The organism is Streptomyces sp. NPDC048192 (assembly GCF_043202415.1).
Lineage (GTDB): Bacteria > Actinomycetota > Actinomycetes > Streptomycetales > Streptomycetaceae > Streptomyces.
This window is the reverse complement of record NZ_JBIDAL010000003.1, coordinates 451072-561877: the sequence shown is the minus strand read 5'-3', so window position 1 is coordinate 561877 and position 110806 is coordinate 451072. Positions and strand designations below refer to the sequence as shown.

103 protein-coding genes and 2 pseudogenes (2 of these 105 running past the window's edge) are annotated in these 110806 nt (G+C 72.3%); 46 read left to right on the top strand and 59 right to left on the bottom strand.

Translation table 11 applies throughout. The annotated features are described in order from the left end of the window. The 3 genes from ACGFZN_RS08195 to ACGFZN_RS08185 form a co-directional block, all read left to right on the top strand. Positions 1-865 carry the 3' portion of a serine hydrolase domain-containing protein gene (locus ACGFZN_RS08195; protein ID WP_393857655.1) on the top strand. Its footprint begins 317 nt before the window's first position, so only the last 865 of its 1182 coding nucleotides appear in the window; its start codon lies off the left edge, out of view; the stop codon is at positions 863-865. A 47-nt stretch (positions 866-912) separates the two neighbouring features. After that, a complete protein-coding gene (locus ACGFZN_RS08190) occupies positions 913-1920 on the top strand; it encodes a small ribosomal subunit Rsm22 family protein (RefSeq protein WP_393857654.1) in 1008 nt (335 codons plus the stop codon). A 122-nt stretch (positions 1921-2042) separates the two neighbouring features. After that, the gene (locus tag ACGFZN_RS08185) at positions 2043-2771 is read left to right on the top strand and encodes a bifunctional DNA primase/polymerase (RefSeq protein ID WP_393857653.1); all 729 of its coding nucleotides are present in this window, start codon (positions 2043-2045) and stop codon (positions 2769-2771) included. A gap of 13 nt (positions 2772-2784) precedes the next feature. Here ACGFZN_RS08185 and ACGFZN_RS08180 read toward each other — a convergent pair whose 3' ends face one another. The 4 genes from ACGFZN_RS08180 to efeO are packed head-to-tail and all read right to left on the bottom strand — an operon-like array spanning position 2785 to position 7000. Then, on the bottom strand, positions 2785-3777 hold the full coding sequence (locus ACGFZN_RS08180) for a hypothetical protein (protein WP_393857652.1): 993 nt from the start codon (positions 3775-3777) through the stop codon (positions 2785-2787). Beyond that, complete coding sequence (efeU, locus tag ACGFZN_RS08175) at positions 3737-4609, bottom strand: iron uptake transporter permease EfeU (protein WP_393857651.1); 873 nt, start codon at positions 4607-4609, stop codon at positions 3737-3739. Before efeU ends, ACGFZN_RS08180 begins: the two co-directional genes overlap by 41 nt. A gap of 4 nt (positions 4610-4613) precedes the next feature. Next, the gene (gene efeB / locus ACGFZN_RS08170; protein WP_393857650.1) at positions 4614-5861 is read right to left on the bottom strand and encodes an iron uptake transporter deferrochelatase/peroxidase subunit; all 1248 of its coding nucleotides are present in this window, start codon (positions 5859-5861) and stop codon (positions 4614-4616) included. A 2-nt stretch (positions 5862-5863) separates the two neighbouring features. Then, on the bottom strand, positions 5864-7000 hold the full coding sequence (gene efeO, locus ACGFZN_RS08165; protein ID WP_393857649.1) for an iron uptake system protein EfeO: 1137 nt from the start codon (positions 6998-7000) through the stop codon (positions 5864-5866). A 165-nt stretch (positions 7001-7165) separates the two neighbouring features. On the opposite strand from efeO, the gene ACGFZN_RS08160 reads away from it, so the two are divergent. The 3 genes from ACGFZN_RS08160 to ACGFZN_RS08150 all read left to right on the top strand — a co-directional run bounded on the left by ACGFZN_RS08160 (position 7166) and on the right by ACGFZN_RS08150 (position 8438). After that, the gene (locus ACGFZN_RS08160; protein ID WP_393857648.1) at positions 7166-7426 is read left to right on the top strand and encodes a type II toxin-antitoxin system Phd/YefM family antitoxin; all 261 of its coding nucleotides are present in this window, start codon (positions 7166-7168) and stop codon (positions 7424-7426) included. Further along, positions 7423-7668: a type II toxin-antitoxin system RelE/ParE family toxin gene (locus tag ACGFZN_RS08155; protein ID WP_393857647.1), complete on the top strand. Its 246-nt coding sequence runs from the start codon at positions 7423-7425 to the stop codon at positions 7666-7668. The genes ACGFZN_RS08160 and ACGFZN_RS08155 overlap by 4 nt, the downstream gene beginning before the upstream one ends. Positions 7669-7793: 125 nt before the next feature. Beyond that, complete coding sequence (locus tag ACGFZN_RS08150) at positions 7794-8438, top strand: PhzF family phenazine biosynthesis protein (protein ID WP_393857646.1); 645 nt, start codon at positions 7794-7796, stop codon at positions 8436-8438. Positions 8439-8461: 23 nt separating this feature from the next. Here the strand turns inward: ACGFZN_RS08150 and ACGFZN_RS08145 are convergent, their stop codons facing one another. From ACGFZN_RS08145 to map, 3 genes are all read right to left on the bottom strand, one after another. Beyond that, entirely contained in the window at positions 8462-9610 is a 1149-nt protein-coding gene (locus ACGFZN_RS08145; protein ID WP_393857645.1) for a PP2C family protein-serine/threonine phosphatase, read from the bottom strand. A gap of 73 nt (positions 9611-9683) precedes the next feature. After that, positions 9684-10331: a heme oxygenase (biliverdin-producing) gene (locus tag ACGFZN_RS08140; RefSeq protein ID WP_393857644.1), complete on the bottom strand. Its 648-nt coding sequence runs from the start codon at positions 10329-10331 to the stop codon at positions 9684-9686. Positions 10332-10435: 104 nt separating this feature from the next. Next, positions 10436-11293, bottom strand: coding sequence for a type I methionyl aminopeptidase (gene map / locus ACGFZN_RS08135; RefSeq protein WP_393857643.1), 858 nt, complete (start codon positions 11291-11293; stop codon positions 10436-10438). A 58-nt stretch (positions 11294-11351) separates the two neighbouring features. On the opposite strand from map, the gene ACGFZN_RS08130 reads away from it, so the two are divergent. Continuing rightward, the gene (locus ACGFZN_RS08130) at positions 11352-11585 is read left to right on the top strand and encodes a hypothetical protein (protein ID WP_330340440.1); all 234 of its coding nucleotides are present in this window, start codon (positions 11352-11354) and stop codon (positions 11583-11585) included. On the opposite strand, the pseudogene ACGFZN_RS08125 reads toward ACGFZN_RS08130, so the two are convergent. Together ACGFZN_RS08125 and ACGFZN_RS08120 are read right to left on the bottom strand one after the other, a co-directional pair. Continuing rightward, positions 11586-11807: pseudogene (locus tag ACGFZN_RS08125) on the bottom strand (MFS transporter); the annotation flags it as partial. Positions 11808-11814: 7 nt separating this feature from the next. Next, positions 11815-12411, bottom strand: coding sequence for a hypothetical protein (locus tag ACGFZN_RS08120; RefSeq protein ID WP_393857642.1), 597 nt, complete (start codon positions 12409-12411; stop codon positions 11815-11817). 146 nt (positions 12412-12557) lie between these two features. Here ACGFZN_RS08120 and ACGFZN_RS08115 point away from each other — a divergent pair, with 146 nt between their 5' ends. The 3 genes from ACGFZN_RS08115 to ACGFZN_RS08105 are packed head-to-tail and all read left to right on the top strand — an operon-like array spanning position 12558 to position 14639. Continuing rightward, the gene (locus ACGFZN_RS08115) at positions 12558-13643 is read left to right on the top strand and encodes an exo-alpha-sialidase (protein WP_393857641.1); all 1086 of its coding nucleotides are present in this window, start codon (positions 12558-12560) and stop codon (positions 13641-13643) included. Positions 13644-13679: 36 nt separating this feature from the next. After that, the gene (npdG, locus tag ACGFZN_RS08110; protein ID WP_393857640.1) at positions 13680-14393 is read left to right on the top strand and encodes an NADPH-dependent F420 reductase; all 714 of its coding nucleotides are present in this window, start codon (positions 13680-13682) and stop codon (positions 14391-14393) included. Between the two features lie 54 nt (positions 14394-14447). Then, positions 14448-14639, top strand: coding sequence for a hypothetical protein (locus ACGFZN_RS08105; protein WP_393857639.1), 192 nt, complete (start codon positions 14448-14450; stop codon positions 14637-14639). Here ACGFZN_RS08105 and ACGFZN_RS08100 read toward each other — a convergent pair. Beyond that, positions 14629-15429, bottom strand: a complete 801-nt coding sequence (locus ACGFZN_RS08100; RefSeq protein WP_393857638.1) for a site-2 protease family protein — start codon at positions 15427-15429, stop codon at positions 14629-14631. The genes ACGFZN_RS08105 and ACGFZN_RS08100 overlap by 11 nt on opposite strands. Before the next feature lie 114 nt (positions 15430-15543). On the opposite strand from ACGFZN_RS08100, the gene ACGFZN_RS08095 reads away from it, so the two are divergent. Further along, on the top strand, positions 15544-16023 hold the full coding sequence (locus tag ACGFZN_RS08095) for a DUF6578 domain-containing protein (protein ID WP_393857637.1): 480 nt from the start codon (positions 15544-15546) through the stop codon (positions 16021-16023). A 14-nt stretch (positions 16024-16037) separates the two neighbouring features. Then, complete coding sequence (locus tag ACGFZN_RS08090; RefSeq protein WP_393857636.1) at positions 16038-19289, top strand: BTAD domain-containing putative transcriptional regulator; 3252 nt, start codon at positions 16038-16040, stop codon at positions 19287-19289. Between the two features lie 4 nt (positions 19290-19293). Here ACGFZN_RS08090 and ACGFZN_RS08085 read toward each other — a convergent pair whose 3' ends face one another. The 3 genes from ACGFZN_RS08085 to panB form a co-directional block, all read right to left on the bottom strand. Next, positions 19294-20121 (bottom strand): ABC transporter permease, encoded by an 828-nt coding sequence (locus ACGFZN_RS08085; RefSeq protein WP_393857635.1) that lies wholly within the window; start codon positions 20119-20121, stop codon positions 19294-19296. After that, the gene (locus ACGFZN_RS08080) at positions 20118-21143 is read right to left on the bottom strand and encodes an ATP-binding cassette domain-containing protein (RefSeq protein WP_393857634.1); all 1026 of its coding nucleotides are present in this window, start codon (positions 21141-21143) and stop codon (positions 20118-20120) included. The genes ACGFZN_RS08085 and ACGFZN_RS08080 overlap by 4 nt, the downstream gene beginning before the upstream one ends. Before the next feature lie 137 nt (positions 21144-21280). Beyond that, positions 21281-22147, bottom strand: a complete 867-nt coding sequence (panB, locus tag ACGFZN_RS08075; RefSeq protein ID WP_393857633.1) for a 3-methyl-2-oxobutanoate hydroxymethyltransferase — start codon at positions 22145-22147, stop codon at positions 21281-21283. A gap of 167 nt (positions 22148-22314) precedes the next feature. Between panB and ACGFZN_RS08070 the strand changes: the two genes are divergently transcribed. From ACGFZN_RS08070 to ACGFZN_RS08050, 5 genes are all read left to right on the top strand, one after another. Next, positions 22315-23901, top strand: coding sequence for an MFS transporter (locus tag ACGFZN_RS08070; RefSeq protein ID WP_393857632.1), 1587 nt, complete (start codon positions 22315-22317; stop codon positions 23899-23901). Between the two features lie 137 nt (positions 23902-24038). After that, positions 24039-24668 carry a TetR/AcrR family transcriptional regulator gene (locus tag ACGFZN_RS08065; RefSeq protein WP_393857631.1) on the top strand — a complete coding sequence of 210 codons (630 nt, stop codon included), beginning with the start codon at positions 24039-24041 and terminating at the stop codon, positions 24666-24668. Between the two features lie 190 nt (positions 24669-24858). Further along, on the top strand, positions 24859-25908 hold the full coding sequence (locus tag ACGFZN_RS08060; protein WP_393857630.1) for an endonuclease/exonuclease/phosphatase family protein: 1050 nt from the start codon (positions 24859-24861) through the stop codon (positions 25906-25908). 95 nt (positions 25909-26003) lie between these two features. After that, positions 26004-27221, top strand: a complete 1218-nt coding sequence (locus tag ACGFZN_RS08055; protein ID WP_393857629.1) for an MFS transporter — start codon at positions 26004-26006, stop codon at positions 27219-27221. Positions 27222-27332: 111 nt separating this feature from the next. Then, on the top strand, positions 27333-27629 hold the full coding sequence (locus tag ACGFZN_RS08050; protein WP_393857628.1) for an SCO0607 family lipoprotein: 297 nt from the start codon (positions 27333-27335) through the stop codon (positions 27627-27629). A gap of 25 nt (positions 27630-27654) precedes the next feature. On the opposite strand, the gene ACGFZN_RS08045 is transcribed toward ACGFZN_RS08050, so the two are convergent. Next, a complete protein-coding gene (locus ACGFZN_RS08045; RefSeq protein WP_393857627.1) occupies positions 27655-27879 on the bottom strand; it encodes a hypothetical protein in 225 nt (74 codons plus the stop codon). 112 nt (positions 27880-27991) lie between these two features. Here ACGFZN_RS08045 and ACGFZN_RS08040 point away from each other — a divergent pair, with 112 nt between their 5' ends. Both ACGFZN_RS08040 and ACGFZN_RS08035 read left to right on the top strand, forming a co-directional pair. After that, complete coding sequence (locus tag ACGFZN_RS08040) at positions 27992-28855, top strand: helix-turn-helix domain-containing protein (RefSeq protein ID WP_393857626.1); 864 nt, start codon at positions 27992-27994, stop codon at positions 28853-28855. Then, positions 28827-29036, top strand: coding sequence for a DUF397 domain-containing protein (locus tag ACGFZN_RS08035; RefSeq protein ID WP_393857625.1), 210 nt, complete (start codon positions 28827-28829; stop codon positions 29034-29036). Before ACGFZN_RS08040 ends, ACGFZN_RS08035 begins: the two co-directional genes overlap by 29 nt. Before the next feature lie 63 nt (positions 29037-29099). Here the strand turns inward: ACGFZN_RS08035 and ACGFZN_RS08030 are convergent, their stop codons facing one another. From ACGFZN_RS08030 to ACGFZN_RS08020, 3 genes are all read right to left on the bottom strand, one after another. Beyond that, positions 29100-31043 carry a protease pro-enzyme activation domain-containing protein gene (locus ACGFZN_RS08030; RefSeq protein WP_393857624.1) on the bottom strand — a complete coding sequence of 648 codons (1944 nt, stop codon included), beginning with the start codon at positions 31041-31043 and terminating at the stop codon, positions 29100-29102. A gap of 232 nt (positions 31044-31275) precedes the next feature. Then, the gene (locus ACGFZN_RS08025; RefSeq protein WP_393857623.1) at positions 31276-31908 is read right to left on the bottom strand and encodes a DUF305 domain-containing protein; all 633 of its coding nucleotides are present in this window, start codon (positions 31906-31908) and stop codon (positions 31276-31278) included. Beyond that, entirely contained in the window at positions 31908-32594 is a 687-nt protein-coding gene (locus ACGFZN_RS08020; protein WP_393857622.1) for a DUF3105 domain-containing protein, read from the bottom strand. The genes ACGFZN_RS08025 and ACGFZN_RS08020 overlap by 1 nt, the downstream gene beginning before the upstream one ends. Before the next feature lie 151 nt (positions 32595-32745). Between ACGFZN_RS08020 and ACGFZN_RS08015 the strand changes: the two genes are divergently transcribed. After that, positions 32746-33198, top strand: a complete 453-nt coding sequence (locus ACGFZN_RS08015; protein WP_393857621.1) for an RrF2 family transcriptional regulator — start codon at positions 32746-32748, stop codon at positions 33196-33198. Between the two features lie 145 nt (positions 33199-33343). On the opposite strand, the gene ACGFZN_RS08010 is transcribed toward ACGFZN_RS08015, so the two are convergent. Beyond that, positions 33344-34537 carry a globin domain-containing protein gene (locus tag ACGFZN_RS08010; RefSeq protein ID WP_393857620.1) on the bottom strand — a complete coding sequence of 398 codons (1194 nt, stop codon included), beginning with the start codon at positions 34535-34537 and terminating at the stop codon, positions 33344-33346. Between the two features lie 335 nt (positions 34538-34872). Here ACGFZN_RS08010 and glnA (ACGFZN_RS08005) point away from each other — a divergent pair, with 335 nt between their 5' ends. Beyond that, positions 34873-36234, top strand: a complete 1362-nt coding sequence (glnA, locus tag ACGFZN_RS08005) for a type I glutamate--ammonia ligase (RefSeq protein WP_393857619.1) — start codon at positions 34873-34875, stop codon at positions 36232-36234. Between the two features lie 88 nt (positions 36235-36322). Here glnA (ACGFZN_RS08005) and ACGFZN_RS08000 read toward each other — a convergent pair whose 3' ends face one another. Then, a complete protein-coding gene (locus ACGFZN_RS08000) occupies positions 36323-36652 on the bottom strand; it encodes a helix-turn-helix transcriptional regulator (RefSeq protein ID WP_393857618.1) in 330 nt (109 codons plus the stop codon). A gap of 107 nt (positions 36653-36759) precedes the next feature. Between ACGFZN_RS08000 and ACGFZN_RS07995 the strand changes: the two genes are divergently transcribed. The 4 genes and pseudogenes from ACGFZN_RS07995 (at position 36760) to ACGFZN_RS07980 (ending at position 42577) form a co-directional block, all read left to right on the top strand. Further along, positions 36760-37161 carry an STAS domain-containing protein gene (locus tag ACGFZN_RS07995; RefSeq protein WP_393857617.1) on the top strand — a complete coding sequence of 134 codons (402 nt, stop codon included), beginning with the start codon at positions 36760-36762 and terminating at the stop codon, positions 37159-37161. 82 nt (positions 37162-37243) lie between these two features. Beyond that, positions 37244-38310, top strand: a pseudogene (locus ACGFZN_RS07990) (RNA-guided endonuclease InsQ/TnpB family protein). Positions 38311-38387: 77 nt separating this feature from the next. Then, positions 38388-39323 carry a DUF72 domain-containing protein gene (locus ACGFZN_RS07985; protein WP_393857616.1) on the top strand — a complete coding sequence of 312 codons (936 nt, stop codon included), beginning with the start codon at positions 38388-38390 and terminating at the stop codon, positions 39321-39323. Positions 39324-39583: 260 nt separating this feature from the next. Continuing rightward, positions 39584-42577 carry a bifunctional [glutamine synthetase] adenylyltransferase/[glutamine synthetase]-adenylyl-L-tyrosine phosphorylase gene (locus tag ACGFZN_RS07980; RefSeq protein WP_393857615.1) on the top strand — a complete coding sequence of 998 codons (2994 nt, stop codon included), beginning with the start codon at positions 39584-39586 and terminating at the stop codon, positions 42575-42577. Here the strand turns inward: ACGFZN_RS07980 and ACGFZN_RS07975 are convergent. Together ACGFZN_RS07975 and ACGFZN_RS07970 are read right to left on the bottom strand one after the other, a co-directional pair. After that, on the bottom strand, positions 42565-43446 hold the full coding sequence (locus ACGFZN_RS07975) for a phosphatase PAP2 family protein (RefSeq protein ID WP_393857614.1): 882 nt from the start codon (positions 43444-43446) through the stop codon (positions 42565-42567). The genes ACGFZN_RS07980 and ACGFZN_RS07975 overlap by 13 nt on opposite strands. Positions 43447-43514: 68 nt before the next feature. After that, entirely contained in the window at positions 43515-44549 is a 1035-nt protein-coding gene (locus ACGFZN_RS07970) for a LacI family DNA-binding transcriptional regulator (RefSeq protein ID WP_393857613.1), read from the bottom strand. Positions 44550-44891: 342 nt separating this feature from the next. Between ACGFZN_RS07970 and ACGFZN_RS07965 the strand changes: the two genes are divergently transcribed. The 5 genes from ACGFZN_RS07965 (at position 44892) to ACGFZN_RS07945 (ending at position 51009) form a co-directional block, all read left to right on the top strand. Next, the gene (locus ACGFZN_RS07965; protein WP_393857612.1) at positions 44892-46169 is read left to right on the top strand and encodes an extracellular solute-binding protein; all 1278 of its coding nucleotides are present in this window, start codon (positions 44892-44894) and stop codon (positions 46167-46169) included. A gap of 99 nt (positions 46170-46268) precedes the next feature. After that, positions 46269-47273 (top strand): carbohydrate ABC transporter permease, encoded by a 1005-nt coding sequence (locus ACGFZN_RS07960; RefSeq protein WP_393857611.1) that lies wholly within the window; start codon positions 46269-46271, stop codon positions 47271-47273. A 19-nt stretch (positions 47274-47292) separates the two neighbouring features. Continuing rightward, a complete protein-coding gene (locus ACGFZN_RS07955) occupies positions 47293-48198 on the top strand; it encodes a sugar ABC transporter permease (RefSeq protein WP_393857610.1) in 906 nt (301 codons plus the stop codon). 181 nt (positions 48199-48379) lie between these two features. Beyond that, entirely contained in the window at positions 48380-50062 is a 1683-nt protein-coding gene (locus ACGFZN_RS07950) for a glycoside hydrolase family 13 protein (protein ID WP_393857609.1), read from the top strand. A 320-nt stretch (positions 50063-50382) separates the two neighbouring features. After that, positions 50383-51009, top strand: coding sequence for a hypothetical protein (locus ACGFZN_RS07945; protein ID WP_393857608.1), 627 nt, complete (start codon positions 50383-50385; stop codon positions 51007-51009). A 52-nt stretch (positions 51010-51061) separates the two neighbouring features. Here the strand turns inward: ACGFZN_RS07945 and ACGFZN_RS07940 are convergent, their stop codons facing one another. Beyond that, positions 51062-53146, bottom strand: a complete 2085-nt coding sequence (locus ACGFZN_RS07940) for a carbohydrate-binding module family 20 domain-containing protein (RefSeq protein WP_393857607.1) — start codon at positions 53144-53146, stop codon at positions 51062-51064. A gap of 187 nt (positions 53147-53333) precedes the next feature. On the opposite strand from ACGFZN_RS07940, the gene pulA reads away from it, so the two are divergent. Then, positions 53334-58706: a pullulanase-type alpha-1,6-glucosidase gene (pulA, locus tag ACGFZN_RS07935; RefSeq protein ID WP_393857606.1), complete on the top strand. Its 5373-nt coding sequence runs from the start codon at positions 53334-53336 to the stop codon at positions 58704-58706. A 34-nt stretch (positions 58707-58740) separates the two neighbouring features. Then, a complete protein-coding gene (locus tag ACGFZN_RS07930) occupies positions 58741-59097 on the top strand; it encodes a 5-carboxymethyl-2-hydroxymuconate Delta-isomerase (RefSeq protein ID WP_393857605.1) in 357 nt (118 codons plus the stop codon). A gap of 13 nt (positions 59098-59110) precedes the next feature. Here the strand turns inward: ACGFZN_RS07930 and ACGFZN_RS07925 are convergent, their stop codons facing one another. The 5 genes from ACGFZN_RS07925 to ACGFZN_RS07905 all read right to left on the bottom strand — a co-directional run bounded on the left by ACGFZN_RS07925 (position 59111) and on the right by ACGFZN_RS07905 (position 64372). Beyond that, positions 59111-59803, bottom strand: coding sequence for a TetR/AcrR family transcriptional regulator (locus ACGFZN_RS07925; protein ID WP_393857694.1), 693 nt, complete (start codon positions 59801-59803; stop codon positions 59111-59113). 71 nt (positions 59804-59874) lie between these two features. After that, positions 59875-60897: a PDR/VanB family oxidoreductase gene (locus tag ACGFZN_RS07920; protein WP_393857604.1), complete on the bottom strand. Its 1023-nt coding sequence runs from the start codon at positions 60895-60897 to the stop codon at positions 59875-59877. Further along, positions 60897-61775, bottom strand: a complete 879-nt coding sequence (locus tag ACGFZN_RS07915) for a metal-dependent hydrolase (RefSeq protein ID WP_393857603.1) — start codon at positions 61773-61775, stop codon at positions 60897-60899. Before ACGFZN_RS07915 ends, ACGFZN_RS07920 begins: the two co-directional genes overlap by 1 nt. 105 nt (positions 61776-61880) lie before the next feature. Further along, entirely contained in the window at positions 61881-63800 is a 1920-nt protein-coding gene (locus tag ACGFZN_RS07910; protein WP_393857602.1) for a hypothetical protein, read from the bottom strand. 71 nt (positions 63801-63871) lie between these two features. Beyond that, on the bottom strand, positions 63872-64372 hold the full coding sequence (locus tag ACGFZN_RS07905) for a tetratricopeptide repeat protein (protein ID WP_393857601.1): 501 nt from the start codon (positions 64370-64372) through the stop codon (positions 63872-63874). 115 nt (positions 64373-64487) lie between these two features. Between ACGFZN_RS07905 and ACGFZN_RS07900 the strand changes: the two genes are divergently transcribed. Further along, on the top strand, positions 64488-64889 hold the full coding sequence (locus ACGFZN_RS07900; RefSeq protein ID WP_393857600.1) for a hypothetical protein: 402 nt from the start codon (positions 64488-64490) through the stop codon (positions 64887-64889). A gap of 129 nt (positions 64890-65018) precedes the next feature. Here ACGFZN_RS07900 and ACGFZN_RS07895 read toward each other — a convergent pair whose 3' ends face one another. The 7 genes from ACGFZN_RS07895 to ACGFZN_RS07865 all read right to left on the bottom strand — a co-directional run bounded on the left by ACGFZN_RS07895 (position 65019) and on the right by ACGFZN_RS07865 (position 72372). Then, entirely contained in the window at positions 65019-66557 is a 1539-nt protein-coding gene (locus ACGFZN_RS07895) for a DUF1996 domain-containing protein (protein ID WP_393857599.1), read from the bottom strand. A gap of 136 nt (positions 66558-66693) precedes the next feature. Then, the gene (locus ACGFZN_RS07890) at positions 66694-67347 is read right to left on the bottom strand and encodes a LuxR C-terminal-related transcriptional regulator (protein WP_393857598.1); all 654 of its coding nucleotides are present in this window, start codon (positions 67345-67347) and stop codon (positions 66694-66696) included. Next, on the bottom strand, positions 67332-68594 hold the full coding sequence (locus ACGFZN_RS07885) for a sensor histidine kinase (RefSeq protein WP_393857597.1): 1263 nt from the start codon (positions 68592-68594) through the stop codon (positions 67332-67334). The genes ACGFZN_RS07890 and ACGFZN_RS07885 overlap by 16 nt, the downstream gene beginning before the upstream one ends. Positions 68595-68625: 31 nt before the next feature. Then, entirely contained in the window at positions 68626-69675 is a 1050-nt protein-coding gene (locus ACGFZN_RS07880; RefSeq protein ID WP_393857596.1) for an NAD-dependent epimerase/dehydratase family protein, read from the bottom strand. Between the two features lie 69 nt (positions 69676-69744). After that, the gene (locus tag ACGFZN_RS07875) at positions 69745-70326 is read right to left on the bottom strand and encodes a winged helix-turn-helix domain-containing protein (RefSeq protein ID WP_393857595.1); all 582 of its coding nucleotides are present in this window, start codon (positions 70324-70326) and stop codon (positions 69745-69747) included. Between the two features lie 383 nt (positions 70327-70709). After that, positions 70710-71741 (bottom strand): glutamine synthetase, encoded by a 1032-nt coding sequence (gene glnII, locus ACGFZN_RS07870; RefSeq protein ID WP_393857594.1) that lies wholly within the window; start codon positions 71739-71741, stop codon positions 70710-70712. A 148-nt stretch (positions 71742-71889) separates the two neighbouring features. Next, a complete protein-coding gene (locus ACGFZN_RS07865; RefSeq protein ID WP_393857693.1) occupies positions 71890-72372 on the bottom strand; it encodes a MarR family winged helix-turn-helix transcriptional regulator in 483 nt (160 codons plus the stop codon). Between the two features lie 81 nt (positions 72373-72453). Here ACGFZN_RS07865 and ACGFZN_RS07860 point away from each other — a divergent pair, with 81 nt between their 5' ends. After that, a complete protein-coding gene (locus tag ACGFZN_RS07860; RefSeq protein WP_393857593.1) occupies positions 72454-73311 on the top strand; it encodes an alpha/beta fold hydrolase in 858 nt (285 codons plus the stop codon). A gap of 3 nt (positions 73312-73314) precedes the next feature. Here ACGFZN_RS07860 and ACGFZN_RS07855 read toward each other — a convergent pair whose 3' ends face one another. Together ACGFZN_RS07855 and ACGFZN_RS07850 are read right to left on the bottom strand one after the other, a co-directional pair. Beyond that, the gene (locus ACGFZN_RS07855) at positions 73315-74046 is read right to left on the bottom strand and encodes a hypothetical protein (RefSeq protein ID WP_393857592.1); all 732 of its coding nucleotides are present in this window, start codon (positions 74044-74046) and stop codon (positions 73315-73317) included. Between the two features lie 119 nt (positions 74047-74165). Beyond that, positions 74166-74534, bottom strand: a complete 369-nt coding sequence (locus ACGFZN_RS07850; protein WP_393857591.1) for an ArsC/Spx/MgsR family protein — start codon at positions 74532-74534, stop codon at positions 74166-74168. Positions 74535-74753: 219 nt separating this feature from the next. Here ACGFZN_RS07850 and ACGFZN_RS07845 point away from each other — a divergent pair, with 219 nt between their 5' ends. From ACGFZN_RS07845 to ACGFZN_RS07835, 3 genes are all read left to right on the top strand, one after another. Next, entirely contained in the window at positions 74754-75068 is a 315-nt protein-coding gene (locus tag ACGFZN_RS07845; protein WP_393857590.1) for a hypothetical protein, read from the top strand. A 259-nt stretch (positions 75069-75327) separates the two neighbouring features. Continuing rightward, a complete protein-coding gene (locus ACGFZN_RS07840) occupies positions 75328-75477 on the top strand; it encodes a hypothetical protein (RefSeq protein ID WP_393857589.1) in 150 nt (49 codons plus the stop codon). A 417-nt stretch (positions 75478-75894) separates the two neighbouring features. Beyond that, positions 75895-76170, top strand: coding sequence for a hypothetical protein (locus ACGFZN_RS07835; protein WP_393857588.1), 276 nt, complete (start codon positions 75895-75897; stop codon positions 76168-76170). 16 nt (positions 76171-76186) lie between these two features. Here ACGFZN_RS07835 and ACGFZN_RS07830 read toward each other — a convergent pair whose 3' ends face one another. The 4 genes from ACGFZN_RS07830 to glnA (ACGFZN_RS07815) form a co-directional block, all read right to left on the bottom strand. Then, the gene (locus ACGFZN_RS07830; RefSeq protein WP_360143497.1) at positions 76187-76771 is read right to left on the bottom strand and encodes a hypothetical protein; all 585 of its coding nucleotides are present in this window, start codon (positions 76769-76771) and stop codon (positions 76187-76189) included. A gap of 388 nt (positions 76772-77159) precedes the next feature. Then, positions 77160-78080 (bottom strand): zinc metalloprotease HtpX, encoded by a 921-nt coding sequence (gene htpX, locus ACGFZN_RS07825; RefSeq protein WP_393857587.1) that lies wholly within the window; start codon positions 78078-78080, stop codon positions 77160-77162. Between the two features lie 140 nt (positions 78081-78220). Next, positions 78221-78475 carry a hypothetical protein gene (locus tag ACGFZN_RS07820; RefSeq protein ID WP_393857586.1) on the bottom strand — a complete coding sequence of 85 codons (255 nt, stop codon included), beginning with the start codon at positions 78473-78475 and terminating at the stop codon, positions 78221-78223. A gap of 181 nt (positions 78476-78656) precedes the next feature. Further along, positions 78657-80066, bottom strand: coding sequence for a type I glutamate--ammonia ligase (gene glnA, locus ACGFZN_RS07815; RefSeq protein ID WP_393857585.1), 1410 nt, complete (start codon positions 80064-80066; stop codon positions 78657-78659). 210 nt (positions 80067-80276) lie between these two features. Here glnA (ACGFZN_RS07815) and ACGFZN_RS07810 point away from each other — a divergent pair, with 210 nt between their 5' ends. Then, positions 80277-80747, top strand: coding sequence for an RDD family protein (locus tag ACGFZN_RS07810; RefSeq protein ID WP_393857584.1), 471 nt, complete (start codon positions 80277-80279; stop codon positions 80745-80747). Between the two features lie 71 nt (positions 80748-80818). After that, the gene (locus tag ACGFZN_RS07805; RefSeq protein ID WP_393857583.1) at positions 80819-81319 is read left to right on the top strand and encodes a flavin reductase family protein; all 501 of its coding nucleotides are present in this window, start codon (positions 80819-80821) and stop codon (positions 81317-81319) included. Positions 81320-81338: 19 nt separating this feature from the next. Here the strand turns inward: ACGFZN_RS07805 and ACGFZN_RS07800 are convergent, their stop codons facing one another. The 4 genes from ACGFZN_RS07800 to lipB all read right to left on the bottom strand — a co-directional run bounded on the left by ACGFZN_RS07800 (position 81339) and on the right by lipB (position 84445). Beyond that, positions 81339-82028 (bottom strand): DUF4191 domain-containing protein, encoded by a 690-nt coding sequence (locus tag ACGFZN_RS07800; protein WP_360143478.1) that lies wholly within the window; start codon positions 82026-82028, stop codon positions 81339-81341. A gap of 60 nt (positions 82029-82088) precedes the next feature. Further along, the gene (locus ACGFZN_RS07795; protein ID WP_393857582.1) at positions 82089-82286 is read right to left on the bottom strand and encodes a hypothetical protein; all 198 of its coding nucleotides are present in this window, start codon (positions 82284-82286) and stop codon (positions 82089-82091) included. 253 nt (positions 82287-82539) lie between these two features. Beyond that, positions 82540-83529, bottom strand: a complete 990-nt coding sequence (gene lipA / locus ACGFZN_RS07790; RefSeq protein ID WP_393857581.1) for a lipoyl synthase — start codon at positions 83527-83529, stop codon at positions 82540-82542. Between the two features lie 118 nt (positions 83530-83647). Beyond that, the gene (gene lipB / locus ACGFZN_RS07785; RefSeq protein WP_393857580.1) at positions 83648-84445 is read right to left on the bottom strand and encodes a lipoyl(octanoyl) transferase LipB; all 798 of its coding nucleotides are present in this window, start codon (positions 84443-84445) and stop codon (positions 83648-83650) included. Between the two features lie 240 nt (positions 84446-84685). Here lipB and ACGFZN_RS07780 point away from each other — a divergent pair, with 240 nt between their 5' ends. After that, positions 84686-86158: a regulator gene (locus ACGFZN_RS07780; protein ID WP_393857579.1), complete on the top strand. Its 1473-nt coding sequence runs from the start codon at positions 84686-84688 to the stop codon at positions 86156-86158. 57 nt (positions 86159-86215) lie between these two features. Here ACGFZN_RS07780 and ACGFZN_RS07775 read toward each other — a convergent pair whose 3' ends face one another. Further along, positions 86216-87577 (bottom strand): NAD(P)/FAD-dependent oxidoreductase, encoded by a 1362-nt coding sequence (locus ACGFZN_RS07775; protein ID WP_393857578.1) that lies wholly within the window; start codon positions 87575-87577, stop codon positions 86216-86218. Positions 87578-87830: 253 nt separating this feature from the next. Between ACGFZN_RS07775 and ACGFZN_RS07770 the strand changes: the two genes are divergently transcribed. Further along, positions 87831-88310 carry a GNAT family N-acetyltransferase gene (locus ACGFZN_RS07770; RefSeq protein ID WP_393857577.1) on the top strand — a complete coding sequence of 160 codons (480 nt, stop codon included), beginning with the start codon at positions 87831-87833 and terminating at the stop codon, positions 88308-88310. 16 nt (positions 88311-88326) lie between these two features. Here ACGFZN_RS07770 and ACGFZN_RS07765 read toward each other — a convergent pair whose 3' ends face one another. Then, positions 88327-89511, bottom strand: a complete 1185-nt coding sequence (locus ACGFZN_RS07765; RefSeq protein WP_393857576.1) for a MarP family serine protease — start codon at positions 89509-89511, stop codon at positions 88327-88329. 842 nt (positions 89512-90353) lie between these two features. Here ACGFZN_RS07765 and ACGFZN_RS07760 point away from each other — a divergent pair. Both ACGFZN_RS07760 and ACGFZN_RS07755 read left to right on the top strand, forming a co-directional pair. After that, the gene (locus ACGFZN_RS07760) at positions 90354-91118 is read left to right on the top strand and encodes a peptidoglycan recognition protein (protein WP_393857575.1); all 765 of its coding nucleotides are present in this window, start codon (positions 90354-90356) and stop codon (positions 91116-91118) included. Positions 91119-91191: 73 nt separating this feature from the next. After that, positions 91192-91437 carry a hypothetical protein gene (locus ACGFZN_RS07755; RefSeq protein WP_393857574.1) on the top strand — a complete coding sequence of 82 codons (246 nt, stop codon included), beginning with the start codon at positions 91192-91194 and terminating at the stop codon, positions 91435-91437. Between the two features lie 22 nt (positions 91438-91459). Here ACGFZN_RS07755 and ACGFZN_RS07750 read toward each other — a convergent pair whose 3' ends face one another. The 9 genes from ACGFZN_RS07750 to ACGFZN_RS07710 all read right to left on the bottom strand — a co-directional run bounded on the left by ACGFZN_RS07750 (position 91460) and on the right by ACGFZN_RS07710 (position 103759). Then, on the bottom strand, positions 91460-91978 hold the full coding sequence (locus tag ACGFZN_RS07750; protein ID WP_393857692.1) for a DUF4240 domain-containing protein: 519 nt from the start codon (positions 91976-91978) through the stop codon (positions 91460-91462). 67 nt (positions 91979-92045) lie between these two features. Beyond that, on the bottom strand, positions 92046-93062 hold the full coding sequence (locus tag ACGFZN_RS07745; RefSeq protein ID WP_393857573.1) for a helix-turn-helix transcriptional regulator: 1017 nt from the start codon (positions 93060-93062) through the stop codon (positions 92046-92048). A gap of 78 nt (positions 93063-93140) precedes the next feature. Further along, positions 93141-95843 carry a pyruvate dehydrogenase (acetyl-transferring), homodimeric type gene (gene aceE, locus ACGFZN_RS07740; protein WP_393857572.1) on the bottom strand — a complete coding sequence of 901 codons (2703 nt, stop codon included), beginning with the start codon at positions 95841-95843 and terminating at the stop codon, positions 93141-93143. A gap of 272 nt (positions 95844-96115) precedes the next feature. Then, the gene (locus ACGFZN_RS07735; RefSeq protein ID WP_393857571.1) at positions 96116-96739 is read right to left on the bottom strand and encodes a GntR family transcriptional regulator; all 624 of its coding nucleotides are present in this window, start codon (positions 96737-96739) and stop codon (positions 96116-96118) included. A gap of 179 nt (positions 96740-96918) precedes the next feature. Further along, positions 96919-98766: a 2-oxoglutarate dehydrogenase, E2 component, dihydrolipoamide succinyltransferase gene (gene sucB, locus ACGFZN_RS07730; protein WP_393857570.1), complete on the bottom strand. Its 1848-nt coding sequence runs from the start codon at positions 98764-98766 to the stop codon at positions 96919-96921. 61 nt (positions 98767-98827) lie between these two features. Next, positions 98828-100216 carry a dihydrolipoyl dehydrogenase gene (gene lpdA, locus ACGFZN_RS07725; protein WP_393857569.1) on the bottom strand — a complete coding sequence of 463 codons (1389 nt, stop codon included), beginning with the start codon at positions 100214-100216 and terminating at the stop codon, positions 98828-98830. A gap of 312 nt (positions 100217-100528) precedes the next feature. Beyond that, the gene (locus ACGFZN_RS07720; RefSeq protein WP_393857568.1) at positions 100529-102061 is read right to left on the bottom strand and encodes a leucyl aminopeptidase; all 1533 of its coding nucleotides are present in this window, start codon (positions 102059-102061) and stop codon (positions 100529-100531) included. Between the two features lie 235 nt (positions 102062-102296). Further along, a complete protein-coding gene (locus ACGFZN_RS07715) occupies positions 102297-102911 on the bottom strand; it encodes an RDD family protein (RefSeq protein ID WP_393857567.1) in 615 nt (204 codons plus the stop codon). Positions 102912-102973: 62 nt separating this feature from the next. Then, on the bottom strand, positions 102974-103759 hold the full coding sequence (locus ACGFZN_RS07710; protein ID WP_393857566.1) for an adenosylcobinamide-GDP ribazoletransferase: 786 nt from the start codon (positions 103757-103759) through the stop codon (positions 102974-102976). Between the two features lie 84 nt (positions 103760-103843). Here ACGFZN_RS07710 and ACGFZN_RS07705 point away from each other — a divergent pair, with 84 nt between their 5' ends. Then, positions 103844-104608, top strand: coding sequence for a hypothetical protein (locus ACGFZN_RS07705; protein WP_393857565.1), 765 nt, complete (start codon positions 103844-103846; stop codon positions 104606-104608). Here the strand turns inward: ACGFZN_RS07705 and ACGFZN_RS07700 are convergent. From ACGFZN_RS07700 to cobT, 3 genes are all read right to left on the bottom strand, one after another. Further along, complete coding sequence (locus ACGFZN_RS07700) at positions 104548-105309, bottom strand: hypothetical protein (protein ID WP_393857564.1); 762 nt, start codon at positions 105307-105309, stop codon at positions 104548-104550. The two genes, ACGFZN_RS07705 and ACGFZN_RS07700, sit on opposite strands and share 61 nt — an antisense overlap. Before the next feature lie 24 nt (positions 105310-105333). Next, positions 105334-107130: a phosphatidylglycerol lysyltransferase domain-containing protein gene (locus tag ACGFZN_RS07695; RefSeq protein WP_393857563.1), complete on the bottom strand. Its 1797-nt coding sequence runs from the start codon at positions 107128-107130 to the stop codon at positions 105334-105336. A gap of 83 nt (positions 107131-107213) precedes the next feature. Further along, positions 107214-108278, bottom strand: a complete 1065-nt coding sequence (gene cobT, locus ACGFZN_RS07690; protein ID WP_393857562.1) for a nicotinate-nucleotide--dimethylbenzimidazole phosphoribosyltransferase — start codon at positions 108276-108278, stop codon at positions 107214-107216. Between the two features lie 133 nt (positions 108279-108411). On the opposite strand from cobT, the gene ACGFZN_RS07685 reads away from it, so the two are divergent. Continuing rightward, positions 108412-109398: a methyltransferase domain-containing protein gene (locus ACGFZN_RS07685; RefSeq protein WP_393857561.1), complete on the top strand. Its 987-nt coding sequence runs from the start codon at positions 108412-108414 to the stop codon at positions 109396-109398. 56 nt (positions 109399-109454) lie between these two features. Here ACGFZN_RS07685 and ACGFZN_RS07680 read toward each other — a convergent pair whose 3' ends face one another. Then, positions 109455-110657, bottom strand: coding sequence for a bifunctional adenosylcobinamide kinase/adenosylcobinamide-phosphate guanylyltransferase (locus ACGFZN_RS07680; protein ID WP_393857560.1), 1203 nt, complete (start codon positions 110655-110657; stop codon positions 109455-109457). Between the two features lie 146 nt (positions 110658-110803). On the opposite strand from ACGFZN_RS07680, the gene ACGFZN_RS07675 reads away from it, so the two are divergent. Further along, positions 110804-110806, top strand: partial view of a hypothetical protein gene (locus tag ACGFZN_RS07675; RefSeq protein WP_055709718.1) — the start only. 210 nt of this gene lie beyond the right edge of the window; the window shows 3 of its 213 coding nt (coding positions 1-3); it begins with the start codon at positions 110804-110806; its stop codon lies beyond the right edge, outside the window.

Genomic DNA, 110806 nt, shown 5'->3' with positions numbered 1-110806 from the left:
CGACACGCCCTTCGACCTGGCCTCCCTCACCAAGCTGTTCACCTCCGTCGCCGCCGTGCAGCAGATCGAGCGCGGCACCCTCGGCATGGACGCCCGGATCGGCGACTACCTGCCCGACTTCCACGCCGCGGCCGCCCACGGCATCACCGTGCGCCAACTGCTCACCCACACCTCCGGGCTGCGCCCCGAGCTGCCCCTGTACGACTGCCCCGACGACGCCTCCCGGCTCGCCCTGCTGCGCGCCGAGGCGCCCGTCGCCGAACCCGGCCGGTACCTGTACTCCGACCTGAACATGCTCCTGCTGCAGGCCGTGCTGGAACGCATCACCGGCCGCACCCTCGACGTCCTGATCGCGGACGGCATCACCCGCCCGCTCGGCATGACGGCCACCGCCTTCGGGCCCTGCCCCGGCGCCGCCGCCACCGAGGACCAGCGGCGGCCCTGGGCCAAGGCGGACCGCGGAATGCTGCGGGGCGTCGTCCACGACGAGAACGCCTTCGCGCTCGGCGGCGTCGCCGGCCACGCGGGCCTGTTCTCCACCGCCCGCGACCTGGCCGTCTTCTGCCGCGCCCTGCTCGCCGGCGGCTCCTACGGCCCCGCCCGCATCCTCGGCCCCGACTTCGTGGAGCTGCTGTTCACCCCGCCGGGGCTGGGCTTCACTGTGGACCAGCCCTGGTTCATGGGCGAACTGGCCGGGCACGGGGCGGCGGGCCACACGGGCTTCACCGGCACGTCCCTGGTCGTGGACCCGCACACGGACACCTTCCTGGTGGTGCTGGCCAACACGGTCCACCCCCGGCGGAGGACACCGGACAGCGGGCCGAGAGCGAGACTGGCCGGCCATCTGGCACGGGCGGTGATCTGAGGGCTCCGGCAAGGACGCCGGTCCCAGGGCCGCCGTAGAATCGCCGGGTGAACGACCCCCTCTCCCCGGCCGAAGCCCTGCGCGCAAGCCTCGCCGAGCTGCTCGACGGACTCCCGCCCAGGCAGGCCGCCGGAGCGGTCGAGCGGCTCATCGCCCACTACCGGGGCGACACCCCCACCCACACCCCGATCCTCCGCGACCGCGCCGACGTCGCCGCGTACGCGGCCTACCGCATGCCCGCCACCTTCGCGGCGGTCCACGCGGCACTGGAGGCGTGCGCGGCGGCCCTGCCCGGCTGGACGCCCGGCAGCCACACCGACATCGGCGGCGGCACCGGCGCCGCCACCTGGGCCGTCACCGCCACCTGGCCCGGCGGGCGCGGCGTCACCGTGCTGGACTGGGCCGAGCCCGCCCTCGCCCTCGGCCGGGAGATCGCCGCCGCCAACCCGGACCTCGCCGGCGCCCGCTGGCAGCGCGCCCGGATCGGCGCCGACCTCACCCTGGCCGCCACCGACCTCGTCACGGTGTCGTACGTCCTCAACGAACTCTCCGAGCCCGACCGCGCCGCCCTCGTCGACGCCGCCGCGGGTGCCGCGCAGGCCGTGGTCATCGTGGAGGCCGGCACCCCGGCCGGCTACGCCCGCGTCATCGAGGCCCGCGACCGACTGATCCGCGCCGGGCTGCACGTCGTCGCGCCCTGCCCGCACAGCGCCGCCTGCCCCATCGAGCCCGGCCGTGACTGGTGCCACTTCTCCGCCCGGGTGGCCCGCTCCTCCCTGCACCGCCAGGTCAAGGGCGGCACCCTGCCCTACGAGGACGAGAAGTTCTCGTACGTCGCCGCAAGCCGCCTGCCCGCCGCGCCCGCCCCCTCCCGGGTCGTCCGGCGCCCGCAGATCCGCAAGGGCCAGGTGCTCCTGGACCTGTGCGAGGCCGGCGAACGGCTGGCCCGTACGACGGTCACCAAGCGCCACGGCGACCTGTACAAGGCCGCCCGCGACGCCGAATGGGGAGACGCCTGGCCGCCCCCGAGCCCAGGGGAAGAACCGCCCGCCTAGCCGCGCGGCCGGACGCCGGCGGCCGCCCGGGCCGGTCCCCAGCCGGCGGCGGCATCCCCCGAAGCGCACGAAGATGGGACGATAGGGCACACTGTCCGCACACCAGCGAGGCGAGGGGATAGATGAGCGCGACGTTCGGCGGCCGGTCGGGCCGGCAGGGCAAACTCTCCCGGTGGCTGCGTGGACGCCGCCCGAAGGAGGCCGCCGGCGACGGCGGCCGCGAGACCCTGCTGCTCGCCGCCGCCGCGGCGGGACTGCCGCTCGCCCCCGCCGCGCACCCCGCCCCCGGCTACCGCTGTTCCTGCGACCGCGTCGGCTGTCCCACCCCGGCCCGGCACCCGGTGTCGTTCGCCTGGCAGACGCAGTCCACCACCGACCGCGCCCAGATCGAGCGCTGGGCCCGGCACCAGCCGGACGCCAACTTCATCACCGCCACCGGCATGGTGCACGACGTCCTGGACGTCCCCCTGGAGCCCGGCCGGGAGGCGCTGGAGCGGCTGCTCGGCGCCGGCGTCGAGGTGGGGCCCGTCGCCGAGAGCGACGACGGCCGCATGCTGTTCTTCACCCTCACCCGCGGCACCCCCGAGGACGAGGACGAGTGGTGGCCGTGCGAGCTGGACTGCCACCCCGAGACCATGGACGAGCACCCGGGGCTGCGCTGGCACTGCCGGGGGTCGTACGTACTGGTGCCGCCGGCCCGGCTGCCGGGGGACGAGCAGCGGGTGCGCTGGGTGCGCGGACCGGAGCACGCGCTGCCGGATCCCCTCAGCCTGCTGGAAGTCCTCACCGACGCGTGTTCGCGCTACGCCGACGCCGGTCATCCGGGCGCTGCCTGGCCCCTGCGGCACTGACCCCGGGCCGCCCTCACCCGCCCTGCGCGGCGGTGAGCCCCGGCACCCTGCCCACGACCGACACCCTGCCGCCGCCCGCCGGGTCGAGGGCGGCCTCCGCGGAGACGAACTCCAGGGTCAGGGACTGCTTCACCTCGCCCTCGGTCAGGGCCTGCACGTCCTTGTTCGGGACCGGCACGGTGGTGCCGGCGGCGGCCGTCTGCTTCTCGTAATGGTGGGTGGTGAAGAACACCAGCGCCCCGCCGTCCGCCGTGCGCAGCGCCAGCGGCGCGTAGTCGCCGGCCGTCAGCGGCCGGTCGATGAACTGCGTGACCAGACCCGGCTTGCGGGCCCGCTTGGTCCGGTTGGCGCGTTCGACGCTGGTGTACGTGCCGGCGGCGAAGCCCGTGCCGCCCTTCTTCAGGTACGCGGCGTAGTCCGCGCTCAACTTGCCGGGCGGGACGGCGAGTTGCCCGGAGCCGGCCGGTACCGCCTCGGCCCAGCCGTCCTTGTCCGTCGTGAACTTCGGTACGGCGCCGGGCGCGACCAGGGTGACGTACGCCACCCGCCAGCGCTGCTTGAGGTCGCCGCGGGTGAACACCATCAGCCAGCGCGCCCTGCCGGTCTTGTTGGCCCGGGCGTCGGCGAGGAACCAGCGCGGCCAGCCCGCCTTCTCGGGAATGGTGATCTTGATGTCCGACAGTTGCAGCGGCACGTGGGCGGGGTTGCCGGAGGGGCTGTTGGCATGGCCCGCCTTCAGACGCGCGGCGGTGATGTCGCCGAACGGGCCGGTGAGATAGGGCGCGTCCAGGGAGTTGTCGTAGGCCTTGTCGGCCTTGTTGTACGCGGCCGTGAACGCGGTGACCGCCTTGGCGGCCTCGGCACGGGTGGCGGCGGGGAGCACCACGCGCTCCCCGTGCACCACCACGCATCCGCTCGCCGTCAGCGACAAAGCGGTCAGCGAGGCCGCCGTGAGTGCGTACCTCTCACGCCTGCGGAGCCTGCGCGGGCTGCGATCCCTGCTCATCGGGTCCCTTCACCTTCCCCTTCCCGGAGGCGAACCCTACCGGGGCGAGGAAGACCGCGAGCGTCGGGACCAGGTACAGCAGCCACACCGTGACCTGGAGGACGGTCGGGTCGGGCTGGAAGTTGAACACACCCTTGAGCAGGGTGCCGTACCAGCTGTCCGGTGGGATGGCGCCGCTGATGTCGAAGGCCAGGTGCGTCAGGCCGGGCAGCAGGTCCGCCTCCTGCAGGTCGTGGAAGCCGTACGCCAGCACGCCCGCCGCGACCACGACCAGCATGCCGCCGGTCCAGGTGAAGAACTTCGCCAGGTTGATGCGCAGCGCGCCCCGGTAGAACAGCCAGCCCAGCAGGACCGCCGTGGCGAGCCCCAGGGCCACGCCGATCAGGGGACGCGGGGTGCCGTCGGAGGCCGCGTGCACCGACGCCCACACGAACAGCGCGGTCTCCAGGCCCTCGCGGCCGACGGCCAGGAAGGCGGTGGCGACCAGGGCGCCGGTGCCCATGGCGAGGGCCGCGTCCAGCTTGCCGTGCAGCTCGGACCTCAGGTGCCGGGCGGTGCGCCGCATCCAGAACACCATCCAGGTCACCAGCCCCACGGCGAGGACCGACAGCGAGCCGCCGAGCGCCTCCTGCGCCTCGAACGTCAGCTCCTGCGAGCCGAATTCGAGGGCGCAGCCGAAGCCCATCGCGATGGCGATCGCGATGCCGATGCCGGTCCAGATCGGCCTCAGGGCGTCCCTGCGGCCGGTCTTGACGAGGTAGGCGATCAGGATGCAGACGACCAGCGACGCCTCGAGTCCCTCGCGCAGGCCGATCAGGTAGTTGGAGAACACGGGCTTACGCCTCCTCGGAGAACAGCGTGCGGCCCCACCAGTCGCCGGAGTCCCGGACGCCGGGCGGTATCGCGAAGACCGCCGAACCCACGTGCTGGATGTATTCGTTGAGCGCGTCGTGCGCGGACAGCTTGCGCTGCAGCGGGATGAACCCGTGGCGCACGTCCCGCTGGTAGGCGAGGAAGAACAGGCCGGCGTCGAGGCGGCCGAGGCCGTCGGTGCCGTCCGTGAAGGAGTAGCCGCGGCGCAGGATGGTGACCCCGCCGTTGGCGTCCGGGTGCGCGAGCCGTACGTGCGCGGTCGGCTTCATCGCCTTCAGGAACGGCGCGTCGTGCTCCTTGGCCCTGCCGACGGGCGCGCCCTCGCGCTTGTCCCGCCCGAACACGTCCTCCTGCTCCTGCAGCGAGGTCCGGTCCCAGGTCTCGATGTTCATCCGGATGCGCCGGGCGACGAGGTACGACCCGCCGGTCATCCAGTCCGGACCGTCCCCGGCCCCGACCCACACGTGCTCGTCCAGCCGGTCGGTCTCGGTGCCCGCGATGTTGCGGGTGCCGTCCTTGAAACCGAACAGGTTGCGCGGCGTCTGGGCGTCCGGGGTGGTCGAGGAGGTCTTGCCGAAGCCGAGCTGGGACCAGCGCACGGCGACCTTGCCGAAGCCGATGCGGGCGAGGTTGCGGATGGCGTGCACGGCGACCTGCGGGTCGTCGGCGCAGGCCTGGATGCACAGGTCGCCGCCGGTGCGGGCCCTGTCCAGGTTGTCGCCGGGGAACGCGGGCAGGTCGACCAGGGCCTCCGGTCGCCGGCCGTGCAGACCGAACCGGTCGAAGAGCGACGGCCCGAAGCCGATCGTCAGCGTCAGCCGGGACGGCTTGAGGCCCATCGCCTCGCCGGTGTCGTCCGGCGGCGCCTCCGCGAGCCCGCCGAACGCGCCCTCGCCGACCGGCCTGCCCGCGGTCATCCGCCGGGCCGCCGCCGTCCAGTCCTTGAGCATCCGCACGAACGCGTCGCGGTCGTCGGTCTTCACGTCGAACGCGGCGAAGTGCAGCCGGTCCTGCACCGGGGTGGCGATGCCGGCCTGGTGGGCGCCGTGGAACTCCACCGCGCCGCCCGCGTCGGCGGCCGGGTCGATGTCGTCGCCGGCCCTGGTCATCGCCACGGCCCCGCCGGCCGCGGCGGCCCCGAGCGCGAGCCCGGCACCGCCCCAGCCGATCAGGGCGCGCCGCGACGGCCTGCCCTCCGTGCTCTTGGCCATGCTCACTTCACCACCGCGGCGGCGAGCTTGGACAGCGGCTCGGCGAGCGCGTTCACCGCGTCCGAGAGCTCCTTGCGCTGCTCCTGGGTGACCTTGTCGTAGGAGACGAAGTCGTAACCGGTCCTGTCCGTGCGGTACTTGTCGAGGAGCGCGTTCAACGCGGCGAACTGCTTGTCGAGTTCCCCGGTCAGTGCCGGGTCGTTCTTCCGCGCGACCGGCTTCAGCAGCTCGTACGCCTTCTGGGCGCCCTCGACGTTGCCCTTGAAGTCGACGAGGTCGGTGTGCGCGTAGCGGTCCTCCTCGCCGGTGACCTTGCCCGTGGCGACCTCGTCCAGCAGCTCCTTGGCGCCGTTGGCCATGGAGGTCGGGGTGATCTCCGCCTTGCCGACCCGCTTCTGCCAGTCCTTCAGGTCGGTCACCAGCCGGCCGGCGAGCGCCTTCTCCTCGGCGCCCGTCTTCCCGTCCTTCCACAGGGCCTTCTCCAGCCGGTGCCAGCCGGTCCACTTCTGGCCTTCCTCCAGGCCGTCCTCGCGGACGTCGACCTTCGGGTCGATGTCGCCGAAGGACTCGGCGACCGGCTCGGTGCGCTCCCAGCCGAGGCGGGAGAGGCCGTAGGCCTTCTTGGCGGCGTCCAGGTCGCCGGCCTTGACCGCCTCGGCGAAGGCCTCGGCGCGCGGCAGCGTCTGGTCGGCCTGGTCCTGGGCGTACGTGCGGTACCGGGCGACGGCCGCGTCGAGCCGGGGGTCGCGCTTCGCGGCCGTGCCGGCCCCGGTGACGGTGAGCTTCTGCCGCACGCCGTGGCCCTTCATGCCGGGCCGGCAGGCTATCTCGTACGAACCGGCCTTCACCTCGGCGGTCAGCGTGTACCGGGTGCCCGGCCCGATGTTCTCCTTCTCGGAGACGATCCGGTCGTCCGGGAACAGGATCTCGACCTCGGTGGCCTTGGCGCCCTTGTTCTCGATCCGCAGCGTGACCTGCCCGGCCGGCACCGACTTCGCGGAGGTCTCGCAGGTGGAGTCGGCCGCGGTGACCTGGATGGCGTCGCCGTCCTCGGCGTCGCTCTTCGCGGTGCAGGCCGTGAGGGCGGTCAGAGCGGCCACGGTCGTGGCGGCGGCGACGGTCAGTCGGACGGCTCGCATGCGGGCTCCCGGCAGAATCTGGTTTGGTGAGGCTGCCCTAACTTACCTGAGCTTTACCTCTCTTGTGCCCATCGGGTCCGTGATGTGGATCTCAAGGTGACTGTGGGGCGGCTGAGGGCCCGTGTTCGATGGCCGCAAGGTGCACACTTGTGTAACGTAATGTGCATGATGGAGTTGACCTACTCGATCGTCGAGGCCCGTGCCCGCCTTGGTGCCATCGCGCGCACGGTCAGCGCCACCCGTGAACCGGTCGCCATCACCGACCACGGGCAGACCGTCGCCATACTGATAAGCCCCGCCGACGCCTTGGAACTGGAGGAGCTGCGAGCGCTGGCCGCCTACCGCTCGCGCCAGGCCCGGTCCGAGGACGCCGGTATCCCTCACGACGAGGCCTACCGGCGCGTGTTCGGCGAGGGTGAGGCGTGAGGTACGAGGTCATCTGGGAGCCTGAGGCGCTGGTCCAGGCCGAGCGCTTCGCCAAGGACGATCCGCATGGGGTACGGCTGGTGTTCGCCGCCGTCGACCGCCTCGGCGACGACCCGCGACCTGACGGGGCGTTCGGCAGCGCGGACCTGTTGCGCATCCACGTCGGCGCCTACCGCGTGGTGTACGAGGTCGGCGACCGGGGCATCCGCGTTTTCGTCATCCACCTCGGACGCGTGCGCTGACCGGGGCGCAGACGCCGCGGGGGCCCCACACCCCGGTGCACCTCGCGGAGGGGCGTGCGCCCAGTCCGCCCGGCGGCCCCCCCGTGTGGGCCGGGCTCGCGCGGGGGCGGTGTTTCAATTCCTCCGTGACTGACTACGACGTACTCCGCGTCTTCTGCGGCCCGGACGGCGGTTACGGCAACGAGCTCGGGGTCGTCCGCGAGGGCTCGGTGCTGCCCGGGCGGAGCGACCGGCAGGAGCTGGCGGCCAAGCTCGGCTTCAGCGAGACCGTGTTCGTGGACGATCCCGAGCGCGGTGTGATCGACATCTACACCCCCACCCTGCGCCTGCCCTTCGCCGGTCACCCCTGCGTCGGCACCGCCTGGCTGCTCGACGTGCCCGAACTGGTCACGCCCGCCGGGGTCGTCGGCGCCCGGCTGGACGGCGAGTTCAGCTGGATCGAGGCCCGCGCGGAGTGGGCGCCACCGCGCACCCTGCGGCAGTACGGCACGGCGGCCGAGGTCGACGCGCTGGAGGTGCCGCCGCCGGGGGAGTGGCTCTACGCCTGGGCCTGGGAGGACGAGGCGGCCGGCCGGATCCGCGCCCGTGCCTTCCCCGGCCGCGACGACGGCATCGACGAGGACGAGGCCACCGGCGCCGCCGCCCTGCTGCTCACCGACCGGCTCGGCCGCGCCCTGAACATCACCCAGGGCAAGGGCTCCCAGATCCTGACGGCGCCGCAGCCGCACGGGTGGGTGGAGGTCGGGGGCCGGGTGTACCTGGAGCGCTGACGCGGGCTTCCGGCTCGTGGCTCTCAGCCGGCAGTGGGCGCCGCCTCGTCCCGCTCCACGACCATCATGGCCATGTCGTCGTGGGGCGCGTCGCCCGCGAAGGCGCGCAGGTCGGCGACGATCTCGCGCAGCAGGGGGCGCGGCGCGTGATCGGACCACTTGGCGAGGCGTTCGGCGAGCGGGTAGAAGTCGCCCTGGTCGTCGCGGGTCTCGGTGACGCCGTCGGTGTAGAGCAGGATCCGGTCCCCTTCGTGGAACGCGAAGGTCGTCGCCGTGTACGGGGTGTCGGACATCGCGCCCAGGCCGAGCGGCGGGGCGGCCTCGGCCACGCAGAGCGGCGTTGCGGTGCCGGACGTGCGGGACAGCAGCAGCGGCGGCGGATGCCCGCAGCTGATCACGTGGGCCACGGGCTGGTCGTCCGGGATGTCCAGCACCACGGCCGTCACGAAACGCTCCTCGGTGTCCGGGTCGGTGCCCGAGAACTCGCTGAGGCCCCAGTGGACGGCGTCCTCCACATAGGCCACCAGGTCCGGCAGCGGACCGGGGCGGTGCGCGGCGGCGCGGAAGGCGCCCAGCACGATGGCCGTGTCGCTGATCGAGGCCAGGCCCTTGCCGCGGACGTCTCCGATGATCAGGCGCGTGGAGCGGGCGGTCCGGGCCGCGGCGTAGAGGTCGCCGCCTATGTAGGTGTCGGCCTCGGAGCTGTGGTACTCGCCGGCCAGGGTCAGGGGTCCGGCGCGGGGCGGGAGCGGACGCATGACGACGCGCTGTGCGGTGTCGGAGACCATGCGCGCCCGGAGCAGTTCCCGCGCGCGCCGGTCCCGCAGGAGCGTGAAGAGGACGAGCAGCGTGCACAGCGCTACTAGCGAGACCAGCTCGACCAGCACGTTCTCGGTGGTCAGCATGTGTCTTTCCACCCCGGCGGTGATCAGCGCGAGCACCGCGAGCGCGCCGACCAGGGCCGTGGGTCTGGGGCCGTAGCTCATGGCGGTCACCGCGGTCGCCACGACCAGGAGATGGGCGAGGTGGATGTCCGGCGGCAGGAACGCGTCGGCGACGGGGATGGCGACGACCATGAGCACCGGGACGGCCAGCCAGGGGAAGCGGCGTGGAGCCGGCTCCCACACGCGGGGGACCCACGTCGCCGATGTCTTCCTCGTCGCAGCGCTCACGCCGAGGGGAACATCGCGGACATAGTCCTTATTTCCGGACAAGGAATTTCCGGACAAGGGTGATCACATGCCGCTACGCGCTCAGCGCGAATTCGTCGCCCAGGGCCCGGAAGACCGCCGTGTTCAGGTCGAACGCCCGCCTGCACTCGGCCACCACCCGCCGGCGCTCCAGCTCGTCGGCCCGGATGCCGTCCAGCAGCTCCCGGTAGCCCCGCTTGAACGCGGCCGGGCTGGCGACGCCCTCGAAGACGTAGAAGCGGACGCCGTCGCCCTTCCTCGCGAAGCCCCAGGTCTTCTCCGCGCGGTCGCGGATGACCTGTCCGCCGGACAGGTCGCCCAGGTAGCGGGTGTAGTGGTGGGCGACATAGCCGGCGGGCCACCGCTCGGCGCAGGCGCGGATCCGGTCCGCGTACTCCCGCGTCGCCGCTGCGGGGCTCAGGCCCGCCCGCCAGTCCGGGCCCCGCAGATGGGCCAGGTCCCGCTCCAGCGCCGCCAGCCGGAACAGCTCGGGCCGGATGAACGGCCCCGCCACCGGGTCGGCCGCCAGCCGTTCCGCGCCGCTCTCCAGGGCCTCGTAGACGAACCACAGCTGTTCGGTGTAGCGCGCGTACGCCGCCACGCCCAGCCGGCCGCCGAGGAGGGCGCTCATGAACGCCGACGTCTCCGCCGTCGCGTGCTGCTCGCCGGAAGCGGTGCGGATGAGGGTCGAGAAGGACTCCATGGGGCCGCCTCCGGGGCACTTTGCCGACAAGCTGTCGGTAAAAGTGTACGAGAGAAAGCCCGCCCTCGCAGGGGGCGGGCTTCGCGGGCGCGGCGGGGACGGCGCTACGGCAGGGTCAGGATGTCGGCGCCGGTCTCCGTCACCACCAGCGTGTGCTCGAACTGCGCCGTCCGCTTGCGGTCCTTCGTCACGACCGTCCAGCCGTCGTCCCACATGTCGTACTCGTGCGTGCCCAGCGTCAGCATCGGCTCGATGGTGAACGTCATGCCCGGCCGCATGACCGTCGTCGCGTGCGGGCTGTCGTAGTGCGGGATGATCAGGCCCGAGTGGAACGCCGTGCTGATGCCGTGCCCGGTGAAGTCGCGGACGACCCCGTAGCCGAAGCGCTTGGCGTACGACTCGATGACCCGGCCGATGACGTTGATCTGCCGCCCCGGCTTGACCGCCTTGATCGCGCGGTTGAGGGCCTCCCGGGTCCGCTCCACCAGCAGCCGGGACTCCTCGTCCACGTCGCCGACCAGATAGGTGGCGTTGTTGTCGCCGTGCACCCCGCCGATGTACGCCGTCACGTCCAGGTTGACGATGTCGCCGTCCCTGAGGACCGTCGAGTCCGGGATGCCGTGGCAGATGACCTCGTTGACCGACGTGCACAGCGACTTCGGAAAGCCGCGGTAGCCGAGCGTGGAGGGATAGGCGCCGTGGTCGCACATGTACTCGTGGGCGACCTTGTCCAGCTGGTCCGTGGTGACCCCCGGCGCGATGATCTTCGCGGCCTCCTCCATCGCCCGCGCGGCGATACGGCCGGCGATCCGCATCGCCTCGATGGTCTCCGGGGTCTGCACCTCCGGCCCGCTGTACGGCGCCGGCGCGGGCTTGCCGACGTACTCGGGGCGGCGGATGTTTCCGGGGACCGGACGGGTGGGGGACAGCTCCCCTGGTACGAGCAGCGACTGGCCAGACATGTCAGCGAGTCTATCCAGCGGGCGTGGGGGAATATGTCGATGGCGAGAGGAGCTGTCCATGCCCCTGTTCAAGAAGCGCACCGTCGGCAAGCCGGGCGAGTGGTACTACTGCCTGGAGCACAAGAAGGTCGAGGAGGGCCCGGAGTGCCCGGCCAAGGACCGCTTCGGACCGTACGCCTCCCCCGAGGAGGCCCGGCGGGCCATGGAGACGGCCGCCGAGCGCAACCTCCAGTGGGAGAACGACCCCCGCTGGCACGACGCGCCGGCGGGCGGCAGCGGCGACGAGGAGTGATCAGGCCTCGGCCGGTACGGCGGCGGCGTGGCGCTCGCGCATCCGCAGCGCGTGCTCGTCGGTCCGGGCGTCGTACGTCATGAGCCCCGGCAGGCACAGCGCCGGCAGGCCCATGGCGCCCGCGCAGGCCAGCCCGCCGGAGACGACGGAGCTCCGCACGCCCGCCCACGCCGCCATGCCGCCCGCCCGGACCTGGCCGAGCTGCGGGCCGACCGAGTAGGCCGCCGGGTCACCAGGACGCCGGTGGGGGTGCTGTCAGGGCTTCTGCCAGGCGGGCCAGGCGGTCGCGGAAGCCGCGGCGGGGCCTCGGAGAGGAACCGTTCTCGCCGGCCGCCGCGCTGACCAGGTGCTGCACCGTGTCCAGGTCCAGTTCCGCGCCCTCCGGCACGGTCAGCGTGTCGTGGGCCATCGCCGCGAGGTCGCCGTCGCCCGCGCCGAGGGCCAGCACGGTCGCCCCGGCCCGCCGGGCCGCGTGCACCCGTTCGAGCAGCGGCGCGGGCTCCGTGGGGGCCACGACCAGCAGTGTCTCGCCGCGCCGCGCCGCCTCGATGCGCCCGGGGCCGACGGCCAGGTGCGCGGGGTCGCCGGGGCGGGCGTGGTGCCGTACCAGGGTGGGGGCCAGCTCGGGCGTCCCGGACCACGCGGCCTCGTCCACCAGGTGCGCCGCCAGATGCCACGGCTCGTACTCCGGCGTGCCCACCAGCAGCAGTCCGCCGCCGTGCGCCACCACCGACCCGCGCAGCACGCCCGCGAATCTCCGGGTGGCCCCCAGCCACTCGGTCCCGGCGAGCACTTCCCGCAGCAGCGCGACCCGTACGGCGTCCATGGGCCCGCATCCTGCCGCAACACGGCACTCGTGACGTGGAGTTCACCCGGAATTCGCCCGCCCCGGGGACATGCACCGGTCACCGTGCGAACACCCGTCGCCCGTGTCGCCGTACCGCCGTTCCGCCGATTCCGAGGAGCCGCCCCATGACCGACGCCACCGACCCCTGCACCGTCCCCTTCCGCGCCGGACAGGGGGGCTACGCGAGCTTCCGGATCCCGGCGGTCGTGCGCGGCGCCGGCGGCACCCTCCTCGCGTTCTGCGAGGGCCGCGTCGACTCCGCCGCCGACCACGGGCACATCGAGATCGTGCTCAAACGGTCCACGGACGGCGGCCGCAGCTGGGGACCGCTCCAGGTCGCGGCACGCAACGGCGACGACCTCGCCGGCAACCCGGCCCCCGTCGTCCTCGACACCGGCCGGATCCTGCTCGTGCACGTCCGGGCCGCCGCCACCGCCACCGAGGCCGCCATCCTGCGCGGCGAGGTCGACGACGCCGACGGGCGGCGGGTGTGGGTGCAGCACAGCGACGACGAGGGGGCCACCTGGTCCGCGCCCAGGGAGATCACCGCACAGGTGAAGAAGCCCGGCTGGCGCTGGTACGCCACGACGCCCGGGCACGGCATCCAGCTCGGCGGCGGCCGGGTCCTCGTCCCCGGCAACCACACCGTGCCGCCCGCCGGTGCCGACACCGGCGCCGAGCCCCGGTACAACAGCGGCCACTGCCTGCTCAGCGACGACCGGGGGGAGTCCTGGTACCTCGGCTGCCTGGACGAGAACACCGACGGGTACGTCAACGTCAACGAGACCACCGCCGCCGAACTCCCCGACGGCCGCGTCTACCTCAACACCCGCAACGACTCCCCCTCGCCCGGCAACCGCGCCGACGCCCACTCGCACGACGGCGGCAGGACCCTCCGCAAGCCGTTCCGCCCGCAGGCCGGTCTGACCGCGCCCGTCTGCCAGGCCTCCGTCCTCCAGCTCCGCGACCCCGGCCTGCTGCTGTACTCCGGCCCGGCCGACCCCGCCCAGCGCGCCCTGATGTCGGTCCGGGCCTCCGCCGACGGCGGCACCACCTGGCGCACGGCGTTCACCGTCGACGGTCTGCCCGCCGCCTACTCCGACCTGGTCCGCGTGGACGCGGACACCGTCGGGCTCCTGTACGAGACCGGCGACTTCGGTGCCTACGAGACGATCACCTTCCGGCGGATCCCCGTGCGGCGGCTGACCTGAGCCGTGCCGTCCGCGTCACGGACGTAGAGTCGCCCCATGACCTCTACCGACAGCGCACAGACCCCCGCCAAGGCGCCCGCCAAGGACCCCTGGGACCTGCCCGACGTCTCCGGGTACGTCGTCGGCGTGCTCGGCGGCACCGGTCCGCAGGGCAAGGGCCTCGCCTACCGGCTCGCCCGGGCCGGCCAGAAGGTGATCATCGGATCCCGCGCCGCCGAGCGCGCGCGGGCCGCCGCCGAGGAACTCGGCCACGGCGTCGAGGGCGCCGACAACGCCGAGACCGCGCGCCGCAGCGACATCGTGATCGTCGCCGTGCCGTGGGACGGGCACGGCGACACGCTGAAGGCCCTGCGCGGCGAACTGGCCGGCAAGCTCGTCGTGGACTGCGTCAACCCGCTCGGCTTCGACAAGAAGGGCGCCTACGCCCTCAGGCCCGAGGAGGGCAGCGCCGCCGAGCAGGCCGCCGCGCTGCTGCCGGACTCCCGGGTCACCGCCGCCTTCCACCACCTGTCGGCCGTCCTGCTCCAGGACCCGGAGACCGGGCAGATCGACACCGATGTGATGGTGCTCGGCGAGGAGCGTGCCGACGTCGAGATCGTGCAGGCCCTCGCCGGGCGCATCCCCGGCATGCGCGGCATCTTCGCCGGGCGGCTGCGCAACGCCCACCAGGTCGAGTCGCTCGTCGCGAACCTGATCTCCGTCAACCGCCGCTACAAGGCACACGCCGGGCTCCGCATCACCGACCTCTGAGCCGATGGGGGACACTGTCCGTCGTAGCAGTGTCCCCCGAAGGAGCCGACCCCCATGCCCCGCATCGCCCTCTACACCCTCGTCGTCTGCGTGCTGTCCGTGGCCGCCGCGGTGGTCTCCTTCCTCCAGGGCAGCTGGCTCGGGCTCGTCTGGGTGCTGCTCGCGGGCCTGACGTCCAACATGACCTGGTACTACGTCAAGCGCGGCCGGACCACCGCCGCGCGGGACACGTCCGTCACGGGCTGACCTGGCAGATCTCCGGCGTGCCCTGCCAGAAGCGGTACAGCTCCTGACCGCAGTACCGCGGGAAGTCGCCCACGCCCAGGTGGCGCAGGACCGCGTCGACCACGTCGAAGAAGGCGGTGTTCACCGACGGCAGCCACAGCAGCGCGAACACGAACAGCAGCCCGAACGGCGCGAACGGCTCCACCTGGCGCTTGACCCGGTACGACAGCCAGGGCTCGACGACGCCGTAGCCGTCCAGGCCGGGCACCGGCAGGGCGTTCAGGATCGCCGCCGTCACCTGGAGCAGGGCCAGGAACGCCAGCGCGTACCGGAAGGCGGCGGGCACGCCGTCCAGCGCGTGCAGCCAGAACGGCGCCGTGCACACCACCGCGAACAGCGCGTTGGTCAGCGGGCCCGCCGCCGAGACCAGGCTGTGCCGCCAGCGGCCCCGGATCCGGCCGCGCTCGATGAACACCGCGCCGCCGGGCAGACCGATCCCGCCCATGACCAGGAAGACGACCGGGATCACGATGCTCAGCAGCGCGTGCGTGTACTTCAGCGGGTTCAGCGTGAGGTAGCCCTTCGCGCCGACCGTGATGTCGCCGCTGTGCAGGGCCGTGCGCGCGTGCGCGTACTCGTGCAGGCACAGGGAGACGATCCAGGCGGCCGTCACGAACAGGAAGACCGCGACGCCCGGCTGCGCCGCGGCCCCGGCCCAGGTGGCCCAGCCGGTGACCGCCGTCACGGCCAGGATCCCGACGAACACGGGACTGACCCGGCGGTCGCCGCGGCGGGTGGTGGCGGTGGTCATCGGCGGACTCCTGTGCGATCGGCGGTCGGAAGGGCGACCGTACCGGCCGCGCACTCCTCACGGAAACGTCTCGCGTCCGCCGTCGGGTTCCGGGAACCTGGGGGGATGCCACGGATGAGGGTGTTCTACGAGAACTGGCAGATGGAGTGCTGCGGCACGCCCTTCGCCGTGGGCGACGAGGTGGCCTGGAAGCTGGTCGCCGTCGACCCGCGGGAGCCGCAGGGCGAGTACTACGGCGCCGGGGCGTGGGTGGAGAACCACGGCGGCCCCGACCAGGAGACCGCGGGCCGGGTGCACGCCATCGACCTGGTGCACCAGGAGTACCTGGCGTACACGGACCAGCGGGCCCTCGAACGCATCGACCGTGCCCGGGCGCGGACCGGCGGGAAGCCGGTCGTCCTGCCGTCCCCTCACCGGATGGAGACGGTGCCCGGCGCGTACGCCGTTCAGGCCGTCGACAGCTGCCCCAAGTGGTTCGAGCGGGAGGAACCAGGCCGGGCTCCGGGCCCGCACCGCGTCCGCCAAGCCGTCGGCGTCCTCGTCACCCTGGACGTCCCGGGCGGCACGCCGTGCCGGCCCGGTGACCCGTGCTGACCGCTCCGGAGACAATGGACCCCGTGCGTTACCGCCTGCTCGGCACCACCCAGGTACTCCGCCCCGACGGCACGGCCGTCCCGGTCGGCGGGGCGCGGCTGCGTGCCCTGCTGGGCGTGCTCGCGCTGCGCGCCGGACGGACCGTCCCCGTCGGCGTGCTCGTCGACGAGGTGTGGGGCGCCGATCCGCCCGCCGACGCCGCCGGGGCGCTCCAGGCGCTGGTCGGCCGGCTGCGCCGCGCCCTCGGCGCGGACGCCGTCGCCTCCGCCGAGGGCGGCTACCGGCTCACCGCCGCGCCCGACGACGTCGACCTCACCCGCTTCGAGCGGCTGACCGCCGACGGCCTCGCCGCGCTCGCCGACGGCGACCCGGCCAAGGCCGCCGCCGTGCTGGACGACGCGCTCGCGCTGTGGCGCGGCCCCGCCCTCGCCGACCTGCCCGACCACCGCGCCGAGGCGGCCCGCTGGCAGACCCGCCGGCTCGACGCGCTGCGCGCCCGGCACACCGCCGCCCTCGCCCTCGGCCACGCCGAGCAGGCGCTGCCCGAGCTGACCGCCCTGTGCGACGAGCATCCGCTGGACGAGCCGCTCCAGGCGCTGCGGCTGCGCGCCCTGCGCGACACCGGCCGCCCGGCGCAGGCGCTCGCCGCCTACGACGACGTACGGCGGCTGCTCGCGGACCGGCTCGGCTCCGACCCCGGCCCCGAACTGCGCGCCCTGCACGCCGAGCTGCTGACCGACGAGGCCCCGCGGCAGCCGCGGCGGCAGGCGCTCGGCAACCTGCCCGCCCGGCTCACCTCCTTCGTCGGCCGGGAGAGGGACATCGACGTCATCGGCGCCGACCTCGCCACCGCCCGCCTGGTCACCCTGCTCGGGCCCGGCGGCGCCGGCAAGACCCGGCTGTCCCAGGAGGCCGCCGAGGCGGTACGGCACACCGTCCGCGACGGGGTGTGGCTGGCCGAGCTGGCCCCCGTGGACGACCCCGAGGCCGTGCCGCAGGCCGTGCTCACCGCCATCGGCGCCCGCGAGACCGTGCTGCACGGCGCCGGCGCCGAGAGCATGCGCGCGGTCACCGACCGGCCCGGCGACCCGGTCGAGAGGATCGTGGAGCACTGCGCCCGCCGCCGGATGCTGATAGTCCTCGACAACTGTGAGCACGTGATCGAGGCCGCGGCCCGCCTCACCGAACGCCTGCTGGCCCGCTGCCCCCACCTGACCGTCCTCGCCACCAGCCGGGAACCCCTCGGCGTGCCGGGGGAGCGGGTGCGCCCGGTGGAGCCGCTGCCCGAGCCGGTCGCGCTCAGGCTGCTCGCCGACCGCGGCGCCGCCGCCCGGCCCGGCTTCCGCGTCGAGGACGACCCCGAGGCCTGCGCCGAGATCTGCCGGCGGCTCGACGGACTTCCGCTGGCGATCGAGCTGGCGGCGGCCCGGCTGCGGATGCTCACCCCGCGCCAGATAGCCGACCGGCTGGACGACCGCTTCCGGCTGCTCACCTCCGGCAGCCGCACCGTGCTGCCCCGCCAGCAGACCCTGCGGGCCGTGGTCGACTGGTCCTGGGAGCTGCTGGACGCCGCCGAACGGGACGTCCTCGCCCGGCTGTCCGTCTTCGCCGGCGGCTGCGACCTCGCCGCCGCCGAGGCCGTCTGCGGCCCGGCCGCCCTGGAGGCGCTGGGCTCCCTGGTCGACAAGTCCCTGGTGGTGGCCGCCCCTTCGGCCGACGGCGGGATGCGCTACCGGCTGCTGGAGACCGTCGCCGAGTACGCCGGCGAACGCCTGGACGAGACCGGGCGGCGCGCCGAGGCCGAGCGGGCCCATCTGACGTACTACCGCGAACTCGCCCGCACCACCGACCCGTTGCTGCGCGGCCCCGGGCAGCGGGCCGCCATCGAGCGGTTCGAGACGGAGTACGAGAACCTGCGCACCGCCCTGCGGCACGCCGTCGCCGCCCGCGACGAGCAGGAGGGGCTGTGCCTGGTGCTGTCCCTGGCCTCCTTCTGGCAGATGCGGGACCAGCGCATCGAGACCCGCGGCTGGTGCGAGGAGGTCATGGCGCTCGGCCCCGACCCCTTCGCCGAACCGCTGGCGCCCGCCCGGCCGGTGTGGCGGCCGTGCACCGAGGCCCCGCCCCCCTACAGCGGCGAGGTCCTCGCCGAGGCCCGGCGCGGCGTCCACCTCGCCCATCTCGCCTGCATGGACCACGACCTGGCCGCCTGGCAGACGCCCGAGGCGCAGGCGAAGCTGCGCGCCATCGCCCGCGCCTACGAGCCCGGGATGCCGCAGACCTGCCGGGTCCCCGGCCTGCTGTGGTTCTACGCCGTCATGCTGACCGGCGGCGCCGAGCGGATGTGGGCGGTCATCGACGCCTGCGTCCGGACCAGCCGCGACACCCCGGGCTTCGAGTGGGAACTGGCCGTGACGCTGCAGATGCGCGCCAACCTCCTCGCCAACCGCGCCGACTGGGCCGGCAACGCCGCCGAGGACGCCGAGGAGGCGCTGGAGATCTTCCGCCGCCTCGGGGACGCCTGGGGCACCGCCGAGGCGCTGTCCGCCCGCGGCGAGGCCCACGAACGCCAGGGCGCCTACCACGAGGCCGCCGCCGACTACCGGGCGGCCATCGAACACGCCGAACTGCTCGGCGCCCGCGGCCAGATCGCCATCCTCCGCGCCCGCCTCGGCTCCGTGCTCATGGAGGTCGGGGAGATGGAGCGCGGCGAGCGGATGCTGCGGGACGTCATCGCGAGCCAGGACGGCTCCCTCAACGAGGCGATGCCCGGCGCCCGGCTCTTCCTCGCCTGCTGGCTGGGCCTGACCGGCCGCGTCGCCGAGGCCAGGGAGCAACTGGTCCGGCTGCGCGAGGAGTTCAAGATCGTGCACTTCGTCGTCTTCGACTCCATGCTGCTCACCCAGGAGGCCTGGCTGGACGCCCTCGACGGCCGCGCCGAGGAGGCGCTCGAGCGGTGCCGGCGGGCGCTGTGCCTGGCCCGCGACCCGCTGACCCAGACCATCGCCCCGCACCTGGACTCGATCTGCCTCAACAGTGCGGCGATGGCCCTCGCCGGCGTCGGCGGCCGTGCCGTGGACGCCGCCCGGCTGCTGGGCGCCGCCGACGCGCTGCTGCCGGCCGGCCACATCCTGTCCGGCGTCGAGCGCCGCTGCCACGACCTGACCGAGGACCGCATCCGGCAGGTGCTGGACGAGCCCGCCTTTCACGCGGCGTACGCCGAGGGCGGTGGCCTCTCCCTCGCGGAGGCCACCGCCCTGGTGTGAGGTGTCAGTGCTTGGTGCGGAACTTGTGGATCGCGACCGGTGCCATGACCGCCGTGATCCCCACCGACCAGGCCACCGTCACCCACAGGTCGTGCGCGACCGGGCCGCCGATCATCAGTCCGCGGGCCGCGTCGGCGAGCGTGGACAGCGGGTTGTAGTCGGTGAAGTGCTGCAGCCAGCCCGGCATCGACGTGGTCGGGGCGAAGATCGACGACCCGAACTGCAGCGGGAACAGCACCAGGAAGCCCATCGCCTGCACCGACTGCGCGTTCTTGAGGATGACGCCCAGGGTGAGGAACACCCACATGATCGAGGAGGCGAACAGCGCGGACAGGCCGACGGTCGCGAACAGGCCGGTCCAGCTGGTGATGTGGAAACCGACCAGCACGGAGACCACCATCAGCACGGCCGTGGCGAACAGCATCCGCCCCAGCTCGACGGCGATCTTCGCGAACAGCACGGACCCGCGCCCGATCGGCAGCGACCGGAACCGGTCCATGACCCCGCTGTTGAAGTCCTGGCTGAAGCCGGTGCCGACGCCCTGGGCCAGCGTCATGCTCATCATGGCGATCATGCCGGGGATGACGTACTGCACGTACTTGCTCTGGCCGCCGCCCAGCGCCTGCCCGATCGAGCCGCCGAAGACGTACACGAACAGCAGGGTGAAGACGACCGGCATGAGCAGCGCGTCGAACATCGACTCCGGGTCCTGGCGGATCCACAGCAGGTTGCGCCGGACGAGCGCGCCGGTGTGCCGCAGGTGGCCGCGCAGCGTGATCCGGGCGTCGGTGGGGACGGCGGTGGGGACGGCGGCTGTGGTGGCGGCGCTCATACGGCGACCTCCTGGCGGGAGTCGGTGGGCTCGGTGTCCTGCGGGGCACTGGCGCGGTGGCCGGTGAGGGACAGGAACACCTCGTCCAGGCTGGGCAGTTCGGTGGTGATGGAGGAGATCGTGATGCCGCGCGCGGTGACGGCGCCGACCACGGCGGTCAGCTGCTCGTCGCTGAGGATCGGCACCAGCAGGGCCCCGGACTCGGTGTCCACGGTGGTGGTGGCGAGCCCGGTGATGCCGAGTTCGTCCAGCATGTCGGCGAGCGGCCGCAGCTGGAGCGGGTCGACCGGCCGGACCCGCAGGGTGCGCCCGCCGACGCGGGCCTTGAGCTCCTCGATGCCGCCGCCCGCGATGACCTTGCCGCGGTCCACCACGGTCAGCTCGGAGGCGAGCTGCTCGGCCTCCTCCATGTACTGGGTGGTCAGCAGCACGGTCACGCCGTCGCCGACCATCGCCTTCACCTCGTCCCACACCTCGTTGCGGGTGCGCGGGTCGAGGCCGGTGGTCGGCTCGTCCAGATACAGGACGGCGGGCCGCCCGATCATGGAGGCGGCCAGGTCCAGCCGCCGCCGCATACCGCCGGAGTAGGTGCTCGCCGGGCGCTTGGCCGCGTCGGTCAGCGAGAACCGCTCCAGCAGCTCGTCGGCGCGGGCACGGGCGTCCTTGCGGGACAGGTCCAGCAGCCGGCCGATCATGTACAGGTTCTCCCGGCCGGACAGCTTCTCGTCGACGGAGGCGTACTGCCCGGTGAGCCCTATCACCCGGCGCAGCTGCCGGGGCTGCCGTACGACGTCGTAGCCGGCCACGGTGGCCTGGCCGGCGTCCGGGGCGAGCAGGGTGGACAGGATCCGGACGAGGGTGGTCTTGCCGGCGCCGTTCGGACCGAGCACGCCCATCACGGTGCCCTCGCGCACGTCCAGGTCGACACCGTCCAGCGCCTTGGTCTCGCCGTAGTGCTTGACCAGTCCCCGTACCGTCACGGCGTGGCTCGCGCCGCCGGGGTTCTCATGGATTCGCGTCATGCCGAAGAGAGTGCCAGCCGCCACCGACAAACCACCGACAGCCGACCGACAGGGCGCCGACATCGGGCCCGCCCGGAAACCCGGCAGCCCCGCCGACGGGGGAAGATCGGCGGGGCTGCCTCGTGTTTCCGCAGTGGCTAGTGGACGGAGTGCTCCTCCAGCGGGAACGTGCCGGAGACGACGTCGTCGGCGAACGACTTCACCGCGTCGCCCATGACCTGGCGCAGATCGGCGTACTTCTTGACGAACTTCGGCACCCGGCCGGAGGTCAGGCCGAGCATGTCCGTCCAGACCAGGACCTGCGCGTCGGTCTCGGATCCGGCGCCGATGCCGACGGTCGGGATGTGCAGCACGCGCGTCACCTCGGCCGCCAGCTCGGCGGGAACCAGCTCCAGGACGACGGCGAAGGCGCCCGCGTCCTGGACGGACTTCGCGTCGCGCAGGAGCTGCTGTGCGGCCTCCTCGCCCCGGCCCTGCACGCGGTAGCCCATCGCGTTGACGGACTGCGGGGTCAGCCCGATGTGGGCCATGACCGGGATGCCGGACTCGACGAGGAGCCGGATCTGGTCGTGCGAGCGCTCGCCGCCCTCCAGCTTGACGGCGCCGACCCCGGCCTCCTTCACCAGCCGGGTCGCCGAGCGCAGCGCCTGCACCGGGCCCTCCTGGTAGGAGCCGAAGGGGAGGTCGCCGACGATCAGGGCGCGCTGGGTGCCGCGGACGACGGCCGCCGACAGCATGGTCATCTCGTCGAGGGTGACGGGCACGGTCGTGTCGTACCCGAGGTGGCAGTTGCCCGCCGAGTCGCCGACCAGGAGCACCGGGATCCCGGCCTCGTCGAAGACGGACGCGGTCATCGCGTCGTAGGCGGTGAGCATGGGCCACTTCTCGCCGCGTTCCTTGGCGAGGGCGATGTCGCGGACGGTGATGCGGCGGGTGCCCTTCCCCCCGTACAGCGCCTTGCTGCCGTCGGAGGGCTTGTTCTGGGCAGCCGAAAGCTGCGTCATGGCAACGGCTCCTTCAGTCATCTCGAGGCGCCCTCACGGCGTCCCCGGATCGACTCCATGGTGGCACCTCGTGCCGGCAAGGGCCAGAGGGGCCGGCTGTGTAACGCCTTGATAAAGACGTAAGATACGAGACCGTTCCGTATCGAAATTGCCGTAGGCTCGAGCACATGACAAGTCCCGTCCCTGTCTCCCGGATACCGGAAGCGGTGCACCGGCGCCGCTGGGCGATCCTCGGCGTCCTGATGCTGAGCCTGCTCATCGTGGTGCTCGACAACTCGATCCTGAACGTCGCCATCAAGACCATCGCCAGCCCCGCGCCGACCGGTCTCGGCGCCTCCCAGGGGCAGATCGAGTGGGCGATCAACGCCTACACCCTCGTCTTCGCCGGCCTGCTGTTCACCGCCGGCCTCATCGGCGACCGCCTCGGCCGCAAGAAGGTCCTGCTCGGCGGCATCGCCGTGTTCGGCATCGGCTCCATGCTCGCCGCCGAGTCCGGCACCCCGGACCAGCTGATCGCCTACCGCGCGCTGATGGCCCTCGGTGCCGCCTTCGTCATGCCCGCCACCCTCGCCGTGCTGATGAACGTCTTCGAGCGCGAGGAGCAGCCCAAGGCCATCGGCATCTGGGCCGGCGGCGTCGGCCTCGCCATCGCCATCGGCCCGATCACCGGCGGTGCGCTCCTCGACCACTTCTGGTGGGGCTCGGTCTTCTTCATCAACGTGCCGATCGTGGTCGTCGCGCTGGTCCTGATGGCCTGGCTGGTGCCGGACTCCCGCGACCCGAAGCCCGGCCGCCTCGACCCCATCGGCGTCGTGCTGTCCGTCGTCGGCCTCGTGCTGCTGGTCTACGGCATCATCAAGGGCGGCGAACTGGCCGACTTCACCGACGCCAAGGTGCTCGCCACCATCGTCGCCGGCCTCGTCGTGCTGGCCGGCTTCGTCCTGTTCGAGAAGCGCAGCGACCACCCCTCGCTCGACGTCACCTACTTCAAGAACAAGGTGTTCTCGGCCGCCATGAGCGCCATCGCGCTGGTCTTCTTCGCGCTCATGGGCGTCACGTTCTTCGGCGTCTTCTACACCCAGAGCGTGCGCGGCTACTCCCCGCTGGAGTCCGGCGTGCTGATGCTGCCGCTCGCCGCCGCCCAGCTGATCTTCGCGCCGCGCGCCCGCCTGCTGGTCGACCGGTTCGGCAACAAGGCGACCACCACCGCCGGCCTGGTGCTGATCGCCGCCACCCTGGCCGCGTTCGCCACCTTCGAGGCCGACACGCCGATCTGGATCCTCGAGGTCGTCTTCTTCCTCATGGGCACCGGCATGGCGCACATCATGACCCCGACCTCGGTCGTCATCATGCAGGCGCTGCCGCGCGAGAAGGCCGGCTCCGCCTCCGCGCTCAGCAACACCTTCCGCCAGGTCGGCGGCGCCCTCGGCATCGCCGTCCTCGGCTCGGTGCTCGCCACGTCGTACCGCAACGGCATCGAGGGCAAGCTCGGCATGCTGCCGCCCGCCCTGCGCGACAAGGCCGCCGAGTCCATCGAGGCCACCCTCGGCATCGCCGGCCGGCTCGGCCCGCAGGGCAAGGCCCTGGTCACCCCCGCCAACGACGCGTTCCTGCACGCCATGCACGTCACCGCGCTGTGCGGCGTGGGCGTGGCGCTGATCGGCGCCGTCGTGACGGCCCTGTTCCTGCCCGGCAAGCCGCCGGCCGCTCAGGCGGACGAGCAGGAGACGGAGTTGGTCGCCGCCGCGGAGTGACGCGGACGCGGACCGGGACCGTACGGCCGCAGGCCGTACGGTCGTAGGTCATACGGTCGTAGGCCGTACGGTCGTACACGGGGGAAGGAGGCGGCTGCGGGACGATTCCCGCAGCACAGCGAGAGGACGGACACGACGTGAGCCTTGCCGACAGCCGGCCGCGGCCGGACGGGCCCGCGCGGGGGCGACCCCGCAGCGAGGCCGCGGAACGGGCCATCCTGGAAGGCGTGATGAAGCTCCTGGAGGAGGGCGTACCGCTCGCCGAACTCTCCATCGAGCGCGTCGCGCGCACGGCCGGCGTCGGCAAGGCCACCATCTACCGCCGCTGGAGCGGCAAGGAGGAACTGTTCGTCGACGTCGTACGCGCCGCCGAACCCCCCGACCCCGAACTCCCCGGCACCTCCCTGCGCGACGACCTCGTCGTGCTGCTGGAGTCCCTGCGCCAACGCGGGCTCGTCCACCGCACCTCGGCGATCCTGCACAACGTCTACGCGCAGATGAAGCACAGCCCGAAGATCTGGTCGGCGTACCACGCCAGCGTCATCGCGCCCCGCCGCGAACTCGGCATGGAGGTGCTGCGCCGGGGCCGGGAGAACGGCGAACTGCGCCCGGACGTCGACCTGGAGCTGGCCAACGACCTGTTCGTCGGCCCCATGCTCGTGCGCACCGCGCTGCGCCCCGACGGCGACCTCCCCGAGGACCTCGCGGAGCGGATCGTCGACGCGGTCCTGGCAGGCCTACGGCCCGTCAGCTCGACAGCCTCGTAGCACCGATGTGCACGTTTCGTCACAAACCCCGGGCGTGCCGGGAGTGACGGAACTTCTCCTCCCGCTTCGCTCGTCATCGTCTTCCGTACGGCCGTCACACGACGGCGGGAACGGAGCCGATCATCCCCTAGGGTCGTCACAGGCACGGGGGAACGACGGTGTGTGCACGGCAGGCAGTGAGGCAGACGGTATGGCGCAGCAGGCGTACATGACGGAGACGGCAGACGGCGGCTCGGGGCCCGAGCGACCGGGAACCCGGCTTCGGCGCCTGCTGCACCGGCTGCTCGACGGCTGGCGGGGCGATCGGCGCATCTGGCGCCGTGGCATCGTCCTGGCGGCGCTGGCCGTGATCCTCGCCCTGGTGATGCTGCTGCACTCGCACATCCCGAACCGGGTGGGCAACCTCGGCAGTCTCACCGAGACGTTCCTGCCGTGGCTGGGCCTGGCCATCCCGGTGCTGCTGCTCATCGGCCTGCTGCGCAGGTCGGCGACCGCGCTGATCGCCGTGATCCTCCCGGCCGCGGTGTGGCTGAACCTCTTCGGCGGGCTGCTCACCGACAAGACGGGCGCCGGCGGCGACCTGATGGTGGCGACCCACAACGTCAACGCCGAGAACCCCGACCCCGCGGGCACCGCCCGCCAGGTGGCCGCCTCCGGCGCGGACGTCCTGGCCCTGGAGGAGGTCCCGGCCGGCGCCGTACCCGTCTACGAGAAGGCGCTCGCGCCGACGTACCGGTACCACGCGGTCGAGGGCACGGTCGGCCTGTGGAGCAAGTACCCGATGAGCGACGTGCGGGCGGTGGACATCAAGCTCGGCTGGAAGCGGGCGATGCGGGCCACCCTCGCCACGCCGAAGGGCCCCGTCGCCGTGTACGTCGCCCACATGCCCTCGGTGCGGGTGAAGATGAAGGCCGGGTTCACCGCCCGGCAGCGCGACACGAGCGCCGACGCGCTGGGGGAGGCCATCGCGGCCGAGCCGCTGAAGCAGGTGATCCTGCTCGGCGACCTCAACGGCACCATGAACGACCGCTCGCTCAACGCCGTCACCTCCCAGATGCGCTCCACGCAGGGCGCGGCGGGCAGCGGCTTCGGGTTCAGCTGGCCGGCGTCGTTCCCGATGGCGCGGATCGACCAGATCATGGTCAGGGGCGTGGAGCCGGAGAGCTCCTGGACCCTGCCCCGCACCGGCAGCGACCACCTTCCGGTGGCTGCCCGTGTGAAGCTCGACACGTCGTCGTAACCCCTTGGAATACTGGGCCTGAGAGGCTTTGTTCCGCAGCTGAACATATGCTGTACGGAACCCCGCCCCCCGACCTCGAAAGGCACAGGCCCTTCATGCCCCTGGCCCTGCTCGCTCTGGCCGTCGGCGCTTTTGGAATCGGCACCACCGAGTTCGTGATGATGGGGCTGCTGCCCGACGTCGCGGACGACCTGCACATCTCCATCCCCGCCGCCGGACACCTGGTCTCGGCGTACGCGCTGGGTGTGGTGATCGGCGCCCCGCTGCTGGCCGCGCTCACCGCGCGCATGTCCCGCCGCACGGTGCTGATCGCCCTGATGGCGCTGTTCGTCGCGGGCAACGCCCTCTCGGCGTTCGCCCCCGGCGACGACGCGCTGCTGGCCGCCCGCTTCCTCAGCGGCCTGCCGCACGGCGCCTTCTTCGGCGTGGGCGCGGTCGTCGCCACGACGATGGTCCCGCCCGAGCGCAAGGCGCGCTCGGTGTCGCTGATGTTCCTGGGCCTGACGGTCGCCAACATCGCGGGCGTGCCCGCGGCGACGCTGGTCGGCCAGCACCTGGGCTGGCGCGCCGCCTTCCTGGGCGTGAGCCTGATCGGCCTGGCGGCTATCGCGTCGCTGGCGCTGCTCGTGCCGCGCGACGGGGGGCGTACGGCGGCGCCGGCGGGCCTGCGCCACGAACTCGCCGCGCTGAAGTCCCTGCCGGTCTGGCTGGCCCTGGGCACGACGGTGGCGGGCTTCGGCGCGCTCTTCGCGGCGTACAGCTATGTGACCCCGATGCTGACGGAGTCGGCCGGGTTCGCGGAGACGAACGTGACGCTGCTGCTGGCGCTGTTCGGCGTGGGCGCGACGGCGGGCAACCTCCTGGGCGGCCGCCTGGCGGACCACTCCCTGCGCGGCACCCTCTTCGGCGGCCTGACGTCCCTGGGCCTCGTACTCGCGCTGTTCCCGCTGCTGATGCGCGCGGAGTGGAGCGCGGCCGCGGCCGTCGCCCTGCTGGGGATGGCGGCGTTCGTCACCGGCTCGCCGCTCCAGCTGATGGTCATGGAGAAGGCGGCCGCGGCCCCGTCGCTCGCCTCCTCCGCCAACCAGGCGGCGTTCAACCTCGCCAACGCCGGCGGCGCCTGGATCGGCGGCCTCGCCCTCGCGGCAGGCTTCGGCACGACCTCCCCCGCACTGGCCGGCGCGATGCTGGCGGTACTGGGCCTGGGCGTGGCGAGCGTCGCGTGGGCGGTGGACCGGCGCCGGGTGACTCCGTCGGCCGGCCGCGTGGTCACGTCCCACGTACCGGAGCAGTCAGGGGCGTTGCACCACTGACGCCGGGGGCCGCGGAAGCGAGCCGCTCGGGTGAGTACGCGTACTCATCACAAGCCCCCGGCCGGCGACGAGACTTGCGGCAACACGCCGACACGGAAGGCCGGGCCGCCCATGCCTCAGCACCGCCGCACCTCAGTCCCGGTCCTGGCCCTCGCGGCCGCGGTCACGGCGTTCTGGCTGACCGGCTGCGCCGGATGGCAGGAGAGGGTCTGCCGGCCCGGCGAGGATCCGGTGCTCGCCGTGAACGACTCCGGCGGCGACTGCGTGCCCAAGGGCGAGGAACCGGCTCCGGGCTGGGCGCGCTATCCCCGGGGCAAGGTGCCCGTGTACGTGGGTGACGAGTGGGACCGGTACTGGTCCGACAGGACGCTCGACGAGAAAGGGCGTGTCGTTCCGCAGCCGCGGTGAGGGTGCGCGGCCACCGCTCCGGTCCTCATCGTCCCGCCGTCTTCTTCAGCGCAGCGGCCAGCGCCCGTGCCGTGGCCGTGTTGCAGTTCCCGAGCGCCACGAGTCCGGCGGGCCGGTCGTACCGGCCGGCGAAGCTCGGCAGGTCCACGCGGAGCGAGGGGAGCGTGATGCCGTGCAGGGCGAGGGCGGACCGCAGGTCCTCCACGCAGAGGGTCACGTCGTAGATGGTGGGGGAGGGGGAGTCGGGCATGGCTGCGGGCCGCCTTCCGTGCGGTGTGTGACGAACGCCTCACAGACTGTCGCTCGGCTGGCTACCGTGAAAGAGGTTTCGCGTTCGCGACCGGGGCAGCGAAAGGTGAGCGATGGCACGGCGCAAGGACATCGACGGCTCGACGAGCGTCCCCACCTTCTACGGCAAGGAGTTGCGGTGGAAGAGGGAGGCGGCGGGCCTGTCGCTGGAGGCGTTCCTCGAGGGCAGCTTCTACGGCAAGACCTACCTCAGCGACATCGAGCGCGGTGAGCGGAGAATGCCGTTGGATCTGGCCCGGCATGCGGACCGGGTGCTGAAGACCGACGGGTTCTTCGAGCGGCATTGCGAGGATGTGCGGAAGGCGCGGAGGGGCCCGCATGCCGCCTACTTCGAGAAGGTCCTGGAGGCCGAGAGGTACGCGGAATTCATCGAGGAATGGTGCCCCATCACCTTCCCGGGCCTGCTCCAGACAGCGCCGTATGCGCGGGAACTGGTCAGGTCGGCCCACCCGGCGGCCTCCGACGAATGGGTCGAGGAGAAGGTGACGGCCCGGCTCGCTCGTGCCCGCCTCTTCGAGGAGGACCACTCCACCCCGGAGTACTGGGTGGTCCTGCACGCGTCGCTGGTCACCGAACCGCTGCTGTCGCCCCAGGACATGACCGCGCAGCTTGACCGCATCGTGGAGCTGGCTGACCGGCGCCGGATCACTCCGCAGATCGTTCCGCGGAAGTGCCGCACGTATCCCCTGATGGCCGCGCCCATCATGGTCATGACTTTTCCGGACGCCCCGCCGCTCATCTACACCGAAGCGTCCTACAGCGGTGACACCATCGATGATCCGGCCCTCGTGAAGCAGTACCGCAAGGCATACGATCGGCTCAGGGCCGTCGCGCTGTCACCAGACACGTCCCTCGCCATGATCAAGGCAGCGGCAGAGGATTTCCGAAATGGCAAGCAACCGGATCGACTTGAGTGACGCTCTCTGGTTCAAGAGCAGCTACAGCAACGGCGACGGCGGCAACTGCGTAGAAGTCGCCGGCAACATCCCCGGCGTCGTCCCGGTCCGCGACTCCAAGTCCCCTGACGGCCCCGCCCTCGTTGTCGCCGCATCCGCCTGGACCCCCTTCGTCACCGCCCTGAAGCCGGCGTCGGCGTAACGCAAAGGGGGCCCGGGGTCTCAGTGACCCCGGGCCCCTTCCGCTCGGCGGAGCGTCAGCGTGTCAGTGCTTCTTGGCGTACGACTGGACGTAGCCGTTCGCCGGGGAGCCCACGCCGGTGACGTCGTCGTACCCCTTGACCGCGGACAGGGAGCTGTCCTTGCCCAGGCTGCGGACCGAGGTCAGCAGGCCGTCGGCGGCGTCGAAGCCGTTGGCGAAGTCGATACGGGCGACCGCCAGGCCGGAGCCCGTCGGGTTGTCCGTGACGTCGTGGAAGGCGCCCTGCTTGCCGTACTTGGAGTAGATCGTCGGGTTGGCGAAGCCGATCGCCTTGCCGCCGCGGGCCTCCTGGGCCAGCGCCTGGACCGCCGCGATCACCGGAGCGGCGAGCGAGGTGCCGCCGATGCGGTACTCGCTGTACTGCTGCGAGCCGTCCGGGAAGGTCTGGGTCTGGCCGACCAGGAAGCCGGTGTTGGGGTCGGCGATGGCCGCGATGTCCGGGACGACGCGGTTGCCGTCGGCGCTGTTGGCCTTGGCCAGCGCGTCCGGGACGACGCCCTTCTGGTAGTACGGCTCGGCGACCGTCTTGCTGGTGCCGCCGCCCGCGCCCGAGGTGAAGGCGCCGGGGAAGTTGGTCCAGCTCTTGCCGTCGGCCGACAGGGTCGCCTTCTCGGTGCCCCAGCCGGTCTCCCACTCGTACGTGTTGTCCTTGCCCACGGCCAGGGACGTACCGCCGACCGCCGTCACCCAGGCGGAGTTGGCCGGGGTGTCGACCTGCTTCGTGCCGGTGTGGGCGACCTCGTCGCCGTTGTCACCGGAGGAGAAGTAGAAGCCGATGCCCTGCACCGCGCCCAGCTGGAAGACCTGGTCGTAGGCGGCCGCGAGGTCCGGGGTCTGGTTGGCCTCGATGTCGCCCCAGGAGTTGGAGACGATGTCGGCCAGGTGGTTGTCCACGACCTTGCTCAGCGAGTCCAGCAGGTCGTCGTCGTAGCAGGAGGCCGCGCCGACGTAGGTGACGTCGGCGTCCGGGGCCACTGCGTGCACGGCCTCGACGTCGAGGGTCTCCTCGCCGTACCAGCCGGCCGCGCCGCACTCCTTGGTCTTGGTGTAGTTCTTCGGCAGCACCTGGTGCAGCTGGCTGGTCTTCCAGGCGGCGTCGCCGTTCTTCACCGCGTACTTGCCGGCGTCGTAGGCGATCGTCGGGGAGGCGTACGCGTCCGTGATGGCGACGCGGACGCCCTTGCCGGTGTAGGTGCCGGCGCCGTAGGCGGCGCGCAGCTGCTTGCCGGTGTAGCCCTTGATCGCGTACGGGATCTTCTGGCCGTACGCGTCCGGGAGCGTGGTCGCGATGTTCGAGCCGTAGTACGAGGAGAACGGCCCGGCGTTCTTGAACACGGCGTCCGGCGGCGGCAGCTGGTCGTCGTGGTTGGCCTTGTGCGGCGCGCTGTCCAGGCCGGTGACGGTGAGGACGGCGCCCTTCAGGCTCTCCGGGACGGAGGCCGTCTGCGCCGGGGCGCGGTAGGTCTTCGAGCCCTTGGCGTAGTTGTGCAGCTGGGTGCCGAACGCCTTCTCGGCGGCGGCCACGTCACCGGAGACGGCGACGTAGTGCTGGGTGACCTCGGTGACCTTCAGGCCGGCCGACGTCAGCCAGGACTTGACGGCGGCGACCTGGGCCTTGGTGGCCCCGAAGGCGGCCTGCGCCTTCTTGGCGCTCAGGTACTTGCCGTACAGCGGCGAGCTGGGGTCGGACACGGCCTTGGCGTAGGCGGCGAGGCCCGCCGCGTCCTTGCCGGCCAGGTAGACCCGGGCGTTCACCTGGGCGCTGTTCGAGGTCGCGCCCTTGTCCGCCTTGGCCGTGGCCCACAGCGGCTTGGTGCCCTTGATTGCGGTACGAGCGGGACTGTCCGCGGCGTGTGCCGCGGGTATGCCCAGCGCCAGCGCGCCGGCGACCATGGGCAGTGTCGCTGCCATGCTCACGGCGCGCAGCTTGGCGCGGTTGGATCTCATAGAACCCCCTGCGATGCGGTTCGCATGCATGTAGTGGCTGATGCTCATGCGTCCGCGTGCCGGCCCGCGGCGGTTCGGCCGACCGTATGGATCACACGATGGGGGTCACTCTTTCGATGAACCGTTCATGCCAGGGGAACGGAATGGTCAAGAGAAGCTCAAGTAACCGTCAGTTAGGGCGATTTGAGCCGCTCTGTCCTCACAGGTCGATTACGAAACTGCTGTCCCGCTTTCACGAACGCGGCGCGGAGTCCCGCTCCTTGAGCATCTGTGCCATCACCTGAAGCTCCGACTGCTGCGCGTCGACCATGCCCTGCGCGAGCCGCTTCTCCACGCCGACGGTGCATTTCCGGACACACCCCTCGGCCATGTGGATCCCGCCCTTGTGATGCTCCGTCATCAACTGCAGGTAGAGGATCTCGGCCTGTCTGCCGCTGAGCCACTGCAGCTTCCTCAGCTCCGTGTTCGTCGCCATGCCCGGCATCAACGAGCCGTCCCCGCGCTCGGGCATGTCGCCCATGCCCATCCACGCCATCGGCGGCTTCGCCGACACCTTCGGCAGGCCCCACAGATCCAGCCAGCCCAGCAGCATGCCGCGCTGGTTGGCCTGCGTCTGCGCGATGTCGTAGGCCAGCCGCCGCACCTCCGGGTTCTTCGTGCGGTCCCGGACGATGTACGACATCTCCACGGCCTGCTGGTGGTGCACGGCCATGTCCCGGGCGAACCCGGCGTCCGCCGACTCCGCGCCCGGCGCCTTCGGGGCCGGAGCGCCGGAATCCTCGGCGACCGCGTAGGTGGCCGCGCCGGCCGCGACGAGCGCCGCCGCCGCGGCTCCGGCGATCCAGCCGGCGTGCCGCCGCTTCACTACATCGCCCCGCTGGTGCAGGCGGCACCGGGCTCCGGAGTCTGCGGGCCCTGGACGTAGGCGGCGAAGAACCTGTCCACCTCGGGGTCCGACGCGCTCTTGACGGCCACCTGGTGGCCCCATGCCGACAGCATCAGCGGCGCGGCCTGGTTCTCGTACGGGCTCATCAGCGAGTACGGCGTCTTCTTCACCTTCGCCGCGAGCGCGTCGACGTCCGCCTTGCTCGCCTTGCCGGTGTACGTCACCCAGACCGCGCCGTGCTCCAGCGAGTGCACGGCGTTCTCGTCCTGCAGCGGCTTGGTGTAGACGGTGCCGTCGCAGGTCGCCCAGACCGGGTTGTGGTTGCCGCCGACCGGCGGGTGCATCGGGTACGACACCTTGGTCTGCACATGCGTCCGCGCCAGCTTCCCGGACCAGGTCCGCACACCGTCCTTGCCGGTGACCCAGTGCCCGGAGTCCCCGGAAGTCCCGGAGTCCGCGGCGGGCTTGGCGTCGCTCGCGGTGTCCTTCTTCTTCCCGGACTGGGAGTCGACCAGGACCACACCGCCGACGACGAGTCCGGCGACGACCACCACGCTCGCCGTGACGGCGACGACGCGGTTGCGGCGCTCGCGCACGCGCTCGGCTCGACGCATTTCCTCGATGCGCGCCTTGCGCGTCGCGCCGCTGTTCTTGGCGGAACCCATGAGGTGTCCTTCTGGGGGAAAGGGCCGGCAACGGGAAGGGTGGGGCCCGCTGATCGTAGTGGGAAAGGAGCTCACTTCCGTAGACCGGACGCGGCCAAGAGTGACCGGGAGAAAATTTGAACGAGGGATGCGTATTACCTAGGCTCGTGGTATGCGGCTCCTGCGCTCCACCGACCTGGCCCTGCGCGTCCTGATGCGACTGGCCGTGGCCGGCGACGCCACGCCCACCACCCGCCAGGTCGCGGAGGACATGGACGTGCCCTACACCCACGCCGCGAAGGTCGTCGCCGAACTCCAGCACCTGCGCCTGGTCGACGCCCGGCGCGGCCGGGGCGGCGGTCTGGCGCTGACCGAGAAGGGCCGTACGGCCTCGGTCGGCGCGGTGGTACGCACCTTCGAGGGCGACGGGGACGTCGTCGACTGCGAGGGCACCTCGGGCACGGCCCCCTGCCCCCTCAACTCCGGCTGCCGCCTGCGAGGCGCCCTGCGCCGGGCCCAGGAGGCGTTCTACGCGGCGCTGGACCCGGTCACCGTGGCGGAGATCGTCACCGCCCCCACGGGTCCGCTGCTGCTGGACATCTCCCGGGGGCCGCAGGGAGGTTGACCGTCGCGGCTCCGCACGGCGTGCCGCGGACCCGCGAGGGCCGCTCCATACCCGCAGGGCCCGGTGTCCGGCGGTCGTGCCGCCCGGCACCGGGCCCTGGAAGGCGAGTCGCCGCGGCGCGTGGACGGCGGCCGCGACGGCCGGTTCAGCTGCCCTGCCGGGCCAGCCACAGGTCGGGGCCGAAGACCTCGTAGTGGATGTCGGCCGGGGCCACACCCTTCTCGATCAGCTGACCGCGCACCGCGCGCATGAAGGGCAGCGGTCCGCACAGGTACGCGCGCGTGCCGGCCGGTACGTCGATGCCGGCGAGGTCGACCAGGCCGGTGCGGGCGTCCGGCCCGGCGTCGCGCTCGTAGAAGAAGTGCACCGAGGCGTCCGCGAGCTTGCCGGCGTACGCCTCGTGCTCGGTGCGCAGGGCGTGGCCGGCGGGGGAGCGGTCGCCGTGGACCACGGTGACCGGAGCGGTGTGCCCGTTCGCCGCGAGGTCGGCCAGCATCGCGACCATCGGGGTGACGCCGATGCCCGCGGAGGCGAGCAGCAGGGGGGTGCCGGCGTCGGCGTCCAGGACGAGGTCGCCGTACGGCTCGGACAGGTGCAGCACGTCGCCGGCCCGCACGCGCGCGTGCAGGTGGTTCGAGACCTCGCCGTCGGGGGTGGCACCGTCGCCGGTCACGCGCTTGACGCTGAACTGGCGAAGCGTCTCGCCCGGCGCGCCGGACAGGCTGTACTGCCGGATCTGGCGGGCGCCGTCGGGCAGCTCGACCTGGACGGAGACGTACTGGCCGGCGCGGAAGTCGCGCACCGGGCCGCCGTCGGCCGGGCGCAGCCGGAAGGTGACCACGTCCGCGGTCTCCTCGACGCGCTCCACGACCTCCCAGGGCCGCCGCTCGGTGCTGCCGCTCTCCTCGTACAGCCGCTTCTCGATCGCCATCAGCGCGTTCGCCATCAGCCAGTAGACGTCGGTCCAGGCGGCTGCGACCTCGGGGGTGACGGCGTCGCCGAGGACCTCGGCGATGGCGGCGAAGAGGTGCTCGTGGACGACCGGGTAGTGCTCGCGGGCCACGCCCAGGGAGGCGTGCTTGTGGGCGATCCGGCCGAGCATGGCGTCGGGCCGCCGGCCGGGGTGGTCCAGCAGGTGCGTGGCGAAGGCGGCGATCGAGCCGGCGAGGGCCTGCTTCTGGGCGCCGGAGGCCTGGTTGCCGCGGTTGAACAGGTTCCGCAGCAGCTCGGGGTGGGCGGCGAAGAGCCGGGCGTAGAACCGCTCGGTGATGTCGCCGATGGCCGCGCCGACGGCGGGAAGGGTGGCGCGGACGGTGGCTGCGGACTGCTCGGTCAGCATCGGGACTCCTTGCAACTCGACTGGTCAAAACGCTAAGAAAAGTTGCATCTCAGATGCAAATTAAACGGGCGTGGTATCCCTCACTCCCCTCGCCCTGCGGACCGGTCCCGCTCGCGGCGGATCCGGACCGCCCATTACGGATGTCGGCCCGAGCAGGCAAGATGGGCGACACAGCAGTACATCCGCCGTACGCGAGGCGTTCAGGCCGAGGACGCGTCCGCGATCAAGGTCCGCAACGCGCACGAAATGGTGTTGTGGTGGGATGCTCAGGTGCCGACCGCCTCCCGCGGGACCGAGGACAGGCGGCCTGACCAGCAAGGATGGGGAATCGGAAGATGGACAAGCAGCAGGAGTTCGTGCTCCGGACACTGGAGGAGCGCGACATCCGGTTCGTACGCCTGTGGTTCACGGACGTGCTGGGCTTCCTGAAGTCCGTCGCCGTGGCCCCCGCCGAGCTGGAGCAGGCCTTCGACGAGGGCATCGGCTTCGACGGCTCCGCCATCGAGGGCTTCGCCCGGGTCTACGAGTCCGACATGATCGCCAAGCCCGACCCGTCGACGTTCCAGGTCCTGCCCTGGCGCGCGGAGACCCCCGGCACCGCCCGCATGTTCTGCGACATCCTCATGCCGGACGGCTCGCCGTCCTTCGCCGACCCGCGGTACGTGCTCAAGCGCGCCCTGGCCCGCACCTCCGACCTGGGCTTCACCTTCTACACCCACCCCGAGATCGAGTTCTTCCTGCTGAAGGACAGGCCGCTGGACGGCTCCCGCCCCACCCCGGCGGACAACTCGGGCTACTTCGACCACACCCCGACCAACGTCGGCATGGACTTCCGCCGCCAGGCGATCACCATGCTGGAGTCGATGGGCATCTCGGTGGAGTTCTCCCACCACGAGGGCGCCCCCGGCCAGCAGGAGATCGACCTGCGCTACGCCGACGCGCTGTCCACGGCCGACAACATCATGACGTTCCGCCTGGTCATGAAGCAGGTGGCGCTGGAGCAGGGGGTGCAGGCGACCTTCATGCCGAAGCCGTTCTCCGAGCACCCCGGCTCCGGCATGCACACCCACCTGTCCCTCTTCGAGGGCGACCGGAACGCGTTCTACGAATCGGGCGCCGAGTACCAGCTCTCCAAGGTCGGCCGCTCCTTCATCGCGGGCCTGCTGAAGCACGCGGCGGAGATCTCCGCGGTCACCAACCAGTGGGTGAACTCCTACAAGCGCATCTGGGGCGGCTCCGAGCGCACGGCCGGCGCGGGCGGCGAGGCCCCGTCGTACATCTGCTGGGGCCACAACAACCGCAGCGCCCTGGTCCGCGTCCCGATGTACAAGCCCGGCAAGACCGGCTCCGCGCGCGTGGAGGTCCGCTCCCTCGACTCGGGCGCCAACCCGTACCTGGCCTATGCCGTCCTCCTGGCCGCGGGCCTGAAGGGCATCGAGGAGGGCTACGAGCTCCCGCCGGGCGCCGAGGACGACGTCTGGGCCCTGTCCAACGCCGAGCGCCGCGCGATGGGCATCGAACCGCTCCCGCAGAACCTCGGCGAGGCCCTGACCCTCATGGAGAGCAGCGACCTGGTCGCCGAGACCCTCGGCGAGCACGTCTTCGACTTCTTCCTGCGCAACAAGCGCCAGGAGTGGGAGGAGTACCGCTCGGAGGTCACCGCGTTCGAGCTGAAGAAGAACCTGCCGGTGCTGTAGGCGCAGGCCGGGGCGGGTTTCCGGCGCAGGGGCGGCGGGGTCGGCGGGCATGAGCCGCCGGTCCGGTCGCCCCTGCGTGCGTTCCGGGCTACTGGGCGACCGGCCTTCTGACGCGCTCGCTCTCGTCCCGCACGAGCAGGGAGAGCAGCGAGGCCACGGTCAGGCCGGCTTCCGCGGGATGGCGCAGCACCTTGTCCGGCTCGATGCGGTAGGTGTTCGTGCGCCCGTCCCGGGTGTGGGAGAGGTAACCGTCCTGCTCGAGGTCGGAGATGATGCGCTGGACGGCGCGCTCCGTGAGCCGGCAGCGGGCGGCGATGTCGCGGATCCGGATGTTCGGGTTGTCGGCGATGGCCGCCAGCACGCGCGCGTGGTTGGTGATGAACGTCCATCCTGTGTGAGGTTCCGGCACTCCAACCATGCCCCGCATTTTAGGGGAGGCCGTTGCCGGAACCTAGATACATGACATAGATTTCAGGTAATCGCTGACGCCCTTCTGCGATGAAGCACCACGGAAGGAGCCCGAAGGTGTCCTGGGACGAGGCCGGCATGGCAGGACTCACGAGCGACGCCGGCGGCACGCAGGGCTCGTACCGGGCCGACGGACCTGGCCCGGAAACCGGGGTGGCCCAGTACGAACGGGGCGGCGCCTGGGTCGTCGCCGCCCGCGGCTGCTATGACATGCAGTCGATCGAGCCTCTGGCGGACGCGCTCGACGCCGCCGCCCGGAAGCATCCGAAGGTGGTCCTGGACGCCTCCGGTGTCGCCTTCGCGGACTCCTCGTTCCTCAATCTGCTGATCCTCACTCACCAGACGGGCACCCTGCGGGTGGCCGCACCGCCGTGGCAGCTCCAGCGGCTGCTCGAGATCACCGGAGCCGACACCGTCCTGGAGATCAGGGAGACCGTGGAGGAGGCCGCCGCATCCTGAGCCCTGGTCGTCCACGCTTCTGGACTCGGCCAGCAGTCGAACGTGTGCCTCTGAGTCGCCGATGTGCATACATTCAGTGATCGTGAAGCTGGTGGTGCAGGTCAAATTGCTGCCGACGCCGGACCAGGCCACGGCGCTCGGAGCGACCCTGCGCGCTTGCAACGAGGCCGCCGACTGGGTCAGCGAGGTCGCTCATAAAACGGGTGTGAAGAGGTCCTTCGTACTGCGCAGGCACACCTACGCCGAGATCAGGGCCCGGTGGCGCCTGGGCGCGCAGGCTGCGCAGCATGTGATCAAGAAGGTTTGTGACGCGTACGCCGCGTTGAGGGCCCACAGGCAGGGCGGGAATCCGGGCAGGCCCGGCTCGAAGCGGTACCGGCAGGCCACGGCGAAGCCGATCGCCTTCCGGGCCGAGGCGGCTCAGCCGTACGACGACCGGATGCTGTCCTGGCAGATTGCGAATCGCCGGGTCTCCGTCTGGACCCTGCACGGGCGCGTGAGGGACGTGGCGTTCACCGCCTCTCCGGAACAACTGGCCACGTTGGCGTTGTACCGCAAAGGAGAGTCCGACCTGTTGTGCCGGGACGGCATGTGGTTCCTGCACGCCACCTGCGAGGTGCCTGAAGCGCCGACGAACACCGACCCGGTGGACTTCCTGGGGATCGACCTGGGCATAGTGAACAGGCCCGGCGGGCCAGAGACATCAACCACAAGATCGCGAAGCATGTGGTGGCCGAGGCTGAACGCACCGGTCGCGGTATTGCCCTGGAAGACCTGACGGGCATCCGTGAGCGGGTACGGCTTCGTAGGCCCCAACGGGCCACCCACTCCAGCTGGTCGTTCTCTCAGTTGGGGGCGTTCATCGCGTACAAGGCCCGCCGGGCAGGGGTGCCGGTGGTGTACGTCGATCCGGCCTACACCTCCCGCTTCGCGTGCCGGAACTGCGGATTCGTTGATCACGCAGACCGGAACGGCTCCCGCAACATCCGTGCCGGTGCATGTGAGTTGTGGCGATGCGGGGCCCAGTCGACGGCCCCTGCCCCGCCCCCGAAAACCAAGGGTGGGGCTGGACGCAGACGCAGCATCACCGCCGGTGATGCCCGTTGTGCAAGCTCGGGAACCTTGGGTTCCAGTAGTCGACCGAGTTGATGTACGGCGTGCTCGAGGAACCGGTGAAGGCCGTCCCCGGGGGTGAAGAGCGGATGAACGCCGGGTACCTGCGCCCCATGACAGCGAGGATCCTCGTGGGCACCTGCGGCTGGACCGACCGCGCACTCCTGACGAGCGGCTGGTACCCGCCCGGCCACCGCGACCCGGAGGGCCGGCTGCGCCACTACGCGACCCGTTTCCCCGTCGTCGAGGCCGACTCCCCGTACTACGCCCTCCCCGCGCCCCGCACCACCCGGCTCTGGGCGGAGCGCACCCCGCCCGGCTTCCGCTTCGACGTCAAGGCCTTCTCCCTCCTCACCGGCCACCCCACCCGCCCCGCCGCCCTGCCCCGGGACTTACGCGACCGCCCCCGCGACGAGGGCCTCCTGAACGAGGTCTGGACCCGCTACGCCGAGGCCGTCGCCCCCCTGCGCGACTCCGGCCGCCTGGGCACCCTCCTCTTCCAGTACCCGCCGGCCCTGACCCCCGGCCCGGACGCCGAGGCCTTCATCCGCGCCGCCAGGGAACGCGCCCGGGAGTGGCCCTTCGCCGTGGAGTTCCGCAACCCCGCCTGGTGGCGCAGCGACCGTACGGCCGCCTTCCTCAGGGACCTGGACGCCACGGCCGTGGCCGTCGACGCCCCCGGCCTCCCCCCGACGGCCCCCGTGACCACGCCCCGCCTGGCCGTGATCCGCTTCCACGGCCGCAGCCCGCACTGGGGCACGGGCAGCAAGGAGGACCGCTTCCGGCACACCTACACCACCGCCGAACTCACCGAGTGGCTGCCCCGCATCCGGTCCCTCGCGGCGGCGGCCGAGGAGGTCCACGCCCTCTTCAACAACTGCTGCGGCGACGCGGCGCCGAACGCGGCGCACGCCCTGCTGACCACGACGGTGCCGCGACCGCGTGCGGAGGGAAGCGGCCGTACCGGGCGGTGTCCGCCCGCAGCAGCCGGCGAAGACGGACACCGCGCCGGGCCGAGGCCGGACCCCACCTTCGGCGGCACCGACTGAAAACCAACCGCAGGCGCTCCCGCAGCGCGAGTCCCTGCGGGCACAGGCCACCGCACCGCGGACCCACAGCACCCGCAGGGGCGCAAGCACCCGCATGGACCCCCGTGCCGCGCACCGCCCGCCGCCCCCAGCCGCCTTCTTACCCAGACGCCCCCAGCCACCCAAGCCCCCGACCCCGCCGGCCCAAGCCCCCCAAGCCCGCCGGCTCCCCTCCAGTTAGGCTCTGGCCAGGAAGACCGCATCGAGGGGAGGCCACGGACATGACGCCGGGGCGCAGAAGCAGCACCTTCACCCGCCTGCTCCGACACGGCTTCACCGACCCCTCCGCCGCCGAGCACCTCCTGGACGGCCCGGAACTCGCCCCCGTCCGCAACGACCCCGTCCTCCTGGAAGCCCTCGGCGCCACCGCCGACCCCGACCTCGCCCTGCACGGCCTGGTCCGCCTCCTGGAGGCCCAGCCGACGCCCACCGCCCACCGGGAACTGCTGGACACCCTCATCGCGGCCAAGCCCCTGCGCGACCGCCTCCTCGGCGTGCTCGGCGCCTCCGCGGCCCTCGCCGACCACCTGGCCCGCCACCCCGCCGACTGGCAGGCCCTGGTCACCTACGAGCCGAGGGACCTCCACCCCGGCGTCGAGGAGTTCGAACGCGGCCTGGCCGAGGCCACCGACCCCGTCACCCTCCGCGTCGCCTACCGCCGCTGCCTGCTGTCCATCGCCGCCCGCGACGTCTGCGGCACCACGGACGTCGCCGAGGCGGCCGCCGAACTCGCCGACCTCGCCACCGCCACCCTCCGCGCGGCCCTGGCGCTGGCGCGGCAGAACGCGCCCGAGGACGCCGCCGCCTGCCGCCTCGCGGTGATCGCGATGGGCAAGTGCGGCGGCCACGAGCTGAACTACGTCTCCGACGTCGACGTGATCTTCGTGGCGGAGGCCACCGAGCAGAGCACCGAGACCGAGGCCCTCAAGGCCGCCACCCGTCTCGCCTCCCACCTCATGCGGATCTGCTCGGAGACGACCGTCGAGGGCTCCATCTGGCCCGTGGACGCCAACCTGCGCCCCGAGGGCCGCAACGGCCCCCTGGTGCGCACCCTCTCCTCCCACCTCGCCTACTACCAACGCTGGGCGAAGACCTGGGAGTTCCAGGCCCTCCTCAAGGCCCGCCCGGTCGCGGGGGACGCCGAACTCGGCCAGGCCTACGTGGACGCGCTCCAGCCCCTGGTGTGGAAGGCGGCCGAGCGCGAGAACTTCGTCGCGGACGTGCAGAAGATGCGCCGCCGCGTCGTCGAGAACATCCCCGCCGCCGAGATCGACCGCGAGCTGAAACTCGGCCCCGGCGGCCTGCGCGACGTCGAATTCGCCGTCCAGCTCCTGCAGTTGGTGCACGGCCGCACCGACCAGTCCCTGCGCAGCGGCACCACCCTCGACGCCCTGCACGCCCTGGCCGCCGGAGGCTACGTCGGCCGCGACGACGCCGCCCGCCTGGACGAGGCGTACCGCTTCCTGCGCTCGATGGAACACCGCATCCAGCTCTACCGCCTGCGCCGCACCCACCTCGTGCCCGCGGCGGAGGAGGACCAGCGGCGGCTGGGCCGCTCCCTGGGCCTGCGCACGGACCCGGTGGCCGAGCTGAACCGCGAGTGGAAGCGGCACACGGGCGTCGTACGCCGGCTGCACGAGAAGCTCTTCTACCGGCCGCTGCTCGACGCGGTGGCCCAGCTGGCCCCGGGCGAGGCCCGGCTGAGCGCCGAGGCGGCCCGCGAGCGCCTGGTCGCCCTCGGCTACGCGGACCCGGCGGCCGCCCTGCGCCACCTGGAGGCCCTGGCCTCCGGCGTGACCCGCAAGGCGGCGATCCAGCGCACCCTGCTGCCGGTCCTGCTCGGCTGGTTCGCGGACTCCGCGGACCCGGACGCGGGCCTGCTGAACTTCCGCAAGGTCTCCGACGCGCTCGGCAAGACCCCCTGGTACCTGCGCCTGCTGCGCGACGAGGGCGCGGCCGCCGAGAACCTGGCCCGTGTGCTGTCGGCGGGCCGCCTCGCCCCCGACCTGCTGATGCGCGCCCCCGAGGCGGTGGCCCTGCTCGGCGACGGCGACGGCGGCGGCCTCGCACCGCGCGGACGCGCCGCGCTCGAGCAGGAGATCCTCGCCGCCGTCGGCCGCGCCGAGAACGCCGGGCAGGGCGTCACCGCGGCCCGCGGCGTGCGCCGCCGCGAGCTGTTCCGCACGGCCGCCGCCGACATCGTCGGCTCCTACGGCACCGAGACCAGCCCCGCCGAGGCCGACCAGGGCGCCCTGGTGGACCGGGTCGGGGCGGCCGTCTCCGACCTCACCGCGGCCACCCTCGCCGGCACCCTGCGCGCCGTGGTCCGCGACGGCTGGGGCGACACGCTGCCCACCCGGTTCGCGATCATAGGGATGGGCCGGTTCGGCGGACACGAGCTGGGCTACGGCTCCGACGCGGACGTCGTCTTCGTGCACGAGCCGCAGGACGGCGTGGACGAGCACGAGGCGTCCGCCGCCGCGAACAAGGTCGTCGCCGAGATGCGCCGCCTGCTGGCGCTGCCCAGCGCCGACCCGCCGCTGCTCATCGACGCCGACCTGCGCCCGGAGGGCAAGTCGGGCCCGCTGGTGCGCACCCTGAAGTCGTACGAGGCGTACTACCGCCGCTGGTCCCTGGTCTGGGAGTCGCAGGCGCTGCTGCGGGCCGAGCCGGTCGCCGGGGACGAGGAGCTGGGCCGCCGCTTCACCGGGCTGATCGACCCCCTGCGCTATCCGCGCGGCGGGCTCGGCGAGGACGCCGTGCGCGAGATCCGCCGGCTGAAGGCCCGGATGGAGTCCGAGCGGCTGCCGCGCGGCGCCGACCCGAAGCTGCACACCAAGCTGGGCCCGGGCGGGCTGTCCGACGTCGAGTGGACCGTCCAGCTGTTCCAGCTGAGGCACGGCTGGGAGCAGCCCGGTCTGCGCACCACCCGGACCCGCGAGGCGCTGGCCGCCGCCCGCGACGCCGGGCTGCTGTCCGCGGAGGAGGCCGAGATCCTGGACGAGGCCTGGGTGCTGGCGACGCGGGTGCGCAACGCGGTGATGCTGGTGCGCGGCCGGGCCGGGGACACCTTCCCCACCGAGCCCCGCGAGCTGGCCGCCGTGGGCCGCTATCTGGGTTACGGCGCCGGCCACGCCGGGGACATGCTGGACGCCTACCGCCGTACCGCCCGCAGGGCCCGCACGGTGGTGGAGGAACTGTTCTACGCGGACTGAGCGGACGGCGCCGGCTCCGCCGCCCGGAGCGGCGCCGGCGCCCGTCTCGGCAGGGCGTGGGGCAGCGCCCCGAACCAGCAGCGCGCCACGGCGAACCCGAACGCCAGGCACAGCACGCCGCCCACCGCGTCCAGCCAGAAGTGGTTGGCGGTGGACACGATGACCAGCAGGGTGGCCGCCGGGTAGAGCAGGCCGAGGACCCGCGCCCACGGCACGGACGCCAGCGCGAACACCGTCAGCCCGCACCACAGCGACCAGCCGATGTGCATCGACGGCATCGCGGCGTACTGGTTGGACATGTCCTTCAGGTCGCCGGAGGCCATCGAGCCCCAGGTGTGGTGGACCATGACCGTGTCCACGAAGTGCCCGCCGCGCATCAGCCGCGGCGGCGCGAGCGGGAACAGGTAGTAACCGAGCAGGGCCACACCGGTCGTGGCGAACAGCGCCAGACGGGCCGCCGAGTACCGTCCCGGATGCCACCGGTACAGCCACACCAGCACGCCGATCGTGACCACGAAGTGCAGCGTGGCGTAGTAGTAGTTCATACCGACGATCAGCCAAGTCACCGAGTTCACCGTGTGGTTGACGGACTGCTCGGCGGCGATGCCCAGATGGTGCTCGGCGCGCCACACCCAGTCGGCGTTGCGCAGCGCCTTGCCCCGCTGCTCCGGGACGGCGTTGCGGATCAGTGAGTACGTCCAGTAACTCACCGCGATCAGAAGGATCTCGAACCAGAGCCGGGGCCGCCGCGGGCGCCTCAGCCGGCCCACGAGACCGCCGCCTGCCCCGTGCTCGACCTCGTCCGTGACGGAACCCGGAACGGCCACCTCCTCGCGACCTTCCGACTGCGTCACGGTCGAGTCACTCATAGCCATCAAGTCTGCCAGAAAAGGCGTCCTCGACCGATCATCCCAAGGTCGGGTCCGGGCCGCACCTTCTACGACGTACGGACGACATGCGGCGCCGAAGCCGTCGAACCGCGCACCACCAGCTCCGGCATGAACACGAACTCGCTGTGCGGCGCGGGCGTCCCGCCGATCTCCTCCAGCAGCGTGCGCACCGCGGCCTGTCCCATCGCCGGCACCGGCTTGCGGACCGTGGTCAGCGGCGGGTCGGTGAAGGCGATCAGCGGGGAGTCGTCGAAACCCACCACCGACACGTCCTGCGGCACCTCAAGACCCCGCTGCCGGGCGGCCCGTATGGCGCCGAGCGCCATCATGTCGCTGGCGCACACCACGGCCGTGCAGTCCCGCTCGATCAGGGCGGTCGCGGCGGCCTGCCCGCCCTCCAGCGTGTACAGCGAGTGCTGGATCAGCTCGGACTCGACCGCCTCGGCGGTGAACCCCAACTGGTCCTGCACGGCCCGGACGAAGCCCTCGATCTTGCGCTGCACCGGCACGAACCGCTTCGGCCCGAGGGCGAGCCCGATCCGGGTGTGTCCGAGCGACACCAGATGGGTCACCGCGAGCGTCATCGCGGCCCGGTCGTCGGGGGAGATGAACGGCGCCTGCACCTGCGGCGAGAACCCGTCCACCAGCACGTACGGCACGCCCTGCGCCCGCAGCCGCTCATAGCGGGACATGTCGGCGGTGGTGTCCGCGTGCAGCCCGGAGACGTAGATGATCCCGGCGACCCCGCGGTCCACCAGCATCTCGGTCAGCTCGTCCTCGGTCGAGCCGCCCGGGGTCTGCGTGGCGAGCACCGGCGTGTATCCCTGGCGGGTCAGCGCCTGGCCGATGACCTGGGCCAGGGCCGGGAATATCGGGTTCTCCAGCTCGGGGGTGATCAGCCCGACCAGGCCCTCGCTGCGCTGCCGCAGCCGCACCGGCCGCTCGTAGCCCAGCACGTCCAGCGCGGCCAGCACGGACTGGCGGGTGGTGGCGGCGACGCCCGGCTTCCCGTTCAGGACCCGGCTGACGGTCGCTTCGCTCACCCCCGCCTGCGCAGCGATGTCGGCAAGCCGTGTGGTCACGGCACTGGACTGTACCGGGCGTATGCCGCCTTGCACACCGACGGGACGCCGGGTTCGAGCGGCCGGACGGCCCGCCCTGGGTTGCTGCCTCATCGGGCTCCCTCGCATGGATGGTGGCAAGAGCTTGCAGAGTCTTGCACACGTGTCGGCCGACTGCTGAGCGGTAACGACAGGGTAACCATCGTGTTCCCTTGCACTTTTTTTCTGCAAGGTCTTTCGCAACGCTTACAACGCTGTTACGTTCCTGGTCGCCCGGCGGCCGCAACGGCGCAGTCGGCAAGACGGCAGGGACGGCGGACGGGACCGCCCTGCATCACGGGCTTTAACCCTCAAGGAGAACTCATGCGGCGTGGCATAGCGGCCTCCGCGCTGGTGGCGTCCCTCGCCCTGGCGGCGACGGCCTGCGGCAGCGGGAGCGACAGCGGCAGCGGCAAGTCGGACGGCCCGGTCACCATCACCTGGTGGGACACCTCCAACGCCACGAACGAGGCGCCGACGTACAAGGCCCTGGTCCAGAAGTTCGAGGCCGCCAACAAGAACATCAAGGTCAAGTACGTCGACGTCCCCTTCGACCAGGCGCAGAACAAGTTCGACACCGCGGCCGGCTCCAAGGGCGCCCCGGACGTGCTGCGCTCGGAGGTCGGCTGGACCCCCGCCTTCGCGAAGAAGGGCTACTTCCTGCCGCTGGACGGCACCGAGGCCCTCGCCGACCAGGCCAAGTTCCAGCCCAGCCTGCTCCAGCAGGCGCAGTACCAGGGCAAGACCTACGGCGTGCCGCTGGTCACCGACACCCTGGCCCTCGTCTACAACAAGGCCCTGTTCAAGAAGGCCGGCATCACCGAGGCGCCCAAGACCTGGGACGAGCTGAAGTCCGACGCCGCCAAGATCCAGGCCAAGACCGGCCAGTACGGCTACTGGGGCTCGACCCAGGCCTACTACGCGCAGACCTTCCTGTACGGCGAGGGCACCGACACCGTCGACGCCTCGGCCAAGAAGATCACCGTCGACTCGCCGGCCGCGAAGAAGGCCTACGGCACCTGGCTGAGCACCTTCTCCGGCAAGGGCCTGCACAAGGCCGACACCACCGCCGACGCCTACGCCCACATCCAGGACGCGTTCGTCAACGGCAAGGTCGCCGCGATCATCCAGGGTCCCTGGGAGATCACGAACTTCTACAAGGGCAGCGCCTTCAAGGACAAGTCCAACCTGGGCATCGCCACCGTCCCGGCCGGCTCCACCGGCAAGGCGGGCGCCCCGACCGGCGGCCACAACCTCTCGGTCTACGCCGGCTCGGACAAGGCCCACCAGGAGGCGGCGCTGAAGTTCGTGAAGTTCATGACCTCGGCGTCCTCCCAGGAGACCATCGCCCTGAAGAACTCCACCCTGCCGACCCGCTCCGACGCCTACACCGCCCAGGTCAAGGCCGACCCCGGCATCGCCGGCTACCAGTCCGTGCTGCCGGCCGCCCAGCCCCGCCCGGCGCTGCCCGAGTACAGCTCCCTGTGGGGTCCGCTCGACACCGAGCTGCCGAAGATCGCCGGCGGCAAGGAGTCGCTGGACCAGGGCCTGAGCAACGCCGAGGCCGCCATCGGCAAGCTGGTGCCCGACTTCAGCAAGTGACACCCGGTCGGCCGTCGGATCCTCGCTCAGGAGGGGAAGGATCCGACGGCCACCGCCCTGTGCCCGGCCAACTCCTTGATCCTTTGAAGGTGTCGAACCATGACAGTCGCCATCGACCGCGCGACCGGCAAGCGCCGCGGTGACCGCGCGCCTCGGCCCGGGCTGGGGCAGCGCATCAAGAACGGCTACCAGAGGTACTGGTACGCCTACGCGATGATCGCACCGGTGGTCGTCGTGCTCGCCGTGATCGTGGGCTACCCGCTGCTCCGCGGCGTCTACCTGACCCTCACCGACGCCAACAGCCTGAACTCGGCCCGCACGATCGGCGTCAACCACATCCCGGCGACGTACAAGTTCATCGGGTTCGGCAACTACAAGGACATCCTGTTCGGCCCGCTGTCGTACGACCGGTTCTGGTCGCACTTCATCTGGACCGTCGTGTGGACGGCCGCCTGCGTCGCCCTGCACTACACGATCGGCCTGGGCCTCGCGCTCATGCTCAACGAGAAGCTGCGCGGCCGCACCTTCTACCGGGTGCTGCTGGTCCTGCCCTGGGCGGTGCCGACCTTCGTCACCGTCTTCTCCTGGCGGATCATGCTCTCCGACTCCGGAGTGATCAACCAGATCCTGCACGCGGTGCATCTGCCCCAGCCGCAGTGGCTGGAGGACACCTTCTGGCAGCGGTTCGCCGCGATCATGGTCAACACCTGGTGCGGTGTGCCGTTCATGATGCTCTCGCTGCTCGGCGGACTGCAGTCCATCGACTCCTCGCTGTACGAGGCCGCCGAGATGGACGGCGCGACCGCCTGGCAGCGGTTCCGGCACGTCACCCTGCCGGGGCTGCGGTCCGTCAGCTCCACCGTCGTCCTGCTCGGCATCATCTGGACCTTCAACCAGTTCGCCATCATCTTCCTGCTGTTCGGCCCGACCAGCGCCCCCGACGCACAGATCCTCGTCACCTGGGCCTACTTCCTGGGCTTCGGACAGCAGCCGCGCGACTTCGCCCAGTCCGCCGCGTACGGCGTACTGCTGCTGTCCATCATCACCGTCTTCACCTCCTTCTACTTCCGCTGGCTGAAGCGCAATGACCAGCTCGCCGTCTGACGCCGCAGGAGCCGCCGCCATGAGCACCACGACCCTGGAAAAGACCGAGGCCGGTCCCGCCCCGGCCGCACAGCCCCCGCGGCGTGTGCGCCGGCGCGGCGAACGCGGCCCGCTCGGCGCCGCCCTGCTGCACGGCGGCCTCGCCGTCGCGAGCCTGATCGCGCTCGCCCCGGTGGCCTGGCTGATCTACCTGTCGCTCGGGCCCGACAAGGACGACTACCTGCACCCGGGCAAGATCGCCGCCAAGGCCGGCTTCTCCAACTACAGCTTCGTGCTGCAGCACACCGGGTTCTTCGACTGGTTCAAGTCGACGATGATCGTGGCCCTCGGCACCACCCTGATCGGCGTCCTCGTCGCCGCCACCACCGGGTACGCGGTCTCCCGGATGCGCTTTCCCGGCTACAAGCAGCTGATGTGGGTCCTGCTGCTCACCCAGGCCTTCCCGATCGCCATCCTGATCGTGCCGATGTACGAGATCTTCAGCCGGCTCGACCTCATCGACACCTACTGGGCGCTGATCATCATCAACTGCACCACGGCCGTGCCGTACAGCGCCTGGCTGCTCAAGGGGTACTTCGACACCATCCCCTTCGAGATCGACGAGGCCGGACGCGTCGACGGGCTCAGCCCGTTCGGCACGTTCTTCCGGCTGATCCTGCCGCTGGCCCGGCCGGGCCTGGCCGTCGCCGCCTTCTACAACTTCATCACCGCCGTCGGCGAGGTCGCCTTCGCGACGACCTTCATGCTGGACGACTCCAAGTACACCTTCGCCGTCGGCCTGCAGACCTTCGTCAGCGAGCACGACGCCCAGTGGAACTACATGGCCGCCACCGCGGTGCTGATCGCGATACCCGTGTCGGTGTTCTTCTACCTCGTGCAGAAGAACCTCGTCACCGGCCTCACCGCCGGCGGCACCAAGGGCTGACGGCCGCTTTTGAAGAAGGCCCCCTGCCCCCGCGCCCCAGTCGGGCGCGGGTAGGCGGCCGCGGTGCCGATCCGACCCCGCTGACACCGCGGCCGCCTCGCATCCGTTCCCCGGTCCGTCTCCGCAGCCGTACCGCATCCACGCGCCCATGACCCGAACCCGTTTACCTCTCAAGGACGCCATGAGCCAGCAGCACACCGCCGCACCGGCCCCCCGCTCCGTCGCCGTCACCGACCGCCGTCGCGACTGGTGGCGGGACGCGGTCATCTACCAGGTCTATCCGCGCAGCTTCGCCGACAGCAACGGCGACGGCATGGGCGACCTGGAGGGCGTACGCTCCCGCCTGCCGCACCTGCGCGACCTGGGCGTGGACGCCGTGTGGCTCAGCCCCTTCTACGCCTCCCCGCAGGCCGACGCCGGCTACGACGTCGCCGACTACCGTGCCGTCGACCCGATGTTCGGCAACCTCCTGGACGCCGACGCGCTGATCCGCGACGCCCACGAGCTGGGGCTCAGGATCATCGTCGACCTCGTCCCCAACCACTCCTCCGACCAGCACGAGTGGTTCAGGCGCGCCCTCGCCGAGGGCCCCGGCTCCCCGCTGCGGGAGCGCTACCACTTCCGCCCCGGCAAGGGGAGGAACGGCGAACTGCCGCCCAACGACTGGGAGTCCATCTTCGGCGGCCCGGCCTGGACCCGGGTGACGGAACCGGACGGCACGCCCGGCGAGTGGTACCTGCATCTGTTCGCGCCCGAGCAGCCCGACTTCAACTGGGAGCACCCGGCCGTCGGCGACGAGTTCCGCTCGATCCTGCGCTTCTGGCTGGACATGGGCGTCGACGGCTTCCGCATCGACGTGGCCCACGGCCTGGTGAAGGCCGACGGCCTGCCCGACCTCGGCGCCCACGACCAGCTCAAGCTGCTGGGCAACGATGTCATGCCGTTCTTCGACCAGGACGGCGTGCACGAGATCTACCGCCAGTGGCGCCGCATCCTGGACGAGTACTCCGGTGAGCGCATCTTCGTGGCCGAGGCCTGGACCCCGACCGTCGAGCGCACCGCGAACTACGTCCGCCCGGACGAGCTGCACCAGGCCTTCAACTTCCAGTACCTGTCGACGGAGTGGGACGCGAAGGACCTCCGTACGGTCATCGACCGCACCCTGGAGGCCATGCGCCCCGTCGGCGCCCCGGCCACCTGGGTGCTGTCCAACCACGACGTCACCCGGCACGCCACCCGCTTCGCCAACCCGCCCGGCGTCGGCACCCAGATCCGCACGGCCGGAGACCGGGAGCTGGGCCTGCGCAGGGCGCGCGCCGCCACCCTCCTCATGCTGGCGCTGCCCGGCTCGGCGTACATCTACCAGGGCGAGGAGCTGGGCCTGCCGGACGTCGTCGACCTGCCCGACGAGGTGCGCCAGGACCCGGCGTACTTCCGCGGCGCCGGCCAGGACGGCTTCCGCGACGGCTGCCGCGTGCCGATCCCGTGGACGCGAGAGGGCTCCTCCTACGGCTTCGGCAGCGGCGGCAGCTGGCTGCCCCAGCCGGCCGGCTGGGGCGAGCTGAGCGTGGAGGCGCAGACCGGCGTCGCCGGCTCGACGCTGGAGCTGTACCGGGCCGCGCTGGCCGCCCGCCGCACCCGGCCCGACCTGGGCGCGGGCGACGCCGTGGAGTGGCTGCGCGCCCCCGAGGGCGTCCTGGCCTTCCGGCGCGGCGAGTTCGTCTGCGTCACCAACACCACCGGGGAGTCGGTGACGACCCCGGTGTACGGCCGGGTGCTGCTCGCCAGCGGCGAGGTGACCGAGACCGACGACGAGACGAAGGTCCCGGCCGACACGACCGTCTGGTGGACCACGGCGCAGTGACGGCGCAGTGACACGAGGCGAAGGCCCGCCGCCACGCGGCGGGCCTTCGCCCTTCCCGCTCCCGGCCGCCGTTTCGCCCGTTTTGGTTGCCGCGCACGGGAGTTGGTAGTACACACACGGCAGGGCCTGTCGTGCGTCGGGGGAGACGGTCGCCATGGGGGAGCAGCGCACGGAGAGCGGCCTGACGCCGCTCGCCGAAGCCGTCGCGTACTGGCCGGAGATCCAGCAGGCGGAACCGCTGCTCGCCGCCGAGATCGAGGCCATGGAATGGGAAGCGGAACCGCATCTGACCGAGCGGGACCGGGAGGATGGTCCGGAAGATGATCGTCGGCGCGTGCAGTGCGGCGCGCGCCGCCGGGCCGGACGCCGTGCACGGCGTGCTCGCCCCCCGGAAGGCGGGCATCGAGAAGTACATCGTGGAGTCGGCGGGGATCAGGGCCCGCAAGCGCTACGCCTGGGGGCTGTGCCTGGGGGCGATCGCGAGCATCGTGCTGCTCATCGCGGTGGGGCTGAGCATGAAGGACATCGCCGTCGCGTTCCGGCACGCCTTCGTCGGCAGCCACGACCTCACCGAGGAGGAGTTCTTCGCGCTGCGGGACGCCCTGGCCTGCCTCGGCGGCGGCACCATCGGGGCGGTGCTCAGCGTGCTGCTGCGGATGGGGACGGGGCTTCCGGTGTCCTATCGCACGACGAGCGGCAGGGACGCGTTCTTCCGCATCGTGCTGGGCTGGATCTTCGCGGCCGGCATCATCAGCCTCGTCAAGGGGCACATCGTCGCGGTGTTCCCGGACCCCAGCGAGGACCTGCTGAAGGCCGCGCACCCGTTCGCCGATCCGATGGTGGTGGAGTCCTTCTTCTTCTGGATCGGGGTCGGCATCCTGGCCGGCTTCAACGAGCGCTGGGTCAAACGGCTGATCTCCCAGCCGGTGACCGATCCGAAGAAGTGACCGCGCGGGGGCGCGGCCGCGGGGACGTCAGGCCCCGCGGCCGCGCCGGTTGCTACTTCCAGGTGTCGCTGGTGGTGTATCCGGAGGAACTGCCCGTCGTGTACGAGCGGTTCGTGCCGGACTCCCAGGTCACGTTCCCGGAGGCGTCCTTCTTGAGGTACTTGTAGGTGAAGGACGTGTTCTTCGGGACGATCACCAGCCTGCTCCACTTCGGGTACGCGGCCGAGGACAGCGGGATCGCGTCGCCGGTGTTCCAGGAGCCGAGGGACGGCAGGGAGCCCACGACGTAGACGTTGGTGCCCCAGTCGGTCGTGGCGTTCTCGTTGAAGGTGACGTCGGTGGCGTCCGTGTCGGCCACGTTCCAGGAGTTGTCCAGGGTGAGTGCCGACGTGGTGGTGGCCGCCGACCTGTTGGCGTTCGACTCCCAGGTGACGTTGCCCGAAGCGTCCTTCTTTATGTACTTGTAGGTGAAGGACGTGTTGACCGGGACGTTCACCTCGCCGGACCAGACCGGGTAGCCGGTGGACGACAGCTTGACCGCCTTCGAGGTGTCCCAGCCGCCCAGGGCCGGGATCGAGCCGCTCACGTACACGTCCGTGCCGGACGTCGTGGGCGCGTACTCGTCGAAGGTGGCGCTGACCGTGTCACCGGAGGTGCCGCCCGCGTCCCCGCAGCCCACCGTGCAGGTGTAGGAACCGTTGTAGAAGGCGACCGCGCTCTTCGCCGGGATCGTGATCGACGCGCTGCCGCCGGAGACGGTCACCGCCGTCGCGCCGCCGTCGACGACGTTGCGGTACGTGCCGTCGGCCATGCCCGTCGTGAACGTGTACGTGGCCGCCGAGGTGCCGTTGTTCAGGGCGAAGAACCCCTTGCCGCTGCGCCCGAAGCCGATCACGGACGACGACTTGGTCTGCCAGTCGGACACCGCGGCCGTGTCGGTCGCGTTGTGCCAGGCCACCATGCCGACCACGGCGGTGTCCCGGTCCAGGCAGTACCAGGCGCCCCCGGAGCAGTCCGTGTTCGTGACGAACCCGGCGGAGTTCGGCGGGGCCTGGTCGCTCTGCGTCCACTCCCAGGAGGCGTACACCGTCGGCGTCGACCACTTGTAGGCCAGCTGGAAGAGGTTGGCGAGCTTGTAGGTGTCGCCGTCCTTGTACGACATGTCCGTGCCGTTGCGCTCGGTGTCGTGGTTGGTCACGAAGGACACCGAGTTCGCGGCGGGCAGGATGCCGGACGACGACAGCGACGCCAGGTCGCTCACGTTGCCCTGGAACGCCGACTTCAGCTTGGCGGCGTAGGTGAAGTCCAGGACGTCGCCGGTGCCGTAGTAGTCGCTGGGCTGCGGGGTGGCGCCCGGATAGACCTCCTGGAAGACGTACGGCGCGGTCCCCGAGGTGGTGTGGGTCAGCTTGCCCTCGATCGCCGCGAGGTCGGCCGCCGGGATGTGCTTGGCCGCGTCGACCCGGAAGCCGTCCACGCCCAGGGCCAGCTGGGAGTTGAGGTAGTCCGCGATCCCCGCCCGCACGGTGTCCGAGCCGGTCTTCAGGTCGGGCATGCCCAGCAGTTCGCAGTTCTGGACCTGGGTCAGGTTGGAGTAGTCCTGGATGGTCAGGTCCGAGGTGGGGCACTGGCTGGAGTCGTGGTAGTCGCCGCGCGACCAGTTCGGGGTGGTGTACTTGTCGGTGATGGTCGTGCCGTTGTAGCCGGTGCCGGTCTGCGCGGCGGTGTGGTTGATCACCGCGTCCGTGTAGACCTTCACCCCGGCCTTGTGGCAGGCGCTGATCATGGCGGCGAACTTCGCCTGGCTGCCGAAGCGGCTGTTCAGGCTGTAGGAGTACGGCTGGTAGACGTCCCACCAGTAGTACGAGGACTGCTTGAGGGACTCCTCGGGCGGCGCCACCTGGACCGCGCCGTAACCCGCCGGGCCCAGCACATCGGTGCACTCCGAGGCGACGGAGTCCCAGTTCCACTCCCAGAGGTTGGCGATCACATCGCCCTTGGCGGTGGTGTCCGCCTGCGCGGACGACGCCGGCAGGGCGAGCACGCCGGCGAGGGCGAGCGCGCCGGCGGCCACGGCGCCGGCCGTGCGGCGGACGGGCCCCGGCGGACCGAGGGTGCGGTGTCGGTTTCCGGTCATGTGCGGCTCCGAAAAGGTGTGGGGGTTCAACAACCGGTGAGAGTGAGGCAGTTGAGAAGGGCACGTCAAGAGTGGCGCTGAAACTTCTTGCTATGAGTTTCAAGACTCTTGCAGCAATGCTTTCGGCGGCGATACGGTCGCGCGGGGTCGGACCCAAGAGAGCCGCTTGCGCTAGGAGTTACCGCCTGTGATACCGAGAGCGAAACGGGCCGCGGCCGTCACCGCCGCAGCCCTCGCCGCCGCACTGATCCAGCCACTGGCGGCGCACGCCGCCAGTCCGCCCGCGCCCCCTTCGGACGCCTCCCTCGCCGCCCAGCCGGCCCGGCACGACGACACCCGCGAGCAGTTCTACTTCGTCATGCCGGACCGTTTCGCCAACGGCGACACCTCCAATGACAGGGGCGGACTGACCGGCTCCCGGCTCAGCACCGGCTACGACCCCACCGACAAGGGCTTCTACCAGGGCGGCGACCTCAAGGGCCTGACGAAGAAGCTCGACTACATCAAGGGCCTGGGCACCACCGCCATCTGGATGGCCCCGATCTTCAAGAACAAGCCCGTCCAGGGCACCGGCGCCAACGCCTCCGCCGGCTACCACGGCTACTGGATCACCGACTTCACCCAGGTCGACCCGCACTTCGGCACCAACCAGGACCTGAAGAACCTCATCTCCAAGGCGCACGCCAAGGGCATGAAGGTCTTCTTCGACGTCATCACCAACCACACCGCCGACGTCGTGGCCGACCGGGAGAACTCCTCCGACTACCGCTCCAAGGGCGCCTTCCCCTACCTGGCCGAGGACGGCAGGCCCTTCGACGACGCCGACTACGCGGCCGGCGGCAGGAAGTTCCCGGCGGTCTCCCGCGCCTCGTTCCCGTACACGCCGACCGTCGCCGACCGGTCCAAGGTCCCGGCCTGGCTCAACGACCCGACGATGTACCACAACCGGGGCGACTCGACCTTCGCCGGCGAGTCCGCGACCTACGGCGACTTCTCCGGCCTGGACGACCTGTGGACCGAGCGTCCCGAGGTCGTGCACGGCATGGAGAAGATCTACGAGCGGTGGGTGAAGGACTTCGCCGTCGACGGCTTCCGGATCGACACCGTCAAGAACGTCAACATGGAGTTCTGGACGCAGTGGGCGACCGCGCTCGACCGGTACGCGGCGGCGCACGGCCGGAAGAACTTCTTCATGTTCGGCGAGACCTACTCGGCGGACACGAACGTCACGTCCCCGTACGTCACCCAGGGCCGCCTCGACGCCACCCTCGACTTCCCCTTCCAGGACGCGGCCCGCACCTACGCCTCCCAGGGCGGCAGCGCGCAGAAACTGGCGAGCGTCCTCGGTGACGACTACAAGTACACGACCGACAAGGCCAACGCCTACGAGCAGGTCACCTTCCTCGGCAACCACGACATGGGCCGCATCGGGTACTTCCTGAAGCAGGACAACCCGAAGGCGTCCGACGCCGAGATCCTGAAGAAGGACGAACTCGCCAACGAGGTGATGTTCCTCAGCCGCGGCAACCCGGTCGTCTACTACGGCGACGAGCAGGGCTTCACCGGCGCCGGCGGCGACAAGGACGCCCGCCAGACCATGTTCGCCTCCCAGGTGCCCGACTATCTCAAGGACGACGAGATCGGCACCACCCGCACCCACGCCAGCGACTCCTACGACCCGAGCGCGCCCCTGTACCGGCAGATCGCCGCGCTGTCCAAGCTCCGCAAGGCCAACCCGGCCCTCGCCGACGGCGTCCAGACCGAGCGCTACGCCGCCGACGGCGCCGGGATCTACGCCTTCACCCGGACGGACGCGAAGACCGGCCAGGAGTACGTCGTCGCCCTGAACAACGCGGACGAGCCGAAGACGGCGACCTTCGCGACCGGCTCGGCGGACATGTCGTACCGGGGCATCCACGGCGCCACGGACACCGTGACCTCCGACGGCGACCGCAAGGTCACCGTCACCGTCCCGGCCGAGTCCGCCGTCGTCTACAAGGCCGCCGGCGCCCTCGCCGAGCCCGCCGCCAAGCCCGTGATCACCCTGACCGCCCCGGCCGCCGGAGCCACCGGCACCGTGGACGTCACCGCCGACGTCGACGGCGGCGGGCTGAACCGGGTCGTCTTCGCCGCCCAGGTCGGCGACGCCAGGTGGCAGGTGCTCGGCTCCGCCGACCACGCCCCGTACAAGGTCACCCAGACCCTCGGCAAGGACGTGCCCGCCGGGACCGCGCTGCGCTACAAGGCCGTCGTCGTCGACTCCGCCGGGCACACCGCGAGCGCCCTGGCGAGCAGCACCTCCGGCACCCCGCCTGCACCCGAGGTCCCCACGGCCTCCTCCCGCGACTACGCGATCGTCCACTACCAGCGCACCGACGGCGACTACGGCGACTGGGGCCTGTACGCCTGGGGCGACATCGCCGACGGCGAGGCCACCACCTGGCCGGCCGGCCACCCCTTCACCGGCCGGGACGCCTGGGGCGCCTTCGCCTACGTCAAGCTCAAGCCCGGCGCCTCCAACGTCGGCTTCCTGGTCGTCGACAAGAACGGCGACAAGGACGTCTCCGCCGACCGGAGCATCGACGTCACCAAGACGGGCGAGGTCTGGGTCCAGCAGGGCAAGCCGGACGTCCTGACCCAGAGGCCCGACTACCCGGCGCAGGACAAGACCAAGGCCGTCCTCCACTACCACCGCGCCGACGGCGACTACGAAGGCTGGGGCCTGCACGTCTGGACGGGCGCCGCGAACCCCACCGACTGGTCGAACCCGCTGAAGCCGGTGAAGACTGATGCCTATGGCGCTGTCTTCGAGGTGCCGCTCGCCGAGGGTGCCACCAGCCTCAGCTACATCATCCACAAGGGCGACGACAAGGACCTGCCCGCCGACCAGTCACTCGACCTCAAGGCGAGCGGCTACGAGGTGTGGCTGTTGAACGGCCAGGAGAAGTACCTGCTGCCGCAGCCCGCGGGCAGCGCGGCCGCCCTCGACCTGACCACCTCCAAGGCGGTCTGGATCGACCGGGACACCGTCGCCTGGAACGGCGCCGACGGCGCCGCCTCCACCCAGCTGCTGTACTCCCACGACGGCTCGATCGCCGTCAAGGACGGTGCGCTGACCAGCGACGACGAGCGCTGGATCCGGCTGGAGAAGACCACCCTGACCGACGCCCAGAAGGCGAAGTTCCCGCACCTGAAGGACTACACCGCCTGGTCCGTCGACCCGCGTGACCGCGGCCGTGTGCGCGCGGCGCTGCGGGGCCAGCTGGTCGCCTCCCAGCGCGCCGCCAACGGCGCCGTGCTCGCCGCGACCGGCGTGCAGATCGCGGGCGTGCTCGACGACCTGTACCCGGCCGCGACCAAGGCGCAGCTCGGCCCGGTCTTCCACGACGGCAGGCCCACGCTCTCCGTGTGGGCGCCGACCGCGCAGAGCGTCTCGCTGGAGCTGGACGGCTCCCTCAAGGCCATGCACCGCGACGACACCACCGGCGTGTGGTCCGTCACCGGCCCGGCGTCCTGGAAGGGCAAGCCCTACCGGTACGTGGTGAAGGTGTGGGCGCCCAGCGTCCGCAAGACGGTGACCAACAAGGTCACCGACCCCTACTCGGTCGCCCTGACCGCGGACTCCGAACGCAGCCTGGTCGTCGACCTGAACGACAGGGCGCTCGCCCCGAGCGGCTGGTCGTCCCTGCGCAAGCCCAAGGCGGTACCGCTCAGGGACGCCCAGATCCAGGAGCTGCACATCCGGGACTTCTCGGTCGCCGACACGACCGTCCCGGCCAAGGACCAGGGCACCTATCTGGCCTTCACCGACAAGAACAGCGACGGCTCGAAGCACCTGCGGGCGCTGGCGAAGTCCGGCACGTCGTACGTGCACCTGCTGCCCGCGTTCGACTTCGCCACCGTCCCCGAGAAGAAGACCGACCAGGCCACCCCCGGCTGCGACCTGGCCTCCTACCCGGCCGACTCCGACCAGCAGCAGGCGTGCGTGGCGAAGACCGCCGCGAAGGACGCCTACAACTGGGGCTACGACCCGTACCACTTCACCGTCCCCGAGGGCTCCTACGCCACCGACCCGGACGGCACCGCCCGCACGGTGCAGTTCCGCAGGATGGTGCAGTCCCTCAACCAGGACGGCCTCAGGGTCGTGATGGACGTCGTCTACAACCACACGGCGGCCAGCGGCCAGGCGGACACCTCCGTCCTCGACCGGATCGTGCCCGGCTACTACCAGCGGCTGCTCGCCGACGGAAGCGTGGCCAACAGCACCTGCTGCTCCAACACCGCGCCCGAGAACGCGATGATGGGCAAGCTGGTCGTGGACTCGATCGTCACCTGGGCCAAGGAGTACAAGGTCGACGGATTCCGCTTCGACCTCATGGGCCACCACCCGAAGGCCAACATCCTCGCCGTCCGCAAGGCCCTCGACGCGCTGACGCCGAAGAAGGACGGCGTCGACGGCAAGAAGATCATCCTGTACGGCGAGGGCTGGAACTTCGGCGAGGTCGCCAACGACGCCCGGTTCGTGCAGGCCACCCAGGCCAACATGGCCGGCACCGGCATCGCCACCTTCTCCGACCGCGCCCGTGACGCCGTGCGCGGCGGCAGCCCCTTCGACTCCGACCCCGGCATCCAGGGCTTCGCGTCCGGCCTCTACACCGACCCCAACTCCTCCACCGCCAACGGCACCAAGGAGGAGCAGAAGGCCCGCCTGCTGCACTACCAGGACCTGATCAAGGTCGGCCTGACCGGAAACCTCGCGAAGTACCACTTCACGGACACCGACGGCAAGGAGGTCACGGGAGCGGAGATCGACTACAACGGCTCGCCCGCCGGCTACGCGGACGCACCCGGCGACGCCCTCGCCTATGTGGACGCGCACGACAACGAGTCCCTCTTCGACGCCCTGACCTACAAGCTCCCCAAGGACACCTCCGCGTCCGACCGGGCCCGCATGCAGGTCCTGGCCATGGCCACGGCAGCCCTGTCGCAGGGGCCGGCCCTGTCCCAGGCGGGCAGCGACCTGCTCCGCTCCAAGTCGCTGGACCGCAACTCCTTCGACAGCGGGGACTGGTTCAACGCCATCCACTGGAACTGCGCCGACGGCAACGGCTTCGGGCGCGGGCTGCCCATGGCGGACGACAACCAGTCCAAGTGGGACTACGCCCGGCCGCTGCTCACCGGCGTGAAGGTGGGCTGCCCGCAGATCACCGGCGCCTCCGCCGCGTACCGGGACCTGCTGAGGATCCGCACGACGGAGAAGGCGTTCTCGCTGGGCACGGCCGCGCAGGTGCAGGACGCGCTGTCCTTCCCGCTGTCGGGGAAGGACGAGACCCCGGGCGTCATCACCATGAGGCTCGGCGACCTGGTCGTCGTCTTCAACGCCACGCCCGAGCGGCAGGAGCAGAGGATCACCGGCCTGGCCGGCGCCGCCTACCGGCTGCACCCGGACCAGGCGAAGGGCGCCGACCCGGTGGTGAAGACCTCGTCCTACACGGCCGGCACCGGCACGTTCAGCGTCCCGGCGCGGACCGTGGCGGTGTTCCAGCGGGCGGGCGCGTAGGGTCGGGGCGTCGTCCGGACAGACAGGAGCACTCATGCCGCAGATCACCGTGGACTACTCGTACAACGCCGAGATCCACTCGGAGGCGTTCGTACGGGACCTGCACAACGCGGTCGTCGACATCGCTGCGGCCCGGCCCGAGGCCTGCAAGACGCTGTTCCGGGAGGCCAACACCGGGTACGGGTACGAGGGTCTGACGGACGAGAGCCACCACGTCGTGCACGTGACCATCGGTCTCCTCGCCGGACGCGGCGAGGAGACCAAGGCGCGGCTGACCGAGGCCGTGCTCGACCTGCTCCGCAAGCACCTGGCCCCGGAGGACGGCGTCACCCTGCACGCCTCCGCCGAGGTCCGCGACCTCGACGCGTCCTACCGGAAGTTCGACCGGTAGGACGGGGGCGCGCTCAGGGCGCCAGGGACAGCAGCCGGCCGACGAGCTCCGCGAAGGGGCCGTCGGCCGGCTCGTCCTGGACCATCCTCTTCAACAGGGTCGCCATGTCCTCGTCGTAGGCGGCGCTGACCGCGGCCAGCGCGGCGAAGTCGTGCACCAGCTGGACCTCCAGCTCGGCACGCGGGATGCGCCGGCCGTCCAGCCAGATCAGCGCCGTGGACTCGGCGAGGGAGATCCAGGAGCGCACGACCAGCTCCAGCCGCGGGGACGCGTCCGTGACACCCAGGTGCGACAGGATCTGCACGTAGGCGGCCTGCCGTACGGAGTCGATGAGCGCGTTGGTGGCCGACGCGTGTTCCTTCGAGCCGACTCCGTCGGCGGGCACCGCCGGACCGCCGCGCATCAACGCCGAGAAACCCGGCCCGTGTTCGTCCACGAAGTCGAAGAAGCGGCACATCACCCGCAGCAGCCGCGCACCGAGCGGGCCCTCGTGCGGCTCGTCGAAGCGGGCGGCGAGATCCTCCGCCGCCCGCTTCAACGCGGCCTCGTACAGGCTGAGTTTGCCGGGGAAGTAGTGGTAGACCAGCGGGCGCGAGATCCCCGCCGCCGAGGCTATCTCGTCGATGGAGACCTCGTCGGGCGAGCGCTGGCTGAACAGTTCGAGGGCGACGCCGATCAGCTGCTGCCGCCGCTCCTCGACGCCCATCCTGCGGCGAACCCCGGTACTCATGCGCACACCTTACCGATCGGATGACCGATCCGATCGGGCGCAGGTGTTCACATATCGAGCACCAAACGATCACCGCGGGCCCGCGAGACGCAGATCAGCATCGAGTCGTCCCGCTCCTCGTCCGTCAGCAGCTCGTCGCGGTGGTCGATCTCCCCTTCCAGCACCCGCTGCTGGCAGGTGCCGCAGAACCCCTGCTCGCAGGAGTAGGCCACCCCGGGCAGCTCCCCGCGCACGGCGGCCAGCACGGAGGTGCCGGCCGGCACCGTCACCGTCCGCCCGCTGCGCCGGAGTTCGACATCGAACTCCGCGTCGCCGCCGGACGGCGCACGCGGCGCGAACCGTTCGAGGCGGACGTCCGGGAAGCGATCCGCGACCGCCGCCATGAGGCCCTCGGGACCGCAGCAGTACACGGCGGCGCCCTCGCCGGCCTCCAGCGCGTCGAGGCCGGGCCTGCCCTCCACGACGGCCACCCGGCCCCGTCCCAGCTTCTCGACCTCCTCCAGGAACGGCATCGAGGCCCGGTCGCGCCCCGCGTACAGCAGCCGCCACTCGGCGTGTGCCGGCAGCGCCCGCAGCATCGGCAGCAACGGGGTGATCCCGATCCCGCCCGCGACGAAGACGTACGACTCCGCCTCGACCAGCGGGAAACGGTTCCGCGGGCCCCGCACCTCGAGTTCCATGCCCTCGGTGATCTGCTCGTGCACCTCGCGCGAGCCGCCCCGCCCGTCCTCGACCAGCCGGACCGCGATCGTGTACGAGGAGGTGTCCTCGGGGTCGCCGCACAGCGAGTACTGCCGTACGACCCCCGAGGGCAGCACCAGGTCGACATGGGCTCCGGGCTCCCAGCGCGGCAGGTCGTGCCCCTCCAGGCGGAGTTGGACGACCCCGTCGGCCACTGTCTCGTGCGAGGTCACCAGCAGCCGCAGGGCCCGCGAGCGCGGCCGGCCCGAGACCGGCTCCTCCAGCGCCGGCATCGGCCACAGCGGAGAGACGCGGATGCGGCGGCGCAGTGCCCGCCGGGTCAGCAGGGCGGCGCCGGCGACGAGGGCGACGTTGCGCAGCTTCGGCATCAGGCGGCCCTCCGCTCCGCCGCCGTGGCCGCGGGGGAGGCGGCGAGGTAGGCGACCGCCTGCGCGGTGTCGCCCTCCTGGGAGGGGTGGTAGCCGCGGCTCAGATAGCGGGGGATGGACCTGAGCATGTCCCCGGTCGACGGAAGCAGGCCCCGCCGGCCGCGGAGGTGGAAGTCCTTGAAGGTGGCCCGGCCGTCGATGAGGGTCGGGTCGTTCTCCATGAAGAACCGCGCCCCGCGCTGCCACAGGAACACCAGCGCCGTGAAGGCCGTGGCCCAGGTCCGCACGCGCCGGCGGTAGCTGCCGTCGACGTGCAGGAACAGCTCGAAGGCGACCGAGCGGTGCTCGACCTCCTCGGCGCCGTGCCAGCGCAGCAGGTCCAGCATGGTCGGGTCGGCGCCGCGCCGGTCCAGCTCGTCGGCGTTGAGCACCCAGTCGCCGAGGAACGCGGTGTAGTGCTCGATGGCCGCGATGAGGGCGACCCGCTCCATCAGCCACCAGCGGCGCGGCCGGCCCGGCGGCAGCGTGCGGTCGCCGAGCAGCTTCTCGAAGAACCAGTCGATCTGCGCGGTGTACGGCGTCGGGTCGAGCCCCTGCTCGCGCAGGTGCGGCAGCACCTCGTCATGGGCCTGGGAGTGCATCGCCTCCTGGCCGATGAACCCGATGACGTCCTCGCGGAGCCGCTCGTCGCGGATGTACGGCAGCACCTGCTTGTACACGTGCACGAACCACCGCTCACCGGCGGGCAGCAGCAGGTGCAGCACGTTGATGGTGTGCGAGGTGAACGGATCCCCCGGCACCCAGTGCAGCGGCGTGCCGTCCCAGGAGAAGGACACCTTGCGTGCCTTGAGCGGCACCCGGGCCTGCGTATTGGACATGGCGTCAATGTACTGACGAGTAGCAGCTCTGAGAACCCCTGTGACGGCCCTTGTTTACGTCAGTGTCAGTAAGGAGGCCCGGTAAGGAGCGTCAGTGAGGGCTGTCTAGTGCAGGCCCTCGATCCGGGAGCCGTCCGTCAGCGTGCCCGTCAGCGTGGCCCGGGCCCCCTGCTCGGCCCTGGCCACCAGGAACTGGCCCTGCCCGGCCGCGGTGACCCCGCCGCCGGCCCGGATGGCCGCCGTGTCCCTGTCGCCCGCCGCCAGCAGATACCAGTGCCCCGCCGCGGACTTCCACAGCACCCCGGCGAGCACATGGGGGTCACGCGGACCGCAGGACCGGCCGTCCGTGCCCTTGGCCACCACCGCGCCGGCCGGCCCGCCCGGCGTGCGGAACTGGGCCAGCGCGCCCGTGCCGTCGCCGCGCCAGGTCTCCGCCCTGGTGCACACCCAGCCGGCCGCCCCGCTGCCGTCGGGGAGCGGTTGCTCTGCGAAACCCCAGGCGTTGACGCTGCGCACCCCGGCGGCGCGCTCCGCCTGGAGCGAGCAGGCGAACGGCGCCCAGGTCCTGAGCCCGGCCGCGCCGGACGCCTCGCCCGCCGCGCCGGGCCGGCCGGCGGTGAGGTGGGCCGGGACCAACTCGCCCAGGTCGGTGGTGAGTTCGGTGCCGGAGGCGTCGGTCAGCTGGAGCACGGTCCAGGAGGTGCAGTCGCCGGGCCGCAGCGCGGGGCTGGCCAGCGGTGCGGTGATGCCGTCGGTGATCTTCAGCGGGGTCGCGGCCGAGTCCGGCTTCGTCAGGTCCCGCGAGGCCGCCGTGCGCACCCAGGGCGCGGTCAGGTACCGGACGTTGCCGTCGGCGCGGTTCAGCACCAGCGCGCTCGCCTCGGCGCCGGTCGCGCCGTCGGTCCGGGCGAAGTCGAGGGCCGCGCCCGCGGTGCCGTCGACCGGCTCGGCGTACCGGGCGATGCGCAGACCGTCGTAGAAGATCACCACGCGGGCGTTGTCGACGCGGCCCGCGTACAGCAGCTGGGGCGGCCCTGCCGGGCCTCCGGTCGGGGTGCCGGGGGTCGCCGAGACGCGGACCGTCCCGCCGGGGCGGGCCCACACCGCCAGGGCGCGGCGCAGCAGGGCCGAGTCGGAGGTGAGCGGGCCGCGCGCGGGCCACACCGAGAAGTCCTCGCGCGCGGCCGACCGCCAGTCGGCGGGGGAGACCCGCACCAGCCGCGCCGGGTCGAGGGCGGCCTGCGCGGACGGGTTCTCGGCGTAGGCGGGTGCGGCGGCGCCGTCCGGGCCCCAGCCTCCGGAGGGCAGGGCGACCAGCGCCCCGCACACGGCGAGGGCGGCCGCGGCGGCGAGGGCGGCCTTGGTGTGCTGGCGGCGGCGCATCAGATCGGTGGGCCGCGCCTGCAGCAGACAGGGGTCGAACTCGGCGGAGGAGAGCAGCGCCGGCCGCAGGGCCACGTCGTTCGCCGAGGCCAGCGCGCCGCCCGGGTCGGCCACCCCGGCGGCCTTGAGCAGCCCCCGGATCTCGGTGTCGGACAGCTTCTCCAGGCCGCGCAGCACACAGGCGGCGCGGGCCGGGCCGGACAGGGCGGACAGCCGCTGCTCCAGCGCGAGTTCGTCGGCGCCACCGGAGCGCGGGAAGAGCCTCAGGCCCCACACCTGCGGCAGCAGCGGCGGCAGCTGGGACAGCCGGGGCAGGCCCTTGCGGGGCCCGGACGCCTCCAGGGCCGAACGCAGCACCCGCTCGCGCAGGAACGCGTACCCCGGGTCGCCGCCGTGGCGGCCGGAGGTCTGGGCCGGGATCGCCGGCTGCCGCTTGCGGCCCCTGGGCAGGGCGCGCTGGACGAGGGCGTGTGCGGTCAGGACCCGGCGGCTGCGGCCGAGGCCCGGCGGCAGCACCAGATAGGCGATCCGGACCAGCCGTGGATAGTGCTCGACGAGCGCGGCCTCGGCCTGCTCGACGTCGAACGGTCCGGTGTTCCCGGAGGCGGGCGCGTGACGCTGGGCTACATCCTGTGACTGCACGTCATGCAGAACGAGCGAACCGGGCGTAGGTCACCGCCGGACGGGTGACGCTTCCGCCGCGGTGGCCGCCGTCAGTCCTGCGGATCGACCAGCGCGCGGGCGTAGTTGGCCATCGACCGCTGGTAGCGCGGCAGATGGGGGGCCAGGGCGCCGAGGACGAGGGACAGGCCCTCCCGGTCGCGGCCGAGGCTGGACAGGCACAGGGCGAGCGTGGCCCGTACCGCGTCGTCCAACTCGTCCGAGGGCGCGTCGAGTTCGGGCGTGAGCAGCTTGACGCCCTCCTCCGCCTCGCCGATGTTCCTGAGCGAGCTGGACAGCTGGATCCTGGCCCGCCGCCCCTTGTAGCCGTCGAGTCCGCGCGCCAGCGCCTCCCGGTACAGCGGCACCGCCTTGTCCGAGTGGCCGGTGGAGTCCCAGGCGCAGGCCTGCTCGAACAGGCCGAGGGGGCTGCCCTCCGGCAGCTCGGCGACCAGCGCGTCGATCACCGCGCGGAACTCGTGCGCGCGCTCTTCCGGATAGTCGTCGAAGGCGGCCCAGGCGGCGGCCACGCGGTCTTCCCAGTCCTCGTTCACCGGGGCACTCTCGCACACCCCGTGCCACCGCGTCACCGGGATTTGAGCGCACGGCGGCCCGCGGCCGTATCCGGAGGAGCCGAGGCATGCTCGGCCCACACGACCGGAGGAACAGATGAGGGTGACACGACTGCTGCCGGCCGCCGTGGCCGTACTGGCGCTGGCGGGTTGCGGTGCGGGCGGCGGGACCAAGGCGGTGCCGCCGGCCGCGACCGGCAGTCTGGAGAGCCTGGCCGCCGAGGTGAAGTGCAGGCCCAACATGCAGACGGACGCGGACACGATCCGCCAGGCCATCTGCACCAACGCCGACGGGAAGTTCGTCCTCGCCACCTTCGCCACCGACCGCGGGCAGCGGGAGTGGATCAACGACGCGAAGGACTACGGCGGTTACTACCTCGTCGGCCGCAAGTGGGTCGCCGTGGGCGACGACGGGGTGGTCGAGGCGCTGCGCGGCACCCTCGGCGGTGACGTGGAGATCGGCACGGACCATGCCGCCCACTCCGGCCACCACGGCTGAGGCACGAGGGCTGCGCGCGGGCCGAGGGCACGGGAAAGGCCGGTGACGGGAGGGGGTTCCGTCACCGGCCTCGTTCTCGGCCCGGGGGCCGGGGCCCGAGGCCCCGGGCAGCGGGGTGGGATCAGCGCGTCAGGCGCAGTTCTGACCCCGGTTGATGCAGTCGGCGATCTTGTTGGCCAGGCCGCCGGTCGTGACGCTGATGAAGTCGTCGTGGTCGGTGATCGGCTTGTGCAGCTGCTCCGGGAAGCCGTCGACCGCGTAGGCGTTCTTCACCGTGCCGTCCGACTGGATCACCGGCTGCGGCACGTTGTAGACGAGCCGCATGGTCAGCTGCGGGATGGCCTTGAAGCCGTTCGGGCAGACACCGCTCGCGGGATCGGCGAAGGCCACGTGCGTACGGTGGTTGGCACTGTCGATGTTCTGGCCGTCCCAGCAGCTCTGGAACGCGAACGTACGCACCACCCTGCTGCCCGACGGGCAGATCGGGTACTTGTCCGTCAGCTGGACCCTGTTCTCGAAGCCGGTGCAGCTCCAGTGGGCGTTGGCGTTGGCCGTGCCGTTGGTGAAGGCCTTCGCGTCGCCGGTGATGATCCGCAGGAACTGCGGCATCGCGACGACCTTGCTCGCCGGGCTGCCCACGTACTTGATCTGCGCCTGCTGGGCCACCAGGATCTTGCCGACGTTGAGGTCCTTGCCGCCGCCGTCCGCGCCCGCGTCCTTCTCCTGGGTGCCGTCCTGTTCGCGGATGACCGGCCAGTAGTACGCCGACAGGTCGTTGCGGTTCTGGCAGCTGGTGCCGCCCTGCAGGAACGTCTGGTTGCTGGAGAAGGCGTTGACCTTCTGGTTGCCGACGTAGTCGTGGACGTGGTGGGCGCCGTTGGTCACACCGGGCGCCACGATGACGTTGTCGCTGTTGTGGTTCTGGTTCGCGTTCACGCCGCAGCGGGTGGTGAACGAGCCCGTCGAGGCGTCGGGCGTCTTGTTCGGCTTGGCCAGGACGTTCGGCGCGACCTTGGTGATGTCCACGAAGTCCGCGGCGGAGGGGCCGTCACCGGCCTGCCCGCCGTTGTTGCCCTGCTGCTGGCCGCCCTGCTGGCCGCCTTGCTGCTGGCCACCCTGCTGGCCGCCCTGCTGCTGACCGCCGCTGTTCTGCTGCTGGCCACCGCTGTTCCCCCCAGCGGTGGTCTGGTCGGCGGTCTGCGCCGTACAGGCGGCGAGCTGCTTGATCGCGTCGTCGAAGGAACCGCCGACGCGCTGGATGTCGATCCGGATCCGGTCGATCGTCGCCGCCCGCTTCTCCTTCAGGGGCCCGACGATCGCGTTCTGCACGAAGCTCGGGTCCTTCGCCTGCGCGGCGCGGGTGGAGGCGAGCCGGTTGTAGGCCTCGGTGATCTGCCGGTCGAGGTTCGACAGCTCCATCGCCACGCCCCGGCGGGCCGCGTTCGGCACGTTCGTCAGCTTCTGCTGGACGTCCGGGCAGGAGATCGTCGCGACCTGCGCCGTCGCGGCCTTCGTCTGGTTGCCTCCCCACGTCTGGTGGTGCGACTCGTGCGCCGAGGCGTAGAAGTTCGCCCAGATCAGCCCGCCCCCACCGAGCGCTAGGGCCGCCGATGCGGCTAGGGCCTTGGTGGCCAGCGGCGTGCGGCGTTTTCGTGTGTTGCGTCCCATGGAACTCCTCTGACTTCCTTGCGGGGCAGCATCGAGGCGCCCGACAGGAGTGAAGCGGCGCCCTTCCATACGGACGCCGTCCCAGAGGTGTTCACCGATCTCACGGATTCCTCACCGCATCACGGGAGTTGGCAGCTCAGCGGTCCCGGTCCAGATAGGCGAGGACCGCCAGCACGCGCCGGTTGTCGTCGTCCGACACCTCCAGGCCGAACTTGGCGAAGATGTTGGAGGTGTGCTTGGCCACGGCCCGTTCCGTCACCACCAGCTGCGCCGCGATGCCCGCGTTCGACCGGCCCTGCGCCATCAGCTCCAGCACCTCCAGCTCGCGCGGCGTCAGACCCGCGAGCGGCCGGTCGTCGCCGGCGCGCCGGGACAGCAGCTGCTGGATCACCTGCGGGTCCATCGCCGTACCGCCCGCCGCCACCCGTCGTACGGCGTCGACGAACTGCTCGGCGTCGAACACCCGGTCCTTGAGCAGATACCCGACCCCTCCGGTGCCGTCCGCGAGCAGTTCGCGCGCGTACAACTGCTCCACGTGCTGGGAGAGCACCAGCACCGGCAGCCCCGGCCGCTCCCGCCGGGCCCTGAGCGCGCACTGCAGGCCCTCGTCGGTGTGCGTGGGCGGCAGCCGTACGTCGACCACCGCCACGTCCGGCTCCAGGTCCGCGAGCGCGCGGGTGAGTTCGGGGCCGGACTCGACGGCGGCGGCGATCTCGAAGCCGAAGGCCTCCAGCATCCGGACCAGCCCGTCGCGCAGCAGGAAGAGGTCTTCGGCTAGGACAACGCGCACGGGATCTCCACGGACACCAGGGTGGGGCCGCCGGCGGGGCTGCTGACGGCCAGGACGCCGTCGAATGTACCGAGCCGCCGCTCCACCCCGGCGAGCCCGGACCCGGCGCCGACCGCCGCGCCGCCCCTGCCGTTGTCAGTGACCGTGATCCGCAGCCGGCCGTCGGTGTGGTGCACGTCGACCCACACCCGGTCGGCGCCGGAGTGCTTGGCGGCGTTGGTGAGCAGCTCGCTGACCGCGAAGTAGGCCGCCGACTCCACCGGCGCCTCCGCCCGGCCCGGCAGGTCCACGCTCACCTCGACGGGCAGCGGCAGCCGAAGCGCCAGCGCCCGTACGGCGTCGCCGAGTCCGCGTTCGGCGAGGACCGGCGGATGGATGCCGCGCACCAGGTCGCGCAGCTCCTCCAGGGCCTCGGCGGAGTTCCGGCGGGCCTGGGCGAGCAGCCGTTTGGCCTGCTCCGGGTCCCGCTCCACCAGCATCTCGATGGTGCCGAGGTCCATGCCCATGGCGACCAGCCGGGCCTGCGCCCCGTCGTGCAGGTCCCGCTCGATGCGGCGCAGCTCGGCGGCGGAGGTGTCCACGGCGTCCCGCCGGGTCTCGGTCAACACCCGGACCCGCTCGGCGAGTTCTCCCTGCGCGTTGTCGAGCACCGCCCGGGCGAGCCGGAAGTGCGCGGTCAGCGCGGCCGGGGCGAAACGGCCGGCGACACCGAGCAGGACGAGGGCGAGGACACCCGCGCCGAGGGCGCTCACCTCTCCGTTGACCGGGACGAACGCGTACCAGTACGTGCCGCCGCCGTGCGTGTACGGCAGCCACAGCCCCAGCGGCAGCATCAGCCCCTCGACCGGGTAGAACAGCAGCACGGCGGGGAGCAGCGCGGTGACGAAACCGGCCGTGACGTCCACCGGCAGCCAGCGCACGTCCCGCCAGGTCTGGGGGTCGCCCAGCATCGTGAAGGTGCGGGTCCACGGGTTGGTGCCGCGGGGGACCGGCCGGTACGCCGCCCGGATCCGCACCCCGCACCACTCGCCCGCCAGCCTGCGGCGCACGTCCGCCAGCGCGCGCACGCCCGTCAGCACGGCCGGCGTCGTCACCAGCCCGACGCCGAGCGGGATGAAGGCGAGGCTCAGGGGGACCAGGACCAGGAACACGATGCCGAAGGGCAGCACCGTCACCGCCAGCACCAGCCCGCGCACGGCGGCCAGCAGGACCTCCCGGGCGCGGCCGCTCTTGTCTTCGCTGCTCATGCGGAAAGTCTCGCCGACCCCGGGACGCGGGTCACTGGTCCGAGGCCCCCTCCTGTGGGGTGGTGCCAGGTACACCACCGGCCGCGGCCAGCAGCTTCGCCTCCGCCTCCGGACCGATGCCCAGGGCCGTGCGGTCCGGCCGCACCGGCGCCGTGCCGCCGACCTCCGTGAGCCAGCGCCAGGTGTCCGCGACGGTCTCCCGGGGCGGCCGGCACACCAGGCCGCTGGCCAGCGCCCGGGAGACGTCGGTGCGGTGCACGCACGCGTACAGCTCGCTGTCCGGCGGCACCCACACCGGCATGCCGGTCCACGGCTCGACCCCGGCGGCCAGGACGGCCTCCGGATCGACCCAGCGCAGTTCGGCGCCGGAACCGGTGACCCGGACGCACGCGTCGAGCAGCTCCCCCATGGTGCTGTGGCCCGGCGGCCCGATCAGGTCGTACGGGCCGCCGAGGCCCTGTTCCAGCGCGCCGAGGAGCCAGCCGGCCAGGTCGCGGGCGTCGATGAACTGCACCGGCAGCTCGCGCGGTCCGGGGGCCGGCACCGGGCCGCCGCGGGCGATCCGGGTCAGCCACCAGGGCAGCCGGCCCACGTTCTCGTGCGGGCCGAGGATCAGCCCGGCCCGCACCAGCAGCGAGTCCGCCGCGCCGAACGCCTCGACGGCGGCCAGTTCGCCGCCCCGCTTGTCGGCGGCATAGTCGGTCGGCCCGGCGTCGGCGGCGCCCTCGACCAGCGCCCCGGCGTCGTCGGGCCCGTCCAGCGAGGGCCAGGGCCAGGCGTACACCGACCGGCTGGAGACGTACGCGTACCGCCCGGCACGGCCGCGCAGCAGCCGTGCGGCGGCGAGCACGGCCCGCGGCTCGGCCGACCAGGTGTCGATCACCGCGTCCCAGGAGCCCGCGTCGGCGGCCAGCGCGGCGAGGCCGTCCGGGGCGGTGCGGTCGCCGTGCAACGACCGCACCCCGGGCGGGGACGGGTGCCGCCCCCGGTGGAAGACGGTCACCTCCCAGCCCCGCCCCAGCGCGGCCTCGACGACGGCCCGCCCCACGAATTCCGTACCGCCCAGCACCAGAAGTCTCATGCCGGGCATCGTGCCCGCTCCGGGCGCGCTGCGGTACGGGACTCTGCCGAGGGCAGAGCGCCGGGCCGGTCAGCGGCCGGTCGGCGGGGTGTACTTGTAGCCGACCCGGCGCACCGTCTGGATCGTCTGGCGGTGCTCGGCGCCCAGCTTGCGGCGCAGCCGGGCGATGTGCACGTCGACGGTGCGGCCGTCGCCGACATGGCCGTACCCCCACACCGTGGTGACCAGCTGGTCGCGGGTGTGCACCCGGTGCGGATGCGCCACCAGATGCGCCAGCAGCTCGAACTCCAGGTAGGTGAGGTCGAGTTCACGGCCGTCGACACTGGCGGTGCGGCGCACGGGGTCGATCCGCACCAGCGGCTCGGGACCCGTGGCGGGCGCCTGCTCCGGCCGGTCCCCCTGGTCCGGCACCGCGACCGGCAGGAACGGGGGCCGCTGGTCGGCCGGGACCAGCACCAGGTAGCCGACCATCGGCGGCTGTCCGGGCAGGGCCGGCAGGGTGTGCTGCGGCGCGGGCAGCCAGGTGGCACCCGGCGGCAGCAGGTCCGCGACGTCGACCACCTCGTCCCGGTCGACGGCGCGCAGCCGGTGCCGGGCGGGGGCGGCGAGAGTGGAGGCGGAGGCGGAGGAGAGAGAACGAGTGGTCGCCATGAGAGGTCAGCTCTTTCGCGCGAGAGGTTCGCCGGTGGGAGCGACGGCCGCGATTCGTGGTCGGGCGCGCCGGAGGACGTACGTCGTTCGCGCTGGCCGAAGGCCGGGGGGTTACACGGCTTTAGAGGGCCCGCGCGTTCACCGCGCGGCAACACACCCGGTCGAAGTCGTGGTGCTGACGGGAAGGCCAGAAGGGCTCGAGGTCATGGCGACCCGTCGCGGTGGTCTTCTGGAAGCTGGCCATGGGCCCATTGAAGCAGACACCGCCCCCGGACAGGACCCCTGTGCGAGATGTCGTCTCGGCATCCGGACGAGGCCGGCCGGTGGCATGCGTGAGGGGCGCCCGCCGTCACGGCGGGCGCCCCTCACGGAAGCGGGACGGATCAGACCTGGCCGGCCTTCTCCAGCGCGGTGCAGCAGGTGTCCACCAGCAGGCGGGTCACCACGTACGGGTCGACGTTGGCGTTCGGGCGGCGGTCCTCGATGTAGCCCTTGCCGTCCTTCTCGACCTGCCACGGGATGCGCACCGAGGCGCCGCGGTCGGAGACGCCGTAGGAGTACTTGTCCCACGGGGCGGTCTCGTGCAGGCCGGTCAGGCGCTCGTCGATGCCGGCGCCGTAGTTCTTGACGTGGTCCAGCGGCTTGGAGCCCTCGCCGAGCGACTCGCATGCGGTGATGATCGCGTCGTAGCCCTCGCGCATGGCCTTGGTGGAGAAGTTGGTGTGCGCGCCCGCGCCGTTCCAGTCGCCCTTGACCGGCTTGGGGTCCAGGGTCGCCGAGACGCCGAAGTCCTCGGCGGTGCGGTACAGCAGCCAGCGGGCCACCCACAGCTGGTCGGAGACCTCCAGCGGGGCGAGCGGGCCGACCTGGAACTCCCACTGGCCCGGCATGACCTCGGCGTTGATGCCGGAGATGCCGAGACCGGCCTTCAGGCAGTTGTCCAGGTGGGCCTCGACGATCTCGCGGCCGAAGATCTCGTCGGCGCCGACGCCGCAGTAGTAGCCGCCCTGGGGGGCCGGGAAGCCGCCCTCGGGGAAGCCCAGCGGGCGGGCGCCGTCGAAGAAGGTGTACTCCTGCTCGATGCCGAAGATCGGCTCCTGGGCGGCGAACCGCCCGGCGACCTCGGCCAGCGCGGCCCGCGTGTTGGACGGGTGCGGGGTGAGGTCGGTGTCCAGGACCTCGCACAGCACCAGGACGTCGTCGCCGCCGCGGATCGGGTCGGGGCAGGTGAAGACCGGCTTGAGCACGCAGTCCGAGGAGTGGCCCTCGGCCTGGTTGGTGGAGGAGCCGTCGAAGCCCCAGAGAGGCAGCGACTCCAGGCCGGCGAAGGCACCCGTGATGATCTTCGTCTTGGAACGGAGCTTCGCCGTCGGGGCGGTGCCGTCGATCCAGATGTACTCGGCCTTGAAGGTCACGGGGCCACTTCCTTCGGGGGTGGTCGGGCGCACTCGGTGCGGGTGCTGCGGGGTGCTGCGGCGCTACGGCACCGGGGCGCCGCGTCGATCTGCCGGGCAGCTTGTCAACGGGCGGTTTCCCGTCCATTGCTCGTGTGTGAACCCCGTGTTACCTGGCCGTTCTGTGTCCCGGCTCACCTTGTGAGGCGCCGGCGGGCGGGCTATGGGCGCCGTCGGCCGCGGCCCGGCGCACCCCGTCGAGGAAGTCCCGGATCGCGGCCCGCTGGTGGTCGTCGTAGCCGCGCAGCAACTGCGCGGAGCGCTCGATGAGCGGCCCGAAGAACGCCCAGCCGAGGTCCACGGCGGCTTCCTCCAGCGCCACGACGACCTTCCGCCGGTCCTGTGCGCCGCGCTCCCTTCGCACATGCCCGGCCCGCTCCAGCCGGTCGAGCAGGGCCGTCGTACCGGCCGAGTTGAGCCCGAGCAGCGCCCCGAGCCGCCCCGCGGTCAGCTCCTCACCGGCCCGCCGGGCGTCCATGAGCGCGATCAGGGCCCGTACGTCCGTGGGGTGCATGCCGTTCGCCTGTGCGAACCGGGCGCTGTGCAGGCCGAGTTCGACGGCGGTGGCACGCAGGAGGTGGACGATCTCCATCTCGGACTGCACGCGGGGCCTCCGAAGTTATTATCTCGCCGAGCGAATGTCTCGCTGAACGAGATAATAGGGGGCGGTGCCGTGACCGGACACGACAGCCGGGTCTTCCGGGTCGCATACGACAAGGTCCTGGCGAAATGGCCTGCCGAGCGGCAGGCGCTGACGGTCGCCACCCCCTTCGGCGACACCCGCGTCAACACCTGCGGCCCCCGCGACGCGCCCCCGCTGGTCCTGCTCCCGGGCGGCGGCGGAGCCACCTCCGTCTCCTGGTACGCCCAGGTCGCGGAACTGGCCCGGACCCGCCGGGTGCACGCGGTCGACGTGATCGGCGCGCCCGGCCTGAGCGTCCCGGCCGGCGACCGCCACCCCCGTACGGTCGCCGACCTGACGCTCTGGCTGGACGCGGTCCTGGACGGCCTGGGCGCCGCCTCGGCCGACCTGGGCGGCCACTCGTACGGCGGCTGGATCGCCCTGCACCACGCCCTGCGCGCCCCCGCCCGGACACGCCGCCTGTTCCTCCTGGACCCGACCCAGTGCTTCGCCGGGTTCAAGGCGGCGTATCTGCTGCGCGCCCTGCCGATGCTGGCGCGGCCCACGCCCCGCCGGGTCCGCGCCTTCCTGGAGTGGGAGACCTCGGGAGCACCCCTGGACCCGGACTGGCTCGCACTCCAGGAGGCTGCCGCCGGCTTCCCGGCCGCGAAGCCGGTGACCGGCCCGCGCCCGGCGCCGGACGCACTGCGGACCCTGGACGCGCGGGTCCTGCTGCTCGTGGCCGCGAACAGCAGGACTCACGACGCCCGCGAGGTGGCGGACCGGGCACAGGCGCTGCTGCCGCACGTGGAGACGGCCGTGCTGCCGGACGTCTCCCACCACGCGCTGCCGCACGCGGCCCCCGAGGCCCTGGCCCGCCGCCTCACCGGTTTCCTGACCGGACCCTGAGCCTCACCCCACCTTCTCGATCCGGGCGTGCCGGATGAGGAACTTGCCGGGTTCCCTGACCTGTTCGAAGGCCGCGTTGTTGAGCAGCACGCAACTGCCCGAGACGGAGGTGACCTTCACCGTCGTGGACTTGTTGTTGTCCAGGTTGGTGACCTTCAGGGTCGTACCGGCCGGGAACTGGTTGCTGGAGGCGGCCGGGGCGCCGGCCTCGCCGGAGAGGGTGACGGTGGAGCCCTGGCACACCTGCTGTCCGGAGGCGGCGGCACCGCCGCCGCTGCCCCCCGCCGGGGCGGACTGCGAGGGCGCGGCGCTCTGCTGCCCGGAACCCTGCTGGCCCGCGCCCTGCTGCCCGGCACCTTGCTGGCCGGATCCCTGCTGTCCGGCGCCCTGCTGCCCGGTCTGGGAGCCCTGAGCCGACTCCCCAACCGTGCACCCGGCCGCCTTCTGCTGGACCTCGATCTGCTTGATGACCGCCTCGCGGTTGGCGATCCGCGCCGCCGACTGGGCGTCCGGATGGGCCTTCTGGTCCGCGATGAACCGGTCGTTGTTGCCGTGGGCCGTGGCGAGCCCCTGGCACACCGTCGAGTCCGCGGCGGACAGCGTCTTCGCGCCCTGCGCGGGCTGGGCCGCGTTGGACGTCGTGGCCAGTGCGAAGGCCCCGCCGCCCGCCACCGCCGCGGCACTGACGAGCAGCGCGATCTTCTTCTTGGTACTGAGGGTGCGCCTACGCGACATGCGCGCCTCCTGGAGAGGTAGGGGAGCGTACGCCGCTATGTACGAGATGCCGAACGAGGTTACTCAGCGGTTGCGTGAGCCCGTGAAGTGGGCTGCGTCACAGCCGAGTTGAGCACCCCTCAGCTCTTGTCGCGGGACAGGGCCTCGCGCACCGCGTCCTCGGAGCGGGCCACCAGGGCCGTACCGTCGTCGGCGGTGATGATCGGCCGCTGGATGAGCTTCGGGTGCCGGGCGAGCGCGCTGATCCACCGGTCCCGCGCGGTGGCGTCCCGCGCCCAGTCCTTCAGCCCCAGCTCCTCGGCCTCGGCCTCCTGGGTGCGGGTGATGTCCCACGGCTCCAGGTTCAGCCGGTCGAGCACGGCCCTGATCTCGTCCTCGCTCGGCACGTCCTCGAGATAGCGGCGGACGGTGTACTCGGCGCCCTCGGCGTCGAGAAGGCTGATGGCGCTGCGGCACTTGGAGCAGGCCGGGTTGATCCAGATTTCCATGCCGCACACGGTACTCGCCACCGGCTCTGTTCGATTTTCCGACGCCCCGCCAGCCCCTTCCCGCCCCCCTGTCGCACGTCCCCAATTCCCTTTGCCACCTCGGTGTTTGCCCGAACCTGCGGTCCTGTGATTGTCAGTGCCCGGCGGTAGACTGGATGCAGTGTTCGAGGGCGTCGCCGGACTGTCCGGCGGGGCCCTGACCGCGACAGGAGGATGCCTGTGCCCGCTGCCGCCCTGAAGCCGAAGCCGTCCCGGACCCAGTCCACCGCCCAGCACCCCGTTCTGTTCGACTCGCCGTACGAGCCCGTGATCAAGCGGCCGCTGCCGGCCGGGCGGCCCCGCGAGTGGTATGTGGCGCACAACCGCCGCCTGAAGGCCATGCGCCTCGCCATAGCCCTGCTCGACTCGGGCATCTACCTCCCGGCCCAGGCCCGGGACGACAAGATCCGCAGCACGGCGGAGGAGATCGGCATGCGCCCGCCCTCCGACACCACCTGCCGCATGGTCCGGGCGTTCATGCGCTACAGCCGCTGAGACGGACCGACGACACCGGGTGCCCTCCCCGCCGGCGGGGCACCCGGCACGCTCTCGCGCCCCGAAGGGACTCCAGCGGCTCCGGTTCGGCCGAGGGGGCCAGCAGCCGGGACACGAACTCCCGCCGGTCCTCCGGGTGGTCGCGGAACCAGAGCCCCAACCGGTGTTCGGTCCGGGGAGTTCGAAGCGGGTGTAGTCGGCCCGCGTCGACAGTGCCTCCTGTACGGCCGCGGTCACCGCCGGCGGGATCACCGCATCGGTGCCCGGCACCACCAGCACCGCCCGGCCCCCGTACGCCCGGTACGCCTCCAGCGCGGACGAGGCCCGCCAGCTGTCCGGGGTGCGGAGGGTCCCGGTGAACCGCCCCTGGCCGTTTCCGAACGGCACCTCCCAGGCGTCGGGGGAGTAGACGGCGGGGGAGCACAGGCCGACGGCGGCCACCCGGGACCCGTAGTGCCGCAGCAGATCGGCGACCGTCTGCCCTCCCCACTCTGAGCTTCGCTCGGGCGCGGGACCTCCACCAGTGAAGCCGGCCCGGCGAACTCGCCGAGCAGCGGCAGGAGGCGGTCCTTGCTGCCCTTGCCCGCACCGTGCAGCAGCACCGCCGTGGCCCTGCCGGGCGCGCCGCTGTGCACGCCGCTGAGCCGTTCGCCGCCGAAGTCATGGGTGAAGTGCGCGAGTTTGCTCATGGTGCCATTCACTGACGGCGGGCTCCGCCGAGCGGAAAACCGGATGCGGGTGTCGTGCCGGCCTCCCTACGCTGAACAAACGGCACGAAGCCGACACACCTCACCCCCGCCGCACTCACCCCCAACGGAGGTCCGTCATGCGTGGCATCGTCGCGTCCGGGACCGTCGTCCTGGTGATCCTCGGTACCGGAAACCATCTGTGGTGGCTCGCCGCCGTCGCGCTGCTGTATCTGTACACGACGCACGGACGCGGTTCCCCCGGCACGCCACCGGCCGGCCCGGGCAGCCCGCCCCTGCCGGACAGCTACCGCGCCTACCGCGAGCGCCGGGACCGGCAGGCGAAGTGGGAGCGCCGCTACCGCCGCGAGCGGCCCTTCGAGGCCCGCCGGCAGGCACGGGAGAAGAGCGGGTGAGCCACGGCGTCCCCGGTCACAGACCGGGGGCGCCCCACACCGGGAACCAGCGGCCCAGGTCCTGCTCGATCCGCAGATCGTTCGCGAGGGTCGCCTTCATCTGGAGCTCCAGCGGGTTGTCCCGCCGCTCGGCGGCGCCGGGCAGCGGCGCGAAGGGGTAGAAGGTGCCCCGCTTGTAGAGGTAGACGAGCGCCAGCCGGCGGCCGCCGTCGTCCGTGAAGGCGGCCAGCGAGCACAGCAGCTGCGGGCCGAAGCCGTTGACCTCCATCGCGCTGTTCACCGCGTGCAGGTCGTTGACCAGCTCCGGCAGCTGTTCGGGGCTGCGCTCGGACACCAGCCAGGAGTAGCCGTAGTCGTCCCGCCGCAGCTCCACCGGCGGGCCGGAGCGCTCGGTGTCCGCGTCCAGCAGCGCCTGCACCTCCCGGTGGGTCTGCTCGAAGGCCGCGCCCTCCACGGTGGCGAAGCACACCGCGCCGGTCCCGGTCGGCCGGAAACCGGCCGCGGCCTCGAGGGTCACGGCCGCCGAGGGCAGCGCGAAGAGCTGGTCGAGATCGGGCGCGACCGGTTTCGTACGGCCCAGCAGGATATCCAGCAGCCCCAAGTCTCAGCCCGCCTTTCCCGGTGCGATGTGCCCGGCTGTCATCCGGTCGGTCCCGCCTTCTCCGGTGCGATGTGCCCGGCTTTCGCCGGTGCGGATGGCTCGGGTGTCTTCCCGGCCGGTCCGGTCTTCGCCGGCGCGGGTGTGTTGGGGTGCCATCCGGCCGGTCCCGCCCTTCCCGGTGCGGATTGCCCAGACCTCGTCCCGGCCGGTCCGGTCTTTCCCGGTGCGGATTGCCCAGACCTCGTCCCGGCCGGTCCCGTCTCCCCCAGTGCGGATGGCTCGGCCGTCGTCCGGTCGGTCCCGCCCTTCCCGGTGCGGATTGCTCGGGTGTCTTCCCGGTCGACCGTCTTCCCCGCCGCGACGTGCCCGCGCGCCGTCCGGCATGCGCTCAGCCCGCCTTCCCGGGTGCGGTTGCCTCGCCCAGTTCCGCCGAGATGCGGGCGAGCTGCTCCAGTCGCTGTTCCAGGCTCGGGTGGGTGGAGAAGAACCGCTCGATGCCGGGTTCCTTGCCGGCCGCGGGGGTGAAGTAGAAGGCGTTGAAGGCCTGGGCGGTGCGCAGGTCCTTGGTCGGGATCCGGGCGATGTCCCCGGTGACCTTGGTGAGCGCCGAGGCGAGCGCCGACGGGCGGCCGGTGAGATGCGCGGCCGCGCGGTCCGCCGCCAGCTCCCGGTACCGGGACAGCGCCCGGATCAGCAGGAAGCTGAGCGCGTACACGGCGGCGGAGACGCCCATGATCATGGCGAAGAGGGCGGCGGTGTTCTGGTCCCGGCGGCCCCCGCCGAAGATCTGCGAGTAGAAGGCGAACCGCACGATCAGGCCCGCCAGCACACCGAGGAAGGACGCGATCGTGATCACGGCGACGTCCTTGTGCGCCACGTGCGACAGCTCGTGCGCCAGCACGCCCTCCAGCTCACCCCGCTCCAGCCGCCGTAGCAGCCCGGTGGTCACACAGACCACGGCGTGGTCGGGGTTCCGGCCGGTCGCGAACGCGTTGGGCATGTCCATGTTGGACACGGCGACCACCGGCTTGGGCATGTCGGCGAGTCCGCACAGCCGGTCGATCACCGCGTGCAGCTCGGGATACTCCTCGCGCTCCACGACCCGGCCGTGCATCGCGAACATGGCGATCCGGTCGGAGAACCAGAACTGCGCCACGAACATCGCGCCGATCACCACGACGACCAGCACCCACGACCTCAGCAGCGTGATCAGCGCGGCGATGAAGGCGACGTAGAGCAGACCGAGCAGGAACATGGTCAGCCCCATGCGCACGGTCAGCCGTCGGTCGCTCCGGAAGCGGCTCTGCATCTTGCATCACCCCGCAGTCAGGCACTCGTCCCGCTGTCCAGTGTGCACCCGCCGACTCCCATGAACAGGTCCGGAACGGACCTAGGAGCAGCAAAACGTGCCTGTGAGTCCGCCGCCGGTCGCGGAGGGTCCCCGCCCCCCTAGCGCGACACGCCGAACTGGAGCAGCCCGATCAGCACCATGACCGCGATCACGGCGCCGACGACCACGCCGGTCGAGGCCCACGACGCCCGGCGCGGCGCCGGGGCGGGATCGGCGCGGAAGGGGGCCGGGTCCGGCGGGGTGTCCTTCCAGCGCGCGGCGAGCATCCGGGCCCGGGCCGAGGGCTCCTTGTGCTCGGCGGAATTCGCCCAGCGGTGATCGAATTCGCGCTCCCAGTCGTCCTGTTCCGTCATCCCCGTTCAACCTCTCTCGTCCGGCAGGGTCGGGAGGATGATCCCCCGGAAGTAGGAAGTCCGGGAAGCGGGAAAAAGTTCCCCCGCCCGGTGCTCGTCCGCGTGCGCGGCCGGCGCCGTCCGGGCCGGGCACGCCGAAGGCCCCCCGGCCGGAGCCGAGGGGCCTTTCAGGTGGCGTCTGTCACACGTCGAAGTACAGCTCGAACTCGTGCGGGTGCGGACGCAGCTGGAGCGGCGCGATCTCGTTGGTGCGCTTGAAGTCGACCCACGTCTCGATCAGGTCGGACGTGAACACGTCGCCCTGGAGGAGGAACTCGTGGTCGGCCTCGAGGGCGTCGAGGACGGCGCCGAGGGAGGTCGGGACCTGGGCGACGTTCGCGTGCTCCTCCGGAGCCAGCTCGTACAGGTCCTTGTCGATCGGCTCGGCCGGCTCGATCTTGTTCTTGATGCCGTCCAGGCCCGCCAGCAGCAGGGCGGAGAAGGCCAGGTAGGGGTTGCCGGAGGAGTCCGGGGCGCGGAACTCCACGCGCTTGGCCTTCGGGTTGGAGCCCGTGATCGGGATGCGCATGGCCGCGGAGCGGTTGCGCTGCGAGTAGACGAGGTTGATCGGGGCCTCGAAGCCGGGGACCAGGCGGTGGTAGGAGTTCACCGTCGGGTTGGTGAAGGCCAGCAGCGACGGGGCGTGCTTGAGGATGCCGCCGATGTAGTAGCGGGCGGTGTCCGACAGGCCCGCGTAGCCGGCCTCGTCGTAGAACAGCGGGTCGCCGTTCGCCCACAGCGACTGGTGGACGTGCATGCCCGAGCCGTTGTCACCGAAGATCGGCTTCGGCATGAAGGTCGCCGTCTTGCCGTTGCGCCAGGCGACGTTCTTCACGATGTACTTGAACAGCTGCAGGTCGTCGGCGGCGGCGAGCAGCGTGTTGAACTTGTAGTTGATCTCCGCCTGGCCGGCGGTGCCCACCTCGTGGTGCTGGCGCTCGACCTTCAGGCCGGCCTTCTCCAGTTCCAGGGAGATCTCGGCGCGCAGGTCGGCGAAGTGGTCGACCGGCGGGACCGGGAAGTAGCCGCCCTTGTAGCGGACCTTGTAACCGCGGTTGTCCTCCAGCGCACCGGTGTTCCAGGCGCCCGCCTCGGAGTCGATGTGGTAGAAGGACTCGTTCGCGGACGTGGCGAAACGCACGCTGTCGAAGACGTAGAACTCGGCCTCGGGGCCGAAGTACGCGGTGTCCGCGATACCGGTGGACGCGAGGTAGGCCTCGGCCTTCTTCGCCACGTTGCGCGGGTCACGGGAGTACTGCTCGCCGGTGATCGGGTCGTGGATGAAGAAGTTGATGTTGAGGGTCTTGTCCCGGCGGAACGGGTCCACACGGGCGGTGGACAGGTCGGCGCGCAGGGCCATGTCGGACTCGTGGATCGCCTGGAAACCACGGATCGACGATCCGTCGAAGGCGAGCTCCTCGTCCGGGTCGAACGCCTCAACGGGCACCGTGAAGTGCTGCATGACGCCCGGCAGGTCGCAGAAGCGGACGTCGATGAACTTGACGTCCTCGTCCGCGATGAACTTCTTGGCCTCGTCGGCGTTCTGGAACATCCAGCTCCTCCTACTCCCGACCGTCCTCGCCGGGGTGGTAGATCGTTCGTGCGGCCAGTGCGGTGGCACACGCTGGCCTCGACCCTAGGGACGGGTGATTTCTCGGGCGTGACCCATTTGTTTCGCAGAAGTTAACCGGCCACGTGTCCACGGTAGCCCCGACACACCCCTCGGCACAGTGCGGGAAACCGGGCGCAGTACCGTTGACGGGTGGACAACAGGCAAGCACTCGGATCGTGGCTCTCCGGGCCCCGCGCGGCCATGGAAGAGGCCGGTGCGGACTTCGGCTACCGGGGTGAGCGGCTCGGCCTCCCGCAGGACGGGGCGAACTCCGTCGCGGGCCCGGGGCGGCGGCTCGGTGCGCTCGCCGTGGACTGGGCGCTGAGCGTCCTGATCGCATACGGCCTGATCACGAACGGCTACCGGGTGCCCGCGACGAGCAACTGGGCGCTCGGCGTCTTCTTCGTCATGAGCGTCCTGACCGTCGGCACGATCGGCTTCACCCCGGGCAAGCGGCTCTTCGGCGTCCGGGTGGTCGCCCTGGAGACCGGCACGGTGCAGCCGCTGCGGTCGCTGCTGCGCACGGTCCTGCTGTGCCTCGCGGTCCCCGCGCTGATCTGGGACCGGGACGGCCGCGGGCTGCACGACCGGCTGGCGAGGACCGTGGAGGTCCGTGTCTGACCGGTCACCGGTCGTGGCCCGTATGCCCCCATCCGGTTGCCCGGTCACACCGTCGGCGGCATGGTCGCCGTATGACCGATGCTCAGGATGTGATGGCGGCCGAGGTGACACCCGAGGAGTTCCGGGACGCCATGGCGCGCTTTCCGTCGGGCGTGGTGGTGGTGACCGCCCGCTGCGAGGACGGTACTCCGCGGGGCTTCACGGCCAGCTCCTTCTGCTCCGTCTCGCTGGACCCGCCCCTGGTCCTGGTGTGCCTGGCGGACGCGGCCGACTCGGCGGCGGTCTTCGCGCGCTGCGACCACTTCGCGGTGAGCGTGCTGGCGCCGGAGCACGAGCCGCTGGCCCTGCTGTTCGCCACCAAGGGCGCGGACAAGTTCTCCGACGCCCGGCTTCAGCCGAGCCCCTTCGGCCTGCCGGCGGTGCGGCAGGCGCCCGTACAGCTGGACTGCGCCGTACACGCGCGTTACCCGGCCGGGGATCACACGATCCTGATCGGCCGGGTAACGGGAGTACGGCTGGGCGAGGGGTCGCCGATGGTGTACTGCGGGCGGGAGTTCCGAAGCCTGAACTGACAGGCCGGGACCGGAGGGCTCAGCGGCCCTTCGGCATCCGCATGCCCTTGGGCATCGGGCCCTTCGGCAGCGGCATGTTGCTCATCAGGTCGCCCAGGGCCCGCAACCGGTCGTTGGTGGCCGTCACCTGGGGACCGGTGAGCACGCGCGGGAACTTCAGCAGGGTGGTGCGCAGCTTCTTCAGCTCGACCTGGCCCTCGCCGTTGCCGACGATCACGTCGTGCACCGGCACGTCCGCCACGATGCGGTTCATCTTCTTCTTCTCGGCGGCCAGCAGGCTCTTGACCCGGTTCGGGTTGCCCTCGGCGACCAGCACGATGCCGGCCTTGCCGACCGCCCGGTGCACCACGTCCTGGCTGCGGTTCATCGCCACCGCCGGAGTCGTCGTCCAGCCCCGGCCGATGTTGTCGAGCACGGCCGCCGCTGCGCCCGGCTGGCCCTCCATCTGGCCGAACGCGGCACGCTCGGCCCGGCGGCCGAACACGATCGCCGTCGCCAGCAGAGCGATCAGCAGGCCGAAGATCCCCAGGTAGACCGGGTGTCCGAGCAAGAAGCCGATCACCAGGAAGACAGCGAGGGTGCCGAGACCGACGGCCCCGAGTACAAGGCCGATCTTCTTGTCGACCTTGCTGGTCATCTTGTAGGTGAGAGCGATCTGCTTCAGTCGCCCCGCGTTCGCGGCGTCCGCCGCGGTTTCCTTCCTCGCCATGTCAGGAAGTCTACGTGGCCCCGGGAGTGCGGACGACGGCAGTGCCCCGGACGATCCGGGTCAGGAGCGGCCGGCGGCCTGGTCCAGGAAGCGCTGGGCCTCGACGCGGTCCTTGGCCCGGCGGCGGTCCTCCAGCACGGAGGTCCACGCGTTGCGCCGGGCCGTGCGCTGACCGCCGCTCATGAGCAGGGACTCGACGGCGCGGAGAGCATCGGTGAAGGACGGGATGGCGGTGGCGCGTACGGGCGCGGCCTGCATGATCGAGGTCCCCCCTCGGAGCGGATGGTGTACGAGGCGTGATACCAGAGTCACTGATTGGTGTTACCAGGGCGTGTCCGACCGGTCAAACGCCCATGAAGCCCCGATGGGCGGCACTGAAACGCCGACGCGGCCCCGGCGCCCGCCCTCATCAGCGAGGACGGCCGGGACCGCGTGGACTCGGCCATTACTGGCCAGTAGGAACTTGTGCGCGAATTCACACGCGCGGCTCACACCGCCCGGGTGGCGATGCTCACACCGCCTGGCCGGCGACGAAGGAGCCGCCCCGCTGCGGAGCAGCCGATCGGCGCTGTTCCACGGCCATCCGGTACAGGCGCCCGGCCCGGTACGAGGACCGCACCAGCGGGCCCGACATCACACCGGAGAAGCCGATCTGCTCGGCCTCCTCCTTCAGCTCCACGAACTCCTGCGGCTTCACCCAGCGCTCGACGGGGTGGTGCCGCACGGAGGGACGCAGGTACTGGGTGATGGTGACCAGCTCGCAGCCGGCGTCGTGCAGCTGCCTGAGCGCCTCGCTGACCTCCTCGCGGGTCTCGCCCATGCCGAGGATCAGGTTGGACTTGGTCACCAGGCCGTAGTCGCGGGCCGCGGTGATGACCTTCAGGGAGCGCTCGTAGCGGAAGCCGGGGCGGATGCGCTTGAAGATCCGCGGCACGGTCTCGACGTTGTGCGCGAAGACCTCGGGACGGGAGGAGAAGACCTCTTCGAGCTGCTCGGGGACCGCGTTGAAGTCCGGGGCCAGCAGCTCGACCTTGGTACGGCCGCCCTCCCGGTCCGCCGTCTGCGCGTGGATCTGGCGCACGGTCTCGGCGTACAGCCAGGCGCCGCCGTCCTGAAGGTCGTCGCGGGCGACGCCGGTGATGGTGGCGTAGTTCAGGTCCATGGTGACCACGGACTCGCCGACGCGGCGCGGCTCGTCGCGGTCCAGCGCCTCGGGCTTGCCGGTGTCGATCTGGCAGAAGTCGCAGCGCCGGGTGCACTGGTCGCCGCCGATGAGGAAGGTCGCCTCGCGGTCCTCCCAGCACTCGTAGATGTTCGGGCAGCCGGCTTCCTGGCAGACCGTGTGCAGGCCCTCGCTCTTCACGAGGTTCTGCATCTTCGTGTACTCGGGGCCCATTTTCGCCCGGGTCTTGATCCACTCGGGCTTGCGCTCGATGGGGGTCTGGCTGTTGCGGACCTCCAGGCGCAGCATCTTGCGTCCGTCGGGTGCGACTGCGGACACGACCGGCTCCCTAAGCTTTGATTCTTCGGCGTACACCAGGGTACGCCCGTGTTCCTTGCGCCCTGCCGGGGAGATCAACCCCGCGGTCGCAGGGCGCATTCCCCCGGCGCGGGGCGGCTCAGGCGGACGCCTTCTCGATCACACGGGGCTTGAGCTCCGCGTTCTCCAGGACGTCCTTCAGGTGCCTCTCCACGACCGGCAGCACCTCGGCGATCGTGACGTCCCGGCCCAGCTCGCCCGCGAGGGAGGCGACGCCCGCGTCGCGGATGCCGCACGGGATGATCCTGTCGAACCACTTGTTGTCCGGGTTCACGTTGAGCGCGAAGCCGTGCATGGTGACGCCCTTCGCGACCCGGATGCCGATCGCGGCGATCTTGCGGTCCTCGCGCCGCTGGCCCGCGTTGGAGGGGGCGTACTCGGGGCCGTTGAGCCGGGGGTCGAACTCCGGGTCGCTCATCCGCGGGTCGAAGTCCAGCGACAGCCCGCGGAGCGCCGGCCGCTGCTCGACCGGGTCACCGAGCACCCACACCCCGCTGCGGCCCTCGACCCGGGTGGTCTCGAGGCCGAACTCCGCGCAGGTGCGGATCAGCGCCTCCTCCAGCCGCCGCACGTGCGCGACCACGTCCACCGGGCGGGGGAGCTTCTGGATCGGGTAGCCCACCAGCTGGCCCGGTCCGTGCCAGGTGATCTTGCCGCCGCGGTCCACGTCGATCACGGGGGTGCCGTCCAGCGGGCGCTCGCTGTCCTCGGTACGCCGCCCGGCGGTGTACACCGGGGGGTGCTCCAGCAGCAGCACGGTGTCCGGGACCTCGTCGGCGAACCGCGCCGCGTGCACCCGGCGCTGCTCGTCCCAGGCCTCCTGGTAATCGACGGCATCCGCACCGAACCCCATGCGGACGAACCGCAACTCACTCACGGCAAGCGCCTCCCTCAGCGACCGGTGTGTCAGGCACGTAAAGCGCCCACGCCACTGTACGTCCGTCCGCTGTACGTCAGCCCTGCGGGCGTTTCTCACACGATCGGATGAATGCCTGGCGGAATGTGCGATCGCCTGCTCACTCTCCGCTACATTCGCGCCGTTCATGAGGCCATAAGGGCTGCTCAACGGCAAACCGGGCACGTCGTCGGGCCCGGAAGGCAGGAGACCGCACCGCAGATGACGGACCGACCCGCGCAGCGCACCCCCAACCGCCAGCTCGCCGCGCTCATCGCAGAAGCGGGGTTCTCCAACGCGGGTCTGGCCCGTCGCGTCGACCAGCTCGGCCTGGAACACGGGCTGGACCTGAGATACGACAAGACCTCGGTCACCCGCTGGCTGCGCGGACAGCAGCCCCGGGGCACCACTCCGGCCCTGATCGCCGAGGTCTTCACGCGCCGGCTCGGGCGCCGGCTGACGGCCCAGGACCTGGGCCTCGACGCGTGCGCGCCGGTGTACGCCGGGCTGGAGTTCGCGGCCACCCCGGAGGAGGCCGTCGACATCGTCAGCGGGCTGTGGCGCAAGGACTCCGGCAGCCACGCCGAGCTGCGCAAGATCGCCTTCACCCCGGCCGGGCTGGTGGTGCCCAGCCGGGACTGGCTGATCGGCAAGGCCGACGACAAGGTCGCCCGGGAACCGGCGCCCCGCGTCCCCGCGCAGGGCCGCCCCGCCCCGGCCAGGGCCCAGGGCCGCCCGGCGCTCACCGTCCCGCCCCGGGCGCGCGGGCACGCCGAGCGGGCCCCCGGCCACAAGGTCACCGGCGGCGACATCAGCGCGCTGCGCTCGGTGGGCGAGCTGTTCCGCACGCTCGACGACCGGTACGGCGGCGGCCACGCCCGGCAGGCCCTGGTGCGCTACCTGGAGCACGAGTGCGAGCCGATGCTCCGGGGCTCCTACGACGAGCAGACCGGCCGCAAGCTGTTCGCCGCGGCGGCCGACCTCACCCGGCTCGCCGGCTGGACCTCGTACGACATCGCCGCGCACGGACTCGCCCAGCGCTACTTCGTGCAGGCCCTGCGGCTCGCCCAGGCGGCCGGCGACCGGGCGTACGGCTCCTACGTCCTGGTCACCATGAGCCGCCAGGCCGTCTATCTCGGCCACGGCAGGGAGGCCGTCCAGCTGGCCCGGGTCGCCCAGCAGGGCATGGGCACGGGCGGCCCGCCGGTCGTGCAGGCGCTGCTGCACGCCGCCGAGGCGCGGGCGCACGGCGTGCTCGGCGAGGTGCGGGCGTGCACGGCGGCGCTGGTGCGGGCCGAGCGCGCCCTGGAGGCGGCCCGGCCCGGGGACGAGGTGCCGTACTGGGCCCGGTTCTTCGACGAGGCCCAGCTCGCCGACGAGTTCGGGCACTGCCACCGGGATCTGCAGCAGTACCGGGCGGCCGCCCAGCACGCCGAACGCTCCCTCCAGCTGCGCGCGCCCGCCTACGCCCGCAGCCGGCTGTTCTGCCGCGTCGTCCTCGCCACCGCCCGCCTGGGCCTCGGCGAACTCGACCAGGCGTGCGCGCTGGCCGCGGAGGCCGCGGGCCAGGCCGCGGAGATGCGGAGCGCTCGCGCGGTGGAGTACGTGCGCGACTTCGAGCGCCGCCTGGAGCCGTACCGGGACGCGGCCCCGGTGCGGGGGTACCGGGAGAAGGCGGCGGCGGCGCTGGGGTAGAGGCCGCACATCGCCGTCGCGGGCGGGGAGTTCGGTGGCCGGGTGTTCTCCGGGCGCCTACGCCGCCCTGGGCAGAGTGGGGGCCGGGTCCGCGCTGTGCATCGCGCCCGCGCCCAGGTCCGCCAGGATCGCCGCCGCCGCGCGGTGCGCGGAGTGGAGGGCGCCCTGGACCGTGCTGGTGTCGCGGTGGTCGCCGCAGACGTACAGGCCCGCCAGCAGGCGCACCGGACGGCGCAGGTCGTGCGGGGGCCGCATGGCGGGGGCCGCCTGAGGGGTGTGGTGCACGGCCAGCGTCTCCCAGCGGCGCGTCGAGGTGCCGTAGAGCCGGGAGAGATGGATGCGCACCGCCGTGTCGACGCCCTCCGGCGGAGTCCCGAGCACCGTCGAGGAGATCAGCACCCGCCCGGCCGGCGCCCGGCTCGGGTCCACGCTGCTGAGCACCGCCGTGTGCGCCACGGGCCCGCCCCGGTCGGCGTCCAGCAGCAGCGAGGCGCCGGTGGCCAGGGCCGCCGCCGGTTCGTCGGTGGTGTGATGCACCACGGTCACCGGATGGAAGTCCGGCATCCTGAGCCCCGGCAGCAGCTCCGCCGCGGCGCGCGCGTCGGTCGCCAGCAGCACCGCCCGGCAGCGCAGTTCGCCGTGCTCGGCGGTGGCGACGGACGTCGTGGACACCGAGGTGACCCGCACCCCGGTGTGCACGGTGCCGGGCGGCAGTGCCCGGGCCAGCTGCACCGGCAGCATCTCCGCGCCGCCCTCCGGGACGCACAGCCGGCCGCCGGCGAAGGCGCGCAGGGCGAGGTCGGCGCACCGGCTGGAGGTGGTCAGGTCCGGGTCGCAGAGCAGGGCGGCGAGCAGGGGGCGCAGGAAGCCGTCGACCGTGCGGGAGGGCAGCCCGTGCCGGGCGAGTGCCTGGCCGGCCGGCAGCTCGGGGCGGGCCAGGATGCGCTCGACCGGGGTGGCGGCGATGCGGCCCAGCGCGGCGCCGAGCCGGGCCTGGTCGACCGCGCCGCCCACCGGCGCGCCGGTCCGGCCCGGGGTGGCCGCCGGGCCCCTGGGGGCGCTTGCCAGGGCGCGCACCACATGGAGTGCGCCCCTTGTGCTCCCGCCGGACGCCGGTGCGCCCGCGCGCTGGGTCCGTCCGTCGCGGTGCAGCAGGACGCCCGGCGCGAAACAGCGCAGGATCAGGGAGTCCAGGCCCGGGGACGTACGGAGTTCGGGGTAGGACGTGGACAGCAGCTGTCCGATGCGGTCGAGCCGGAAGCCGTCGACCTTCTCGGTCGACATGCGGCCGCCGACGTAGGGGGCGGCCTCGAGGACTGCGGTCGAGATTCCTGCGCTGGTCAGCCGGTGAGCCGCCGAGAGTCCGGCGATTCCGGCTCCCACGATGACGACGTCCACCTGGTACGCGGGCTCAAGCACGAGGCCCCTCCTGTGGTTGCGCGGCCGGTGGAGACGTCATGCCCCCAACAGGCTCCGGGGATACCCGAGTTCGGCTCGAGGTTAGGTCCGTGATCGGTCACGAACAGTCGCGCATCGGCAGGGCACGGTCGCATGGAGGTCGCATGCGGTCACAAGAGATCTCAGGACGTCACAGGAGACCTCCCGTGTGTACGCCGGGCCGCCGTGACCGCCTTGGTGAGGCCTTCCGGCCGCCCGTCGTAGGGTGATCGTCATGCAGGAGCCGTACATACGCATCGCCGTGGCCGCCGACGAAGAGCAGCTGGCCGCCCTCGACCGGGCCGCCTGGTCCACCCTGCACGCCGTCTCGCCTCCGCCGCAGGGGCCGTTCTTCGACGAGCGCCACATGCCCGGGGACCACCTGGTCGCCGAGGCCGGCGGGCGGATCGCCGGCTACATCCGCCTCGCCCACCCGACCCCGCTCGCGTCCAACGCGCACGTCCTGCAGATACAGGGCCTCGCCGTGGCCGCCGAGGCGCGCGGGCGGGGCGTCGGGCGCGCGCTGGTCCGGGCCGCCGTCGAGGAGGCGCGCCGACGCGGTGCGCGCCGCCTCACCCTGCGCGTGCTCGGGCACAACGCCCCGGCCCGCGCCCTGTACGCGTCCGAGGGGTTCGCCGTCGAGGGCGTGCAGCCGGAGGAGTTCCTGCTCGACGGCGCCTACGTCGACGACGTGTTCATGGGCCGGCGCCTGTGAGCGCGACGGCGTGGGCCTAGGAGCTGACCAGCCGGCCCGTGTCCACCGCCGCCGTCGCCCCGGCCCCGCGCGTGGCGTCGCCCGCCACCTCCTGCGCCGTCAGCACGTAACCCGTCTCGGCGTCCGAGGTGGAGCGGGCGAACACCACCCCGAACACCCTGCCGCCCGTGGTCAGCAGCGGGCCGCCGGAGTTGCCCGGCCGGACCGTGGAGCGGATCGAGTAGATGTCCCGGGTGACCGTGCCGTCGCTGTAGATGTTCTGCCCGGTCGCCTCCACCCGGCTCGCCACCGTCGCCGCCTGCAGGTTCAGGCCGCCGTCCTGCGGGTAGCCCGCGACCACCGCCGCGTCGCCGCGCGACGCACTGGTGTCGAAGCGCAGCACCGGCGCGTGCAGCCCCGGCACGTACAGCACCGCCACGTCCCGGTCGGGGTCGAAGAGCACCACCCGGGCCGCGTACGACCGCCCGACGCCGCCGACCCGCACCGTCGGGTGGTCGATGCCGGCCACCACGTGCGCGTTGGTCATCACACGCTGCGCGGAGTAGACGAAACCGCTGCCCTCCCGGCCCTCGCTGCCCGAGACGCCCTCGATCTTCACCGTGCTCAGCTTGGCCGCGCTCGTCGCCGCCGGGGTGACGCTGTCCCCGGTGGGCCGGGCCACCCGGGCCGTCGACTCGTTCTCGAACGGATTGAAGACCTGCGGGAAACCCGCCTCGGTCAGCGCCGACGTGGCCCGCGAGAACCACACGGGCGTGGTGTCCGGCATCGCGTCCTGCACCGCGCCCAGCAGCGTCGAGTTCCGGATCGCCGCGTTCAGCGTCTGCGAGGGGGCCGCGCCCAGCACGCTCGCCGCCACCCAGGCCACGATCAGCACCGCCACCGAGTTCGCCGCCGCGCCCCCCATGCCGTCCAGCACCCGCAGCGGTCCCCGGTCCAGCTCCCCGCGCAGCCGCAGGGCGAGGCGGCCCGCCAGCTCGTGCCCCACCACCGCGGGCGCCAGCACCGTCACCACCGCGAGCACCGTCGCCTCCGGCGTGCCGCGCTCCACCAGGCCGGTCACCCAGGGCAGCACCCACACGCCGACGACGGCGCCGCCGACGAACCCGGCCAGCGAGACACAGCCGGCCACCAGCCCACGCCGGTAACCGGACGCCGCGTAGACGACGATCACCAGCGCGAGCACCAGGTCGAGCAGGTCCACGGAGCCGCCTTTCTCTCGGACCCCTCAGTACGGACGGGACGGGCCCCTTCGATCACTCACCACCACACCGGCACGGCCACCCGACGGGGAAGCCGGCCAGTATGTGTGTACCCCCAGAAACGTCCCGGACCGGGATGATGGTTCCGCCAGGTGGCAGAGTGCACATCGCGGGCATGCCCCGGCCGCCGGAGAGTGGCTTCATGCACGCCGTCCGAAGAACACCGGAGACGCCCGGAGACCGGCAGGGGCCGGGAACACCGGGAACGCAGGAGCCAGGGGCGACACCGGGGCCGTCGGCCGCGCCCGGAACCCCGCAGACATCGGCGACACCGGGAACACCGGGACCGCCCGACCCGGGGGACGCCGCCGGGATACCGGACACGCCCGCTCCGGCCCCGCTGCCGGGCGCCGCGGAGGCCGCCGGGACGCCCGGTTCCGCCGAGTCCTCGGGGGTGCCGGGGGAAGCCCCGGTCCGGCGGAGCGCCTGGCACCGGCGCAGGTCCGCGGCCCGGAGGAGCACGGGATCCACGGGACGCCGGAGGTTCACCCTTCCGGGGCGCTGGAGGCTCGCACCGCCCTTGGGTCAGCTCGCCACCCGGCAGCCGTCGGCGGCGTCCGCAGGCCCGTGTACGCCACAGCCCCCGCAGTCGCCGCAGCCCCTCGACATCTCGCAGCCGGTCACCACGCCGCAGCCCTCCGCCACCCCGCAGTCCCCGCAGTCGTTCAACCCCTCACAGGCCCCCGCCCCGCAACAGCCCCCGGCGACGGCCCCGTCGGGCCAAGCCGCGCACGAGCGACCCCGCCCGCCCCGGCAGCACCCCCGCAGACCACGGGCCGTCGTCGTGTTGCTCGGGTGTCTGCCCGGGCTGGTGGCCGTGCTCACGCTCGGGCTGTGTGTGCGGGGGGTCGAGCGCGCCGCCGTGGTCGTGCCCGAGCGGGCCGTGCCCGCCCGCACCCCCTTCGGCCACCGCGCTCCCCGGCCGCGCATCGTGCCCCGCTCCGTCTGGCTGGGCGCCGCCGGGCGCACCCAGCCGCCGCCGCGCTACGACGACAAGGTGGTCGCCGTCTTCCTGCACCACACCGACTCGCCGAGCGGCTACGACTGCGCCGACGCGCCGGAGATCATCCGCCGGCTGTACGCGGGCCAGACCGGCGCGCGGAACTGGGACGACATCGGCTACAACTTCATCGTCGACCGCTGCGGCACCATCTACGAGGGCCGCGCCGGAGGCATCGACCGGCCCGTCACCGGCGCCCACACCCAGGGCTTCAACCACCGCACCGCCGGCATCGCCGCCCTCGGCACCTTCACCGCCGGCGCCCCCGTGCCGAAGGCGATGACCGACGCGATCGCCGCCCTGGTCGCCTGGAAGCTGGGCCTCGCCGACGTCGACCCCCGCTCGAGCGTCCGCCTGGTCTCCAGCAACAACCTCGCCCGCTACAAGGCCGGCACCGCCGTCACCCTGCCCGCCCTGGCCGGCCACAACGCCGGGTTCATGACCAGCTGCCCCGGCGCCGCCCTCACCGCCCGGCTCCCCGAGATCAGGGAGAAGGCCGCGCGCCTGCAGGGCCGTACCTCCACCGCTCGGCTCACAGCCTTCCCCTAGCCGCCGCGCAGCGGGCTCAGAGCCCCGCGCCCTACGGTCGAGGCCGTCACCAGCCGACCGGAGGTGGGCATCAATGAACAGCAGCCGTACGCGCGCCGGGAACCGGGGCGCGGGCACGGAGCGGGCGCACGGGGCGCGGACCGCGCGCGGCCCCTGGACAGCGCTGTGCGCGGCCGTCGCCGTCGTCCTCGGCCCGGCCGCGGCCACCGCGTCCGCCCTCGACCAGGCCAACGCCGCGCCCCCGCACCACGCCGAGCGGGCCGGCCAGGCACAGGCCTGCCTGCCCGACGGCAGCACCCGCAGGCGCACGGCCGGCTGAGCCGAGGGGGAGAGGAAGGCCGCTACTCCCGGAAGCGGTCCCACAGGCGCGGGAACCGTTCCGCCAGCGCCCGCTCGTTCTCGAAGTCCAGCGGGGCGCCCTCCGGTTCGCCGGGCGCCGGGGCGATGCCCAGATCGGGCGCGACGGTCCCGGTCAGCTGCTCGTAGGCCTCGTCCGCCGCGTAGCCCAGCTCCTCGCCGTCGCCGTCGACCTCCTCGTCGAAGTCGTCCAGCAGCTCCGCCAGCGAGTCGGGATCGTGCAGGGCGCCCTCGTACACCTCCCGGCCCTGGCCGATCAGCCAGCAGCGGAAGAAGTCGAACGCGTCGTCGCTGGCGCCGTCCAGCAGCACCCAGGCGGCGCCCCACAGGTCCCAGCGGTAGGCGCGGTTGTAGCGGGCCTCGAAGTGACGGGCGAAGTCCAGGACCATGTCGGGGTCCAGCTGGAGCAGCCGGTCCACGAGCACGTCGGCCTGTTCCTCGGGGTCGCCCTCGGCGGCCTCGCGGGCGGCGTCGATCAGCTCCCAGAACTCCGTCTCGTCCATCACGTCCACCAGCATCGGGCCTCCACCGGCGGGCCGCACGCGGAGTACGCCGGTGTGCGGCGGATCGTTATCCGGCGTCCGCGGCGGGCGGTGCGGCGTCGTCACGGCCGTACAGCGCGGCCAGCCGGGCCGCGTCCGCGGCGAACCGCTCCCGCAGGCCCGGCGGGGCCAGCACCTCCGCCTCCGGCCCGAGCGCCGTCAGCTGCGCGTGCGCGACCTCCTCGGACTCCACCGGGAGCGTCACCGTCACCCAGCCCGCCCCGTCCGGCTCGGCGGGCCCGCTCAGTGCCTCCCGCGCCGCCACCGGGTCGACGGCCCAGCGCAGCATGCGCACCCCCTGCGGGGACAGCCGTACGACGGCCTCGGCGCGCAGGACCGACCGCGCGAACCGCTCGGCCTGCTCGGCCCAGTGCCCGGGCAGATCGAAGTCCGGATCGCGCGTGAAACGTTCTTCCAGGGTGTCCACGGCGCTGAACCGGTCGATCCGGTAGGTCCGGTGGGTCCGCCCGGAACCGCCGTCCGCCACCCGCGCGCACAGGTACCAGACGCCCGCCTTCAGCACGAGCCCGTACGGCTCCAGCACCCGCTCCACCTCGTCCTCGCCGCGCCGGTAGCGCGCGGTGACCCGGAGGTCGTCCCACACCGCCGCGGCGAGCGCGGGCAGCAGCGCGGGCGTCCGCGGCTCCCGGAACCAGGCCGGCGCGTCCAGATGGAACCGCTGGGCGGCGCTGTCCGGGGCGTCCCGCAGCGACGGCAGCAGCGCGGCCGACACCTTCAGCCGGGCCGCGGACGCGGCGTCCTCCAGGCCCATCTCGCGCAGCGCCCCCGGCACCCCGCTCAGGAACAGCGCCTCCGCCTCGCTCCTGGCCAGCCCCGTCAGCCGCGTCCGGTACCCGCCGACCAGCCGGTACCCGCCGGCCCGCCCGCGGTCCGCGTACACCGGCACGCCCGCCTCCGACAGCGCCTGCGCGTCCCGCTGCACGGTCCGCTCCGACACCTCCAGCTCCCGGGCCAGCTCGGCGGCGGTCATGGACGGACGGGACTGCAGCAGAAGCACCATCTTGATGAGCCGCGCGGCACGCATGCCCCTCATGATGCCGGGGGCCACCGACAACGGAAGGGGTACGGCCGACGGCCGTACCCCTTCCGTGGACCTCGGTCCCTACAGCCCGTACTTCTCCCGGGCCTCCTTGACCGCCGTGGCCTTCACCTCGCCGCGCCGGGCCAGCTGGGCCAGGGCCGCGACGACGATCGACTCGGCGTCGACGCCGAAGTGGCGGCGGGCGGCGTCACGGGTGTCCGACAGGCCGAAGCCGTCGGCGCCCAGCGAGGACCAGTCCTGCTCCACCCACTGCGCGATCTGGTCCGGCACCTGGCGCATGTAGTCGGACACGGCCAGCACCGGGCCGTCGACGCCCTGCAGCGCCTGGCGGACGAACGGCACCCGCTCCTCGCCGCGCAGGAGGGCGGCGTCCGCCTCCATCGCGTCGCGGCGCAGCTCCGTCCAGGAGGTCGCCGACCACACGTCGGCGGCGACGCCCCACTCCTCGGCGAGCAGCTTCTGCGCCTTCAGCGCCCAGTGGATCGCCGTGCCGGAGCCCAGCAGCTGGATGCGCGGGGCGTTCGCGGCCGGGGAGAGCCCCGCGGACTCCGCCGTGTTGAAGCGGTACAGGCCCTTGACGATGCCCTCGTCGATGCCGAGGCCCTGCGGCTTGGCGGGCTGCGGCAGCGGCTCGTTGTAGACCGTCAGGTAGTAGAAGACGTTCTGGTCCTCGCCCGGCTTGGCCTCGCCGTACATCCGGCGCAGACCCTCGCGGACGATCACCGCGATCTCGTAGGCGAACGCGGGGTCGTACGTCAGCGCGGCCGGGTTGGTGGCGGCGATGACCGGGGAGTGGCCGTCGGCGTGCTGCAGGCCCTCACCGGTCAGCGTGGTACGGCCCGCGGTGGCGCCGACGAGGAAGCCGCGGCCGAGCTGGTCGCCGAGCTGCCACATCTGGTCGGCGGTGCGCTGCCAGCCGAACATCGAGTAGAAGATGTAGAACGGGATCATCGCCTCGCCGTGCGTCGCGTACGACGTCGAAGCGGCGATGAAGTCGGCCATCGAACCGGCCTCGGTGATCCCCTCGTTGAGGATCTGGCCGTTCCTGGCCTCTTTGTAGTACATCAGCTGGTCGCGGTCGACCGGCTCGTACGTCTGGCCCTTGGGGGAGTAGATCCCGAGGGACGGGAACAGCGACTCCATGCCGAAGGTGCGCGCCTCGTCGGGGACGATCGGCACCCAGCGCCTGCCGGTCTCCTTGTCGCGGACCAGGTCCTTGACCAGGCGGACGAAGGCCATGGTGGTGGCGACGTTCTGGGAGCCGGAGCCCTTGTCGAAGGAGGCGAACGCCTTCTCGGACGGGGCCGGCAGCGCCGGCAGCGGGTGCGTGCGGCGGGCCGGGGCCGGGCCGCCGAGGGCCGCGCGGCGCTCCTGGAGGTAGCGGACCTCGGGGGAGTCGGCACCCGGGTGGCCGTAGGGGACCACGCCGTCGACGAAGTCGCTGTCCTTGATCGGCAGCTGGAGCAGGTCGCGCATCGCCTTGAACTCGTCCACCGTCAGCTTCTTCATCTGGTGGTTGGCGTTCTTCGACGCGAAGCCCTCGCCGAGGGTGTGGCCCTTGACCGTCTGGGCCAGGATCACGGTCGGCGCGCCCTTGTGCTCGACGGCGGCCCTGTACGCGGCGTAGACCTTGCGCGGCTCGTGGCCACCGCGGGAGACGTGGAAGATCTCCAGGATCTTGTCGTCGCTCAGCAGCTTCGCCATCTCCGCCAGCGCCGGGTCCTTGCCGAAGAAGTCCTGGCGGATGTAGGCGGCGTCGCGGGTCTGGTACGTCTGGACCTGCGCGTCCGGTACCTCGCGCAGCCGGCGTACGAGGGCGCCCGTGGTGTCGAGCTGGAACAGCTCGTCCCAGGCGGTGCCCCACAGCGTCTTGACGACGTTCCAGCCGGCGCCGCGGAACTGCGCCTCCAGCTCCTGCACGATCTTGAAGTTGGCGCGGACCGGGCCGTCGAGGCGCTGCAGGTTGCAGTTGATGACGAAGGTGAGGTTGTCCAGCTCCTCACGGGCGGCGAGCGCGAGGGCCGCCGTCGACTCCGGCTCGTCCATCTCGCCGTCGCCCAGGAAGGCCCAGACGTGGGAGGCGGAGACGTCCTTGATGCCGCGGTTGGTGAGGTAGCGGTTGAAGCGCGCCTGGTAGATCGCCGACAGCGGGCCGAGGCCCATGGAGACGGTGGGGAACTCCCACAGCCAGGGCAGACGGCGCGGGTGCGGGTACGACGGCAGGCCGTTGCCGCCGGCCTCCTGGCGGAAGTTGTCCAGGTGGGCCTCGGTCAGGCGGCCGTCGAGGAAGGCGCGGGCGTAGATGCCGGGGGAGGCGTGGCCCTGGATGTACAGCTGGTCGCCGGAGCCGTCGCCCTCCTTGCCCTTGAAGAAGTGGTTGAAGCCGGTCTCGTAGAGCCAGGCGGCGGAGGCGAAGGTGGCGATGTGGCCGCCGACGCCGTGCTTGCTGCCCCGGGTGACCATCGCGGCCGCGTTCCAGCGGTTCCAGGCGGTGATCCGGGCCTCCATCTCCGGGTCGCCGGGCATCGCGGGCTCGGCGGCGGTCGGGATGGTGTTGACGTAGTCGGTCTCGAGGAGCTTCGGCAGCGCGATGCCGCCCGCCTCGGCGCGCTCCAGCGTGCGGCGCATCAGGTATGCGGCGCGGTGCGGCCCGGCCTCCCTGGCGACGGCGTCGAGGGAGGCCTGCCATTCGGCGGTCTCCTCCGGGTCGCGGTCCGGGAGCTGGTCGAGCGCGCTCGGCTGGATGGCGTTGGGGTCGGTCATGTCGCCGCCTTCCTCAGTCGAAGGGGGTTCCCTCATCGGTAAGGGTTCGGGGGTGCCCTTGGTCTTTGGCAGGACAGGGCAGGCGGACTTCGGTAGAAGTCCGTCGGTGACTGTAACTCCCTGATCGATGATCGATCAAAGGGTTGAGGGCGAAAAAGTCTCGATTCCGAGAAAGTAGGCACCCGGTGCCTTCAGAGATGGCACCGGGTGACGTGGAGTCGCCTTGTTTTCGCAGGTGAGGCGGCGTATGAGCGGCCGAGCGCTCGACTGGATCAGGCGCGCGGGGCGCACCCGAGGACGTGCGCCTTCACCAGCTCCGCGATCCGCGGATCCCGTCGCTTGAACGCCTCCACCAGCTCCTCGTGCTCCTCGGCGTACGACTGCTGGACCGTGCCCAGCCAGCGGATGGACAGCGCGGTGAAGACCTCGATGCCGAGGCCCTCCCAGGTGTGCAGCAGCACCGAGTTGCGCGCGGCACGCACCAGTTCGCGGTGGAAGCCGACGGTGTGGCGGACCTGGGCGGTGCCGTCGGCCTTGCGGTCGGCCTCGTACAGGGCCGTGACGTGCGGCTCCAGCGCCGAGCAGTCCTCGGCGAGCCGGTCGGCGGCCAGCTCCGCCGCGATCGCCTCCAGGCCGGCCCGGACGGGGTAGCTCTCCTCCAGGTCCGCCGCGGTCAGATTGCGCACGCGCACGCCCTTGTTCGGCGCGGACTCGATCAGCCGCAGCGACTCCAGCTCCCGCAGGGCCTCGCGGACCGGGGTCTGGCTGACCTCCAGCTCGGTCGCGATCCGCCGCTCCACGATCCGCTCGCCCGGCTGCCAGCGCCCGCTGACGATCCCCTCCACGATGTGCTCGCGGATCTGTTCGCGCAGCGAGTGGACGACGGGCGCGGTCATTGTGGGCTCCTTAGTCAGGGCGCTGACCTTTAGACAATAAGGCCGGTTCGCTCCGCGGACAGGGCGCGCGGGGGTGCTTTCGTGCAGGTGAGACGAGGCTTACACGCGACGCGTGCCGACAAACACGAACACCCCGCCCGGAAAGCTCCGGACGGGGCGCCGTACTACCCGGGGAGACGTCAGAGACCGAGCTCGACCTCGAACTCGCCCGCCTCGAGGATCGCCTTGACCGCCGTCAGGTAGCGGGCCGCGTCGGCGCCGTCGACCAGGCGGTGGTCGTAGGAGAGGGTCAGGTAGGTCATGTCGCGGACGCCGATGACCGTGCCCTCCTCGGTCTCGATGACCGCCGGACGCTTGACCGTGGCACCGATGCCGAGGATCGCTACCTGGCCCGGCGGCACGATGATCGTGTCGAACAGCGCGCCGCGCGAACCGGTGTTGGAGATGGTGAAGGTCGCGCCGGACAGCTCGTCCGGGGTGATCTTGTTGGCGCGGACCTTGCCGGCCAGCTCCGCCGTGGCCTTGGCGATGCCCGCGATGTTGAGGTCGCCGGCGTGCTTGATGACCGGGGTCATCAGGCCCTTCTCGGAGTCCACCGCGATACCGATGCTCTCGGTGTCGAAGTAGGTGATCGTGCCCTCGGCCTCGTTGATCCTGGCGTTGATGACCGGGTGGGCCTTCAGCGCCTGGGCCGCCGCCTTGACGAAGAACGGCATCGGGGAGAGCTTGACGCCCTCGCGCGCGGCGAAGGAGTCCTTGGCGCGGGCGCGCAGCTTCATCAGGCGGGTGACGTCGACCTCGACGACCGACGACAGCTGGGCCTGCTCGTGCAGCGCCTTGACCATGTTGTCGCCGATGACCTTGCGGATGCGGGTCATCTTGACGGTCTGGCCGCGCAGCGGGGAGACCTCCAGCGCCGGGGCCTTCTTGGCGGCGGCCGGCGCGGCGGCGGCCGGAGCCGGGGCAGCGGCGGCGGCCTTCGCGGCCTCGGCGGCGGCGAGCACGTCCTGCTTGCGGATGCGGCCGCCGACGCCCGTGCCCTTGACGGTGGACAGGTCGACGCCGTTCTCGGCGGCGAGCTTGCGCACCAGCGGGGTCACGTAGGCGCCCTCGTCCGTCGCCTGGGTGGCGGTCGGGGAGGTCGGCGCGGTGGCCGGGGTCACCGGAGCCGGGGCCGGAGCCGCCGGGGCGGGCGCCGGAGCGGCGGGCTGGGCCGGGGCCGGGGCGGCAGCGGCGGGCGCGGCCGGAGCGGCGGGGGCCGGAGCGGGTGCGGCCGGGGCGGCCGGAGCCGCGGGGGCGGCCGGGGCCGGAGCGGCTGGGGCAGCGGCGGCGGGGGCCGGGGCGGCCGGGGCCGGAGCGGCACCCGGGGCGCCGATGACGGCGAGCTTGGCGCCGACCTCGGCGGTCTCGTCCTCGTTCACCACGATCTCCAGCAGCACGCCGGAGGCGGGCGCCGGGATCTCGGTGTCGACCTTGTCGGTGGAGACCTCGAGCAGCGGCTCGTCGGCCTCGACGCTGTCGCCGACCGACTTCAGCCAGCGGGTGACGGTGCCCTCGGTGACGGACTCGCCGAGCGCGGGCAGGACCACGTCCGTGCCCTGGGCGCCGGAGGCACCGGCGGTGGCCTCGGCGGTCGGCGCCGGGGCGGGAGCGGCCTGCTCCGTGGAGGGGGCGGCCGGAGCGGGCTCGGCGGCCGGGGCCGGAGCCTCGGCGGCGGCCGCAGCAGAGGGCGCGGCGGAAGCCGCTCCAGCGGAGCCGGTGCTTGCACCGGGGGCGGCCGGCGCGCCGGAGCCGTCGTCGATGACGGCCAGCTCGGCGCCGACCTCGACCGTCTCGTCCTCGGCGACCTTGATGGAGGCCAGCACGCCGGCGGCCGGCGAGGGGATCTCGGTGTCGACCTTGTCGGTGGAGACCTCGAGCAGCGGCTCGTCGGCCTCGACGCGTTCGCCCTCGGCCTTCAGCCAGCGGGTGACAGTGCCCTCGGTGACGCTCTCGCCGAGCGCCGGAAGGGTTACGGAAACCGCCATGGTTTCGGTTGCTCCTAACGAATTGCGGAAGTCTGTGTCGTCGCGCCCGTTGACCGAAGGCTCAGTCGTGGGAGTGCAGCGGCTTGCCGGCGAGCGCCAGGTGCGCCTCGCCCATCGCCTCGTTCTGCGTCGGGTGGGCGTGGATGAGCTGGGCGACCTCGGCCGGCAGCGCCTCCCAGTTGTAGATCAGCTGGGCCTCGCCGACCTGCTCGCCCATGCGGTCGCCGACCATGTGGACGCCGACCACGGCACCGTCCTTCACCTGGACGAGCTTGATCTCGCCCGAGGTGTTGAGGATCTTGCTCTTTCCGTTGCCCGCCAGGTTGTACTTGAGAGCGACGACCTTGTCCGCGCCGTAGATCTCCTTGGCCTTGGCCTCGGTGATGCCGACGGAGGCGACCTCCGGGTGGCAGTACGTCACCCGCGGGACACCGTCGTAGTCGATCGGAACGACCTTGAGACCGGCCAGACGCTCCGCCACCAGGATGCCCTCGGCGAAGCCGACGTGCGCGAGCTGGAGCGTCGGGACGAGGTCACCGACGGCGGAGATCGTCGGGACGTTGGTCCGCATGTACTCGTCGACCAGGACGTAGCCGCGGTCCATGGCGACGCCCTGCTCCTCGTAGCCCAGGCCCTGCGAGACCGGTCCGCGGCCGACGGCCACCAGCAGGACCTCGGCCTCGAACTCCTTGCCGTCCGCCAGGGTGACCTTCACGCCGTCCTGGGTGTACTCGGCCTTCTGGAAGAAGGTGCCGAGGTTGAACTTGATGCCGCGCTTGCGGAACGCGCGCTCGAGAAGCTTCGAGGAGTTCTCGTCCTCGACCGGGACGAGGTGCTTCAGGCCCTCGATGACGGTGACGTCGGCGCCGAAGGACTTCCACGCCGAGGCGAACTCGACGCCGATGACGCCGCCGCCCAGGATGATCGCGGACTTCGGCACGCGGTCCAGGACGAGGGCGTGGTCGGAGGAGATGATCCGGTTGCCGTCGATCTCCAGGCCCGGCAGCGACTTCGGCACGGAGCCGGTCGCCAGCAGCACGTGGCGTCCCTGGATCCGCTGACCGTTCACGTCCACGGAGGTGGGGGAGGACAGCCGGCCCTCGCCCTCGATGTACGTCACCTTGCGGGACGCGATCAGACCCTGCAGGCCCTTGTACAGGCCGGCGATGACACCGTCCTTGTACTTGTGGACGGCGGCGACGTCGATGCCCTCGAAGGTGGCCTTCACACCGAACTGCTCGCTCTCGCGGGCCTGGTCGGCGATCTCGCCCGCGTGCAGCAGGGCCTTGGTGGGGATGCAACCCCGGTGCAGGCAGGTGCCGCCGACCTTGTCCTTCTCGATCAGGGCGACGTCCAGGCCCAGCTGCGCCCCGCGCAGGGCCGCGGCGTAACCACCGCTACCACCGCCGAGGATCACTAGGTCGAAAACGGTGCTGGCGTCGTTCGCCACGTCACGTCCTCCATGCATGTGCGCCGTACGCCGGTCTTCACTGACCGGCAGGCGGCTGGTGTCCGGCCGCTTGATGCTTCGGCCCTTCGGTGGGGGCCCTGTCCTGCCGGGCTCCATCTTTGCACTTGTTCGAGGCGGACGAGACGCCGGGCTGGAGTGTGAGACGTCCCACGTTCGCTTGAAAGAAGCGGAGCAGCGGTGCCGGGAAAGGGGCGCGGAGCCGTACCGATATGCGGCTCCGCAGCGCGGGCGCGAACAACCCCCACGCGACGGAGCCGCCATACGGCAGTGCGCCCCGAGCTATGAGGCGACTCAGCCCAGGGCACCCGCGGCCGTCAGCTCGGCGAGCCGGACCAGTGTCCGCACCGCCGTGCCCGTGCCGCCCTTCGGCGTGTACCCGAAGGGACCCCCCTCGTTGAACGCCGGGCCGGCGATGTCGAGGTGCGCCCAGGTGATCCCGTCGCCCACGAACTCGCGCAGGAAGAGACCGGCGACCAGGCCGCCGCCCATCCGCTCGCCCATGTTCGCGATGTCGGCGACCTGGGAGTCCATGCCCTTGCGCAGGTGCTCCGGCAGCGGCATCGGCCAGGCCGGCTCGCCCACCTCCTCCGCCGCCTCGTGCACCGCGGTGCGGAACGCGTCGTCGTTGGCCATGATGCCGAACGTCCGGCTGCCCAGCGCCAGCATCATCGCGCCGGTGAGGGTCGCGACGTCCACGATCGCGTCCGGGTTCTCCTGCGAGGCCGCCCACAGCGCGTCGCCGAGGACCAGCCGGCCCTCGGCGTCGGTGTTGAGGACCTCCACGGTCTTGCCGCTGTACATGCGCAGCACGTCACCCGGGCGCACCGCGGAGCCGGACGGCATGTTCTCGGCCAGCGCCAGCCAGCCGGTGACGTTGACCTCCAGGCCGAGGCGGGCGGCGGCGACCACCGCGGCGAACACGGCGGCGGCGCCGCTCATGTCGCATTTCATCGTCTCGTTGTGCCCGGCCGGCTTCAGCGAGATGCCGCCCGAGTCGTAGGTGATGCCCTTGCCGACGAAGGCGAGGTGCTTGGCCGCCTTCGGGTGGCTGTACGACAGCTTCACCAGGCGCGGGGCGGCCGCGGAGCCGCCGCCGACGCCGAGGATGCCGCCGTAGCCGCCCTTGGCCAGGGCCTTCTCGTCGAGCACCTGCACTTTGATGCCGTGCTCCTTGGCCGCGGCCTGCGCGATGCCGGCGAAGGCGGCGGGGGTCAGGTCGTTCGGCGGGGTGTTGATCAGGTCGCGGGCGCGGTTCAGCTCCTCGGCGACCGCGACGGCGCGGGCGACGGCCCCCTTGTGGGAGGCGTCGCGCGGCTTGCCGCCGAGCAGCGCGGCCTCGGCCAGCGGCGCCTTGCCGTTCCCGGCCTTCCCGCCGCCGGCGTTCTCCTTGTAGACGTCGAAGGAGTACGCGCCGAGCAGGACGCCCTCGGCGATCGCGCCGACCGCGCCGGGACTGTCCACGGGCAGCGCGAACGCGGCCTTCCTGGAGCCGGCGAGCGCCCGGGCGGCCACGCCGGCGGCCTTGCGCAGCGCGTCGGAGTCGTAGCCCTCGTCGCTCTTGGCGTCCGGCTCCTCGCCCAGGCCGACCGCCACCACGAGGGGCGCCTTGAAGCCGGCCGGGGCGGGCAGTTTCGTCAGCTCGCCCTCGGCACCCGAGGCGCCGAGGGTCTCCAGGACGCCGGCCAGCCTGCCGTCGTACGCCTTGTCCACGGCCTCGGCGCCCGGCGCGACGACGGGCCCCTGGGCGCCCTTGGCGACACCGATCACGATCGCGTCGGCCCGCAGGCCGGGCGCCGCTGCGGTGCTGAGAGTCAGAGCAGTCACGGTGGTGAATTCTCGCTTCCGATGTGAAGTTGCTGTGGCCGAAGTGGGGTGGGTCGACCGGGCCCGAGAGCCGACCCTAGGTCCATGCCTGGGCGCGGGTGGCACCGGGGCCTTCACCCTGTCGGCGAACACCCGGGACGAGACTACGCGCGTGCGCGCGGTCGCTCATTCCTGCGGACGTGCACCTGTGTCTGGCGTCGCGTTTCACATCGGCGCGTTCCACAGCGGCGCGGGATCACCACCGGGGCGCGCCGGCCACCGGGCCGGGCCCGGGCTCGATCCGCTGAAGGGCGCCGACGACCCGGGTGCCGGCGAGCCGGTCGGCGAGGGAGCGGCGGCCGGGGAAGAGCACGGTGAGCGCGTTGACCAGGAACAGCAGGACGGCGACCGCCCAGACCAGCACCGACAGCACGAACTCGCCCTCGACCAGCAGCACACAGGCCAGCGCGTACACCGCGACGTCGGCGGCGGTGGTGACGGCGGCCCGGCGCAGGGCGTGCCGGGACAGCCGCGGGGTGACGCGCAGCCCGAGCAGGCCCTTGCCGAGGGTGCGGCCGAGCAGCGCGAGGCAGGCCCACTGGTAGAGGAAGGTGACGACGACGAGCGCGCCGAAGGCCTCCTCCACGTCGAGCACGATCGTGTCCCACACGGACAGGCCGACCTGCTCGCCGGCGCCGATGACGTCACCCCGCGAGGTGACGAGGTCGAGGCCGCCCTTGGTGGCCAGCTCGGGCACGTCGGTGACGAGCGCGGTGATCCGGTGGAAGGTCAGGACGGCGAGCAGCGCGGCGGCCGCCGCGACCAGAGCGAAGTCGACGAACCAGGCCGTGATGCGGCGCAGCTTCGGCACGGATGTTCCCCCGATGTGCAACTGTCTTGCAGCGTTGTCTTGTCCGTGTACGGCCGAGGAGTTTATCGGCCGAGCGACAGCACCACGAGCGCCGCCGTGGCCGCCGTCTCCGCCAGCGCGCCGAAGACGTCCCCGGTCACCCCGCCGAAGCGGCCCACGCAGCGGCGCAGCAGGAGTTCGGCCGCGGCCAGGGCCAGCAGGACCGCGGCCGCCGCGCGCAGGGCGCCGTACGGGCCGAAGGCCGAACCCCCGGCGGCCGAGCCGAGCGTGACCGCGGCGGTGACCGCCAGCGCCCCGGGCACCGGCACCACCCCCGCGACCGCCGCGCCCAGGCCCTCCGGGCGGGCGGCCGGCACGCCGGTGCGGGCGGCCAGGGTGAGGGCGAGGCGGGCCGCGACGGCCGAGACGACGGCGGCGAGGGCGCCCCGGGACCAGGAGGCGCCGTACAGCTGGGCCAGGACGGCGACCTGGGCCAGCAGCACCAGGACGAGGGCGACGACGCCGAACGGGCCGATGTCGGACTGCTTCATGATCCTGAGCGCGTCCTCGGCGGGCCTGCCGCTGCCCAGGCCGTCGGCGGTGTCGGCGAGGCCGTCGAGGTGCAGTGCGCGGGTCAGGGCGGCGGGCACCGCGACCGAGGCGACGGCGGCGAGCAGCGGGTCGGCGCCGAGCGCGAGCAGCAGCAGGCCGAGCCCGGCGGCGCAGCCGCCGACGGCCAGCCCGGCCACCGGGGCGCTCAGCATGCCCCCGCGCGCCGCTTCCCGGTCCCAGCGGCGCACCCGGACGGGCAGTGCGGTGAGGGTGCCGAAGGCGAAGCGGAGGGAGTCGTGAGGGGAGGACGTGGGCACCGGCGAAGGTTACCCGGCGGTCGCGGGGCCGCCGGGGGCGCCCGGGTGGAGCCCGCTGCGGCCTCCTGGGGATAAAGTGCGCATATGGGGCACTGGTGGGAACGGAACATCCTCGAACCGGGCAAGCTTCCCCTGCTGCTCGCCCTCAGCGCCTTCCTGCTCACCTTCGTGGTCACCCGGGTGATCACCCGGCTGATCCGGGCCGGCAAAGGTCCGTTCGGGAACGTCAAGGCGGGCGGGCTGCACATCCACCACGCGGTGCCAGGCGTCGTCCTCACCGTCGTCGGCGGGTTCGGCGCGGTCGCCAGCGACCGGCGCGGCGCGGGCGGCGCCCTCGCGGCCGTGGTCTTCGGCATCGGCGTCGGTCTCGTCCTGGACGAGTTCGCGCTGATCCTGCATCTGGACGACGTCTACTGGAGCGAGGAGGGCCGCAAGAGCGTCGAGGTCGTCGTGCTCGCCGCCGCGCTCGGCGGGCTGCTGCTCGCAGGGTTCTCGCCGTTCGGCGTCAACGACCTGTCCCCGCAGGAGCTGAAGGACCGCGGCGGCGCCCTCACCACCATCGCCGTGAACTTCCTCTTGGCGCTGGTCGCCCTGAGCAAGGGCAAGGCCCGCCTCGCGGTGTTCGGGGCGGTCGTGCCGCTGGTCGCGCTGATCGGCGCCGTACGGCTGGCCCGCCCCGGCTCGCCCTGGGCCCGCCGCTTCTACGGCCGCCGGCCCCGCGCCCGCGCCAAGGCCGAGCTGCGCGCCTGCCGGCACGACCGCCGCTGGGCCCGGCCGCGCCGCGCCGTTCAGGACTGGATCGGCGGCAGACCCGACCCGCGCCCGGCCCGGCTGCCCGACCGCCACTGAGCGAACCACCGCGGCGGACCGCCGTACGCGCCCGGCGCCCCGGGCCGCAGCCCCCAGCGGTGCCGCACCGCCACCGCGAGGCAGATCAGGCCCACGGCCATCAGCGCGGCCAGATGCTCCTTGCCCGCCAGGTTCTCCTTGAGCAGCACCTCGGCGACCATCGCCAGCGTCACCGCGCCCGAGGTGAGGTACGCGCCGTAGCGCCAGCTCACGTACACCGCGAGCCCCACCACGGCCGCCGACGGGCCGGTGTCCACGACCTGCGCGTCCGTCCACGGCAGCCCGAACGGGGCGTGCGCGCCGAGCGAGATGCCGGTGCGCGCGTAGAGGGTCCCGGCGAGCGTGGCGGCGTACGCGATGACCAGGGTCCGCCACCAGCCGATGCACACCTCGGCGATCCCGAACACCAGCAGGATCTGCGCCAGCGCGCCCCACACCGGCAGATCCAGCGCCGGCACGAAGAGGGACAGCGGGGTGCGCAGCAGGGCCTGCCACAGCGGGTCCTGGGCCCGTACGGCGCCCAGGTCCTGCACGAGCTGATAGCCCCACGGCCGGTTCTGCACGTACTGCAGCAGGGCCGTCAGACCGACCGCGCCGAGCGTCATCGGCGCCGCCCGCAGGCGCCGCCCGCGCAGGGCCGCGCGCACGGCGCCGCACAGCGGCCCCCACTCCTCGCGGGCCCAGCGGGCCGGCGGCCTCATCGGGCGTTCCTCATCGGGCGTTCCTCACCGGTGGGTCTCCAGGTGCCTGCGGTGCAGCCACTTCGGCAGTCCCGGCGCCTCCAGGAAGCCCTCGGCACGCGCGGACGCGAGGCCGATGCGCAGCAGGTCCGCGCTCTTCTCGAAGAGCAGGAACCGCGGCTCCCAGATGGGCCGGTACTTGGCGTTGGCGCGGTACAGCGACTCGATCTGCCACCAGCGGGAGAAGAAGCTCAGCAGCGACCGCCACAGCCTCAGCACCGGACCGGCGCCGATCCGCGCTCCGCGTTCGAAGACCGACCTGAACATCGCGAAGTTGAGCGACACCTGCGTGATCCCGATCTCGTCGGCCCGCCGCAGCAGCTCGATGACCATGAACTCCATCAGCCCGTTGTCGGAGTCGCGGTCACGGCGCATCAGGTCAAGGGACAGCCCGTGCGGCCCCCACGGCACGAAGGACAGCAGCGCCCGCAGCCGGCCCTCGGCGTCCGTGCACTCCAGCATCACGCACCGCCCGTCCTCGGGATCCCCGAGCCGGCCCAGCGCCATGCTGAACCCGCGCTCGGTCGCGCCGTCCCGCCAGTCGTCCGCACGCTCGACGAGCTGTGCCATCTCCTCGGCCGGGATGTCCTCGTGCCGCCGGATCCGCACCGTGTACCCGGCCCGCTTCACCCGGTTGTACGCCTGCCGCACCGTGCGCATCGCCCGGCCCTCCAGCGTGAAGTCGCAGACCTCCACGATCGCCTCGTCGCCGAGTTCGAGGGCGTCCAGACCGTGCCGGGCGTAGACCGTCCCGGCCTCCTCGCTCGCCCCCATCACCGCCGGGATCCAGCCGTGCGCCCGCGCCTCGGCCAGCCAGGGCGCGATCGCGCCCGGCCACGCCTCCGGATCCCCGAGCGGATCCCCGGAGGCCAGGCTCACCCCGCTGACCACCCGGTAGGCGACGGCCGCCTTGCCGGTGGGCGACCACACCACGCTCTTCTCCCGGCGCAGCGCGAAGTAGCCCAGCGAGTCGCGGTCGCCGTGCCGCTCCAGCAGGTCCCGCAGCTGCTTCTCGTCGTCCTCGGTGAGCGGGTCGACGGCGCGCCGGGAGCGGAACGCGGCGTAGAACACGGCGAGGACGAGGGCGGTGCTGAGCACGTTGACGGCGACGTTCGCCCAGTTCGGCGGGGAGATGCCGGGGAAGCGCGACTCGTCGGCGGCCACCGACACCAGGCGCAGCGCGCCGTAGTGCCAGCGCTCCAGGAACGTCGAACGGGCCGCGTCCGGCGCCTGGTTGGTGACCGACACCAGCAGCCCGGCCAGCAGGCTCGCGGCCAGTCCGCCGCCGAGGGCGACCGTGGCCGCGAGCCGGGGGTTGGCGCGGTCGCCCTTGGCGTAGAACTCCCGCCGGCCCACGAGCAGCGCGCCGACGAACACGGCCGTCAGCCCCAGCGAGATCCAGTTCTGCGGGTACCGCCGGATCTCCGGGAACGCCATGGCGAAGGCGAACAGGGCGAGGAAGGCGCCGCTGAGCACCAGGTTCAGGATCCACGCGGCCCGCTTGCGGCGGCGCATGGTGATCGCCAGGAAGGCGGTGAACACGCCCGAGGCGAACCCGGCCGTCAGCAGGTACGGCGTGAAGAAGTCGTCCTGGTTGTGCCGGCGCACGTCCTGGCCGAGCGAAACCCATGCCGCGCTGAGGAAGTTGATGAAGGCGACGGTCCGCAGGTACCAGACGGCGACGGCGGCGGCCCGCCGGGAGGCCCCGCCGGCCCGCCGCCCCTGCTCACCCGGGCGTCCCGGCTCGGCGTGCTGCGGAACGGCAATTCGGGCATCTCCCATGGTGAAGGATCATATGGGGACCGCCCCGGCGAACCGCACATCGGACATGTGCGTGTGCTGTGCGCGCGCTTTCACGCGACCGACTACTCGCTCTCCTCCTTCGGCTCCCTCTCCGGAAGCTCCGCGGCCAGCGCCGCCGCGGCCCGCACCAGCGGCAGGGCGAGCAGCGCCCCCGTGCCCTCGCCGACCTGCACGCCCTGCTGCAGCAGCGGCTCCAGGGCCATCCGGTCCAGCGCCTTGGCCTGCCCCGGCTCCCCGCTGTCGTGCCCGGCCAGCCACCAGTCCGGCGCCCGGAAGGCGACCCGCTGCGCGACCAGCGCGCACCCCGCCGTCACCACCCCGTCGAGCACCACCGGCAGCTTCCGCACCGCGCACTGGAGCAGGAACCCGGTCATCGCCGCGAGGTCCGCCCCGCCGACGGTCGCCAGCAACTGCAACTGGTCCCCGAGCACCGGCCGCGCCCGCCTCAGCGCGTCCCGGATCGCCGCGCACTTGCGCATCCACGCCAGGTCGTCGATCGCCAGCCCGCCCCGCCCGGTCACCACCGACGCGTCCGTCCCGCACAGCGCGGCGATCAGCACCGCCGCCGCCGTGGTGCCGCCGACGCTGATGTCGCCGAGCACCACCAGGTCCGTGCCCGAGTCGGCCTCCTCGTCGGCGACGGCGACGCCCGCGCGCACCGCCGCCTCGGCCTCCTCCAGGGTGAGCGCGTCCTCGATGTCGATACGGCCGCTGCCGCGCCGTACCCGGTGCCGTACGACGTCCTCGGGGAATGCGTCCGGCGCGCAGTCCAGGGCCATGTCCACGATCCGCACCGGCACTTCCTGCCGCCGCGCGAGCACGGACACCGGGCTCACGCCCTCCAGCACGGCCCGCACCAGCTGCTCCGCCCCGCCGGCGGGACGCGCCGAGACACCCAGCTCGGCGATGCCGTGGTCACCGGCGAAGAGGACCGCCTTCGGCCGCTCCACGGTCCGCACGGGTACGGCACTCTGCGCGGCGGCCAGCCACTCGCCCAGCTCGTCGAGGCGGCCCAGCGCCCCCGGCGGCACGATCTGGCGCTCCCGCCGGGCCTCGGCGTCACGGCGCACGCCCCCGTCCGGGCGCTCGATCAGATCGGTGAAGTCGTCCAGATTAAGCCTGCTCATTCGCCGAACAGTACCGCCAGAGACCGAACGCTTCCGCGCCGCAGGGCCACCACGCCCGTGCGGCGTCGTTGCACCCAAGATCGGTATCCCATACGTTCCGTTTTGCCGCGGAATGTCGCCCAGGGAGCCGCCCATGCCGACCACCACGCCCATCACGCCGACGCCCCTGCCCCGGTCCTGTGACCCGTTCCTCGAACCGCGCCGCGAGGACTGCCCCTGGTGCGGCTCCGCCCGCCTGCGCACCCGGGTGCGAGCGCGCGACCCGCTGCGGCACCGGCCGGGCCGGTTCGTCCTCGACCAGTGCCGTGACTGCGGCCACGTCTTCCAGAACCCCCGGCTCACGGCGGAAGGGTTCGCCTTCTTCCACCGGGACCTGTACGAACGGCAGCTGGAGGGGTTCACCGACCGCGTGCTGTCCGCCCGCGCGCTGCGCCGGCGGCACCGGGCCACCGCCCGGCGGCTGTCGGCGCTGGCCGAGGCGGAGAGCTGGCTGGACGTGGGCACCGGCCACGCCCGCTTTCCCGAGGCGGCGAAGGAGGTCTTCCCGTACACGAGCTTCGACGGCCTGGACCCGACCGCCCGGGTGCAGCAGGCCCAGCTGGAGGGGCGGGTGGAGGAGGCCCACCGCGGGTACCTCGCCACGCCCGGCATGACCGCCCGGCTGCGCGGCCGCTACGACGTCGTCAGCATGTTGCGCCATCTCGAGCACACGCCCGACCCGCGCGCCGAACTCCGCGCCGCGCTCACGGCCCTGCGCCCCGGCGGCCACCTCGTCGTCGAAGTCGCCGACCCGCGCAGCGGGTTCGCCGCGCTGCTCGGCAGGTTCTGGCTCCCGTGCGGCCAGCCGCGCCACCTGCACCTGGTGCCCTCGGCGAATCTGCGGGCGGAGCTGGAGAAGCTCGGCTGCACGGTGCTGGTGGTCGACCGCGTCGATCCCCATGTGCCCTACGACCTGTCAGGTGCGGTCACCTTGTCGGTGGGACGGGTCCCGCTGCTGAGAGCCGTCATGGCACCCGTGCGGACGCTGGCCTCGGTCGTGGACCACGCCCTGGCGCCCTTGTTCCGCCGCACGGGGTTCTCCAACGCGTACAGGATCGTGGCCCGCAAGGCGGTCCGCTGACACCCCGCACGCGCCGGTGAGCGACGCCCCCCGGCCGCACCGGTTCCGGACGCCCCTCAGCCCCGGAGCACCAGCGCCTGACCCGCCACCACCAGCAGGACGTGTTCGCACTCCGCCCCGAACGCCGCGTTCAGGCGGCCGAGTTCGTCCCGGTACCGGCGGCCGGAGGCAGTCGCCGGCACGATCCCCGAGCCCACCTCGTTGGAGACGGCCACCACGGTCCGCCGAGTGGCCCGCACCGCCTCCGTCAGCTCCCGCACCCGCTCCCGCAGGGACTTCTCGCCCCCGCCCGCCCATTCCGCGTCGTCCCACGCCCCGACGGAGTCCATGGCGTCCGTCAGCCACAGCGACAGGCAGTCGATCAGCAGCGGCGGCCCCTCCTCGCGCAGCAGCGGCACCAGGTCCGTCGTCTCCGCCGTACGCCACGATCCCGGCCGCCGCTCCCGGTGCAGCGCCACCCGCTCGGCCCACTCGGCGTCCCCGCCCCGCGTGCCGCCGGTCGCCACGTACAGCACGTCCGGGAAGGACTCGAGGCGCCGCTCGGCCTCCACCGACTTGCCCGAGCGGGCCCCGCCCAGCACCAGCGTCCGGCGCGGCACGTCCGGCACCTCCTCGTACGCGCCGACCGTCAGCGTCGTGCCGTCCGGCACGGCCCGCGCCCCCGCCGCGGCCAGCCGGCGGCCCAGCTCGGCGCCGGGCGGCACGTCGTGGTCGAGGTGGACGGCGAGCACGTCCGTCGTCGGGCCGGCCGAGCCCACCGCCCGCAGCCGGGCCAGCGCGTCCGGGCGGCCCACGACGTCCGCGAGGACCATGTCGTACGGCTCCGCCGTCGCCTGCTCCAGACCGGCCGGGGCGCCGCCCGGCGGCAGATACAGCAGCCGCTGCCCGTCCGGCCCCGTCACCGCGTACCCGGTGCCGCCCGCGTCCATCGCCAGGGCCCGCACCCGATGCCCCGTCAGCAGCGCCAACTCCCGCCCGTCCGGCACCCGTCCGGGCTGCGGCAGCCCGGCCGGCACCTCCACCGCGGGGCCGTCGTGCGGATGCGACAGCAGCACCTGCCGTACCCCGCCCAGCGAACGCCCGGCCCGCGCCGCCGCGAACGCCGCACCCGGCGTCAGGTCCAGCAGCAGCGCCCCGTCCACCAGCACGGCGGTGGCCGCCCGGGCCGCACGGCCCAGCGCGGTCGCGCACGCGGCACACGGGCAGTCGGGCCGGGGCAGTCCGGCGGGCGCGCCGGTACCGAGCAGAGTCACTTCCACGCACCGATTCTCACCCGCGCCCGCGGGTACCGCTCACTCCGGCGCCCCGGCGTCACCCCCGCACCCGCGGATGATCCACCACCTCTCACGTCCGGCCCCGTACAGCGCATACGCTGCGAGCACGTGTTGGATCGAAGGAGGCCCACATG

What these genes read in the sequence shown, in the direction of transcription:
- ACGFZN_RS07940 (WP_393857607.1), bottom strand. Translation starts at nt 53,146, where the DNA reads ATGACCGGAAACCGACACCGCACCCTCGGTCCGCCGGGGCCCGTCCGC.
- ACGFZN_RS08000 (WP_393857618.1), bottom strand. Translation starts at nt 36,652, where the DNA reads ATGGTTGGAGTGCCGGAACCTCACACAGGATGGACGTTCATCACCAAC.
- ACGFZN_RS07980 (WP_393857615.1), top strand. Translation starts at nt 39,584, where the DNA reads ATGACGCCGGGGCGCAGAAGCAGCACCTTCACCCGCCTGCTCCGACAC.
- ACGFZN_RS07925 (WP_393857694.1), bottom strand. Translation starts at nt 59,803, where the DNA reads ATGGGCGTCGAGGAGCGGCGGCAGCAGCTGATCGGCGTCGCCCTCGAA.
- ACGFZN_RS08130 (WP_330340440.1), top strand. Translation starts at nt 11,352, where the DNA reads ATGCCCCTGTTCAAGAAGCGCACCGTCGGCAAGCCGGGCGAGTGGTAC.
- ACGFZN_RS08120 (WP_393857642.1), bottom strand. Translation starts at nt 12,411, where the DNA reads ATGGACGCCGTACGGGTCGCGCTGCTGCGGGAAGTGCTCGCCGGGACC.
- ACGFZN_RS07755 (WP_393857574.1), top strand. Translation starts at nt 91,192, where the DNA reads ATGAACAGCAGCCGTACGCGCGCCGGGAACCGGGGCGCGGGCACGGAG.
- ACGFZN_RS08045 (WP_393857627.1), bottom strand. Translation starts at nt 27,879, where the DNA reads ATGCCCGACTCCCCCTCCCCCACCATCTACGACGTGACCCTCTGCGTG.
- ACGFZN_RS08040 (WP_393857626.1), top strand. Translation starts at nt 27,992, where the DNA reads ATGGCACGGCGCAAGGACATCGACGGCTCGACGAGCGTCCCCACCTTC.
- ACGFZN_RS08180 (WP_393857652.1), bottom strand. Translation starts at nt 3,777, where the DNA reads ATGAGCAGGGATCGCAGCCCGCGCAGGCTCCGCAGGCGTGAGAGGTAC.
- ACGFZN_RS07950 (WP_393857609.1), top strand. Translation starts at nt 48,380, where the DNA reads ATGAGCCAGCAGCACACCGCCGCACCGGCCCCCCGCTCCGTCGCCGTC.
- ACGFZN_RS08035 (WP_393857625.1), top strand. Translation starts at nt 28,827, where the DNA reads ATGGCAAGCAACCGGATCGACTTGAGTGACGCTCTCTGGTTCAAGAGC.
- glnA (WP_393857585.1), bottom strand. Translation starts at nt 80,066, where the DNA reads ATGTTCCAGAACGCCGACGAGGCCAAGAAGTTCATCGCGGACGAGGAC.
- ACGFZN_RS08185 (WP_393857653.1), top strand. Translation starts at nt 2,043, where the DNA reads ATGAGCGCGACGTTCGGCGGCCGGTCGGGCCGGCAGGGCAAACTCTCC.
- ACGFZN_RS07880 (WP_393857596.1), bottom strand. Translation starts at nt 69,675, where the DNA reads ATGAGACTTCTGGTGCTGGGCGGTACGGAATTCGTGGGGCGGGCCGTC.
- ACGFZN_RS08060 (WP_393857630.1), top strand. Translation starts at nt 24,859, where the DNA reads ATGGCGCAGCAGGCGTACATGACGGAGACGGCAGACGGCGGCTCGGGG.
- ACGFZN_RS07965 (WP_393857612.1), top strand. Translation starts at nt 44,892, where the DNA reads ATGCGGCGTGGCATAGCGGCCTCCGCGCTGGTGGCGTCCCTCGCCCTG.
- ACGFZN_RS08160 (WP_393857648.1), top strand. Translation starts at nt 7,166, where the DNA reads ATGATGGAGTTGACCTACTCGATCGTCGAGGCCCGTGCCCGCCTTGGT.
- ACGFZN_RS08085 (WP_393857635.1), bottom strand. Translation starts at nt 20,121, where the DNA reads ATGAGCGCCGCCACCACAGCCGCCGTCCCCACCGCCGTCCCCACCGAC.
- ACGFZN_RS07850 (WP_393857591.1), bottom strand. Translation starts at nt 74,534, where the DNA reads ATGGAAATCTGGATCAACCCGGCCTGCTCCAAGTGCCGCAGCGCCATC.
- ACGFZN_RS07955 (WP_393857610.1), top strand. Translation starts at nt 47,293, where the DNA reads ATGAGCACCACGACCCTGGAAAAGACCGAGGCCGGTCCCGCCCCGGCC.
- ACGFZN_RS07885 (WP_393857597.1), bottom strand. Translation starts at nt 68,594, where the DNA reads ATGAGCAGCGAAGACAAGAGCGGCCGCGCCCGGGAGGTCCTGCTGGCC.
- ACGFZN_RS08030 (WP_393857624.1), bottom strand. Translation starts at nt 31,043, where the DNA reads ATGAGATCCAACCGCGCCAAGCTGCGCGCCGTGAGCATGGCAGCGACA.
- ACGFZN_RS07820 (WP_393857586.1), bottom strand. Translation starts at nt 78,475, where the DNA reads ATGACGGAACAGGACGACTGGGAGCGCGAATTCGATCACCGCTGGGCG.
- ACGFZN_RS07800 (WP_360143478.1), bottom strand. Translation starts at nt 82,028, where the DNA reads ATGGCGAGGAAGGAAACCGCGGCGGACGCCGCGAACGCGGGGCGACTG.
- ACGFZN_RS07685 (WP_393857561.1), top strand. Translation starts at nt 108,412, where the DNA reads ATGCCGACCACCACGCCCATCACGCCGACGCCCCTGCCCCGGTCCTGT.
- ACGFZN_RS08100 (WP_393857638.1), bottom strand. Translation starts at nt 15,429, where the DNA reads ATGACCACCGCCACCACCCGCCGCGGCGACCGCCGGGTCAGTCCCGTG.
- cobT (WP_393857562.1), bottom strand. Translation starts at nt 108,278, where the DNA reads ATGAGCAGGCTTAATCTGGACGACTTCACCGATCTGATCGAGCGCCCG.
- aceE (WP_393857572.1), bottom strand. Translation starts at nt 95,843, where the DNA reads ATGACCGACCCCAACGCCATCCAGCCGAGCGCGCTCGACCAGCTCCCG.
- ACGFZN_RS07930 (WP_393857605.1), top strand. Translation starts at nt 58,741, where the DNA reads ATGCCGCAGATCACCGTGGACTACTCGTACAACGCCGAGATCCACTCG.
- ACGFZN_RS08050 (WP_393857628.1), top strand. Translation starts at nt 27,333, where the DNA reads ATGCCTCAGCACCGCCGCACCTCAGTCCCGGTCCTGGCCCTCGCGGCC.
- ACGFZN_RS07895 (WP_393857599.1), bottom strand. Translation starts at nt 66,557, where the DNA reads ATGGGACGCAACACACGAAAACGCCGCACGCCGCTGGCCACCAAGGCC.
- ACGFZN_RS08015 (WP_393857621.1), top strand. Translation starts at nt 32,746, where the DNA reads ATGCGGCTCCTGCGCTCCACCGACCTGGCCCTGCGCGTCCTGATGCGA.
- ACGFZN_RS07985 (WP_393857616.1), top strand. Translation starts at nt 38,388, where the DNA reads ATGACAGCGAGGATCCTCGTGGGCACCTGCGGCTGGACCGACCGCGCA.
- ACGFZN_RS08095 (WP_393857637.1), top strand. Translation starts at nt 15,544, where the DNA reads ATGAGGGTGTTCTACGAGAACTGGCAGATGGAGTGCTGCGGCACGCCC.
- ACGFZN_RS07855 (WP_393857592.1), bottom strand. Translation starts at nt 74,046, where the DNA reads ATGTCGCGTAGGCGCACCCTCAGTACCAAGAAGAAGATCGCGCTGCTC.
- ACGFZN_RS07695 (WP_393857563.1), bottom strand. Translation starts at nt 107,130, where the DNA reads ATGGGAGATGCCCGAATTGCCGTTCCGCAGCACGCCGAGCCGGGACGC.
- ACGFZN_RS08140 (WP_393857644.1), bottom strand. Translation starts at nt 10,331, where the DNA reads ATGGAGTCCTTCTCGACCCTCATCCGCACCGCTTCCGGCGAGCAGCAC.
- ACGFZN_RS08115 (WP_393857641.1), top strand. Translation starts at nt 12,558, where the DNA reads ATGACCGACGCCACCGACCCCTGCACCGTCCCCTTCCGCGCCGGACAG.
- ACGFZN_RS07915 (WP_393857603.1), bottom strand. Translation starts at nt 61,775, where the DNA reads ATGTCCAATACGCAGGCCCGGGTGCCGCTCAAGGCACGCAAGGTGTCC.
- ACGFZN_RS07700 (WP_393857564.1), bottom strand. Translation starts at nt 105,309, where the DNA reads ATGAGGCCGCCGGCCCGCTGGGCCCGCGAGGAGTGGGGGCCGCTGTGC.
- ACGFZN_RS08055 (WP_393857629.1), top strand. Translation starts at nt 26,004, where the DNA reads ATGCCCCTGGCCCTGCTCGCTCTGGCCGTCGGCGCTTTTGGAATCGGC.
- ACGFZN_RS07780 (WP_393857579.1), top strand. Translation starts at nt 84,686, where the DNA reads ATGACGGACCGACCCGCGCAGCGCACCCCCAACCGCCAGCTCGCCGCG.
- ACGFZN_RS07705 (WP_393857565.1), top strand. Translation starts at nt 103,844, where the DNA reads ATGGGGCACTGGTGGGAACGGAACATCCTCGAACCGGGCAAGCTTCCC.
- ACGFZN_RS07770 (WP_393857577.1), top strand. Translation starts at nt 87,831, where the DNA reads ATGCAGGAGCCGTACATACGCATCGCCGTGGCCGCCGACGAAGAGCAG.
- ACGFZN_RS07960 (WP_393857611.1), top strand. Translation starts at nt 46,269, where the DNA reads ATGACAGTCGCCATCGACCGCGCGACCGGCAAGCGCCGCGGTGACCGC.
- efeB (WP_393857650.1), bottom strand. Translation starts at nt 5,861, where the DNA reads ATGGCCAAGAGCACGGAGGGCAGGCCGTCGCGGCGCGCCCTGATCGGC.
- ACGFZN_RS08080 (WP_393857634.1), bottom strand. Translation starts at nt 21,143, where the DNA reads ATGACGCGAATCCATGAGAACCCCGGCGGCGCGAGCCACGCCGTGACG.
- ACGFZN_RS07920 (WP_393857604.1), bottom strand. Translation starts at nt 60,897, where the DNA reads ATGCCGAAGCTGCGCAACGTCGCCCTCGTCGCCGGCGCCGCCCTGCTG.
- ACGFZN_RS08090 (WP_393857636.1), top strand. Translation starts at nt 16,038, where the DNA reads ATGGACCCCGTGCGTTACCGCCTGCTCGGCACCACCCAGGTACTCCGC.
- npdG (WP_393857640.1), top strand. Translation starts at nt 13,680, where the DNA reads ATGACCTCTACCGACAGCGCACAGACCCCCGCCAAGGCGCCCGCCAAG.
- map (WP_393857643.1), bottom strand. Translation starts at nt 11,293, where the DNA reads ATGTCTGGCCAGTCGCTGCTCGTACCAGGGGAGCTGTCCCCCACCCGT.
- efeO (WP_393857649.1), bottom strand. Translation starts at nt 7,000, where the DNA reads ATGCGAGCCGTCCGACTGACCGTCGCCGCCGCCACGACCGTGGCCGCT.
- ACGFZN_RS07805 (WP_393857583.1), top strand. Translation starts at nt 80,819, where the DNA reads ATGACCGATGCTCAGGATGTGATGGCGGCCGAGGTGACACCCGAGGAG.
- ACGFZN_RS07735 (WP_393857571.1), bottom strand. Translation starts at nt 96,739, where the DNA reads ATGACCGCGCCCGTCGTCCACTCGCTGCGCGAACAGATCCGCGAGCAC.
- ACGFZN_RS08020 (WP_393857622.1), bottom strand. Translation starts at nt 32,594, where the DNA reads ATGGGTTCCGCCAAGAACAGCGGCGCGACGCGCAAGGCGCGCATCGAG.
- ACGFZN_RS07875 (WP_393857595.1), bottom strand. Translation starts at nt 70,326, where the DNA reads ATGGCGACCACTCGTTCTCTCTCCTCCGCCTCCGCCTCCACTCTCGCC.
- ACGFZN_RS07865 (WP_393857693.1), bottom strand. Translation starts at nt 72,372, where the DNA reads ATGGAGATCGTCCACCTCCTGCGTGCCACCGCCGTCGAACTCGGCCTG.
- panB (WP_393857633.1), bottom strand. Translation starts at nt 22,147, where the DNA reads ATGACGCAGCTTTCGGCTGCCCAGAACAAGCCCTCCGACGGCAGCAAG.
- ACGFZN_RS07745 (WP_393857573.1), bottom strand. Translation starts at nt 93,062, where the DNA reads ATGCGTGCCGCGCGGCTCATCAAGATGGTGCTTCTGCTGCAGTCCCGT.
- ACGFZN_RS08105 (WP_393857639.1), top strand. Translation starts at nt 14,448, where the DNA reads ATGCCCCGCATCGCCCTCTACACCCTCGTCGTCTGCGTGCTGTCCGTG.
- ACGFZN_RS08010 (WP_393857620.1), bottom strand. Translation starts at nt 34,537, where the DNA reads ATGCTGACCGAGCAGTCCGCAGCCACCGTCCGCGCCACCCTTCCCGCC.
- ACGFZN_RS07750 (WP_393857692.1), bottom strand. Translation starts at nt 91,978, where the DNA reads ATGGACGAGACGGAGTTCTGGGAGCTGATCGACGCCGCCCGCGAGGCC.
- htpX (WP_393857587.1), bottom strand. Translation starts at nt 78,080, where the DNA reads ATGCAGAGCCGCTTCCGGAGCGACCGACGGCTGACCGTGCGCATGGGG.
- ACGFZN_RS07835 (WP_393857588.1), top strand. Translation starts at nt 75,895, where the DNA reads ATGCGTGGCATCGTCGCGTCCGGGACCGTCGTCCTGGTGATCCTCGGT.
- ACGFZN_RS08070 (WP_393857632.1), top strand. Translation starts at nt 22,315, where the DNA reads ATGACAAGTCCCGTCCCTGTCTCCCGGATACCGGAAGCGGTGCACCGG.
- ACGFZN_RS07975 (WP_393857614.1), bottom strand. Translation starts at nt 43,446, where the DNA reads ATGAGTGACTCGACCGTGACGCAGTCGGAAGGTCGCGAGGAGGTGGCC.
- sucB (WP_393857570.1), bottom strand. Translation starts at nt 98,766, where the DNA reads ATGGCGGTTTCCGTAACCCTTCCGGCGCTCGGCGAGAGCGTCACCGAG.
- glnA (WP_393857619.1), top strand. Translation starts at nt 34,873, where the DNA reads ATGGACAAGCAGCAGGAGTTCGTGCTCCGGACACTGGAGGAGCGCGAC.
- ACGFZN_RS07795 (WP_393857582.1), bottom strand. Translation starts at nt 82,286, where the DNA reads ATGCAGGCCGCGCCCGTACGCGCCACCGCCATCCCGTCCTTCACCGAT.
- ACGFZN_RS07945 (WP_393857608.1), top strand. Translation starts at nt 50,383, where the DNA reads ATGATCGTCGGCGCGTGCAGTGCGGCGCGCGCCGCCGGGCCGGACGCC.
- ACGFZN_RS07900 (WP_393857600.1), top strand. Translation starts at nt 64,488, where the DNA reads ATGAGGGTGACACGACTGCTGCCGGCCGCCGTGGCCGTACTGGCGCTG.